Source organism: Kocuria oxytropis, from assembly GCF_040981195.1.
GTDB classification, from domain to species: Bacteria; Actinomycetota; Actinomycetes; order Actinomycetales; family Micrococcaceae; genus Kocuria; species Kocuria oxytropis.
The window spans coordinates 57672-173014 of the sequence record NZ_JAVFXA010000003.1; the positions used below are offsets into that span (position 1 = coordinate 57672).

The window sequence follows — 115343 nt, forward strand, 5'->3', positions numbered from 1 at the left end:
TGGCGGCGGGGGAGAACGCCCCCAGCCAGAGTCCGCCGTCGGAGCCGAGGTTCTTCTGCGGGGAGAAGTAGTAGACGTCCGTGGCCGCCACGTCCGCGGCCATCCCCCCGGCCGCGGAGGTCGCGTCCACCAGCACCAGCGCGTCGTCGGCGATCCCGGCGGGCCGGGCCACGGGTGCCGCGACCCCGGTGGAGGTCTCGTTCTGGGGCCACGCGTAGACGTCCACCCCCTCCTCGGCCCGGGCCTGCGGCCGGGTGCCGGGGGCGGACTCCACGACCGAGGCGCCCTCCAGGAACGGGGCGGCACCGGTGGCCTGGGCGAACTTCGCCCCGAACTCCCCGAACACCAGGTGCTGGGCCTTCCGCTCGACGAGCCCGAAGGCGGCGGCGTCCCAGAAGGCCGTGGCCCCGCCCAGCCCCAGCAGCACCTCGTGGCCCTCGGGCAGGCCGAGGAACCGGGCGAGTCCCTCGCGCACCGAGGCCACCAGTTCCTGGACCGGCGCCTGGCGGTGCGAGGTGCCGAGCAGCGCGGACCCGGCCCGGGCGACGGCCTCGACCTGGGCCGGGCGGATCTTCGAGGGGCCGGCGCCGAACCGGCCGTCGAGGGGCAGCAGGTGCTGGGGGATGGTGACGTGTGCGGGCAACGGGCGCTCCCTGGGCAATGGTGGGCGGCGGGTGACGGGCGTCGGCGGGCGCGGCCGCCGGAGGGCGCTCGCGCTGGTCGCGCCCGCCGCCCATTCTGCCCCACGGGCGGCGGCGGGCGCGGCGGCCGGCTCCCTCCGCCGCCGGTGCGGGCCGCCCACTAAGCTCGTGCGGGAAGACCGGACCGGGCGGGATCCCCGGGGCCGGACGGCCGGACGAAGGATGACTGAGGCATGAGCGACCTGATCGACACCACGGAGATGTACCTGCGGACCGTGCTCGAGCTCGAGGAGGAGGGGATCACCCCGATGCGGGCCCGCATCGTGGAGCGTCTGGACCACTCGGGGCCCACGGTCTCGCAGACGGTGTCCAGGATGGAGCGGGACGGGCTGCTGACCATGGGCCCGGACCGGTCGCTGCTGCTCACCGAGGCGGGGCGGGAGCGGGCCGTGCAGGTCATGCGCAAGCACCGGCTGGCGGAGCGGCTGCTGGCGGACGTCATCGGCCTGGACCTGGCCCAGGTCCACGACGAGGCCTGCCGCTGGGAGCACGTCATGAGCGAGCAGGTCGAGCGGCGGCTCGTGGACCTGCTCCACAGTCCCCGTCACTCGCCGTACGGCACCCCGATCCCGGGTCTGGCCGCCCTGGGGGTCGAGGAGAGCCCCGCCGCGGCGCACCCCTCCCTGCTCGACGCCGCCCGCCGGCTGCCGGAGGAGGCCCACACCGTGGCCCTGCTGCCGGAGGTGGTCCAGGCGGACGCCGACCTGCTGGGCGTGCTGAGCGACGTGGGCGTGCTGACGGGCGCGGAGGTCAGGGCCCGGGTGGACGGTGAGCGCGTGCGCGTCGAGGTGCCGGCCACGGGCCGGTCCGCCGAGATCGACCTGCGCACCGCCGCGGCCATCCGCGTCCTCGCTCGCTGACCTGTCGCCGGAGGCCGCCGAGGGCACTCCGGGGGCGCTCCGGAGGGCACCCTCGAGGGGTCTCCGGCATGTCCGGGCGAGGGGGCGGACCGCAGTGTGGGGACGTTCACAAGCGACTTTCGGCCAGTCCGGCCCGGCGGGCCCGTCCGGGGCGCCGCACCCCCGGTGACGTGCGGATTCTCGGTCCTCCGAGGTGCGCTCCACAGAACGTCACGGATGGGAACTCATATCCGAGAAGAGATCAAAAGGGCATGATTCGGAGGCTGACCGTGTCCCGACCGTGATCGGCCGTGATCAAAACGTGACACTTCCGTAATCAATCATGTACTGTTCAACGCGTGCTGATCACTGGTCGGATCGGCGCCCACGGAGCACATCGCCGAATTCTGCCGGTGCCCCGTGGCCTCTTCACAGAAACTGCTTGGCAGAAGCGGGGGAACCACTTTCGGTCCCGGTGATCCGGGTCCTTGGGGTTAAGTCGTCAGAGCGCGTGCGCTCTGCGGCCGGGTGTCTCCCACCCGAATCCGACAGCTCACCTCGTAGGCAAAGGGAGGAACTCACCCATGTCGCTTTTCCAGCAGAACACTGCCCGCCACCGTGCCGAGAGCACCTCGCACGTCGTGCGCAACACCACCATCGCCGCCGCCGCCGGCGCCGCGATGATCGGCTCCATCGCTCCGGCGCAGGCCTACGCCCAGGCTCCCGTCGAGTCCGGTGCGGCCTACTCGGCCCCGGCCTCCGCCTCGCTGGCCGGTTACACCTCGTACACCTACCAGGCCCCGGTCGCCGCGCAGCCCGCCTACGAGGCCCCGGCCTACCAGGCCCCGGCCCCCGCCCCGGCTCCGCAGGCCGCCTCCACCGCGAGCGTGACCCCGCAGTCCACCGCCACCACCGCGATCGCCCCGGCGGCCGGCGGCATCGTGGGCACCGCGATGTCCGCCCAGGGTGCGGGCTACGTCTACGGCGGCACCGCCTACGGCGCCTGGGACTGCTCCGGCTTCACCCAGTGGGTGTTCGCGCAGAACGGCATCGACCTGCCCCGCACCACCTGGTCCCAGTTCGCCGCGGGCACCCCCACGGCCAACCCGCAGCCCGGTGACCTCGTCTCCCAGAACGGCGGCGCGCACGTCGGCATCTACATCGGCGCCGGCAAGATGATCTCCGCCCTCAACCCCACCCAGGGCACCCAGGTGCACTCCGTCAACGCCATGCAGCTGGACGGCTACTACACCTTCTGATCCGGCCCGCCGCCCGCGGGGACAACCCGCGGGCGGCGCCCGATCCTTTTCTCCCCCCCCCCACGGAGTTCCGCTCTCCCGGTTCTCCGTGCTCCCTGCTGTCCGACCGGACGGCCCCCTCCTCCGCTCGCCCGGCCGTCGTTCCCGATCCCGGAACACGGTCCTGCCGGACACCGGATCACCCCGAGCACCGCCCGGGGTGATCCGCGCTGTCTCCGCGTCCCTCCGGCAGACCGCCCCGGCCCCGCCAGAAAGCCGCCTGAACTCCTCATGACTCGTGACCTGTCCTCCCCGAACGGCATCGCCTCCCTCCTGAGCGGCAAGGCCCGCACGGTCGCCGCCGTCGCCGCGTTCTCCGGCCTCGCCGTCGCCACCACCGTCTCCGTGCAGGCCGCTCCGTCCCAGGACGCCTCCGCCGACGCCCCGCTGTCGGCCGTCGCGGCCGCCACCCCCACCGCGGCGCCCACCGTGTCTCTCGAGCCCGTCGCCCACGTGACGAAGGCCGAGAAGCCCGCGGAGAAGAAGACCGAGAAGAAGGCGGAGAAGAAGACCGAGAAGAAGGCGGAGCGGACGGTCGAGACCCCGGTCGTCGCGGCCGTGGCCGCCCCGGCCCCGAAGCCCGTGGCCGCCCCCGCCCCGGCCCCGGTGGTCGAGGCGCCGAAGCCGGTCGTGCAGGCCGCCCCGGCCCCGAAGCCCGCCCCTGCCCCGGCCCCGGTGGTCGAGGCGCCGAAGCCGGTCGTCCAGGCCGCCCCGGCCCCGAAGCCCGCCCCCGCCCCGAAGCCGGCCGTGCAGGCCGCTCCGGCCGCGGAGCGCACCGTCACCACCCAGAGCTCCGCCTCCGGCAAGGGCGCGACCATCTCGTCCGCCGCCATGGGACAGCTCGGCGTGGGCCAGGACTGCACCGCGCTCGTGACCAACGCCCTGCGCGCCGCCGGAATCAACCACCACGGCTGGCCGGCCTCCTACCTGAGCCTCGGCACGCAGGTCTCCGCGGGCCAGGCCCAGCCCGGCGACCTCGTCTACTACGCCGACGGCGGCATGGGCGCGGCCCACATCGGGGTGTACATCGGCGGCGGCAAGGCCGTCCACGGCGGGTGGAACGGCGGCACGACCGTCGTCGACAGCGTCAACGTGGGCTCCGGCCCCGTCTACGTCCGCGTGCGCTGAGCGCACGCGAGAGCACCGGTTCGGGTGCGCGGTTCCTGGTCGGCCAGACGGGAACCGCGCACCCGCTGTCGTTCCCGGCGGCCGATAGACTGCTGGCATGTCCACCGACTTCAGCCGCAACGCCCGCACCAGCCTCGATCGTGAGTACGCCTACATGGCCTACGGCATGATCGGCGGCGCGGTCCCCGGCATCGTGGCCGGCTTCGTGGTGGCCGCGTTCGTGGGCCACGCCGCCATGTGGTTGTCGGTCTTCGGCGGCATCGGGATCGTGCTCGGGCTGGTCACCGGGATCCTGCTCCACCGGAGGCGGCACGCCCGGACCGGGTCCGCGGATCCCGCGGAGCCCGGCGCAGCGCCGGAATGACGTGGTCCCGCAGCAGCGGGGCCAGGTCCGGCGGGAGCGCCGAGGGGTGCTCCCCGTCGAGGGGAAGCCAGCGCAGCTCCGCGATCTCGGCGAGCGGCACGGGCCTGCCCGGCAGGCGCGCGGTGTAGACGGTGCAGCGCACCCACGTGCCGGCCTCGTTCGCCGCCGGCGCCACGAACTGCCCGAGCGGGCGCAGCAGGTCCGGGTCCAGCCGCAGCCCCACCTCCTCGGCGGCCTCGCGCACCGCCGCCGCGGCCGGGGTCTCACCCGGGTCCAGCTTGCCGCCCACCAGCATGAAGCGCTCCGTGCCGCGCTTGCGCACCGTCAGCAGCGCCCCGTCGTCGTCCTGCAGGCACACGGCGGTGATGGTCAGCACCGCCGCGCCCGCGGGGGGATCCCCGGGCGGCGGGCCGGCCACCCCGCGCAGCCGGGCGATCTCCTGCTCGAGGTTGCGCCGCGCCGCGGCGTCCCAGCGCTGCCGGGCCTCGGCGGTGCGGAACAGGGGCCGGCGGTCCCGGAGGTCCTCGAGCACCCGCAGGCGGGCCCGCGCGAACTCCGGGTCCGGCACGTGCGCGTACTCCTGCCGCACCCCCGCGACGTAGGCGGCATAGCCGGCCGGGTCCGCGCCGAGCACCGAGAGGTCGGCGTCGAGGAGCAGGTCCCCGAGCAGGTCCTCGTCCCCGGCGCGGTGCCCGAGGGTGAGCAGCACCAGCCGCTCGACCTCCGCCACCACCGGCGCGGGGAACCCGGCCGCGCCGAGCCGGGCGCGGGCCAGCTCCGCGGACTCCCGTTCGTCCGCCCCGGGCCGGGCGCGGTAGACCGCGTCGTGGAACCACGCGGCGAGGACGAGGGTCCCGGAGCGCGCCGGGTCGGGCGCCCGCCCGCTCCCCAGCAGGTCGAGGGCCTCGAGCACCGCGAGCAGGTGCGAGGGGCCGTGGTAGTGCCGGTGCGGCTCGCTCCACCGGTCCAGGAGCTCCCGGCCCAGTCCCGGGTGGTCCGGGAAGCGGGCCGTCCACCGGCGGAGCAGCACGCGGGCGAGCCGGTCGGGGCGCGCCCGCGCCGGGACGCGCAGCCCGCTGCGCACGAGCACGCGCGTGAGCCGGCGGCCGTCCACGGGGTGCGCGCCCGCGGCGACGGCCTCCGCGTACCGGCTCTCCGGCACGTCGTAGTGGTCCCGGTCGAACGCGCGCCGGGGCACACCCAGCCGCTCCGCGAAGGCGTGCAGCTCCGCGTAGGACGTGTCGGAGACCAGGTGCGAGAAGTGCGTCCCGTGGGCGGGCCACAGCGGCGGATCGATGTAGACGGGCATGCGACCGATCCTAGACGCGGCCGGTTCGCGGGGGTCCGGGGGAGCACCTAGACTGTTCGCGTCGCCCTCGTAGCTCAGGGGATAGAGCACGGCTCTCCTAAAGCCGGTGTCGTTGGTTCGAATCCAATCGAGGGCACGCACGCCCCGGACCGCACGGTCCGGGGCGTTCCCGCGCCGGAGCCGAGCCGGGGCGCACCCGGGGGTCGCCGGTCAGTCCGACGGCGCCCGCGAGCCGGCCCGGCGCCGGAGGACCTCCACCGTCACGGTCGCGGTGACGGCGAGCAGCAGCACGAGCAGCACCCATCGGGCGGTCACCAGCGCCGAGGCCGTGGTCACGGCGGAGCCGTCCCCGGGGTCCGCGAGCGCGGCGTCGATCGCGGAGTTGGCCGCCAGGGAGACGGTCGCGAAGCCGAGCACCACGGCCGAGAGCGCCCACCGCCGGAGCCGGGAGACCGTGTTCACCGCCACGAACAGCAGCCACGCCAGTCCCACCAGCAGCGGGGCCAGCAGCCCGGACGTGCGGTGCACCGCCTCGTACTGGGCCCGGCCCTCCTCGCCCAGCGCCGAGGCGAGGCGCTGGGCGTGCTCCTGGCCGAACCCTCCGGGCATCCACTCCGGCAGGGTGATCCCGCCGGCCGCGGCGGCCCCGAAACGGGGCAGCACCCAGGCGTGCACGTACAGCCACAGGGCCGCGGAGACGGCCATGGCCACGCCCACCACCAGGCCCGAGCTCGAGCGCGCGGGCTCGGGCCGGAGCTGTCCGGGGCGCGCCTGGTGCAGCCGTGTTCCCCGGGGCGGTTCCGGGGCCGCCGGGGTGCCGCCGTGCTTGCGTGCCTTCTGTGCGCGTGTCAGTCCCATGCCCCCATTATCCGAGCGTGCACCCCCGCCCAACGCCGGGACCGGGGGGTAGGCTGGGGCCACCCGCACCGGTCCTCCCGGACCGCGCGGGGGGCGGCCCGGCCGACGACGACCGGGCGCTCGACGAGGACGACACGGAGGTGCCGGTCATGGAACTGTCCATCGGACTCCCGGACGGCCTGCTCATGCGGCTGACCGAGGGCAACGTGCTGACGCTGTTCGAGAAGGATCACGAAACGGTGCGCCGCACGGTGGACTGCTCCGTCCTCGGCGGCGCCCCCATCGCGGACATGGTGTGGTCGCACAAGCTCTCGGCCGTGATCGTGGCGGTGCCCTCCCTGCACCGGCTCTTCCGCTGGGACCCGTACACCGACGTGCTGTACGAGTTCGCGGGGACCGGCGAGTCCGGTCGGCGGGACGGCAAGGCGGCGCAGGCCAAGTTCGCCGCCACCGTGTCCATCACCGAGGACGGCGGCGGCACGCTGTGGCTCATCGACCGGGACTCCTCGTCCCTGCGCTGCATCGAGATCGACACCGACAAGCCGGACGGCGGCCCGCAGGTCTGCACCGTGGTCGGCCGGGCCGGCGCCGGCTTCGCGGACGGACCGGCGGACACGGCCCAGCTGGACCACCCCGAGGACCTGCAGATCCTCTACGACGGCTCGATCGTGATCGCCGACACCGGCAACGACGCGATCCGCCACCTCGACCCGTCCAGCCGGGAGCTGGACACCGTCTACGGCGGCGGGAACGAGAGCGCCGCCGAGTTCGACGACGACATCGCGCTGCGCCGCCCCGTGCGGGTCACGGTCGCCGACTCGGAGCTGTGGGTCGAGGACGACAACGGCCGGCACCGGCTCGAGCTGCACTTCGTCTGAGGGCCGTCCACCGGCCGGTCCTGCCGTCACCGGGCCTCGGTAGACTGGGTCCACGATGGACTACCTCTTCGACAACCCGCTCCTGCCCTCCGCCTCCGTGGACCGCCCCGGCACCACGACGAGCCCGCCGCGGCGCGGCACCGTCCCGCCCGACGCGCTCGTGGAGGGACTCAACGAGCCGCAGCGGGCCGCCGTCGAGCACTCCGGCTCACCGCTGCTGATCGTGGCCGGCGCCGGCTCCGGCAAGACCCGCGTGCTGACCCACCGGATCGCGCACCTCCTGGCCACGGGCCGGGCGCACCAGGGGGAGATCCTGGCGATCACGTTCACGAACAAGGCCGCCGCCGAGATGCGCGAGCGGGTGGTCGAGCTGGTGGGGGACTCGGCCCGGTCGATGTCGATCTCCACCTTCCACTCCTTCTGCGTGCGGGTGCTGCGCCGGGAGGCCGCGAGCGTGGGCCTGAAGTCGACCTTCTCGATCTACGACTCCGCGGATTCCCTGCGCCTCATCACGCTCGTCGCCAAGCAGCACGACCTCGACCCGAAGCGCTTCGCGCCCAAGAGCATCCAGCACCGGATCTCCGCGCTGAAGAACGAGCTCGTCGACGACGAGACGTATCTCTCCCGGGTCTCCGAGAGCGACCCCTTCGAGAGCGCCGTCGCCCAGGTCTACCGCGGCTACACGGAGCGGCTGCGTTCGGCCAACGCCATGGACTTCGACGACCTCATCGCCCAGACCGTGCACATGCTCCGGGCGTTCCCGCAGGTCGCCGAGTACTACCGGCGGCGGTACCGGCACGTGCTCATCGACGAGTACCAGGACACCAACCACGCCCAGTACGCACTCGTCCGCGAGCTCGTCGGCACCGGGACGGACACCGGGCCCGGGGCGAGCCCCGTGCCGCCCGCGGAACTGACCGTGGTGGGCGACTCGGACCAGTCGATCTACGCGTTCCGCGGCGCCGACATCCGCAACATCGTCGACTTCGAGCAGGACTACCCCCAGGCCCGGACCATCCTGCTGGAGCAGAACTACCGCTCCACCCAGAACATCCTCACCGCGGCCAACGCGGTGATCGCGAAGAACACGGGCCGCCGGGACAAGCGGCTGTGGACGGCCTCCGGCAGCGGCGAGAAGATCACCGGCTACGCCGCGGAGAACGAGCACGAGGAGGCCCGGTTCATCGCCGAGGAGATCGACCGCCTGCAGGACGAGGACGGCTACCGCCCCGGCGACGTCGCCGTGTTCTACCGCACCAACGCGCAGTCCCGCTCCCTCGAGGAGATCCTGATGCGCGTGGGCCTGCCCTACAAGGTGGTGGGCGGCACCCGCTTCTACGAGCGCAAGGAGATCAAGGACGCCCTGTCCTACCTGCGCGCCATCGTGAACCCGGACGACGACATCAACGTCCGCCGGATCGTCAACGAGCCCAAGCGCGGCATCGGCGACCGCGCGGAGGGCGCCGCCGCGGCGCTCGCCGAGCGCGAGCGGATCTCGTTCATGGCCGCGCTGCGCCGTGCCGACGAAGCCCCGGGCATGGCGACCCGCTCCCTGAACGCGGTCCGGGCGTTCGTCCAGCTCATGGACGACCTCGCCTCGGTGGCCGAGGGCGCGGGCGCCGCGAGCGTCCTCGAGGCCGTCCTGGAGCAGTCCGGGTACCTCGCCGCGCTGCGCCAGTCCCAGGACCCCCAGGACGAGTCGCGGGTCGAGAACCTCGCGGAGCTGGTGGCCGTGGTCCGCGAGTTCGAGCGGGACCGTCCCGAGGCCGGGCTGCCCGAGTTCCTCGAGCACGTCTCCCTCGTGGCCGACGCCGACCAGATCCCCAACCGGCCCGCCGCCGGGAGCGAGGGCGGGCCGAGCGCCGAGCAGATCGCGGCGGAGGTCGCCGAGGCCCGCGAGCAGGGCGTGGTCACGCTGATGACCCTGCACACCGCCAAGGGTCTCGAGTTCCCCGTGGTCTTCCTCACCGGGATGGAGCACGGGCTGTTCCCGCACCAGCGCTCCCTCACGGACGAGAAGGAGATGGAGGAGGAGCGGCGCCTCGCCTACGTGGGCCTCACCCGGGCCCGTGAGCGCCTCTACCTCACCCGCTCCGAGTTCCGCTCCATGTGGGGGCAGTCCCAGTACAACCCGGCCAGCCCGTTCCTCGACGAGATCCCGGCCGAGCTCCTGGACTGGAAGCGCGAGGGGTCCTCGGCCCCGGCCTCCTGGGGGTCGGCGCTGCACGGGGGCGGTGCGGGGCAGCGGGACCCGATGCGGGGCTCCTACTGGGGCGCGGCGGCCGCGTCCAACGCGGCCTTCGAGCGGATGGCGCCGTCCCGGGCCACCACGGCGGGACGGGTGCAGCCCAACAAGGAGATCCCCAGCCTGTCGGTGGGCGACACCGTGGACCACAAGGCCTTCGGCAAGGGCACGGTGGTCTCCGTCGAGGGCGCCGGCGACAAGACCGTGGCCAAGGTGCGCTTCGGGGCCGAGGAGAAGCGGCTGCTGCTGCGCTACGCGCCGCTGACGAAGACCGGCTGAGCCCGGCCGGCCCACTGCGGTCCCGGCCGGCGAGCGGAGCCCGCCGCGGACGCACGGAGCCCGCCGCGGACGCCCAGGCCCCGGTGCCGTGGAGGGACGGAAGGAGCCTCCGTGGGGAGACGGTCCTGTCGAGGGACCGTCCCCGCCACGGGGGCTCCTGCGCGCGGCGTCCGGCCGCCGGGAAGCGCCTAGGAGGTGGGCGCCTTGATCTTGTAGATGGCGCCGGTGGAGACGTCCTCCTCGAGCGCCTCGAGCGTGCGCCCCCGGGTCTCGGGGACCTGGGTGTAGACGAAGACCAGGGCCAGCACGCCGACCCCGGCGAAGAGGAAGAACGTCCCGGTGATACCGACGGCCGCGACCAGGGAGGGGAAGTAGAGCGAGAGGACGCCGTTGGCGACCCACAGCATGAACACGGACACGCCGATCCCGAAGCCGCGCATGTGCAGCGGGAAGACCTCGGAGAGGTACACCCAGACCGCGACGTTGAGGAAGGTCTGCATCGAGCCGACGAAGGCCACCACGAGGGCCAGGATCACCCAGGGGCGCAGCGGGTTGCCGGCGTCCATCGTCATCGCGGCGATCCCGATCAGCAGGTGGCAGGTGGTGGTGAGGCTCAGGCCGATCATGAAGGTCTTGCGCCGGTCGAGCCGGTCCATCATGTAGAGGGCGATGAAGCCGCCGACCACCGCGATGACACCGGGGGCGATGTTGGCGATCAGGGCCGCGCTCGCGCTGAAGCCGGACTCGATGAGCACGATCTGCCCGTAGTACATGATCGAGTTGATGCCGGTGAGCTGCTGGGCGATGCCGAGGCCGATGCCGACCAGCATGATCCGGATCAGGTGCTTGTTGGTCAGGATCGTGCCCAGGCCGATCTGGTTCTCGGCCTTCTCCTCCTCGGCGACGTGCTCGACCTCGCCGAGCTCGGCGATCGCCCGGTCCTCGGAGCGGACCGACTTGAGCACCTCGAGGGCCTCCTCGTGGCGGCCCTTCTCGACGAGCCAGCGCGGGGACTCGGGCATCCGGAGCATGCCGATGAACAGCGCCACGGCCGGCAGCGCGGAGATCGCGAACATGATCCGCCAGACGCCGGTGACGTCGCTGAAGACGTTGCCGATGATCGCGTTGATCACGAACGCCGCGAGCTGGCCGATCACGATGGCCACCTCGTTGCGGCCCGCGATGGACCCGCGGATCTCGTACGGGGCCAGTTCCGAGAGGAAGACGGGCACGACCGCCGAGGCGCCGCCGACGGCCAGGCCCAGGCAGATGCGCCCGGCCACCAGGATCTCGTAGCCGGGCGTGAACACGACGATCATCGTGCCGACGAAGAACAGGACGGCCAGCAGGAGGATCGTCCTGCGGCGGCCCCAGGCGTCCGAGATCCGGCCTCCGGAGAGGGCGCCGACGGCGGCCGCGAAGACGAGGGAGCTGGTGACGATGCCCTCGGTGAACGGGGTGAGGCCCAGCTCGGCCGACATCGGACGGAGCGCGCCGTTGATCACACCGGTGTCGTAGCCGAAGAGCAGGCCGCCGAAGCAGGCGACGACGGAGATGAGGCCCAGGCGCTTGCGGTGCGGCCCGGAGGTGAGCGGAGGCAGCGTGGCGGCCGCCTCACGGGGTGACGATGTGGCCATCGGGGATTCCTTTGTTCATGCGCAGCCGGTGCGCGTGACGGTGCAGAGACATGGGGTCGACGGCGGCTCGCGGAGTGACGCACGTCTCACTGGTCCTGATGTCACTATGTTAGGACATACTGTGGCGACAGGGAACCCTCCGGAGGATATTTCTGTGACCGGCGCAACAACGGCGCCGGAGAGGGGCGGTGCCGGCCGGGCTCAGACGAAGAGCAGGACCGCGACCGCCGCGGGGGCGGTCCAGCGCAGCGACCGGCCGGTGAGGTTGTGCACCCCGCCCAGCAGGGTGCAGCAGGCCACGGCCGTGGCGACCGAGGCCCAGCCGCCGAGGACCAGGCCGGGCAGCGCGAGCAGCAGTCCCAGGGCGAGTCCGCCCACCGGGGCCGCCCGCGTCCACCGGAGCGGCCGGCGCAGCTCCACGGCCCGCTGCACGCACGTCAGGAACAGGGCGAGCAGCAGGGAGCGGCCCACGTGGTAGACCGCGAAGCCCACCATGCCCAGCCACGCGCCCCCTCCGTAGTCGGCGTAGAGGTCCAGGTAGAGCTGGATCGGCTGGACGCGCCACTCGCCCACGAGGAAGACGGGCAGGATGACGCCGAGCAGCACGGCCAGGACGAACAGGAGGAGGGCGGTGGTGGTCCGCCGGTGGTCGGCCGCGGGGGAGGGGGAGGGTGCCGTGGGCGGCGGCAGTGAAGGGTCCGCCGCACGGTGGCGCAACCAGGCCACCAGGCCGCGCTGGATCCCGAGCCACGCCGCGCCGAGGCAGAGCCAGGCGAACACCTGCCAGCCCAGCGGATAGACCTCGGGGATCCCGCCGGTGACGGTGAGCACGGTGCCGTCGACGACGGCCTCGAGTCCGAGGGACACGAACGCGAAGGTCGCGATCGAGGCGAGGAAGCCGGGATCGGCCGGGGCGAACGCCCGGTTCTCGGGGGGATCGAGAGAGCTCATGGGCTCAGTCAATCAAGAAACGCGGGCCCGCACGTGCGCGTCCCCGGTTGTGGCCGCCGTTTCGGCATGCACTACAGTCTCGTACAGGGAGTGCACCGGTTCCGTCCCGCGCCCGGAACGGCTCCGCGGAACGGGCCGGACGCATCCGCCGGGCCTCGGCCGGGGGGATGCGGGGTGCTCCGTTCACCACCAGGTCGGAGGACGACCCGCGTACTGCCCGGGTCGCCGCCGCCCACGACTTCGACGAAGAAGGGCAATCACCCGTGGACCTGTTCGAATACCAGGCACGCGACCTGTTCGAGAAGCACGGCGTCCCCGTGCTCCAGGGCATCGTTGCGACCACCCCCGAAGAAGCAAGGGCCGCCGCCGAGAAGATCGGCGGGGTCACCGTCGTCAAGGCCCAGGTCAAGGTCGGAGGCCGCGGCAAGGCCGGCGGCGTCAAGGTGGCCAAGAATGCCGACGAGGCCTACGAGTACGCCCAGCAGATCCTCGGCATGGACATCAAGGGCCACACCGTCCACCGGGTCATGATCGCCCAGGGCGCGGACATCGCCGAGGAGTACTACTTCTCGATCCTGCTGGACCGCGCCAACCGCTCGTACCTGGCCATGTGCTCCGTCGAGGGCGGCGTGGAGATCGAGCAGCTCGCCGTCGAGCGGCCCGAGGCCCTCGCGCGCGTCGAGGTCGTCCCGACCGAGGGCATCACCGAGGCCAAGGCCGAGGAGATCGTCCGCGCGGCGAAGTTCGACGACGAGACCGCCGCGAAGGTCGCCCCCGTGCTCGTGAAGCTGTGGGACGTCTTCAAGAAGGAGGACGCCACGCTCGTCGAGGTCAACCCGCTGGTGAAGACCGGCGACGGGCAGGTCATCGCCCTCGACGGCAAGGTCACCCTGGACGAGAACGCGGAGTTCCGCCAGCCGGAGCACGCCGCGCTCGCGGACAAGTCCAGCGCCGATCCTCTCGAGGAGAAGGCCAAGGAGCACGACCTCAACTACGTCAAGCTCGACGGCGAGGTCGGCATCATCGGCAACGGCGCGGGCCTGGTCATGTCGACCCTCGACGTCGTCGCCTACGCCGGCGAGAAGCACGGCAACGTCAAGCCGGCCAACTTCCTGGACATCGGCGGCGGGGCCTCGGCCGAGATCATGGCCGCCGGCCTGGACGTGATCCTCAACGACCCCCAGGTCAAGTCCGTGTTCGTGAACGTCTTCGGCGGCATCACCGCGTGCGACGCCGTGGCCAACGGCATCGTCAAGGCCCTCGAGATCCTTGGGGACGAGGAGGACAAGCCGCTCGTGGTCCGTCTGGACGGCAACAACGTCGAGGAGGGCCGGCGCATCCTCGCCGGGGCCAACCACCCGCTGGTCACCCTCGCCGAGACCATGGACGAGGGTGCGGACAAGGCCGCCGAACTCGCCCACGCCGCCAACTGATCCGCCGACCGGACGACCACTTCTAAGGAACGAACAGCAATGTCTATCTTTTTGAACAAGGACTCCAAGGTCATCGTTCAGGGCATCACCGGCGGCGAGGGCACCAAGCACACCGGCCGCATGCTCGCGGCGGGGACCCAGGTCATGGGCGGCGTCAACGCCCGCAAGGCCGGCACGACCGTGTCCCACCAGGACAAGGACGGCAACAGCGTGGAGCTGCCGGTCTTCGGCACGGTCGCCGAGGCCGTCGAGAAGACCGGGGCGGACGTGTCCATCGTCTTCGTCCCGCCGGCCTTCACGAAGGACGCCGTCATCGAGGCCATCGACGCCGAGGTGCCGCTGGTGGTCGTCATCACCGAGGGCATCCCCGTGCAGGACTCCGCAGAGTTCTGGGCCTACGCGAAGTCGAGGACCGGGGCGGACGGCACGCAGACCACCCGCATCATCGGCCCGAACTGCCCCGGCATCATCACCCCCGGCGAGTCGCTGGTCGGCATCACCCCGGCCAACATCACCGGCAAGGGCAAGATCGGCCTGGTCTCCAAGTCCGGCACCCTGACCTACCAGATGATGTACGAGCTGCGCGACATCGGGTTCACCACCGCCATCGGCATCGGCGGCGACCCGGTCATCGGGACCACCCACATCGACGCCCTCGAGGCGTTCGAGGCGGACCCGGAGACCGAGGCCATCGTGATGATCGGCGAGATCGGCGGCGACGCCGAGGAGCGTGCCGCGGACTTCATCAAGGCCAACGTGTCCAAGCCGGTCGTCGGCTACGTCGCCGGCTTCACCGCCCCGGAGGGCAAGACCATGGGCCACGCCGGCGCCATCGTCTCCGGCTCCTCGGGCACGGCCCAGGCCAAGAAGGAGGCCCTCGAGGCCGCGGGCGTGAAGGTCGGCAAGACGCCGTCCGAGACCGCCCAGCTCATGCGGGAGATCTTCGAGGGCAAGTGACCCAGCGGGCCCCGGCCCGCGGACCCTGCACGCACAGGCCCCGTCCACGCACCGTCGTGGGCGGGGCCTCTGCATGTCCGGTGCGGTGCCTCCGCGTGTCCGGGGCCGGGCCGGTGCGGGGCTCCACGGGGCGCCGGCGGGCGCCGCGCACGGCACGACATGAATAAGACGGTATGTCTTTACAAACTGACCTGATGTCGTATCCTGGTTGTGATCCGGAACACTGATCGACCCGGCGCCCGGCACCCGCCCGGACCGCCGGCCCGGCACCAGAGAGCAGGTCACCATGGCACAGCAGAACACGACCACCCGGACCGCCGACACGGCGGACCGGCAGCAGAACCCCGTGCTCATCGGCACCGCCCCGGACTCGTGGGGCGTGTGGTTCCCCGACGACCCGCAGCAGACGCCGTGGGAGCGCTTCCTCGACGAGGTGGCCGAGGCCGGCTACTCCTGGATCGAGCTCGGCCCCTACGGGTACCTGCCCACCGATCCCGCCCGGCTGGCCGACGAGCTGGCCCAGCGCGACCTCAAGGTCTCCGCCGGCACCGTCTTCACCGCCTTCCACCGGGGCGCCGCCCAGTGGGACGAGGCCTGGGAGCCCGCCCGCCGGGTCGCCGAGCTGACCGCCGCCATGGGCGGCGAGCACATCGTGGTGATCCCGGCCATGTGGCGCGACGACGTCACGGGAGAGGCCCTCGAGAACGAGCACCTGAGCACCGAGCAGTGGAACGCCCTGTGCACGGGCCACGACCGGCTCGGCAAGGTGCTGCGGGAGGAGTACGGCCTGCAGCAGCAGTTCCACTCCCACGCCGACTCCCACGTGTGCGGTCAGCCGGACATCGAGACCTTCCTCCGGCGCACCGACCCCGAGCTGGTCACCCTGTGCCTGGACACCGGCCACGCCGAGTACGGAGGAGCCTCCTCCGTGGACCTGATCCGCAGGTACCCGGAGCGGATCGGCTACCTGCACCTGAAGCAGATCGACCCGGTGGTCCTCGAGCGCGTGCGCCGGGAGAACCTGACCTGGGCCGCGGCCAACCTGGCGGGGGTCATGGTCGAGCCGCCCGCCGGACTGCCCGACCTCGCGGCGGTCATCGCGGAGGTGGAGAAGCTGGACCGGCCGATCTTCGGCATCGTCGAGCAGGACATGTACCCCGTCTCCTCCTTCGACGTCCCCCTGCCCATCGCCACCCGCACGCGCTCCTACCTGCTGGGCTGCGGCTCCCGCACCCGCGTCCGCTGACCCGCGCCACCGACCCGCGCCACCGACCTGGAGACCAGTCCATGAAGATCGCCCTCGATCCCACACCGTTCCACTCGACCCACTCGCTGCTCGAGTTCCCGCGGCTCGCCGCGGACCTGGGCTACGAGTACCTGCAGCTGACGCCGCACCCGGACTTCCTGCCCTTCTTCAACCACCCCAAGGCCGACGACCGGCTCGTCGCGGACCTCCGGGCGGCCTGCCGCGACGCGGGCGTGCAGATCGCCTCCGTGCTGCCGGTGCTCCGCTGGTCCGCCCCGGACCCGGACGCCCGTGAGGCCGCGGTGCGCTACTGGAAACGGGCCATCCGGATGACCGTGGATCTCGGGGTGCAGCAGATGAACACCGAGTTCCAGGGCCGGCCCGAGCTGGCCGAGGAGTCCGAGCGGGCCTTCTACCGCTCGATGGAGGAGCTGCTGCCCCTGATCGAGGCCGAGGGCGTGCACATCGCGATCGACCCGCACCCCGACGACTTCGTGGAGCAGGGCCTGGCCGCCTGGCGGGTGATCCGGGGCGTGAACTCCCCGAACCTCGGTTTCGTCTACGTGGCGCCGCACACCTTCCACATGGAGGACGCCCCGCTGGAGATCATGGCCGCGGTGGGGGACCGGCTGCGCGTCGTCCACGTCGCCGACACCATGGACCACCACCGCTCGCACGGGCTGCGCTACATCACGAACCCGCCGGGCAGCGCGGCCCGCGTCCACCAGCACCTGAGGATCGGCGACGGCGACGTCGACTGGGACGAGTTCTTCGGCGGGCTGGCCGGCAACGGCTTCCTCGACCGGGAGGACTCCGTGATGGTCTCCTCGGTCTTCGCCGAGAACGAGAACGCCACGGAGGTCTCCCGCTACCAGCTGGAGCAGATGACCGAGCGCGCCGCCGCGGCCCGCGACCGGCACCGGAACACGCAGAGGACGGAGGCCCACGCATGAGCTACGACGTCGTGACCCTGGGACGCATCAGCGTCGACATCTACCCCGACGACATCGGCGTCGGCCTCGAGGACGTGACCACGTTCCGCAAGTACCTCGGCGGTTCGCCGTCGAACGTGGCGGTCGCCGCGGCCCGGCACGGCGAGTCGGCCGCGGTGATCACCCGCACCGGCGACGACCCGTTCGGGACCTACCTGCACCGCGAGCTCACCCGCTTCCGCGTGGACGACCGGTTCGTGAGCGCCGTGCCGGGGCTGCAGACCCCCGCCACGTTCTGTGCGATCCAGCCGCCGGAGGACTTCCCGCTGTACTTCTACGGGCGCTTCCCCACGGCCCCGGACCTGCAGATCCGGCCCGAGGAGATCGACCCCGAGGTCGTGCGGGACACGCGCATCCTCTGGTCCACGGTGACGGGCCTGTGCCAGGAGCCGTCCCGCTCCGCCCACCTCGCCGCCCACGAGGCCCGTCCGCGGGAGCGGCTGCGCGCCGACCAGCACACCGTCCTCGACCTCGACTACCGCCCCATGTTCTGGGAGTCCGAGGAGGAGGCCCGGGCGCAGGTCCACGAGCTGCTGCAGCACGTGACCATCGCCATCGGCAACGACAAGGAGTGCGCGGTGGCCGTGGGCGAGGGCACCCCGGACGAGCAGGCCGACCGGCTGCTGGAGGCCGGTGTGCGGATCGCCGTGGTCAAGCTCGGCCCCGAGGGCGTCATGGCCAAGACCCGCGAGGAGCGGGTGGTCTCGGCCCCCGTCCCGGTGGAGACCGTCAACGGCCTCGGTGCCGGGGACTCCTTCGGCGGCGCCTTCTGCCACGGCATCAACCAGGGCTGGAGCCTCGAGCAGGTCCTGGACTACGCCAACGCGTCCGGCGCGATCGTCGCGTCGAGGGTCTCCTGCTCCGACGCCATGCCCACCCCCGACGAGGTCTTCCAGCTGCTGCGCGAGCGCGGCCGCGCCGTACCCGAAGGAGCCACCCGATGACCACCACGACCCCCCTCGAGCTCGACACGGCGAACCCCCGCCGCTACGAGCACCTGACCAGGATCCGGCTCGAGGACCCGCGCGCCGTCCAGCGCGCCGCCGACTCCCGCCGCCGCCACCCCGGGCCCGTGCACGGACGGCAGAACTTCGTCGTGGCCGCGGACCACGCGGCCCGCGGCGCGCTGAAGGTGCGCGACGAGCACGACGCCATGGCCGACCGGCGCAGCCTGCTCGACCGGCTGCAGATCGCCCTGGCGGACCCCCGGGTCGACGGTGTGCTCGCCTCCCCGGACGTGCTCGACGACCTGCTGCTGCTCGGCGCCCTCGAGGGCAAGCTGGTCTTCGGCTCCATGAACCGCGGCGGGCTGCCCGGGCTGGTCAACGAGATCGACGACCGCTTCACCGGCCACACCGCCGAGGCGCTGGACCGGATCGGCGCCGACGGCGGCAAGATGCTCACCCGCATCTGCTTCGAGGACCCGAACACCACCTCGGTCCTGGAGAACACCGCCAAGGCGGTCGACTCCCTGGCCGCGCTGGGCCTGATCGCCATGGTCGAGCCCTTCGTCTCCCGGACCACCGGCCGCGGCATCGTCAACGACCTCTCGGCCGAGGCCGTGATCCAGTCCGTGGCCATCGCCCAGGGCCTGGGCGGGACCTCCGCGCACACGTGGATGAAGCTGCCCGTGGTCGAGGACATGGAGCGCGTGATGGCCGCCACCACGCTGCCCACGGTCCTGCTGGGCGGGGACCCCAGCGGCCGGCCCGACGAGGTCTTCGCGACCTGGGAGGCCGCGCTCGCCCTGCCCGGCGTGCAGGGCCTGACCGTGGGCCGCACCCTGCTCTACCCCGAGGACGGCGACGTCGCCGGGGCCGTGGCCACCGCCGCGTCCCTGCTCAAGGGCCACCCGGTCGAGGAAGGAGCCGCCCGATGAGCACGCGCACCCTCTCCGTCTCCCAGGCGCTCGTGGAGTTCCTCGCCAACCAGTGGACCGTGGACCGGATCGACGGGCAGGAGTACCGGCAGCGCACGATCCCGGGCATGTTCGGCATCTTCGGCCACGGCAACGTGGCCGGGGTGGGCCAGGCGCTGCGGCAGTACCAGGGGCAGGACCCCGCCCTGATGCCCTACTACCAGGGCCGCAACGAGCAGGCGCAGGTGCACCAGGCCGTCGGCTACGCCCGGCACACCCGCCGCCGGGCCACCTTCGCGGTGTCCACGTCCATCGGGCCCGGCGCCACCAACATGGTGACCGGCGCCGCCCTGGCCACCACGAACCGGCTGCCCGCGCTGCTGTTCCCCTCGGACCAGTTCGCCTCCCGGCGGCCGGACCCGGTGCTCCAGCAGCTCGAGCGCCCCGACGCCAACGACATCACCGTCAACGACGTCTTCCGCCCGGTCAGCCGCTACTTCGACCGCGTCTGGCGCCCCGAGCAGCTCTTCTCCGCGCTGCTCAACGGCATGCGGGTGCTCACGGACCCGGCCGAGACCGGTGCCGTGACCATCGCCCTGCCGCAGGACGTGCAGGCGGAGCCGCTCGAGGTGCCCGAGGAGTTCCTCGCGCCCCGCGAGTGGCGGATCCGCCGCCCCGCCCCGGAGGAGGAGGACGTCCGCGCGGCCGTCGCGGCCATCCGCGCCGCCGAGCGTCCCGTGGTCATCGCCGGCGGCGGCGTCCACTACGCCTTCGCCACCGAGGCGCTGCGCGAGTTCGCGGAGGCCACCGGCATCCCGGTCGCCTACACCCAGGCAGGGGTGGGGGTCCTGGACTGGGACCACCCGCTGTGCCTCGGGGCCGTCGGCTCCACCGGGTCCACGGCGTCCAACGCCGTGGTGGCCGAGGCCGACCTGGTCATCGGCATCGGCACCCGGTACGAGGACTTCACCACCGCCTCCCGCACGGCGTTCCAGCACCCGGACGTGCGCTTCGTCAACATCAACGTGGCCGCGTTCGACGCCTACAAGCAGGGCACCGCCGTGCCGGTCGTGGCCGACGCCCGGAAGACCCTCGTGGAGCTCACGCACGCGCTCGGCGGGTACCGGGCCGGCGCGGACCTCGCGGCCACCGTGGAGGCCGAGAAGCGGCGCTGGGACGCGACCGTGGACGCGGCGTTCGCCGAGCGGCACCTACCGCTGCCCAGCCAGAACGAGATCATCGGGGCGGTCAACGAGGCCATGGACGACCGTGACGTCGTCGTGTGCGCCGCCGGCTCGCTGCCCGGGGACCTGCACAAGATGTGGCGCGTCAAGGACCCGTACGGCTACCACGTCGAGTACGCGTTCTCGTGCATGGGCTACGAGATCGCCGGCGGCCTGGGCGTCAAGCGCGCCGTCGTGGCCGAGGCCGAGCGGGCCGGCGCGCCGCAGGACGCGCGGGACGTCGTCGTCATGGTCGGGGACGGCTCGTACCTGATGATGCACACCGAGCTCGTCACGGCCGTGGCCGAGGGGCTCAAGCTCGTGGTGGTGCTCATCCAGAACCACGGCTACGCCTCGATCGGCGCCCTGTCCGAGCAGCTGGGCTCCCAGCGCTTCGGCACGAAGTACCGCTACCTCGACGGGGAGCGGCACAGCTTCGACGACGGCTCCACGCTGCCGATCGACCTCGCCACCAACGCCGAGTCCCTCGGGGTGCGCGTGCTGCGGGTCGAGCCCGGCGAGGGCGTGATCGACCGGCTGAAGGACGCCGTCGCGCAGGCGAAGGCCGTGCCGGAGGGCTCCGGTCCCGTGCTCGTGCACGTGGAGTCGGACCCGCTGATCGACGCGCCCAGCTCCGAGTCCTGGTGGGACGTGCCCGTCACGGGCACCGCCACGCTCGAGTCCACGAACGAGGCCTACGAGGTCTACCAGCAGCACAAGGCCCGGCAGCGTCCGCTGCTCGGCAACTGAAGGAGAACACCATGACCCAGCAGACCCAGCAGCAGACCCAGCACGTCGAGCACTTCATCGACGGGGCGCGCACGCCCGGCACCGGGGAGCGCACCCAGGAGATCTACAACCCCGCGACCGGTGAGGTGTCCGGCATCCTGCACCTGGCCTCCGAGGAGGACCTGCAGGCCACGGTGGCCGCGGCCCGCAAGGCCGCCGACTCGTGGGGGGACGTGTCCCTGGCCAAGCGCACCGCCGTGCTGTTCAAGTTCCGGGAGCTCGTGGCCGCCCACACCGACGACCTCGCCGCCCTGATCACGGCCGAGCACGGCAAGGTGCTCTCCGACGCCAAGGGCGAGGTGGGCCGCGGCCTCGAGGTCGTCGAGTTCGCCTGCGGGATCGCCGAGCAGCTCAAGGGGGAGTTCTCCGACCAGTTCTCCACCGGCATCGACGTCTACTCCTTCCGCCAGCCCCTCGGGGTGGTCGCGGGCATCACCCCGTTCAACTTCCCCGTCATGGTGCCACTGTGGATGGCCCCGGTCGCGATCGCCACCGGCAACGCGTTCATCCTCAAGCCCTCCGAGCGGGACCCCTCCCCGTCCCTGCTGATCGCCGAGCTGTGGAAGCAGGCCGGTCTGCCGGACGGTGTCTTCCAGGTCCTGCACGGCGGCAAGGAGGCCGTGGACGGGCTGCTGACCCACCCGGACGTGGACGGCATCTCCTTCGTGGGCTCCACCCCGATCGCCCAGTACGTGCACGAGACCGCCACCAAGCACGGCAAGCGCGTCCAGGCCCTCGGCGGGGCCAAGAACCACGCGATCGTGCTGCCGGACGCCGACATGGACTCCGCGGCCGACAACCTCACCGCGGCCGCCTTCGGCTCCGCCGGGGAGCGCTGCATGGCCGTCTCGGTGGCCGTGGCCGTCGGCGAGGCCGCGGACGCGCTGGTGGACAAGCTCGCGGAGCGGGCCAAGGACATCACCGTGGGCAACGGCATGGACGCCTCCTCGGACATGGGCCCGGTCATCACCCCCGCCTCCCGGGACCGGGTCGTGCGGATCGTCACCGCCGCCGAGGAGGCCGGCGCGGCCGTCGTCGTCGACGGCCGGGACCTGATCGTGGCCGACCACGAGGACGGCTTCTTCGTCGGCCCCACCGTCCTGGACAGGGTGCGCCAGGACATGGAGGCCTACGAGGAGGAGATCTTCGGGCCCGTGCTGGTCGTCCTGCGCGTGGACAGCCTGGAGGAGGGCATCGAGGTCATCAACGCCAACCCCTACGGCAACGGCACCGCGATCTTCACCTCCTCCGGGGCCTACGCCCGCCAGTTCAAGCGGCAGGTGACCGTGGGCATGATCGGGGTCAACGTCCCGATCCCGGTGCCCGTGGCCTGGCACTCCTTCGGCGGCTGGAAGGCCTCGCTGTTCGGCGACCACCACATCTACGGTCCCGACGGCGTGCGCTTCTACACCCGCGGCAAGGCCGTCACCGAGCGGTGGCCCGAGCCGCACCACGCCTCCGGGGCGTCCTTCGCGTTCCCGTCCTCCGGCGACCACTGATCCGCACCACCCCGGCTCCCGCCGGTCCCGGACCGGCGGGAGCCCTCCCGCACACCCGGCCCCCCGGGGCCACTCACAGATCACGGAGACCACCATGAACAACCCGTTGCGCGTAGCCGTCGTCGGAGCCGGCCGCATGGGCGCCGACCACATCGAGCGGATCCACCGCCGGATCAACGGCGCCGAGATCGCCGCCGTCGTCGACATCGACCGGGCCCGGGCCGAGGCCGCCATCGCCCACATCCCGGGCGCGGTCGCCCACACGGACTTCCAGGAGGTGCTGGACCGGGACGACATCGACGCCGCCCTCATCGCCACGCCCGGCTCCCTGCACGAGCAGGTGCTGCTGTCCGCCATCGAGCACGGGCTGCCCACCCTGTGCGAGAAGCCGCTGACCCCGGACGCCGAGTCCTCCTGGCGGGTGGTCGAGGCGGAGGCCGCCGCCGGCCGGCAGCTGATCCAGGTCGGCTTCATGCGCCGCTTCGACGCGGGCTACCTCTCCCTGCGCCGGATGATCGAGGAGAAGGCCTACGGGGAGCTGCTGACCCTGCACCACCAGCACCGCAACCCGACCACCCCGCCCGGGTTCACCAACGAGATGATCATCAACGACTCCGTGGTGCACGAGTTCGACGCCGTGCGCTTCTTCACCGGCGAGGAGATCACCTCGGTCCAGGTCCGGATCGGGCGCTCCACCCGCAATGCCCCGGAGGGCCAGAGGGACCCGCAGCTGGTGCTCCTGGAGACCGAGTCCGGGATCCTCGCCCAGGTCGAGGCCTACGTCAACGCGCAGTTCGGCTACCAGGTCGCCACCCAGGCCTCCTTCGAGACCGGCGTCGTCGGGATCGGCGGCGACACCGAGCCCTACGTCCGCACCGCCGGGACCTGGGGCGGGCAGGTGACCCCCGGGTTCGAGGAGCGCTTCGCCGAGGCCTACGACCGCGAGATCCAGGCGTGGGTCGACGCGGCGGCCGACGGGCGGATCGGTGGTCCCTCCGCCTGGGACGGCTACGCCACGGCGGCGTGCTGCGAGGCCGGCGTCCGGGCGCAGGCCACCGGGGAGATCGTGCCCGTGCAGATGCAGCCGAAGCCGGAGCTCTACCGCACGGCGGAGGTCCCGGCCCGCGCCTGAGCGGTGGACCGGGGCGGGGCGCGGCGGGGCAACGGTCCTGCCGCGCCCCGCCGCATTCCCCCGGCGGAGCGGCCGCCGGGCTGCTCCGTCATCCTGCCGCGCCCGGTGCGGCCGTGGACCCGCGCACGACCAGCTCCGGCGCGAGCAGGAGCGGCGGGGCCGCGCCCGGGCTCCCGCCGATCCGGGCCATGAGCCGCTCGGCGGCCACGGCCCCGATCTGCGCGCTGCGGCTGTCCACGGTGGTCAGCCGCAGCAGGTGGGTGGAGGCGATGGGAGAGTCGTCGTAGCCCACCACGGAGAGGTCCTGCGGCACGCGCAGCCCGCGCTCGCCGGCGGCCGCGAGCGCCCCCATGGCCATGGTGTCGTTGGCGGCGAGGACCGCCGTGGTCCCCGGCGCGGTGTCGAGCAGGCGCACCGCGGCGACATATCCGTCCTCCTCCGTGGTGGCGCCGTGGCCGGCGACGACCAGCGGCTCGAGACCCGCCGCGGTCATCGCCGCCGCGTAGCCCTCCGCCCGCAGACGGGCCGCCCCGCCGCCGCCCGTCAGGTGCCCGATCCGGCGGTGACCGAGACCGACGAGGTGCTCCGTCGCCCCCCGGGCGCCCAGCCGGTCGTCGGTCGCGACGACGTCGGCCCCCGGCACCACGCCCTCCCGGTGGCCGGCCACCACGACGGGCAGCCCCTCCGGCACGCGCATGGCCGCCGTCGGCTCGGTGGCGATCACCAGGCCGTCGACGCGCATCGACAGGAATCCGTCCAGCGGGTGGGCCTCCACGTGGGCGTTGAGGGTGTGGTCGGCCACCGCGATCCGCAGCCCGTGCGGGGCCAGGCCCTCCTGCAGACCGCGCAGCAGCTCCACGAACCAGAGGTTCCGGTAGTCGTCGATGACGACCCCGACGGTGCGCGTCGTGGCGCCGGCCAGTGTCGCGGCCGCCTGGCTGGGGCGGTAGCCCAGCTCCTCCACGGCCGCGAGCACGGCCGCCCGCCGGGCCTCGGACACGCTGGGCGAGCCGCGCAGCACCAGCGACACGAGGGACTTGGAGACACCCGCCGTCCGGGCGACGTCGTAGATGGTGGGCCGGCGCGGCGGGTCGGAGGTCACCACAGCATTGTGCCTCCGCAATGTGTCCTGACAAACCTCTTGACCTCCGGCACGCGTGCTCCTACGCTCGTTGGAGCGCTCCAAAACCCGCCGCGTCCTCCGCGGTGCGGCTGTCCGGCACCGCCGCCGCCCTCCGGCCGGAGCGCCCGCCGTCCCCGCTCGACCCCCGCGGCGTCCCCGCCCTTCCACGGGTCCCCATCCGTCCACACCTCTGTCAGGAGAAGAACATGACCGACAGCATCGGCATCGCCGTCATCGGCGCCGGCATGGCCGGGCAGGCCCACGCCGCGGCCTACCGCGTGGCGCCCACCCTCTACGACCCCGTCCTGCCCCCGCTGCGCTACGCCGCCATCGGGGACGTCAACGAGGCGCTGGGCGGGCACGTGGCCCGTCGCTACGGCTACGAGAAGGCCGTGGGATCCTGGGAGGCGATCGCGGAGGACCCGGCGATCGACGTGGTCAGCGTCGTGATCGCCAACCGCTTCCACCGCCGGGTCGTCGAGGGCCTGCTCGAGGCCGGCAAGCACGTGCTGTGCGAGAAGCCGCTCAGCGACACCCTCGAGGACGCCCGCGCCATGGCCCGGTCCGCCGAGCAGGCGGACGCCGTCGCCCGGATCGGCTTCACCTTCCGGCGCACCCCCGGCATCGCCGCGATCCGCGACCTGATCCAGGGCGGGACGCTGGGGAAGGTGCTGCACTTCAGCGGCCGGTACTGGACCGACTACGGCGTGAACCCCAAGGCGCCCATGAGCTGGCGCTACCAGGGCGCTCCCGGCTCCGGTGCCCTGGCCGACGTCGGCAGCCACCTGTCCTACGTCGCGGAGTTCCTCTGCGGGGACATCGCCTCCGTGTCCGGCGGGCGGCTGGTCACCACGATCACCGAGCGTCCCGTCCCGCTGGGTGCGGTGACCGGTCACGACCTCGTCGAGGTCAGCGACGTCCACGAGCCGGTGGAGAACGACGACTACGCCTCCTACTCCGCGGAGTTCGCCTCCGGCGCCGGGGTCCTGGAGGTCTCCCGGGTGGCGGCGGGCCACCCGAACACCCTGACCTTCGAGGTGTTCTGCGAGAGGGGCGCCGCCCGGTTCAGCCAGCTGCGTCCGGCCGAGATCGAGCTGTTCCTCACCGACGGACCGGAGGCCACCAACGGCTACCGCACGGTCAACCTCGGCCCCGGCCACGCCTACCTCGGTGGCGGACTGGCCATGGACGCCCCCGGCGTCGGGTTCGGCCAGAACGACGCCTTCGGCTACCAGGCACGGGCCTTCCTGGAGGAGGTCGCCGGTCTCGACGAGTCCGTCTCCCTGCCCCGCAACGCCTCCTTCGCCGAGGGCGTGCACAACATGGAAATCCTCGAGGCGGCCGTGGAGTCCGCCACGAACCACGGAAAGAAGGTCCTCCTGTGAAGCTCGGCGTCTACAACGCGATCCTGCACGACCGCTCCCTGCCCGAGGCGCTGGAGGTCGTCGCCGGCCTGGGCCTGACCGGCATCGAGATCAACACCGGGGGATTCCTCCCGGCCGTCCACGTCCCCGACATGGACCAGATCCTCGTCAGCGACGCCGCCCGCGACGACTACCTGGGGCTCTTCGAGGGCACCGGCGTCTCGATCGCCGGCCTGAACTGCAACGGCAACCCGCTGCACCCGAAGCGGGCGATCGGCGAGAAGCACGCCGAGGACATCCGCCGCTCCATCCGGCTCGCCGAGCGCCTGGGCCAGGACCGGGTGGTGACCATGTCCGGGCTGCCCGGCGGGGAGCCCGGGGCCACCGTGCCCCACTGGATCGTCAACGCCTGGAACTCCGCGGCCCTGGACGTGCTCGACCACCAGTGGGGGATCGTCGCGGACTTCTGGCGGGAGACCGACCGGCTGGCCGCCGACCACGGGGTGAAGGTGGCCCTGGAGCTGCACCCGCAGAACGTGGTGTTCAACACCGCCGACGTCCGCAAGCTCATCGACCTGACCGGGGCCACCCACGTGGGGGTGGAGCTGGACGCCTCGCACCTGTTCTGGCAGCAGATGGACCCGGTCGCCGTGGTGCGCGAGCTCGGCCCGCTGGTGCTCCACGCCGCGGCCAAGGACGTCCGGATCAACAAGGACAACGCCGCGCTCTACGGTGTCCTGGACAACAGCTTCCGTCGGCTCTCCCCCGAGGAGGAGCGCACCAACCTCGGCGGCGACGAGTGGGCCAACGAGTGGCCCGAGGACTCCGCCTGGGACTTCGTGGCGCTGGGACGGGGCCACGACACCGCCTACTGGGCGGAGTTCCTCACCGCGCTGCACGAGGTCGACCCGGACATGGCGGTCAACATCGAGCACGAGGACGTGTCCCTGGGGCGGATCGAGGGGCTCGAGATCGCCGCCGCCGTCCTGAAGGACGCCGCCGCGTCCGTCGACGCCCTGCGCTGACCACGGCTGCCCCTCCGGCGGGTCCCCTCCGGCGCCGGAGGGGACCCGCCTGCGCTCCGGAGCTGCCGCCGCGGCCCTCCGCCCCGGAGCCGGCCGCGGAACGGAGGGCCGTGCGGCTAGAGCTCTCCGGTGAGGAACTGGGCGGTGCCCAGGCCGAAGGACCAGTCCTCCCGGGTGTTCTCGGTGACGGAGACGATGAGGTCCTGCGGGTCCAGCCCGGTGCGCTCCTCGAGACGGTCGGCCAGGGCCCGGTACATGGCCTGCTTCTGGGCCTCGCTGCGGCCCTGCTGGATGACCTGGACGACCACGAGGTCGTCGGTGCGGGTGTAGCCCAGCCCGGTGTCCTCGGCGATGATCTGGCCGGGCCTGTGCTCGGTGATGATCTGGTACCGGTCCCGTGCCGGGGCGGCGAAGGTGTCCAGCATGACGTCCTGGACGGTGTCGGCGAGCTCGCGGAGCTGGGCGGGGGAGCGGCGGTCCTGGGTGACGTCGATGCGCACGAGGGGCATGGTCGGAACCTTTCGATCGGTGCGGGAGGGCGGGCCGGCCCGGTGGGCGCCCGGCGGGTGGGCCGGAGGTCGAGCATCCCGGCACGATCATTTGACCATATGTTAGGACATATGGAAAGAGGGCGGAGCAGCCGATGATGCCCCGCACGGTGCAGCCCCGGCCGGTGGTGCCGCTCCTCGGCGGCGGTGCCGCGCGTCAGGGCCGGCGCCGGGTCCGTGCCCTCCCGGGCGGGCGCCCGGTGACGTGAGCCGCCGCTGTCGCAGGCAGTCGCAGTGCCCCGAGCAGGGGCAGCAGCAGCAGCGCGGCCATGAGGACGAAGGCGGCGCGGTACGGGAACAGCTCGCCGGCTCCGGGGAGCCCCTCCGCGGCGGTCGCGGACAGCTGCAGGGCGAGGGCGCCCACGGCGATGCCCAGTCCCGTGGCCAGCTGCGCGCCGGTCGCGGAGAGGGTGGTGGCCGAGGAGAGCTGCTCCGGCGCCACGTCGGCGAACTGCAGCGAGGTGTAGGCGGTGAACCCGACGGAGCGCAGCGCCCCGCTGAGCACCAGCAGGGCCGTGACCAGCCACAGGGGCGTCCCGTCGGTGAGCAGCACGAACGCCCCGAGGCATGCCGCGCCACCGGCCACGGAGCCGATCAGCACGGCGCGGAACCCGAACCGGCGCAGCAGCGGGGTGGTGGCCGGCTTGACGCCCACGTTGCCCGCGAACACGGCCGTGACCAGCAGCCCGGCCTCCACGGGGGAGCGGCCGAAGCCGTCCTGGAGCAGCAGCGGGAGCAGGAACGGCACCGAGCTGACGACCGCGCGGCAGACGAGGCCGCCCGAGTTCGCCGCCCGGTAGCCGGCGACCCGGTACACCCGCAGGTCCAGCAGGGGGCTCCTGGTGCGCAGCAGCCACCGGACGGCGAGGGCCCCGCTGAGCGCCGCGGCGCCCAGCAGGCCGGCGGCGAGGCCGGCCCACCGCGGGTCGGGGACCAGTTCCAGGGCGGCGACCAGGGCGAACACCGCGAGCGTGCACCACAGCAGGCCGGGGACGTCGAGCGGCCGGGGCTCGGTCGTGGTGTCGCGGACGAGCCACAGCGCCGCCACGAGGGCCGCCGCGCCCACCGGGACGTTGAGCAGGAAGATCCAGTGCCAGCTCGCCCAGGACGTCAGCAGCCCGCCCAGCAGCGGGGCCAGCACGGGCGCGAGCAGTGCGGGCCAGGTGAGCCAGGCGATCGTGCGCAGCAGATCCCGCCGGTCCGTGGCGCGCAGGACGACAAGCTGCCCGACCGGGACCATCAGCGCGCCGCCGAGCCCCTGCAGGGCCCGTGCGGCGACCAGGGCCGCCAGGCTGCCGCTCGCCGCGCACAGGATCGAGGCGAGCGTGAAGACGACGACGGACGTGCAGAACACCCGCCGCGGGCCGAAGCGCCCGGCCAGCCACCCGCCCACGGGGATGAACGTGGCCACGGTGACGAGGTAGACGGTCATCGTGAGCCCGACCTCGGCGCTCCCGACGCCGAGGTCGGCCGCGATGCGCGGAGCCGCCGTGACCAGGATCGTGCCGTCGAGGTGCTCCATGAACAGCACCGACGCCACCAGCAGGGCGAGCCCGCGGCTCCACGGGCGGACGGCGCCGCGCGTCCCGCCGTCCCCGGGGTGCCCCCGGGGGCGGTCGCCCGGCCCGGCCGGGGCGGGCCCGCTCAGCGGCCGAAGGGCAGCCGCGGGTCGACCGCCGACTCGTCCCAGGTGCGGCGGATCCAGCCGTGGTGGGGGTCGTCGCTGATGAGCCACTCCCGCACCCGGCCCGGGCCGGCCATGACGTTGAGGTAGTAGAGGTCGTAGCCGGGGGTCGCCATGGCGGGCCCGTGCCAGCCGTAGGGCACCAGGACGACGTCGCCGGAGCGCACCTCCGCGCTGACGTCGATGGGCCGCTCGTCCGAGGCGTAGACGCGCTGGTACCCCATGGGGTCGGTGCCCTCGCCCTCCGGGGCCGGCATGCCCTCGGCCAGCTGCGTCTCGAAGTAGTAGATCTCCTCGAGGGCGGTCTCGCCGTCCTTCTCCTCGTCGTGCTTGTGCGGCGGGTAGGAGGACCAGTTGCCCGCCGGGGTGAGCACCTCGCACACGATGAACCGGTCGGCCTCCAGGGCCGCGGGCGTCCCGAAGTTGTGCACCTGCCGGGAGCAGCTGCCGGCGCCGCGCAGCTCCACCGGGATCTCCTCGCGGCGCACGAGCCGGGTCGGGTGCTCCGCACGGGCCGGAGCGGAGGCCACGGCCACCCGCCCCCCGGTCGCGGTGGAGATGCTGAGGTCCCGGCGGACCCCCGTGTAGAGGACGTCAGTGGGGCCCGCGAAGACGGACGGGCGCCCGGCGAGGTCGTAGCTCCGCCCGCCGGTCTCCGCCGTGAAGCCGCCCGCGAGGGGCACCACGATGCGCTCCTCCTCGGCGGCGTCCAGGCTGATCCGCTCGCCCGGGCCCAGGTCGGCCACACGCAGCCCGGTGTGGGCCCAGCCGGGGACCTCGGTCGCGGAGTCGTGGCCGCCCAGGGAGACGAACCAGCCGTCCTGGGCGGCGGAGTCCTTGGGGTGGACCCAGTCGGGGCGGGAGCTGTCGGTGTGCATGGGTCGCTGTGCCTTCCGGTGTCGTCGTCGTGCGTGGTCTCGTGCGGTGGTCTCGGGCCGTGGGACCGTGGGGCCACCACGTGCGGTGGTCCCGGCCCGTGGTCCGGTCCGCTGGTTCCGTGCGGGGCCCGCGCTCAGCGCTGGACGAGGGTGAGCTCGAACGTGTACTTGTCGGCCCGGTACACGTGCCGGCCGGTCTCCACCTGGCGGCCGAGGTCGTCCATGGCCGTGCGGTGCATGCTGACCAGCGCGGCGCCGGGCTCCACGCCCAGCTGCTCCGCCTGGAACGCGTCGGCGGAGACGGCGCCCACGCGCTGGTGGGCCAGCTGGAAGTTCACGCCCTGCCCGCGCATCAGGGCGTACAGGCCCTGCTCCTCGAGCTGCTCGCGGGTGAGCTCGCACAGCGAGGTCGGGATCCAGTTCTCCATGAGGGCCAGCGGCTCGTCGTCCGTGCTGCGCCGGCGCACGAGGTGGTAGACCTCGTCGCCCGGGGCGATGCCGAGCAGGAGGGCCACCTCGTCGTCAGCGGGCACGCGGGCGAAGTCCAGCACCGTCGTGCTGGGCCGGCCTCCGCTGCGCTGGAGGTCCTCGTGCAGGCTCGTCAGCTCGAGGGAGCGGCGGATCTGGCTGCCCACCACCTGGGTGCCGACCCCCCGCTTGCGCACCAGCAGCCCGGCGCGGACCAGCTGGTCCATGGCCTTGCGCATGGTCGGGCGGGAGAGGTTGAGCCGCTGCGCGAGGTCGATCTCGTTGTCCAGCTTGGTCCCCGGGGGCAGCTCGCCGCTGCGGATCGCGTCCTCGAGGCCCTGGGCCACCTGGTGGTAGAGGGGCACGGGGGAGGACTTGTCGACCGTGAGGTGGAGCGGGCCGGACATGGGGACCTCCGAAGGGCTGGGACGGACGGGGACGACTGCGGACTCCTCCCATTGTGGACGCTTGAATGTGTATATGTCCATACATTCTATTGACATTTGTGGTGCGCCTCACCCACTCTGGTCCGCGAGCCGAGTCCCCGGACAGCGTCCGCGCAGTGTCCGGGACAGCGCCCGGGCGGTGTCCGGACGTCGCCCGGGGCGCAGTGCCGTGCCCGGGACCGGTGCCGCACCCTCGCCCGGCGAAAGGAAACCCTGACATGAGCCTCCGGATCGGACTGATCGGCGCCGGGCGCATCGGCGCGATGCACGCCGCGAACCTCGCCGCCCTGCGCACGCCCGAGGGCGAGCCCGCGGTGCGGCTGAGCATCACCGACGCCGTGCCCGACCAGGCGGCGGCCGTGGCCGCCCGCACGGGGGCGAGCACGCGCCCCACGCTCCGGGCGCTGCTCGACGCCGGGGTGGAGGGCCTCGTGATCGCGACCGGCACGGCCACCCACCCGGAGCTGATCCGGGCCGGGCTCGAAGCCGGGCTGCCGGTCTTCTGCGAGAAGCCCGTGGCCCTGTCCGTGGCCGAGGCGCTGCCCCTGCTGGAGGAGATCGAGCGCGGCCAGGGCGTGGTGCAGATCGGGCACCAGCGCCGCTTCGACCCCGGATACGTCCGGGCCCGGCAGATGTACACCGCGGGGGAGCTGGGCCGGCTGCACGTGGTGCGCGCGGTGACCGCCGACATGACCCCGCCGCCGGTCGAGTTCCTCGCGACCTCGGGCGGGCTGTTCCGGGACTGCTCCGTGCACGACGTCGACGTGCTCCGGTGGATCACGGGCCGCGAGGTCGTGGAGGTGTACGCCCGGGGGTCCAACACCGGGGACCCGCGGATCGGCGAGGTCGGCGACGTCGACACCGCGCTCGCGGTGCTGAGCCTCGACGACGGCACGCTGGCCACCGTCTCCGCGACGCGCTACAACGGTGCGGGCCACGACGTGCGGCTCGAGCTGCAGGGCTCGAAGGGCTCCGTGGCCGTGGGCCTGGACGACCACCTGGCCATGCGCTCGGCCGAGCCCGGTGCGGACTTCCCGGCCGGGCCGCCCCACACCACCTTCCACGAGCGCTTCGCCGAGGCCTACCGCCGCGAGATGGCCGCGTTCGTGCGAGTGGTGCGCGGGGAGATCCCGAGTCCCTGCACGGCCCGCGACGCGGTGGCGGCGTCACGGGTGGCCGACGCCGCCCAGCTCTCGCTCGAGACCGGCGCCGCCGTCCGGGTGGAGCCGCTCGGGGCCGGCGCCTGGCCGGCGCCGGCGGGCGGGCGCTGAGCCGCGCCCGCGGATCAGACCAGGACGATGGTCCGGTTGCCGGAGAGCACCACCCGGCCCTCGGCGTGCCACTTCACGGCGCGGGACAGGGCCTGCATCTCGGCGTCGCGGCCCACGGCCACGAGGTCCGCCGGGGTGTGGGCATGGTCCACGGGCATCACCCGCTGGGCGATGATCGGGCCCTCGTCGAGGTCCGCCGTCACGTAGTGGGCCGTGGCCCCCACCATCTTCACGCCCCGGGCGTAGGCCTGGTGGTACGGCTTGGCGCCCTTGAACGAGGGCAGGAACGAGTGGTGGATGTTGATGCAGCGCCCCGAGAGCTCGCGGGTCAGCTCGTCGGAGAGCACCTGCATGTAGCGGGCCAGTACGACCAGCTCCACGTCGTAGCGGTCCACGAGGTCCAGCAGCCGGCCCTCGGCCTGCGGCTTGGTCCCGGCCGTGACCGGGATGTGGTGGAAGGGGATCCCGTGCCACTCCACCAGGCTCCTGTGGTCGAGGTGGTTGGAGACCACGGCCACGATCTCGATGGGCAGCTCGCCGATCCGGGTGCGGTGCAGCAGGTCCGTGAGGCAGTGGGAGACCCGGGAGACCATCACGAGCACCCGGGTCCGGCGCTGCACGGAGACCATCCGGAAGCGCATGTCGTGCTGCTCCGCCACCGGTGCGAAGCCCTCGGTGAGGGACTCCACGGTGGCCGTGCCGGCCTCGCTGACGGTGTGGCAGCGGATGAAGAACTCGTCGGTGAAGCGGTCCGAGAAGTGCTTGACGTCGAAGATGTCGCAGCCCTGCTGCGTCAGGTTCGAGGTGATGGCACTGACGAGCCCGTGGGCCTCGGGGCAGTGGACGGTCAGGACGTGTTCGACGGTCCCCTGGGCGGACATGGGCGGGCTCCTCGGCGCTGGTGACGGGTGCGCCGCGCGCTGCGGTCCCGGGAGGGAGCGGGCGCGGCCCTACGATCCTAGCCCCAGCGGGCAGAAGGCCGGCACGGCGGTCCGTGCGGGGCGGCCGGGGAGGAGGAGCCGCGGTGTAGACCGATGGCCGCGGGAACGGGCGGTAGGAGTCCGCCCGGCGCGGGGAGAGATGCGCCTCCCATGGAGGACCCGCGGCCATCGGCAGGCGTTGCACGCCTCAACAGAGGAGAGCCGTGGGCTGAGCGGCTTTCAGAACACGGATGCCGCAGACGGTGCACCCCCCAGTGCGTCCGAATCGGTCCGATCCGTGCAATTTCCCCCATTGCTGTGGTTATCACCACGATCGTCACCTTATCCGACGCGGTGCCGGGTGCGCACCAGGTTTGCCCGCACGAATTCCGGCGGCGCCGCACGGGCGTCCCGCCGCAGCGCTCCCGCGGCTCTTCCGCACCGCACGCGGGGCGGTGCGGAGGCCGGAAAACCGGCTCTGACCAGGCGTTTCGTCCCCGGGTCGGTTCCCGGCCGGTGCGGCCGGCGCCCCAGTTGTCCCCGGAAGTGAGGACAACCGGGGTGAGGTGAGCCCGGAGGCCGGATCAGGCGACGCTGGTGTTGAACAGCAGCCCGAGGAGGTAGGTGGCCAGGGCGGCGCCGTAGCCGATCGCCAGCTGGCGCAGGCCGCGCTTCCAGGGGGAGGCCCCGGAGAGCAGGCCCACGAGGCCTCCGGTGACCAGCAGGGCGATCCCCACCAGGGCGAGGGCCACGACCATCGCGGGGATCCCGGTGAGACCCACGAGGTACGGCAGGATCGGGATGACCGCGCCGGAGGCGAAGAAGCAGAAGCTGGACGCCGCCGCCCCCAGGTCCGTGCCCAGCGCCATGGTGGAGTGCGGGGCGGGGTCGTCCTCGACACCGTCCTGGAACGAGCGGGAGGGGTCGCAGTCGCACTCGAAGAAGCCCAGCCGCTCCGCGGCCCGGTGCTCGGCGGCCTCCTCGCTCATGCCCCGTGCCCGGTAGATCAGCACGAGCTCGTTGGCGTCCAGGTCCAGGTTCGGTGCCACGTGCAGCGTCACCTGGGTGGGCTGGGAGGCGTCGAGCAGCTCGCGCTGCGAGCGCACGGAGACGAACTCGCCGGCCCCCATGGACAGTGCGCCCGCGAGCAGCCCTGCGATCCCGGCGAAGAGCACCATCCCCGGGGAGGTCCCGGTGGCGCCCACGCCCATGACCAGGGCGAGGTTGGACACGAGGCCGTCGTTGGCGCCGAAGACCGCCGCCCGGAAGTTGCCGGAGAGCTTGTGCCGGCCCTCCGTGGCGAGCGCGCGGATGATCTCCTCGTGCACGGCCTCGTCCGCGGCCATGGCGTCGGAGGCGTCCTGCTCGCGCTCGTAGGGGGAGCGGCTCTCGGCGCGCTGGAGCAGGGCCAGCACGAAGACGGAGCCGAAGTGCGTGGCGAGGAAGATCAGCAACCGCGAGTACAGGGACGGGCGGGCCTCGGTCCCGGCGTGGGGGCCGAGCAACCGCACCCAGTGCTCGGCGTGGCGCTGCTCGGCCTCGGCGACCTGGTGCAGGATCTCCTGCTCCCGGCCGGTGCTGCGGGCGGCGAGGAGGCGGTAGATCCGCGCCTCCGCGCGCTCCTCCGCGAGGTACTTGCGCCAGCGGCGGATCTGCCCGCGCTCGGGGCGGTCCGGGTGGTGGGTGTCCTGCTGCGAGGCGGGGGACTCGGCGTCGGGTGTCATGGGGCCTTCCTCGGGCCCGGGCGGCACGGGGTGCGCGGGGTCCGACCGGGGGAGCGGTGTGGTCCGGGGGTCCCGCCGGCCCGTGGGCACGGGCGCCGGGCGCCCGGCAGCGGCACCCCCTGTCGTGTCCCGACGAGTGTAGACGCGCGGGCGGAGCACCCGGATTCGGTGCGCCGAAGCCCGGGCCGGCTCAGCGGGCGCGGGCCGCCCCGGGCCGCCGCAGGATCGCGTACGCCCCGATGCCCGCGAGCATGCCCCAGAAGGGGGAGACGATGCCGTAGGGGGCGATCCCGGAGACCGTGACCACCAGGGTGATGAGCGCCGCCTCGATGACCGCCGGCTGGTGCCGGCCCGGGTGCATGCTGTCGAAGAAGGAGCCCTGCAGCGCGCCCAGCAGGGCCACGCCGGCGAGGGCGGTGATCATCCCCGGGGGGATCGCGGAGAACGCGGCCACGATGGTGTCCGCGAACAGGCCGAAGAGGACGTAGAAGACGCCGCACGAGACACCGGCCACGTAGCGCCGGTCGAGGTCCGGGTGGGACTCGGGGCTGGTCGCGATGCCCGCGGTGACCGCGGCGAGGTTGAGGGCGTGGCTGCCGAAGGGGGCGAGGGCGACCGAGGCGACGCCCGAGGCGCCGAGCAGCAGGCGGTCCCGCGCGGCGTAGCCGGCGGTGTGCATCATCGCCAGGCCGGGGGCGTTCTGCCCGGCCGCGGTCACGATCAGCAGGGGGATGCTGATCCCGGCGATCGCGTCCCACGAGAACGTGGGCGCCGTCAGCACCGGCTGTGTCAGGGCGAGGTCCAGGGCCACGGGCTCGATCCGGCCCCGGAGCAGAGCCGTCAGCACCCCCAGGGCCAGGGCGGCGAAGACCGCGTAGCGGGGCAGGAAGCGCCGGCCCAGGAGGTAGCCGAGGACGAGGGCGCCGGCCACCCACGGGTTCTCGACGACGGCGGCGGCCACCTTGATGGAGAAGGGGAAGAGGACCCCCGCCAGGACGGCGGCGGTGATGGGCTGGGGCACCGCGGCGAGGATCCGGCCGATCAGCCCGGTGGCGCCCAGGACCAGGCCCAGGACGCCGGTGACCACATAGGCGCCCACGGCGTCCGAGAAGGAGTAGTTGCCGAGCGAGGTGATCAGCAGCGCGGCCCCCGGGATGGACCACGCGACCATGACGGGCTGGCGGGTCCACACGCTCATGACCGCGCACGTGATGCCGGAGCCGACCGAGATGGCCCACAGCCAGGAGGAGGTGAGCTCCGGGCCGAGCCCGCCCGCCCGGGCGGCCTCGAGCACCACGAGCACGGGGCCCGAGTAGGAGACGACCACGGCCACCAGGCCCGCGAGGGTCGCCGACGCGGACCAGTCCCGCCGCAGCCCGCGGCCGGAGCGCTCGGCGGGCCCGGCGGTGCTCGGCGCGTGACGGCTCATGGAGTGCTCCCGGACGGAGGAAGGGCGGACCGTGCCAGCCTAGGGCGCTCCGGGGCGCGGGATAAATATCGATCCCGCATGACTGACCCGGTCCGGGATATGGATCGGGGGCGTCAGGAGTCGACGGTGTCCGGGGCCGAGGGGCTGCTCCAGCGGCGGCGGTCGGGGGCGATGACCGAGGCCTCGTCGCGGGTCTCCGCCGGGAAGGACCCCACGCCCCAGTGGAAGCGGTACGGGTCGGAGCAGCCCCAGCCGAAGCGCAGGCCCTCGACGAGCTTCTGCGCCGCCTCCGGGAAGCCCAGCGGGGCCGTGGTCCACGGCTGGTCGCGGCCGGCGGGCTCGTTCCACTCGTCCTCGTGGAAGAAGGTGGCGTCCACCGGCCAGGCCGCGCTCTCGAGCTGCCCGCCGGAGAGCACGGCGCACTCCACGCCGTGCGGGCCGACCCCGGCCCACGCCACGGGGGCCTCCGACCGGTCGTCGTCGCGCTCGTACTCCACCACGAGGAAGTCGTTCCACGGCAGCCGGGCGAGCACGGTGGCGATGAGCCGGCGCAGGTCCTCCCACACGTCCTCGCCGGCCGCCGGGGTGGCCGCGTCCGGGACGACCACGCCGATGCCGGCCCGGCCCAGCATCTCCTGGGCCTCCGGCGTGGCGAGGTCGGACCAGGTCCTCGTGTCGGCGAAGCCGTCCCCCGGGGCCTGCCCGGCCGGTTGACGGGCGGAGGCGAAGCGCATGGCCTCCTCCCAGGAGCCGAAGAACCGGCGGACGCCGTCGAAGTAGGGCCGGCGGGTGCTGTCCGCCTCCTGCTCCACGACCCACCGGCCGTAGCGGGCCGTGGTGGGGTGGTGGCCGGCGCGGCGGCAGTGGGAGAGGAACGCCGTGACCGCCGTGGCGTACTCCTCCTCCGTGAAGGCGTGCTCCAGGGCGGGCTCGGCCCCGGCCCGCAGCCCGATCCGCTGGAGCGCCGCGTCCCACCGGCCGCCGCCCAGGCGCTGGGCCACGGTGCGCTCGGGCACGGGCCAGTGGTGGGCGAGCACGCAGAGGAAGTCGGACTCGGTGCACAGCCCGAGCCGCGCGATCTCGTAGCTGTGCGCGCTGAGCGGGCGGCACGCGGACTCCTCGGCGCAGTGCCGCTGGGCCGCCCCGATCAGTCCCAGGGTCCGGCGGGTCAGGGAGCCGTCGGCGTCCGACGCCGAGAGGAGGCCGGTGACGTCGCGGACCAGCTCCGAGCTCAGGTGCAGCGCCGCGTAGTCCGGGGCCGGGGGCAGGCCCAGGTGCTGGGCCATGACGAGCCACACGCCGGCGGCGACCGCCCCGTCGTCGATCACCGGGGCCGAGGCGTCCTGCGGGAAGCGCTGGCCCAGGTGCGCGATCGCCGCGTCCAGCAGGGCGGTCGACTCCTCCGGGAAGAGCAGCTGGAAGCGCATCCGCACCTGGCCGCGGGTCATCCCGCGGTCGGCCATCGCATGGAGCAGGGGGCCGTAGCGCTGCACGAAGGCTGGGAGTCCCGCCACGGCGTGAGGCATGGAGGGTCCTCCGGTCGGGTCGTCGGACCGGCTCGGGGAAGGCGCCCGGGCCGAGGGGGCTGCGCCGTCGTCCGGCACCACACCGCCGCACCACACCGCGCACCTCCGATGCTAGTCGGTGCCCGCCCGTTCCCGCGCGTGCGGGGGAATGTGACGGATCCGGCAGGCGCCGCAGGGCGAACCCGCAGGTCAGGGCATGAGCAGGCCCCGGATGTCCTCGGCGGTGAGCGCGCTGGAGAACATCCTGTCGTCGTCCAGGACCGCGGTGAACAGCTTGGCCTTGCGCTCCTTGAGCTCCATGACCTTCTCCTCGATCGTGTCCCGGGCCACGAGCCGGTAGACCATCACCTTCTTCTGCTGGCCGATCCGGTGGGTGCGGTCCACGGCCTGCTCCTCGGTGGCCGGGTTCCACCACGGGTCCAGGAGGAAGCAGTAGTCGGCCTGGGTGAGGTTGAGCCCGAAGCCGCCCGCCTTGAGGCTCACCAGGAACACGGGCACCTCGCCGGACGTGAACCGCTCGAGCACCCGGGCCCGGTCCGTCGTCGAGCCGTCGAGGTAGGCGTAGGGGATGCGCAGCTCGTCCAGGCGCGCCGCGGCCTTCTTGAGGAAGCTGGTGAACTGGCTGAACACCAGGGGCCGGTGGCCCTCGGCCACGATCTCGGGCAGGTGCTCGAAGAGCAGGTCGAGCTTGCTCGAGGAGACGTCCGCGGCGGGGTCCACGAGGGAGGCGTCCAGGCTGAGCAGGCGCAGGGTGGTCAGGGACTGGAAGATGGTGAAGCGGTTGCGGTCGAGGTCACGGAGCAGGCCGAGGACCTTCTGCCGCTCCCGCTGCAGGCGCGTGTCGTAGATCCTGCGGTGGGCGGGGGAGAGCTCCACCTCGATGGTCTGCTCGAGCTTGGGCGGCAGCTCGAGGTCCACGGACTCCTTCGTGCGGCGGAGCATGAGCGGCTTGACGCGGCGGCGCAGCCGGGCGAGCGCGGCGGCGTCCTCCCCCCGCTCGATGGGGCGCTGGTAGGTCTCCGTGAACTTCCGCCGGGACGGGAACAGCCCGGGCGCGGTCAGGGACAGCAGCGCCCACAGCTCCACGAGGCTGTTCTCGAGGGGGGTGCCCGTGATCGCGAGCTTGAACGGGGCGTCGAGCTCCTTCACGGCCCGGTGCGCCTTGGTCCGGGGGTTCTTCACGAACTGGGCCTCGTCGAGGAGCACCCCCGCCCAGGCGATCCCCCGGTAGGCGGTCTCGTCCAGGCGCAGCAGCGTGTAGGAGGTCACCACCACGCGGGCGCCCGCGGCGGCGTCCGCCAGCTCGGTGCCGGCCTTCGCCTGGGTGTCGGTCACGCCCACGACCGGCAGGGACGGGGCGAAGCGGCGGATCTCCGCCGTCCAGTTGGGCACCACCGACGTCGGGGCGACCACGAGGAACGGCGGGAGGCCCGGGTCGCGCTCGACGGCGCGGCAGATCAGGGCGATCGCCTGCACGGTCTTGCCCAGGCCCATGTCGTCGGCCAGGATCCCGCCCAGGCCGTGGTCCCACAGCACGCTGAGCCACGAGTAGCCGTCCCGCTGGTACGGGCGCAGCTCGGCGTGCAGGGTCGCGGGCACGGGGGGCGTGCTGAGGGTGTCGAGCTCGAGCAGGGAGCGCACGCCCTCCCGCCAGGCCTCGGCCTGGTCCGTGTCCGTCGCCACGTCCTCGAGGTCCTGCCACAGCCCGGCCTGGTGCCGGTGGATGCGCAGCGGCCCCTCGGGGCTCTCCTGCAGCGAGCGGGCCTCGGCGATGAGCTCGCGCAGCCGGTCGAACTCGGGGCGGTCCAGCGAGAACCAGGAGCCGTCCGGGGCCAGCATCACGTCCTGGCCGAGGTCGAGGGCCCGGAAGACGTCGGCGAAGGAGATGTAGAACTCGCCCACCTTGACCGTGACCCCCAGGTCGAACCAGTCCCGGCGCTCCGTGGCGGCGGTGCTCACCGTGATCGTGGGCGGGTCGGCGATCTGCTGGTAGGCCCGCGGCCCGCCGGTGTGCTCGATCCGCAGGTCGGGGACCTTCTCGAGGGCGGGCAGCCACTCGCGCACGAGCACCAGGGCGTCCTGGGCCACGTAGCTCGAGCGGCGGAAGTCCACCCCCGGGGCCCGGTGGCGCACCGCGGCGGTGACCGCGGTCTCCCAGGAGGACTCGCGGTGCACGGGCTCGTCGGCGAGCGGGTCCTCGGGGCGGAAGGGCAGCAGGACCCGGTCCCGGCCCTTCTGGTACTCCCACTCCCAGCGGGCGCGGATCGTGAGCTCCTGGTGCTCCAGGGTGAGCACCAGCTCGGGGTCCGCGACCTGCGGCAGCTCGATGGAGCCGTCCCCGGTGGCCACGTCCATGCTGCGGTGCAGCCGCGGGAAGAAGCGGTCGAAGAACTCCTCGACCTCGTCCTCGGGGATCCGCAGCCCGCCGGCGGTGTCCAGGAAGCGCCGCTGCTCGCGGGTCAGCCGGGTGGCGAGGGGCACGAGCCGCAGCGGGAAGGCGTTGAGGTCCTCGGTGTCGGCGACGGCCTGCGGGTCCCCGTCCGGGGCGAACAGCCCGTGCCCGGGGTCGCCGATGATCCGGGCGGTGCCCAGGGCGATCCTGCGGCCGCCGCTGTCCACCGTGGGCCGCAGCTCGAGGTCCTCGCCGGGACCGCGCAGCACGTCCACGTGGAAGCGCCCCGGCTCCTCGACCGTCACGGGCAGCCCGTGCTCACGGCCCACCAGGGTGATCCCGGCGGACTCCGCCCGGGCGAGGATGCCCCACAGCAGGGGGGAGGCGTAGGAGTCGAGCCGGATCCAGTGCCGGTCGTGCACCGCGTACGGGGAGCGGGTGGCGCTGAGCGCCCGGAGCTCGTCGAACCAGTCCACCTGGGCGGGGCTCAGCGACCACCGGCCGGCGTCCGCGGTGACGCTCTCCCAGTCCAGCCCGCCCTTGATCCACCCGCCCCGCCGGCCCCGGCGCACCGGGCGCACGTACAGGTGCCAGGGCGAGCCCGCGCGGCCCGTGCCGTGCACGTACCGGTACGGCTCCCGCCGCAGGTCGAACTCGAGGGCCACCCCCTCGGGCTCCTCCGGGGGCGGGTCGGCGGGATCCGTCCCGCCCAGGATCTCGGTCAGGGCGTCCTTCCAGTCGGGGGCGCCGCCCTGCCGTGCGGCCGCCCGGGAGGACCGCGCGGCGGCCGGGGGCGCCGCCACCGCGGAGCCGCCCTGCTGGTGGGCGCGGACCGCCGTCTCGAAGTTGTGGCGCAGCACCGCGGCGACGGCGTGCTTGCAGAAGCCCCCGGCCGGGCAGGTGCACCACGCGGGCCCCGTGGCCCCGCCGGAGCCGACGTGCACGGTCACCGAGTACACCGCCCCGGAGCCCTCGACCTCCGCGGTGAGGCTGCCGGCCCCCTCGGCCCCCGGCGACCACCGCACGGTGCGCACGCGCCCGGTGCGGAAGTACTCCTGGCCGCGCCGGAAGACGGCGGGCCCGGAGGCGGCCACGAGCCGCCGGGAGTCCACGAGCGGGCCGGGAGGGGAGTGCATCGTCCCACCGTATCGGTCCGGGGCGCCGGACGCCGCGCGTGCGGAGGGGCCCCGCGGCCCTCCTATAATCGACGGGACCCCTCGACTCATCGACAGCGGCCCCACGTGCGGCCGCGGACGGAGGACTCGTGCCCGACACTGCTGGGCTCCGCCTCGGAGACCATGCCATTGCCGACAGTGCCGAGGAGCTCGCCTACCTCCGGTGGAACGACGCCGTCTGCGCGGCCTTCTTCGGGCCGGAGCGGGCGGGGGAGCTGATCTACCTCGACCTGGACGACAAGACGCTCGCCGCGATCGGCGAGGAGCGCGGCCTCGACGGTCCCTCCACCCTGCGGGCGCTCGCCGACTCGGTGAGCCCGCTGCTCGTGACCGAGGACGGGCGGCGCTCGGTGTTCGACGTGTTCAACCGGCTCAACGGCCAGTGGTACCGCGCCACCCGCCGCAGCCTCGACTCCATCGCCGAGATCCCGCCGCCGCCCGTCGTCGCCCTCCTGGCGCTGTTCGCGCTCGCCGGACGGCACATGTCCACCCTGGCCGCGCGGACGGGCAACAAGTCCGTCTCCACGTTCTTCCTGCCGCTGGCGGTGCTGCTGCAGGCCGGCCCGGAGAACGCCAAGGCCCTCGAGTCCTCCTTCAAGAAGGACACCGAGGCGTACTGGGACGCGCTGCGCTACTGGCTCGAGCTGCGCAACGGCGAGATCGGCCTGCCCACGGCGTACGCGGTGAACCAGCGGCCGGTCGGGCTTGCGCTGTCCCAGACGATGTTCGGCGAGGCCGAGCGGCGCCAGCTGCACCGCATGTTCGAGGACCTGGGGATGACCACCGCCCAGGGCCTGTCCGCCGCCGAACTCGGGGTCTACCTCGACTTCTGGCTGGACATGGCCGAGACGAAGGCCTCCAAGGCCATGAAGCAGGTCTGGGCGAACCCCCTGACCCGCGAGCCCGGCCTGGAGATCGCCCTGGCGGAGCTGGCCGTCTGGGAGCAGTCCCGGGAGCAGGCCCGCGCCGAGGTCCGCGCCAACGGGCGGGGACCGGGCCGCAGCGCCGTCAAGTCCTGCTCGCTGTCCCTGACCGACAGCACCGACTACGTGGGCAACCCCGTGTTCGAGCTCGGCTTCGTGGTGCCCAAGCGCTTCCTCTCCGGCCGGGAGGTGGAGCTCGAGACCACGGCCGGGCCCCGCACCGTGTTCCTGTCCTTCATCGGGGACGCCTTCGTGGGGGTCTCCGCCTACACCGCGCGGATGGACCCCGGGACGCTCCTGGGCGGGACCCTGCAGCTCAGCGCCGGGGACGTGCGCTTCGAGCGCAACCCGCGCCCGGTCGTGATCTTCGCCAAGGACGGCTTCTCGGACACCTTCATCTCCGTGGACCACATCCCGGCGGCCTGGCCGTGCCGGATCATGGTCCGGGACGAGCCCGAGTGGATCGCCCAGATCAAGCGGATCCTCGACGACTCCGCCTCCCCGGACTACCGCTTCGTGGAGGCCGGCACCCACGGCCTCGCCGAGGGCTGGGTGATGTTCGACGACGTGCAGGTGCTGCGCGCGGGCAACCCGGAGCTCACCGCCAACGACAACTTCTCGGGCCTGGTGCCCCGCCTGGTCCCGGCCGTGACCCTCTCCGGGGGTCTGCGGATCCCCGGGGACGTGGTGCGCTGGTCCGCGCTGCGGCCCCCGCAGGTGACCATCACCTCGGACACGGACGCGCCCCTGACCGTGGAGTGCGAGTGGCGCAACCCGCACTCGTTCAAGCTCGAGAAGGCGAAGCTCGTGGAGGGGCGCGTGCCGCCGTTCCAGATCTCGCTGCACGGCACCCCGATGGCCCGTGCGGACCGGACCCTCAAGCCCAACGACTACACCCTGGTCCTCAAGGCGGGCCGCACGGTCCGGCAGCGCCGCGAGTTCAAGCTGCGGGACTCGTCCTTCCACCTGACCCAGCGCTCCCTCGGCTACGAGGGCGAGATGGTGCACGTCGAGGAGGAGCCGCTGTGGCCCGTCACGGCCGGTGTCGTGGCGGAGCTGCCCGAGCGGTACGTGCAGGGCGCCTTCGACAACCTGCCGCCCCGCGAGGCCGCCGGGGACCACGAGGTCCCCGGCGCCCCCGGCTGGCACTCCTCCGAGGGGCAGCTGCTGCTCGAGCGCACCAACGCGCTGCCCGAGCCCGAGGGCCGCTCCTGCCTGAGCACCGGCCGGCACCGCATCGTGCTGCCCGCCATGGAGCCCAAGGCCAAGGCCCCGTGGATCTTCGGGCAGTGCGCCCAGTGCGGGCTGCAGAAGCGCTACCCCGGCCGGCTCACCAAGCCGTCCGCGCTCACCTCCACCGGCTCCGTGGAGGCGCTGCGCTTCATCGGCCCGGACGAGGGGGAGTACCCCACCTCCTGGGCGCCGTTCCGGGACGCCCTCACCTTCCTGGGCGGCGGCAAGCGCTCGAGCCTGTCCATCGTGGCCCGCCAGCTCGAGGACTCCGAGCGCTTCGAGGAGTGGTTCGTGGGCCACCTGCAGGCCCTCGGCTTCCTCGAGGTGGTCCGCGACGAGCACTGGACCGTGCGGCGCTGGCAGGTCTGCGGGCCCGCCCTCACCCAGCTCGTGGACGGCTCCGTGCTCCTGACCGGCGGCTGGACCCCGGAGAAGGAGGCCGTGGTGGCGGAGGCGGCCGCGGCGCAGGACGCGTCCGTGGTGGTGCTCTCCCCCGAGGACCACGGGACCACCCTGCTGCAGGACGTGGACCTGGGGACGCTGCAGGAGGCGCTGCCGGCGGGGCTGTGCGACGTGGTCTTCGACGCCGGGCCCGCGATGCTGGAGACGCTGCCCCCGCTGTCCGAGGTCGAGCAGCGGCTGCGGCGCGCGGAGATGCAGTACAACGGGGTGGCCGAGCGCTTCGTGCCCGAGGACGCCACGTGGGAGCACACCGAGGACCGGAACCGGCCGGGGCTGTACCGGATCAACCACCACCACCGGACCCGGTACGCGTTCCGCACCCCGGCCGACGTCGAGTCCGGCCACGCCCGGTTCGTGGCCTCGGGCATCGGCAAGCACTTCGCGGCCCGGCAGGCCGGGGTGCCGATCGTCTCCTACGACCCCGAGCTGGAGCTGCTGTCCGTGCCCATCGGAGCGGAGCTGGCCGGGCTCTACGCCCGCGCCGCCGTGCTGTGCTCCGGGATGCTGCCGGCCAAGGTGGACGAGGACTTCTCGCTCAACTACGGGGACGTCACGCCCGAGTTCGCCCAGGCCCTGGTGGACAAGCTCATGAGCTGAGCGGCTCCCGGCCGGGGACGGCAACGGGCCCCGGGTCGTCCGACCCGGGGCCCGTTGCCGTCGGCCGCACGGCGTGCGGCCCGGTCCGCGGCTACGCCGTCGGCGCGGCCGCCCGGACTCCGGCGGCCGCCCGGTCCCCGGCGTCCCCGGCGATCAGCTCCGCGGCGCGCTCGCCGATCATGTACACCGTGATGTTGGGGTTCACCGTGGTCAGCTCCGGCATCACCGAGGCGTCGGCCACGCGCAGGCCCGCGACCCCCTTGACCCGCAGCTGCGGATCGAGCGGGGACATGTCGTCGTCCACCGGACCCATCCGGCAGGACCCGGCCGGGTGGTAGACGGTGTTGTGGGTGCGCCGGACGTAGTCGGCGATCTCCTCGTCGGTCTGCACGTCCTTCCCCGGGAACAGCTCCGTCCCGGCCCACTCGGCCAGCGCCGGCTGCGCCACGATCTCGCGGGCGCGCCGGATCCCGGCGGTCATGATGCGCAGGTCGTAGCCCTCGGGGTCGGTGAAGTACCGCGGGTCCACCTTCGGCTTGTCCCGGAAGTCCCGGGAGCGCAGCCGCACGGTCCCGCGGGACCGGGCGTGGGTGACGTTCGGGGTGAGGCAGAAGACGTTGTCCGCGGTGGGGTAGCCCTGCCGGTAGGTGTGCATGTCGAAGTTGACCGAGCCGTAGTGCATCATCAGGTCCGGCCGGTCGGTGCCCGGGTCCACCTGGGTGAAGATCCCGGCCTCCCACCACTGGGTGGACTCGGTGACCATGGGCTGCCTCGCCTCCCACTGGAGCACGCCCTCGGGGTGGTCCTGCAGGTGGGAGCCGACGCCGGGGGAGTCCACGAGCACGTCCACGCCGACCTCGCGCAGGTGCTCGGCGGGGCCGATGCCGGAGAGCATCAGCAGCTTCGGGGTGTCGATCGCCCCGGCGGAGACGACGACCTCGCGGCGGGCGCGCACGGTGCGGGAGGCGCCGAAGGCGTTGTCCACGACCTGCACGCCCACGGCCCGGCCGTCCTCGACGACCACGCGCTCGGCCTGCGTGGAGTGCAGGACCGTGAGGTTCTCCCGGTCGGCGGCCGGGTGCAGGTAGGACACCGAGGACGAGGAGCGGGTGCCGTCGGCCCGGCGGTTGATCTGGAAGAAGTTCGCGCCGTTGCGCACGGTCCGGCCGGTGTTGAACGGGGTGCGCGGGATGCCGGACTGCTCGCAGGCCTCGAGCACGGCCACCCCGCACGGGTCGTCGTCCGGGACCTGCATCAGGTGCACGGGGCCCTCGTGGCCGTGGTGGTCGCCCTCGGCGTCGTTGGTCTCGAGCTTGCGGTAGAGGCGGAAGGCGGTCTCGGCGTTCCAGCCCTCGGCGCCGTGGACCTGCTCCCACTCGTCGAGGTCCTCGGCCGGGGCCCAGAACGCGATGCACGAGTTGTGGGAGGAGCACCCGCCCAGCACCTTGGCCCGGGCCATGCGCATGAACGAGTTGCCGTTCTCCTGCTCCTCGATCGGGTAGTCCCAGTCGTAGCCGGACTCCAGCAGCTCCATCCAGCGGTTCAGCGTCAGCACCTCGTCGACGCCACGGTCGTGCGGGCCGGCCTCGATCAGCCCGACGGTCACGGACGGGTCCTCGGACAGCCGGGCGGCGACGACGGCTCCGGCGGAGCCGCCGCCGACCACGACGTAGTCGAACTCCTGCGGAGCGGCGGGCGAAGGCGTGGGGCTGGGGACGGTCATGGTGTCTCCTCCTGGACGTCGGTGATGCGGAAGTCGCGATGCGGAAGTCGTCGGGTGTGCGAGCGGCCTGCGCGGCGCCGTCGTCGTGCCGTTCCGGGGACCGGAGGACGACGACGACGCGCGGGCGCGGCTCAGTGCTCGGGGAACCAGCCGGTCACGGCCGGGGCGGTGTTCTGGTAGACGTGCTTGAGCTCCTGGTACTCGCCCAGGCCGGTGGGGCCGAGCTCGCGGCCGAAGCCCGACTGCTTCATACCGCCCCACTCGGCCTGCGGCAGGTAGGGGTGGAAGTCGTTGATCCAGATCGTGCCGTGGCGCAGCCGGCCGGCGACCCGCTGGGCGCGCCCGGCGTCGGACGTCCACACCGCACCGGCGAGGCCGTAGATCGTGTCGTTGCCGATCGCGACGGCCTCGTCCTCGGTACGGAAGGTCTCGACCGTGACGGTGGGGCCGAAGGCCTCGTCGTGCACGCAGTCCATGTCCCGGGTGCACCGGTCGATCACGGTGGGGAGGTAGAAGTAGCCGCGCTCGAGCTCCAGCGAGCCGTCGGCGGAGGCGCCGGTGGCGAACTGCCCGCCGCAGCGGACGCGGGCGCCCTGCTCGCGGGCGCGCTCCACGTAGGCGTGGACCTTCTCCCGCTGGGCGGCGGAGATCAGCGCACCGGTCCCGGCCTGCTCGTCGAACGGGCCGCCGAGCCGGATCCGCTCGGCGCGGCGGACGAGCTCGTCGACGAAGCGCTCGGCGATCGACTCCTCGACCACCAGCCGCGCCCCGGCGGAGCACACCTGACCGGAGTGCACGAACGCGCCGTTGAGGGCGTTGTCCACGGCGGCGTCGAAGTCGGCGTCGGCGAAGACCACGTTGGGGTTCTTCCCGCCCAGCTCCAGGGCGACCTTCTTCACGGTCGGGGCGGCCGCGGCGGCGATCGCCCGGCCGGTGACCACGCCGCCGGTGAAGGAGACGAGGTCCACGTCCGGGTGGCTCGCGAGCGGGGCCCCGGCCTCGGCGCCGGCGCCGGTGACCAGGTTGGCCACGCCGTCGGGCAGGCCGACCTCCTGCAGGACGTCCATCATGAGGACCGCCGTGTGCGGGGTGAGCTCGGCGGGCTTGAGCACGAACGTGCAGCCGGCGGCGATCGCCGGGGCGATCTTCCACGCGGCCTGCAGCAGCGGGTAGTTCCAGGGGGTGATCATCCCGCACACCCCCACCGGCTCGGTCACCACCCGGGAGACCACGACGGGGTCCCCGGCGTCGACCACGCGGCCGGCGTGCTCGGCGGCGTTCTTGCCGAACCAGTCGAAGCACGCGGCGATGTCGTCCATGTCGATCCCGGACTCGACCAGGCGCTTGCCGGTGTCCAGGGACTCGGCGCGGGCGAACTCGTCCTTGCGCTCGCGCAGCCTCGCGGCCACCGCCAGCAGCAGGTCGCCGCGCCGCGGGGCGGGCACGGAGGACCAGCGGCCGTCGTCGAAGGCGCGGCGGGCCGCGGCGATGGCGCGCTCGGTGTCCTCGGCGGTGGCCTCGGAGACCGTGGCGACCTCCGTGCCGTCGGCGGGGCAGACGATGGTGCGGGTGCCGCCGGCCGCGGCGGCCTCCCAGCGTCCGTCGATGAAGAGTGTCTCGGTCACGGCTGTGCCTCCTTCGTCACCGCGGGGGTCTGCCCCGTCGGCACGTCGTGGATGTCGGTGGACCAGTCGGGGTGGCCCTCGGCGCCGTCCTGGATCATGGACGGGCCGGTGTGGATGCTCAGGAAGGCGAGGTGCGCCTCCCAGTTGTCGAGGACGTCGTTGATGAGCTGCTCGCGGTTCCAGTCCATGACGTCGGTGCCCTGCGAGCCGGTCTCGTTGAAGACCTCCAGGCGGTAGTAGAGGTCGGAGTCGGGGTTGGTGCGGAACCCGCCGAAGGCGGGGACCGGGGTGGCCACGGGGTAGACCTGGTAGCAGAAGTCCCGGTCGGCGCCCATGGGCACGGTCAGCGTGTACTCCGACAGCTCCTGGAGACCGACCTCCGAGCTGGTCAGCTCGGCGTCGTGGCCCAGGGCGCGGAACTCCTCGACGACCTCGGCCAGGGCCGGGGCCAGCACCTGCTCCTCGTAGCGGCGCACCGCCCGGGGGCCGGGGAAGGAGCCGATGCGGGTGAGCCGGCGCCGCCACTGGCTGTCGGCGCCCGGGGTGCGGGAGGCCGTCACGGAGCGGCGGGTGGCGCTGCGGCCCTCGCGCTGGGAGCGCTCGGCGCGCAGGGCCTTCCAGAACCCGATCATCACCAGGTACATCACGATCGAGAAGGGCAGGCCGATGATCAGCGTGGCGCTCTGCAGGGTGGGCACCCCGCCCACGAGCAGCATCGCCAGGGTCAGCAGGCCGGTGGCCGCCGCCCAGAACACGCGCAGCCACTTGGGCCCGTCCTGGGTGGGGTCCTGGATGGTCGAGGTGAACGTGGACATCACGAGGGCCCCGGAGTCGGCGCTGGTGACGTAGAACAGCAGCCCGGACAGGGTCGCGAGGCCGATGAGCAGGGGTGCGCCCGGGTACTGCTCCAGCAGGGAGTAGAAGGCGCGCTCGGGGGTGTTCATGGCGGCCTGCCCGAAGGCGTCGTCGCCGCCGGTGACGATGGCCAGGGCGCTGTTGCCGAAGACCGAGACCAGGATCAGGATGAACACGAAGGGCACGGTCAGGGTCGCGACCACGAACTCGCGCAGGGTGCGGCCGCGGGAGATCCGGGCCAGGAACAGCCCCACGAAGGGCGCCCAGGCGATCCACCAGGCCCAGAAGAACAGGGTCCACCCGGCCATCCAGTCCGCCGCGCCGGTGTAGGCGAAGGTGTCCAGGGCCATCCCGGGCAGCTCCGCCACGTAGTCGCCGAGGTTCTGCACGGTGGCGTCGAGCAGGAAGGACGTGCGCCCGGCGACCAGCACCCACACGACGAGCGCCACGGCCATCAGGACGTTGAGCTCGGAGAGCCGGCGGATGCCCTTGTCCACGCCCGAGACGCACGAGGCGGTGGCCATGACCACGGCCACGGCGATCAGCGCGGTCTGGGCGGCGACGCCCTCCTCGATGCCGAAGAGCAGGAACAGCCCGTAGTTGAGCTGGACCACGCCGATGCCCAGGGAGGTGGCCACGCCGAAGATCGTGCCCAGCAGCGCGGCGATGTCCACCGCGTCCCCGGCCCGGCCCTGCACGCGCCGGCCGATCAGCGGGTAGAGGGCCGAGCGGATGCTCAGGGGCATGTTCCAGCGGTAGGCGAAGTAGCCGAAGGCCATGCCCATCAGGGCGTACATCGCCCAGCCGATCACGCCGTAGTGGAACAGGGTCCACACCACGGCCATGCGGGTGGCCTCGAGGGTGCCGCCGTCCCCGGCCGGCGGGCCGTAGTACTGGGTGACGGGCTCGGCCACGGAGAAGAACAGCAGGTCGATGCCGATCCCGGCCGCGAAGAGCATCGCGGTCCAGGTGAACAGGTTGTACTGCGGCTTGGAGTGGTCCGGGCCCATCTTGATGGTGCCCTCGCGGGAGACCGCGACGACGACCACGAAGACGAGCACCACGGCGGCGGTGAGCACGTAGAACCAGCCCATGTTGCCGGCGATCCAGCCCACCACGGCGTTGATGACGGTGGAGGCCTGCTCGGGGGCGAGGATCGCCCAGAGGGAGAACAGGACGATGCTCACGCCCGAGCCGGCGAAGACGGCCCGGTTGACCTTCGGGCGGGTCCGCGCGCCCGGCGGATCGTCGCTCTCGGGGGCGGTCGTGGACGGGGCAGCGGTCATGTCGGGTCCTCCTGGAAGGGTGGTCCGGTCTCGTGGGGTCTCCCGCACGCCGGTCCGGGCGGACCGGGCGGGAGCAGGACGTCGTCGTCCCCGCGGCGGGCCGGCGTCGCGCCGCGACGGGGCGCCGGCCTGCGTCACATGGTGTCACCAACCTTCCGGTTGGTAAAGTCTGGGCATGAACTCCTCCACCCGAGACCGCATCCTGGACGGCGCCCTCGAGCTCGTGCGCAGCGGCGGCACCGTCTCCCTGGAGTCGGCCGCGCGCCGGGTCGGGCTGAGCAAGCCGGGGGTGATGTACCACTTCCGGACCAAGGAGGCGCTCATGCTCGCCCTCGTGGACCGGGTCCTCGACGGCTGGGACGCGGAGATGTCACGCCGCCTGTCCGCCCCGCCGGAGCAGGTGCCCGCCGAGGAGCGCGTGCGGGCCTACCTGGACTGGTGCCTGTCCGGTGAGGTCGACGAGACCGACCTCGTGATGCTCACCGACCAGCGGCTGCGGGCCACCCTCAAGAAGCACTGGGTGGAGCGGATCGCCCCGTGGGTGGACCTGCCCGAGGACCTGCCGGTCGAGCGCCGCGCCCGGCTGCTGGCCGTGCGCCTGCTGGCCGACGGCGTGTGGTTCGCCGACGCCGCGGACGTCTTCGCCCCCGACCCGCAGGAGCGGGCGCGGGTGCGCGAGGTCGCCGACGCGCTGCTGGCGGGCTGAGCCGGGTGCCCCGGCTGGCGTGGTGGGGCATCTCGTGTAGAGTGGTTCGCAGTTGTTGAGGTTCGTTTTTGTCTTTCAAGCAGTTCGGCCCACTCGGGTGCAGCAGTTTTTCTGAGAAGACGTTTTCCATGCATCGCAACTGTCGTGTTTCTCGAACGTCGGGAAACGTTCATCTCATGAAGGATCAGGTCTCCCATGACTACCGGTATCGTCAAGTGGTTCAACGCTGACAAGGGCTTCGGCTTCATCACCCCCGAGGACGGCTCCAAGGACGTCTTCGCCCACTTCTCCGCGATCAACTCGAACGGCTTCCGCTCGCTGAACGAGAACGACCGCGTCGAGTTCGAGACCCAGGACGGCCCCAAGGGCCCCCAGGCCGCGAACATCAACGTCATCTCCTAGGGATCCGTCGCGGGCCTCGGCCCGCCGATCCTCGAGAACCGCCGCCGGGCTCTGCCCGGCGGCGGTTCTGTCGTCCCTGCCGTCGTCCCCGGCCCGTCGTCCCCGGCCCGTTGCGCTCGGCACGGACGGCCCGGCCCGGACGGCCCGGCCTGGCGCGGACGACCCGGCGCAGTCGACCGTGGACGTTCCTGCCGTCGTGCCTCCGGGTGGAGGGCGGCGCCGGAGCCGGACCCGGAGGCCGCGCACGAGGAAGGCCGCAGCCCGACGGGCTGCGGCCTTCCTCGTGTCCTGCCCGCCGGCTACGCCGACAGCGGGAGGGTCGAGGGGTGGAGCTTGAAGAACGGGTGCCGTCCGGTCGCCGCGAGGGCTCCCGGGACGAGGAGCTGGCGGTACTTGGCGCACCATTGCGCGGTTCCCTCGGTGTGCTCCGCCGCGGCGGCGAGATCGTCGGCCTCCGGGCTCAGGTACTCCTGCACGTCCCCGTCGGTCGACGTGAGACGGACGAGGTGCAGATCGGGGAGGGCGGTGACGGTCACGTCGATCCACTCCTCGCGCTGGTCGGTGGTGATGGCTGTTCTTTCTTCGGACATGGTCATGTTTTCTCCTGACGTTCTTGCAGGCATCCGATGGCGTTGCCCGCCGCTTCGTCATCCGATCCACCCGGGAACATCGGGTTGGCGCGCAGCGGGTCGGAGCCTCTCCGCGAGCCCGCCGGGGATCATCGATTCCCGGCCGAGCACGCGGACGCCGCATCTCGAGAAGCAGATCCAGGCTACCCCGCGGCTCCGACACCGGGGAAAGCGGACCGTGAGTTGTGTCACGAAATCGTCATGCTGGGTCCGTCCTCGGGTCCGTCGCCGGTGTTCCGGGACCATTCCAGCGCAGGGATGTGTCGCCGAGGTGTCGTGGCGGTGACGCCCCGGGGAAGACCGCCGCACGGCGGGCGGGACCCGGGACGCCGGCCCGCCGTGCGGTCCGGTGCGCCCCGCGGCACCGCCGATGTGGTTGAATGGCACCAGCTTCAAGAGACCCGGTCGGCAAGCTCCGACTTGACCGGGCACCAACCCCATGTTCACGGGTGGTTCGGATGACGAAGCGGCTCGCACCACCGCCGCGGCGGTGACCGGTGCGAGCAAGAGCGCACGAAGGATCACGGTCATGTCCGACTCCCGCACCCCTGTCAGCACCGCCCGGCCGGGCGCGCACCCCCGCTCCGTCCCGGCCACGGGGGACCCCGCCCCCGCCGGCCCGGTCCGCGGCGTCCCGGGCGCCGGCGACCCCGCCGGGAGGGCTCCGGCCGGCGGCGTCCCCGCCATCAGCGCCTCCGCCATGAGCATCGAGGACTACGCCCGGGTGGTGCAGACCCGCACCGAGTTCGTGGACTTCCTGCTGGCTCCGGCCCGCGGGGAGCTCGCCGCCGCGGCCTGAGGGCCCCGTCGTGGACCTGCTCCTGGACCGCTCCGTGCTGCTCGGCGTGCGCACGCCGGAACGCTGCCCCGGACTGGCCGGGGTGCTGCGCCGGCAGGGCCACCGGCGGCTGTTCCTGCCGGCCACGGTGCTCGGCGAGCTGCTCGCGGAACGGCCCGACGAGACGCAGTGGGCGGAGCAGCTCGAGCTGCGCTTCCCCGGACGGGTGCTGCCGGTGGACGCCGCCGTGGCCCGGGCCTGGGCGGGGCTGACCGCGGCGGGCACGGCCGACCCGCTCGCCGGTCTCACCGCGGCCACGGCCGTGGTGCACGGACTGACCGTGCTGACCGTGGAGCCGGAGCGGTACGCGGGCACCGGCGCGCCCGTGCTGGACGCGTCCCCCGGCCGGCGGTAGCCCTCAGGCGGCCCGGCGGCCGCGCGGGCCGCGTCCCCGGACCGGCAGCTCCACCGCCCGCTCGTAGTGCTCCAGCAGCTGTCCCACCAGCACGTCCCACGTCCGGCCCTGGACCGCCGCGTGCGCGGCCGCGCCGAACGCGGCCCGCTTCGCCTCGTCGCCCAGCAGGTCGGCCACGTGCCCCCGCAGCGCCCCGAGATCGCCCGGGGGATAGAGCCAGCCCGTGCGGGACCGGTCCACGAGGTCCAGGGGTCCGCCCCGGCCGGTCGCGACCACCGGCACGCCCGAGGCCATGGCCTCCTGGATCGTCTGGCAGAAGGTCTCGAACTCGCCGGGGTGGACGAACACGTCCAGGGAGGCCATGATCCGGGCGAGATCGGCGCCGCTGCGCCGCCCCGTGAAGTGGGCCTGCGGGAGCCGGCGGCGCAGGGCGTCCTCCTCCGGGCCGGAGCCCACCACCACGAGCTGCGTGCCGGGCAGGTCCGCGACCGCGGCGAGGTCCTCGACCTGCTTCTCCGGGGCGATCCGGCCCACGTAGCCGACGATCCTGCGGCCGCCGGCGACCTCCTGCCGCCACCGCTCGTCCCGGTGCCGCGGGGAGAACCGGACGGTGTCCACCCCGCGCCGCCACAGGTGCACGTCCCGCACGCCGTGCTCGGTGAGCTGCCGGACGGCCGAGGTCGAGGGCGCGAGCGTGAGCGTCGCGAGGTTGTGCATGGCGCGCACGTGCCCCCACAGGAGCTGCTCGAGGAAGGGTGCGCCGTAGGTGGCGGCGTAGCCGGGCACGTCGGTCTGGTAGACCGCCACGCACGGCACACCGAGCTGCTGGGCCGCCACGATGGCCCGGCGCCCCAGCACGAACGGGGAGGCCACGTGGACCACGTCGGGGCGGAAGCGCTCCAGCTGCCGTCGCACCCGGGCCACGGTCCCCCCGGCCACGCGCACGGCCGGATAGCCGGTGAGGGGAACGGCGGGCAGCCGGTGCACCGGCACCCCGTCCAGGTCCTCGACCACGTCCTCCGTGAGGCGCCCGAGGGGCGCGGGGTCGTAGGACGGCGCCACGACGACGACGTCGTGGCCCCCGGCGGCCAGCTGCTCGACGACCCGCAGCACCGAGTGGGTGACCCCGTTGAGGTGGGGGAGGAACTGTTCGGCGACCACGGCGACTCTCATGGGGCCGAGCCTGCCCGGGGCGGGAGACCGGACGGGAAGCGGCGCGTGGCCCCCCGGTGAAGGCGCCGTGAAGCCTCTGCCAGGGGGGCGGGCGTGGGAAGATGGGCGGTGATGAACTCCCTCGGCTCCTCTTCCCCCGCCGCACGCCCCGACCGCAGGGACGTGCCGATGCCCCTGTGGCTGCAGGGCGTGCTGGAAATCGGCTCCGTGGCCGTGGTGTCCTACCTGCTCGTCCTGCTGACCGTCCTCATGGTGTGGCTCGCCGACGGCTTCGACACCCTCGGCCTGGCCGGCGGGTTCGTGCTCTCGGGGCACGTCTGGCTGCTCGCCCACCTCACGCCCCTGCAGGTGGCGCTCGACCCGGGCGCGGGGCTGCCCGCCACCACCGGCACGCTCAACCTCGTGCCGCTGGGGCTGACCCTCGTCCCGTTCGCGCTCGCCTGGCAGGCAGGGCGCCGGCTGGCGCGCGCCTGCTGGGAGGGCCAGTTCTGGCAGCCGTACCTCAGCGGCCTCGCCGTCTACTCCGCGATCGGGGCGGCGGCCGCGCTGCTGTTCACCGGGGAGCAGGTCTCGGCGAGCCCGGCGGCGGCGGCCGTCTTCCCGCTGGTGCCCGTGGCCCTGGGCGGGTTCGTGGGCGCGTACCGGGCCTCCCGCTCCCTGCCCGGGCTGATCGGCGTCAACGCCGCCGCGTGGGTCGAGCGCACGAGCCAGTACTCCCGCTGGGCCGGGTCCTACGTGTGGTCGGTGCTGCGCGCCGGCTTCGTCGCGGCCGTGGCCGGGGTCGGGGCCGGGGCGGCACTGCTCGCCGCCGCCCTGCTCTGGAACTGGAACGACGTGGTGGGCGTCTACCAGCGGCTGGGCACCGGGGTGCCGGGGGACACCGCGCTGACGGCGCTCCAGCTCGGCTACCTGCCCAACCTCGCGGTCTACGCCCTGGCCTGGTCCACGGGCGCGGGCTTCGACCTCGGCTCCGGGACCCACGCCTCCCCGCTGGGCACCGACCCCGGGCCCGTGCCGCTGCTCCCCGCCCTGGCGGCGCTGCCGCCCGCGGAGCTGCCGTCCTGGGCGCTCGTGGTGGTCGTCCTGCCGGTGCTGGCCGGCGTCCTCGCCGGCTGGTGGTTCCTGCGGGAGGGGGAGAACCACCTGGACGACTGGATGGCGCTGCGGCTGCCCGCCCGCTGGATCACGTTCCCGCTCTCGACGCTGCTGACCGGGGTCCTCGTCGGCGCGGTCGCCGGCGTGCTGATCATGCTGCTGAGCTGGCTGGCACACGGTTCGCTGGGGCTCGGCCGGCTCACGGACGTGGGACCCGACGGCCCCGCCGTCCTGCTCCTGTTCGGCGCCGAGGTGGCCGTCGGGGCGGCGGTGGGCTGCGTGCTGGGACCGTGGCTCGAGCACGAGCCGCCCTTCGCACCGCTCCGCGGCGCGGAGTCCGGCGAGGACGGCTCCCGGGCCGGCCGGCGCGAGGCCCGGCGGCGGCGCCGGGCGGAGGCCGCGGCACGGCGCGCGATGCGCTCGGCCGGCCGGCGGAGCCCCCGCACGGTGCCGGACACCGACGACACCGTCGACACTGAGGACACCGGTCCTGGGCGCGACGGCACCCGGCGGAACGGGGGCGGCCGGGACGACACCGGCCGGGGCGAGGCCGGCCGGGACGACGGGCTGCGGGACGCCTCCGGGCGCGCGGGAGCGGGCCCGGAGGCGGATCAGGGACGGGCCGGGTCCGCCGAGGCGTTCGACGTGGACGCGGCCGAGGCGCCCGCGCCCTCGGACGCCGGAGCGGCCGGGCCGCCGGAGAGGTAGCTCCAGATCCCGTCCTCGAGCTCCTGCTGGCACTGCGCCGCCCCGGACAGGGTGAGGGTCCCGGCGACGCACTCCTGGTAGGCCTCGGCCACCGGCCACAGGGCGAGCCGGGCACCGCCGGCGAGCAGGCTCAGCGCGCCCAGCACGATCGCGGCGACCGCGCTCAGCACCAGCAGCCGGCGACGGTCCGTCCCGCGGGAGCGCACGAGGGCCGCGATGCCCAGCCCGATCCCGGCGGCCGCCAGCACCACTCCCGCCACGGTGGGCCACAGTCCGGCCCCGACGAGCACGAGGGAGACGGCCGCGCACACCAGCCCGCCTCCTGCCGTGCGGGTCGCGGCGGCGCGTCGTGCGTCCGCGGGGGCTGCCTCGGGGCTCGGGCGGGGAGGGGTCATGCCCTTCACTCTAGGGCACCCCGGGCACCGGCCACCGACCGCCCGACTAGACTCGACGGCATGCGCATCGTGGTCATGGTCTCCGGCTCCGGCACCAATCTGCAGGCGGTCCTCGACGCCGTCCGGGAGGGCCGGATCGACGTGGAGATCGCCGCGGTGGGCGCGGACAAGCCCTGCACCGGCCTCGAGCGGGCCCGGCAGGCCGGGATCGAGACGTTCCTCGTCCGGCCCGGCGACCACCCGGACCGGACGCGGTGGAACCGCGCCCTCCAGGAGGCGGTGGCCGCCCGGCAGCCCGACCGCGTCCTCTTCGCGGGCTTCATGCGGATCGTGGACCCGGCGTTCGTCGAGGCGTTCGCGGGGCGGATCATCAACACCCACCCGTCCCTGCTGCCCTCCTTCCCCGGGGCGCACGCGGTGCGGGACGCCCTCGCCCACGGCGTGAAGGTCACCGGCGTCACGGTCCACGAGGTCGTCGCCGACGTCGACGCCGGTCCGATCCTGGCGCAGGCCGCGGTGCCCGTGGAGGAGGAGGACACCGAGGCCTCGCTGCACGAGCGGATCAAGGCCGCCGAGCGCGAGCTGCTGGTGCGGACGCTCGGGGCCACGGCCCGGCGGGCGGCCCTGCACGACGCCCGGTGAGCGGGGCGGGCGCGGGTCCGTAAAATGGTCCCGGCGGATCCCGCCGTCCACCCCGACCCCGAAACGCTTGGAGACCCCGTGAGCCCCACCCAGCTTGACCGCGTGCCCATCAAGAGGGCGCTGGTGTCCGTCTACGACAAGACCGGGCTGGAGGGCCTCGCCACGGGGCTGCACCGGGCCGGCGTCGCGATCGTCTCCACCGGTTCGACCGCTCAGCGGATCGCGGCCCTGGGCGTGCCGGTCACGGAGGTCGCGGACGTCACCGGTTTCCAGGAGTGCCTGGAGGGACGGGTCAAGACCCTCCACCCGCGGGTGCACGCGGGGATCCTCGCGGACCGCCGGAAGCCGGAGCACATGGACCAGCTCGCGCAGCTGGAGATCGAGCCGTTCGACCTGGTGGTCGTGAACCTGTACCCGTTCGTGGACACCGTGCGCTCCGGTGCGGGCCAGGACGAGGTCGTCGAGCAGATCGACATCGGCGGGCCCTCGATGGTCCGGGCCGCCGCGAAGAACCACGCGGCCGTGTCCGTGGTCGTGGATCCGGCCGGCTACGACGAGGTCGTCGAGGCCGCGGCCTCGGGCGGCTTCGACCTGCGGGCCCGCCGCCGGCTGGCCGCCGCGGCGTTCGCGCACACCGCGGCCTACGACACCGCGGTGGCGACCTGGACGGCGCAGCAGTTCGAGCGGGACGAGGACGCCAACTTCTGGCCCCCCTACGCCGGCCTGGCCCTGCAGCGCTCGGCCGCGCTGCGCTACGGCGAGAACCCGCACCAGAAGGGCGCGCTCTACGTGGACGAGGCCGCGACCCCCGGCATCGCCCAGGCCGACCAGCTGCACGGCAAGGAGATGTCCTACAACAACTACGTGGACGCCGACGCCGCGCTGCGCGCCGCCTACGACTTCGACGAGCCGGCCGTGGCGGTCGTCAAGCACAACAACCCGTGCGGCCTGGCCGTGGCGACTCCCGGCGCGGAGGACCCGATCGCCGACGCCCACCGCAAGGCCCACGCGTGCGACCCGCTCTCCGCCTACGGCGGCGTGATCGCCGCCAACCGGACCGTGACCCGGGCCATGGCCGAGACCGTGCGGGACATCTTCACCGAGGTCGTCGTGGCCCCCGGCTACGAGCCCGAGGCCCTGGAGATCCTGCAGGCCAAGAAGAACATCCGCCTGCTCGAGCTGCCCGAGGGCTTCGAGCGCGACGTCCTCGAGTACCGCCAGGTCTCCGGCGGCGCGCTGCTGCAGGTCTCGGACCGCCTCGACGCCCCCGGCGACGACCCCGCCGGGTGGACCCTCGCGGCCGGCGCCCCGGCGGACGAGCAGACCCTCGCCGACCTCGCCTTCGCGTGGAAGGCCCTGCGCGCCGTGAAGTCCAACGCGATCCTGCTCGCCGACCACGGCGCGTCCGTGGGCATCGGCATGGGGCAGGTCAACCGCGTGGACTCCTGCCGCCTGTCCGTGGAGCGGGCCAACGCCCTCGGCGCGGACGGCGCCGAGCGTGCGCGCGGCGCCGTCGCGGCCTCGGACGCGTTCTTCCCGTTCCCGGACGGTCTGCAGGTGCTCCTGGACGCCGGGGTGCGGGCCGTGGTCCAGCCCGGCGGCTCCATCCGGGACGAGGAGGTCGTGGCCGCGGCCGAGGCCGCCGGCGTGACGATGTACGTCACCGGGGCGCGGCACTTCTTCCACTGACCCGCCTCTGCGGCGGCCCGGCGCACCGTCTCGGCGCACCGAGTCAGCGCACCGGCGCAGCCGCCCGGCACACGGCAGCGGCCGCACCCCCCGGAGGGGGTGCGGCCGCTGCCGTGTCCGCTGCCCGAGCGATCGGCCCGCGCAGCGCATCCGCTCAGCTCACGCGCTGAGCGAGGAGAGGACCCGGTTGAAGGTCTCCGAGGGGCGCATCACCGAGAACGTCTTGGCGTCGTCCGGGCGGTAGTAGCCGCCGATGTCGGCGGGCCGGCCCTGCACCGAGAGCAGCTCCTCGTTGATGGCGTCCTCGTTCTCGGCCAGCTGCTCCGCCACGGAGGCGAAGGCCTGGGCGAGCTCGGTGTCCTCGTCCTGGCGCGCCAGCTCCTGGGCCCAGTACAGGGCCAGGTAGAAGTGGCTGCCGCGGTTGTCGATCTCGCCGACCTTGCGGCTGGGGGACTTGTTCTCCTCCAGGAACGTGCCCGTGGCCCGGTCGAGGGTCTCGCCGAGGATCCGGGCGCGCTCGTTGTCCGCCGTGGTGGCCAGGTGGTCGAGGCTCGCGGCGAGGGCGAGGAACTCGCCCAGGCTGTCCCAGCGCAGGTGGTTCTCCTCGACCAGCTGCTGGACGTGCTTCGGCGCGGACCCGCCGGCGCCCGTCTCGAACAGCCCGCCGCCGTTGATGAGGGGGACCACCGAGAGCATCTTCGCGGAGGTGCCCAGCTCCAGGATCGGGAACAGGTCCGTCAGGTAGTCGCGCAGCACGTTGCCGGTGACCGAGATGGTGTCCTCGCCGCGGCGGATCCGCTCGATCGAGAACGCGGTGGCCTCCTCGGGGGACATGATCTCGATCTGCAGCCCCTCGGTGTCGTGCTCGGTGAGGTACTCCTCGACCTTGGCGATGAGGTTGGTGTCGTGGGCGCGGGTGCGGTCCAGCCAGAACACGGCCGGCGTGGCGGAGGCCCGGGCGCGCGTCACGGCGAGCTTGACCCAGTCCCGGATGGCGACGTCCTTGGTCTGGCACGCGCGCCAGATGTCGCCGGGGGAGACCTCGTGCTCGATGAGCACGGTGCCCGAGGAGTCGACGACCTGGACGGTGCCCGCGGCGGGGATCTCGAAGGTCTTGTCGTGGGAGCCGTACTCCTCGGCCTTCATCGCCATGAGGCCCACGTTCGGCACCGAGCCCATCGTGGTCGGGTCGAACGCGCCGTGGGCGCGGCAGTCGTCGATGACCACCTGGTAGACCCCGGCGTAGGAGCTGTCCGGCAGCACCGCGAGGGTGTCGGCCTCCTCGCCCTCGGGGCCCCACATGTGCCCCGAGGTGCGGATCATGGCGGGCATCGAGGCGTCGACGATGACGTCGGAGGGCACGTGCAGGTTGGTGATGCCCTTGTCGGAGTTCACCATGGCGAGCTTCGGGCCCTCGGCGAGACCCTTGTCGATCGCGGCCCGCACGTCGTCGCGCACGTCGGCCGGCAGGGCGTCGAGGCCGTTGAGGATCGCGGCGAGCCCGTTGTCGGAGCTCAGCCCGGCCTCCTCGAGGGCCGCGCCGTGGGCGGCGAAGAGCTCGGGGAAGAACGCCTCGATGACGTGGCCGAAGATGATGGGGTCGGAGACCTTCATCATGGTGGCCTTCAGGTGCACCGAGAACAGCACGTCCTCCCGCTTGGCGCGCTCGACCTGCTCCGCGAGGAACGCGTCCAGGGCCGCGGCACGCATCACGGTGCCGTCGACGACCTCGCCGGCCAGCACGGGCACGGACTCCTTGAGCACCGTGGTGGTGCCGTCCTCGCCGACCAGCCGGATCGTCAGGACGTCGTCGTCCTCCATGACCACGGACTTCTCGTTGTCGCGGAAGTCGTCCCGGCCCATCGTGGCGACGTTGGTCCGCGACTCCGAGGTCCACTCGCCCATGCGGTGCGGGTTCTTGCGGACGTAGTTCTTCACGGAGGCGGGGGCGCGGCGGTCCGAGTTGCCCTCGCGCAGCACGGGGTTGACCGCCGAGCCCTTGACCTTGTCGTAGCGGGCCCGGGTGTCCTTCTCCTCCTCGGAGCGCGGCTCGTCCGGGTAGTCCGGGAGGTCCACGCCCTGCTCCTGCAGCTCCTTCACCGCGGCCTTGAGCTGCGGGACGGAGGCGGAGATGTTGGGCAGCTTGATGATGTTGGCCTCGGGCTTCTTGGCCAGCTCCCCGAGCTCCGCGAGGGCGTCGGCCACCCGCTGGTCCTCGGGCAGGCGGTCCTCGAACGCGGCGAGGATGCGCCCGGCGAGGGAGATGTCGCGGGTCTCCACCTCGACGCCGGCGGTCGAGGCGTAGGCCTCGATGATCGGCTTGAACGAGTAGGTGGCGAGCAGGGGCGCCTCGTCGGTGCGGGTGTAGATGATCTTGGCCATGTGCGGGCAGTCTCCCAGGATGTCGTCGGATCGGTGGTGGTGCTTCCTGGTGCCAAGATACCCGAGGCGGTGGCCCGCCCGCTGTCGGGGCGGTGGCCGGGGGCGGGCCGGGCACGACGGCGGGCCCGCTCCCGGGGCGGGAGCGGGCCCGGTGCCGTGGCCTGCCGGCGGGCGGTGGCCCGTCGGCCTCAGCCCTCCGTGGACTGGGTGGAGTCGGTCCCGTTGACGAGCTCGCCCTCGCCGATCACGCGGTCGCCGGAGCCCTCCCGGCCCTCGCCCAGGGCCTGCTGATCGCCCTGGCCGGAGACCACCTGGATCTTGCGCGGCTTGGCCTGCGCGGAGACGGGGATCGTCACCGTGAGCACGCCGTTGTCGTAGTTCGCGGCGATGCCCTGGATGTCGATGCCCTGGCCCAGGTTGAGCTGGCGCACGAACGAGGAGCTCTGCCGCTCCCGGGTGATCCACTGCACGTCCTGGACCTCGGGCAGCTTGCGCTCGGCCCGGATGGTCAGCAGCTGGCCGTCGACGTCGACGTCGACGCTCTCGGGGTCGATGCCGGGCAGGTCCGCCCGCAGGATGTACTGGTCGCCGTCCCGGTACAGGTCCATGGGCATCTCGCGCAGGCCCTGGCGGGCGAACAGCGAGGCGGCGAGACGGTCGAAATCGTTGAACGGGGTGAACATGGTGGCCACGCCAATCATCTCCTCAACAGATGAGCAATGTCTCCGACATTTAGTTGAGTCCGATCAACTCAACTGTGTTCCATGATAGGTCCGTGTCCGGGTGTCTTCAACAGCTCTGCGGGCGCATCGCCCAGGGCGAACCGCCCGTCAGCGGGCGTCGTGGGGATAGCGCACGCCGATCCGCTCCCGCACCCGGTCGAAGAGCTCCGCGAGCTCGAGGGAGTCGGCCCACGGGACGACCGGGGACTCGAGCAGGCCCTGCTGCACGCAGCGCGTGGCCTCGCGCATCTCGCCGACGTACCCCGCGCCCGGCACGTCCACGTGCTCCACCACGGGCGCGGCCCCGCCGCGGGCGCCCGCGGCGGTCTGGAGCACCAGGGTGGTGGGGCAGTTGATCCGGCCGTCGACGCGCAGCCAGCCCTCCGTGCCGCTGATCGTCACCTGGTGGGGGACCGTGGCGGAGAGGGTGCCGCTCACGTGGGCCCGGCCGTGCCCGTAGTCCAGGGTCAGGGCGGTGTCCACGTCCACGTCCGTGGCGCCGAGCTCGGCGCGGGCGCTCCAGCGCTCCGGGGCCCCCAGCACGGCCGAGGTCCAGGTCAGGGGGTAGACCATCATGTCGAGCAGGACCCCGCCGCCGTCGGCCCGCCGGAACAGCCGGTGCTCCGGGTCCAGGGCCCGGTGCATGCCGATGGACCCCTCGACCGAGCGCACGCGGCCCAGCCGGCCCTCCCGCACCCAGCGCATCGCGGTGCGGAAGCCGGGGGTCGCGCGGGTCCAGACCGCCTCCATCAGGAAGACGCCGTGCTCGCGGGCCATGCGGACGAGGTCCCGCACCTCCGCCGCGGTCATGGCGAGCGCCTTCTCGCACACCACGTGCTTGCCCGCCCGCAGCAGCGCCGAGACGTCCCGGTGGTGGTAGCCGTGCGGGGTGGCCACGTAGACGATCTCCACCTCCGGGTCGGCCGCGAGACGGTCCAGGCCGGTGGTCGTGGCCGTGCTGCCGTAGGCCCGCTCCACCCCGTGCCGCCGGGCGAAGTCCTGGGCGCGCTCCTGGTCCCGGGAGCTCACGGCCACGAGCCGGGCGTCGGGCAGCGCCGCGATGTCCGGGACCACCTTCTCCGCGATGTCCGCAGTGCTGACCACGCCCCAGCCGAGCGTGCGGCCCGTCGCGGTGCCGGGGTCGTCCAGGTGGGCGGCGTCGAGGGAGGCGTGGACGAAGGGGCTGAGCGTCTGGGCGGGCATGGGCGCATTCTGCCACGCCGGTCCGGTCGTGCCGGCGGGCCTGGCGTGCTGCCGGGCCGCTGCCGTGCTGCCGGGCCGGTCGTGCCGGCGGGCCTGTCGTGCTGCCGGGCCGGCCGTGTCGCCGGGCCGGGGCGCCGATCGAACGACCGTTCTGGGCGCGGCCCGTGGCCTAGGATGGGGGCGTGCCCCGGGTGAGCCAGCAGTACAAGGACGAGCGCCGCCGCGAGATCGTGGCCGCGGCCGCCGAGTGCTTCCTCGAGCACGGCTTCGACGGGGCGTCGATGCACCGCATCATCGCCGCCACCGGGCTCAGCGCGGGGGCACTGTACAACCACTTCCCGAGCAAGCAGGAGCTGGTGGCCGCCACCGCGCGCGCCGCGCTGGACCGGGTCCTGGCGGCCGCCGAGGAGGAGCGCGGCACCGACCCCGCGGCGTGGGTCGAGGGGCTGCTCGAGCGTCTGGCCGCGGATCACGGCAGCACCCGGCTCCTGCTCATCACGTGGGGCGGGGCGGTGAGCGACCCCGATCTGGCCGCGCTGGCCGGCGAGCACCTGGGGCTCGTGCGGGACCGGGTGGAGGAGCGCTACGGGCGGTGGGCGGTCGAGGAGCTGGGGCTCGACCCGGTCGCGGCCCGGGACTGGGCCGCGATGTTTGCCCAGGCCATCCTCTCGGTGCTGCAGGGCTGGGTGGTGCAGTCGTGCCTGCTGCCCGGCTTCGATCACGCCGCCTACCTGGACTATGCCCGCACCCTCGCGGCGCAGTGACCGGACGCGGCGACCGGACGCGGTGACCGGGTGAGGTGACCTGTCACGGCCGCCGGGCGCGGTCCGCGTCCCCGGCCCGTGCCGGCTCAGGCCGTGAGCCGGCGGTGCTCGGCCGAGAGCTGCACGTAGGTCCGCGCGTTGGCCCGCACCGACTCCTGCTCGTCCGGGGTCAGCTCGCGCCGGACCCTGGCCGGCACCCCGGCCACGAGGGACCGGGGCGGGACCACGGTGTCCTCCAGGACGACCGCGCCCGCGGCCACCAGCGAGCCGGTGCCGATCACCGCGCCGTTCAGGACGGTCGCGTTCATCCCGATCAGGACCTCGTCCTGCACGGTGCAGCCGTGCACCACGGCGCCGTGGCCCACGCTCACGTCCGCGCCGATCGTGCACGGGTGGCCCGGATCGGTGTGGACCACCACGTTGTCCTGCAGGTTGGAGCGCGCGCCCAGCCGCACGGGGGAGCGGTCCCCGCGCACCACGGCGCCGTAGAACACCCCGGAGCCGGGGCCCAGCTCCACGTCGCCCACGACCGCGGCGGTCGGGGCCACGAAGGCCGTGGGGTCGATCCGGGGCTCGTGCCCGTCGTACGGGAGGACCAGGCCGGGCGTCGTCGGGTGTGCCATTGGCCCAGCCTAGCGGCGGGACCGCACCCCGCGGCTCAGACGCCCTGCCGGGTCACGGCCGGCCGCGCCGAGCGCCGCAGACCGTGCTGGAGGGCCACCCGGATCTTCTGCCCGCCCTTGAGCACGTACTCCGCGCCGTGCACGTGGATCGTCACGTCCTGCGCGCGGCGGGAGGAGCCCTCGAGCTCCAGGACGTGGTGGTCGATGCAGACCCGGATCACCTGACCGCGGTAGAGCACGGTGAACGAGACCGACTCCAGCTGGCTGGGCAGGGACGGGTCGAACTCGAGCCATCCGCCCCGCACGCGCAGCCCCGCGTAGGCGCGGGTCACGACGTCGACCGAGCCGGCCATGGCGCCCAGGTGGATGCCCTCGCCCGTGGTCCCGCCCTGGGTGTCGTCCAGGTCCACCAGCAGGGCGTCCTGGAACGAGGACCAGGACCGGTCCGGGTGCAGCCACGCGAGCACCGAGGCGTTGACCACCCGGGAGAGGGAGGACCCGTGCGAGGACCGCGCGATGTAGAAGTCGACGGTGCGCTCGATGGCGGCGTGGTCCACCTCGTAGCCCATCCGGCCGAGCTCCTCGACGAGACCGTCGGGACCGAAGAGGTAGACCAGCATGATCGTGTCGGCCTGCTTGGCCAGCTTGTAGTTGTTGGTCATGTCGCCCTCGTTCTCCAGCAGGAGGTCGAGGCGGCCGATGTTGCGGTACTTGGTCCGGTAGTACTCCCAGTCCAGCTCGTCGAGGTCGTCGTAGCCGTGGAACTGGCTGATGGTGCCGTCCGCGTTGAACGGCACGAACATCCGCTCGGCCATCTGCTGCCAGGTCCCGACCTCCTCGGCCGAGAGGTCGAAGCGGGCCGAGAGCTCCTCGCGCTGGTGCTCCACCATGTCGTGGAAGATGTGCGCGCTGTGCCGGAACAGCCAGGCCGCCAGCACGTTCGTGTAGGCGTTGTCCTTCAGCCCGCCGCCGTGCTGGCCCCGGGGGCCGTCGTGGTACTCGTCCGGTCCCATGACGCCGGCGATGTGGTAGCGGCCGTCCGCGGGGTCGTAGTCGGTGAGGGACGCGAACAGGCGGGTGATCCCGATGATCAGCTCCGAGCCCTGGCCGGCCAGCCAGTCCAGGTCGCCGGTGGTCTCGTAGTAGATCCAGGCGTTGTAGGCGATCGCGAGGCCCACGTGGAACTGGCGCCACGAGTTGTCCGGCAGCCACCGGTTGGAGTGGTGGTTGAACAGCTCCGGCGGGGTCTCCTCCCGGCCGTCCGAACCGGACTGCCACGGGAACGCCGCGCCCTCGAGCCCGAACTCGGTGGCCCGGTGCTTGGCCATGGGCAGCCGGCGCCAGCGGTAGGACAGCAGCGCGCGCGTCACCTGCGGCTGGTGCAGGTTGACGACCGGCAGGATGTAGAGCTCGTCCCAGAAGATGTGCCCCCGGTAGCCCTCGCCGTGCAGCCCGCGGGCCGGCACCCCGGCGTCCCGCAGGGACATGTGGGGCGCCAGCGTCTGGGCCACGTGGAACAGGTGCACGCGCAGGGCCAGCTGGGTCAGCCCCAGCTCCGCGGTGCCGTCCTCGGGGTCCGGGCACACGTCCACGTCGAAGCGGTCCCACAGCAACGACCACTCGATCTCGTGCGAGGGCAGCAGGCCCCGGACGCCGCTGGGGTTGCGGTCCAGCTCCGCGAGGGCGCCCTCGCGGGGCGAGCCGATCGCCGCGTCGCGGCTCGTGACCACCGCCGTGGTCGAGTCGATGATCACCGGACGACCGTCGGAGATGTTGACCTGGTGGCGGCGGAACTCCGTGCCGCCGGGACGGATCTCGCGGCGCTCGCGGACGTTCTGGCCGCCCTCGATGGTGGTGCGCTGGGCGGTGGTGATCTCGATCTTGGACTGCGTGGTGCGCACGTGGGAGAGCAGGGTCTCGTGGTCGTCGGGCAGGGACGTCGACTCGAGGTCCACGAGGTGGTGGTCGTTGAGGTCCTGGTACTCCGCGACGCCGTTGTTGCGCACGCTCGGGTCGATGCCCGTGCGCAGGTGCAGCCGCCCGGAGAACCCCCGGGCGGTCACCGTGGTCTCCTGGGCGCCGAGGTGGCGGTGGCGCAGCGACACGAGGCGGCGCTGGACGATCTCCAGCCGGGCGGGGGCCCCGTCCTCGCCCCGGTCGCCGTTGAGGTCGGTGAGGACCAGGGACCGGACGAGCAGCCCGCGGCGCAGGTCCAGCTCGGTGCGCTCCTCGGACGGGACCAGCCCGCCCTCCGACCACCAGTCCCCGCCGGAGACCCGCAGGTCCAGGTGGGTCCAGTTCGGGGCGTTGACCATGGACTCGTGCTCGACGTCGCGGCCGCTCAGGTGGCTCACCACCCGGTTGAAGATCCCGGCCAGGTAGTTGCCGGGGTAGTGCACGCCGTTGTCGGGGAACTCGCAGGCGGAGCCGCGCACGCCCATGTACCCGTTCGCCAGCGTCAGCAGGGTCTCCCGCCGGGCCTCGTTGGCCGGGTCGAAGCCCTCGAAGACCAGCTTCCAGGGGTCGTCGCGGCGCGCCCCGAGGTCGAGCTCGCCGACGTCGTTGAGCACCACCGTGGCCCCGGCCCGGTACAGGTCGTTGCGCTCGCCGTGGCGGCGGATGCCCACCACCAGGCCGAAACCGCCGGCGGACGCGGCCTGGACGCCGGACACGGCGTCCTCGATCACCACGGAGCGGGCCGGGTTCACCCCGAGCATCGCCGCGCAGGTCAGGAAGGTGTCGGGCGCCGGCTTGCCGGGCAGGCCGTGCTCGGCGGCGAAGTGGCCGTCCACGATGATGTCGAAGGAGTCCTGCAGCCCGGCGGCCGCCAGCACGGGCACGCTGTTGCGGCTCGCGGTCACCAGGCCCACCGGCACCCCGGCCGTGCGCAGCCGCTCGATGAGCGCCACGGTCCGCTCGAAGACCCGCACGCCCTGCTCCTGCAGGGCGTCCTGGAAGTAGCTGTTCTTCAGCACCGCCTGCCCCTGCACGGTCCACGCCCCCGGCGTCTCGTCGCCCTCCGGCAGGCGCGCGCCCCGGGCGGCGAGCAGCGACCGGATCCCGTCCTCGCGCCGCCGGCCGTCCACGTAGTGGCGGTAGTCCGCGTCGGCGTCGAAGGGCCTCCGGTCCACCGTGCTGCCGGCCTCGGCCGGCTCGAGCCGGTCGTCGGCGAGGATCGCGTCGAAGAGGGTCTTCCAGGCCGCCGCGTGCACGGCGGCGGTGTCGGTGACGACCCCGTCCATGTCGAAGATCACGGCCTCGTGGGGGATGCGCAGCTGGTCGACCACCGGAGGAGTCGCGTCCGCGCCCTGGATGCGCGGCAGGGACGCGGTGAACGGGGCGGTGGGCAGTGCGTTCACGAGAGGTCCTCCGGACGTGGATGCGGTGCCCGCGGCCCTCGGCACCGCACGGAGAAACCCGATCAGACGGCACGCGACGGACCCCGGACGCGGCGTTGCGGTTCGGCACGGGAGCGGGCACGGCCGTCCGTGCCGACGGTTCCTGACCAGTTCATTAAACGGCCCGGGCGCCGCAGGGGCAAGCCGCGTCCGCTCAGCGGTCCGCCAGCGGCAGGCGGACGGTGAAGCGGGTGCTGCCCGGGACGCTGCTGACCGAGATCCGCCCGTGGTGGGCGTGCACCACGGCCTCCACGATCGACAGCCCCAGCCCCGCTCCGCGGGAGGCCCCGGCGCGGGCGTGGTCCTCCTGGGCGAAGCGGGAGAAGATGTGCTCCACGAAGTCCGCCCCGATGCCCGGGCCGTCGTCGGAGACCGCGAGCACGGCCTCCGCGCCGGCGCCCGGGCCCTCGCCGGTGCCGAGCGAGGCGGTGACCGTGGTCCCGGCGGGCGTGTGCTGGTGGGCGTTGGCGAGCAGGTTGATGAGCACCTGGCGCAGCTGGGCCGGGTCGCCGCGCACCAGCACGGGCTCGTCGGGCAGCTCGAGGCGCCAGACGTGGCCGGGGGCCGCGACCCGGAGGTCGCTGACCGTCTCGACCACCAGCTCGAGCAGGTCGACGTCCTCGGGGACCACCGGCCGCCCCTCGTCCAGGCGCGCGAGCAGCAGCAGGTCCTCGACGAGCGCCGTCATCCGCGCCGCCTCGGACTCCACCCGGGACAGGGAGCTGCGCCCCTGCTCGCTCATCGGCTCGGTGAGCCGGATGAGCTCCGCGTAGCCCCGGATGCTGGCCAGCGGGGTGCGCAGCTCGTGGCTCGCGTCGGCCACGAACCGGCGCACCCGGGTCTCGCTGCGCTGGCGGGCGGTCAGGGCGTGGCCCACGTTGTCCAGCATCCGCCCGAAGGCGTGACCGAGCCGGCCCACCTCCGTGTCGGGGTGCGCGGCCGGCACCACGGCCCCGGCGGGCAGGACCACCTCCCCGCGGTCGAGGTCCAGCTCCGAGACGCGGGTCGCCACGGCGGAGAGCCGCTCCACCGGCCGCAGCGTGCGCCGGACCAGGACGAGGCCCAGCAGCCCCGTGGCGGCGATGGCGCCGGCCGAGATCGCCGCGGTGCTCACCCCGAAGCTGCGCAGCGTGTGCTCCGTCTCGGCCAGCGGAAGACCGGTCAGCACGAGCCCCCAGTCCCAGGGGTCGTCCACGACCAGCACCCGGTAGCCGCCCACGGCCAGCTGCACGTCCACGGGGCCCCACTGCTCGCCGCCGTCCTCGTCCGACTCCGCGCCGAGCTCCGCCACGAGCTCCGCGACCCGCCGCCGGTCCTCCTCGCCCAGCTCCTGCCGCGTCCCGTCCACCGCGAAGAGCCCGGCACGGACCACCTCGCCGTCGACGATGCGGGCGTTGAGGGTCCCCGCGCCCTGGGCGGGGACGTCCATCATGGCCTCGAGCTCCTCCGAGGGACCGGCGGCGGCCCGCACCCCGTACTCGATGGCCCGGAAGGAGGCGTCCCGCACCTGGCGGTCCAGCTGGTCGTCCAGGGAGACCTCGAGGGCCGCCAGCCCCAAGGCGCCCACCGCGGCGCACGCGACCGTCAGCAGCCCCAGGACCGTCAGCAGCAGCTTGGTGCGCAGCTGCAGCGCCGCCACCCGCCGTGCCGGACCTCGCGGGGTGCTCACTCGGCCGGTTTGAGGACGTAGCCGGCCCCGCGCACGGTGTGGATCATCGGCGCCCTGCCGGCGTCCACCTTCTTGCGCAGGTAGGAGATGTAGAGCTCCACCACGTTGGTCTGGCCGCCGAAGTCGTAGCCCCAGACCAGCTCGAGCAGCTGCGGCTTGCTGAGCACCCGGCGCGCGTTCTCCATGAGGCAGCGCAGCAGGTCGAACTGGGTGGCGGTCAGGGCGATCTCGTCGCCGCCCCGGTGGACCTCCCGGGTGTCCTCGTTGAGCACGAGGTCGCCCACCACCAGCTCCGCGGCGTCCGGGCGGGCGATGCCGGCCCGCTGCACCAGCCGGTGCAGGCGCAGCAGCAGCTCCTCCATGTCGAACGGCTTCGTCACGTAGTCGTCCCCGCCCGCCGCGAGACCCGTGATGCGGTCCTCGGTGCTGTCCTTCGCGGTGAGGAACAGGGCCGGGACGGTGGGGGAGAAGGCGCGGACCCGCTCGAGCACCTCGACCCCCGAGCAGCCCGGGAGCATGACGTCCAGCACCAGCACGTCGGGCCGGAAGCCGCGGGCCTCGGCCACCGCGGCGTCGCCGTCGTGGGCCGAGCGCACCTGCCAGCCGAGCATGGACAGGCCCATCGAGACCATCTGCGCCAGCAGCGGCTCGTCGTCGACGACGAGGGCGCGCACCGGGGCGCCGTCGGGGTGCCGCAGGCGCGGCAGCTCCACCGCGGTGGGCCGCTGCACGGGCTCGGTCACGGCGGTCTCCCTCCTGCTCCCCGCCGGCGGCGCCGACGTCCTCGGACCGTCCTCAGCGTAGCGCCGCACCCGCCCCCGGGACCGGCCCGCTCCGTGTGCGGACGCACTTCACAGCTCCGGCACAGGAACCGGATAAGGCCGCCACATCCCCGTCTGCTGGAGTGGGAGCACGCCACGGGTCAGGGGGACCCGGACCCCGGGCACCGGCCCGGGGAGCGCCACGAGAGGGGAACCGCCGTCATGCTGCACGCCCACCACCCGGCCCGGGAGGCCCGGTCCGCGGAGCCGGCACCGCGCCCCCGCGCCGGCCGGCGCCTGGTCGGGATCGACGCGGCCCGCGGGATCGCCCTGCTCGGGATGGTCTCGGTGCACATCCTGCCGTCCTGGGACCCGCAGACCTTCGAGGCCACCGCCCAGTGGACCCTGTTCTCGGGCCGGGCCGCCGCCCTGTTCGCGCTGCTCGCCGGGGTGGGGCTGGCCCTCGGCTCGGGCGGGACGCACGTCCACCGGGGCCCGCGGATGACGGCCGACCGCGCCGGGCTGCTCGTGCGCGCGGTGCTGATCACGGTGCTGGGCCTGCTGATCAACCAGCTCTCCCCGGCCGATCCGCCCGCCTACAACATCCTGGTCTACTACGGCCTGTTCTTCCTGCTCGCCCTGCCCTTCCTGCACCTGTCCGCGCGCGCCCTGGCCGCGTGCGCCGCGGGGGCCGCCGTGCTCGGGCCCGTGCTGGTGCACGCCCTGGGGCCCGCCCTGCCCGGGTTCACCCTGTACAACCCCGGCGTCGCCGAGCTGGTCACCGCGCCGGGCAGCACCCTCGCCCAGCTGCTCGTGACCGGGTCCTACCCCGGCGTCACCTATCTCGCCTACCTCCTGGCGGGCATGGCCCTCGGTCGCCTGGACCTCTCGGCGGCCCGCACGCAGTTCGGCCTGCTCCTCGGCGGGGCGGCGCTCGCGGCGTTCTCCGCGGCCGCCTCCTGGCTGCTGCTGCACCCCCTCGGCGGGATCGACCGGCTGCTCGCCGCGAGCCCCTTCCTGGGCCGGGAGGACGTCCGGGACGTGCTCGTCTTCGGCCCGGACCCCGTGCTGCCCACGTCCACCTGGTGGTGGCTGGCCGTCACGGGCCCGCACACCAACACCCCGCTCGCCCTGCTGAGCGGGATGGGCACCGGGGCCCTCGTGCTGGGTGTGTGCCTGCTCGTGGCCCGCCGGGCCGATCGCCTCCTGCTGCCGCTGACGGCGGCCGGGGCGATGACCCTGACGCTGTACTCCGCGCACCTGCTGGGCCTGTTCCTGGAGCTGCACTACGGCCGGCCGGTGCTGTGGTTCCTCGTGCACGTGCTGGTGGGCACCGTCTTCGCGCTGCTCTGGCGCCGCTCCCGCGGCCGGGGACCCCTCGAGGAGGTCGTCGGCCGGGCCGCGCACGCCGGGAGGGACCTGGTGCTGCGGCATCGCCTAAACTCGTAGACGGTCCACCAGGTCCCCACCGTCAGGAGCGGCATGTCCACGAGCACCTCATCGTCCGTCACCAACCAGCCCCTCGCCGAGGTCGACCCGGAGATCGCGGCGGCCATCTCCGACGAGCTCGGCCGTCAGCGCGGCACCCTCGAGATGATCGCCTCCGAGAACTTCGCGCCCCGGGCGGTCCTCGAGGCGCAGGGCTCGGTGCTGACGAACAAGTACGCCGAGGGCTATCCCGGGCGCCGCTACTACGGGGGCTGCGAGTTCGTCGACGTCGTCGAGAACCTCGCGCGGGACCGGGCCACCGCCCTGTTCGGCGCCGAGCACGCCAACGTCCAGCCCCACTCCGGCGCCCAGGCCAACACGGCCGTCATGCAGGCGCTCATGACCCCCGGGGACAAGCTGATGGGCCTCTCCCTGGCCCACGGCGGGCACCTCACCCACGGCATGAAGCTCAACGTCTCGGGCAAGCTCTACGAGATCGCCGCCTACGAGGTCGACCCCGAGAGCTACACCATCGACATGGACCGGGTCCGGGAGCAGGCCCTCGCCGAGCGCCCGCAGGTCATCGTGGCCGGCTGGTCCGCGTACTCGCGGGAGCTGGACTTCGAGGCGTTCCGCGCGGTCGCCGACGAGGTCGGGGCGAAGCTGTGGGTGGACATGGCCCACTTCGCGGGTCTCGTGGCCGCGGGCCTGCACGCCAACCCCGTGCCGCACGCCCACGTGGTGACCTCCACCGTGCACAAGACCCTCGCGGGTCCCCGCTCCGGGGTCATCCTGACCACGGGGGAGCTGAAGAAGAAGATCGACTCCGCCGTGTTCCCGGGCCAGCAGGGCGGGCCCCTCATGCACGCCATCGCGGGCAAGGCGGTGGCCTTCAGGATCGCGGCCACCGAGGAGTTCCGCGCCCGGCAGGAGCGCACGGTCGAGGGCGCCCGCATCCTCGCGGAGCGGCTCGGCGCCGACGACGTCGCCCGGGCCGGCGTCTCCGTGCTGACCGGCGGCACCGACGTGCACCTGGTCCTGGTGGACCTGCGCCACTCCGAGCTGGACGGCAAGCAGGCCGAGGACCTCCTGCACCAGGCGGGGATCACCGTCAACCGCAACGCCGTGCCGTGGGACCCGCGCCCGCCGATGGTCACCTCCGGGCTGCGGATCGGCACGCCCGCCCTGGCCACCCGTGGCTTCGGCGCCCCGCAGTTCGAGGAGGTCGCCGAGATCATCGCGACCGCCCTCAAGCCCGGCGCCGACATCCCCGCCCTCCGCGCCCGCGTGGACCGGCTGGCCGAGGACTTCCCGCTCTACGACGGCCTCGAGGAGTGGTGAGCATGGGCGCGCAGGTCCTCGACGGACGGGCGGCCGCCGCCGCCATCAAGGCCGAGCTCGCCGAGCGCGTCGCCGTGCTCGCCGAGCGGGGGATCACCCCCGGTCTCGGGACGGTGCTGGTGGGCGACGACCCCGCCTCGCACTCCTACGTGGGGGGCAAGCACAAGGACTGCGCGGAGGTCGGCATCGCCTCGATCCGCCGCGACCTGCCGGCGGACATCAGCCAGACGGAGCTCGAACAGGTCCTCGACGAGCTCAACGCCGACCCCGCGTGCACCGGCTACATCGTCCAGCTGCCGCTGCCGGACCACCTCGACACCCACGCGATCCTCGAGCGCATCGACCCGGACAAGGACGCCGACGGGCTGCACCCCACCAACCTCGGCCGCCTGGTGCTCAACGTCTCCGAGCCGATGGCCTCCCCGCTGCCGTGCACGCCGAACGGGGTGGTCGAGCTGCTGCGCCGCAACGACGTGGACCTCGCGGGCCGGCACGTGCTCGTGGTGGGCCGCGGCGTGACCGTGGGGCGGCCCATCGGGCTGCTGCTGACCCGCAAGGAGATCAACGCCACGGTCACCCTCGCCCACACCGGCACGCAGAACCTCGACGAGCTGCTGGCCACGGCCGACGTGGTCGTGGCCGCCGCCGGGCGACCGCACATGATCACCGCCGAGAGCCTCAAGGACGGCGTCGTGCTCCTGGACGTCGGGGTCTCCCGCGTGGAGGACCCCGAGACCGGGCGGAAGAAGCTCGCCGGCGACATCGACCCGGCCGCGGCGCAGAAGGCCTCCTGGATCTCGCCCAACCCCGGCGGGGTGGGGCCCATGACCCGGGCCATGCTGCTGCTCAACGTGGTCGAGTCCGCCGAACGGCAGGCCGGGATCCGCTGACAACCGCACAGTATCTACACGGAGCCCGGACGCTGTGGCGTCCGGGCTCCGTGGTGCCACGACGAGTATCACGTTTTCGCCTGTCGGCCGAAGACCAGGCGAATCGTTCGTCTGGTGCGCGGTGGCACATCTGTGGGGCTGATTCACCGTCCAGGAACACCAGCGACCCCGCCGTGGTCGGACCGGCCCTCCCGGAAGACCGAGGACCAACCGTCCGATCATGGTGACTCGGCCCTGCCCTCGACGCATCCCATCGGTGGTCGCTGTCGGCGGAAGTTCCCCTGGACGCTTTAGGTCACAGTGGCGTCCGGCGTCCGGCGTCCATCTACTGTGTGTTTTATCCGTAGATCGGGCCGGTTCGGGGGAACCGCCCGGTTGTTGATCTTTCCGCGCCTCGTGCCGTGTGTGCTGGGTTCGGATTTCCTGGGGGAACCAATGATCCGTGATTTCTCTCCGCCCGCCGGACGGAGTGGCGTTCGCCACGTGACGAAGAACCCGTGGTGGCGCGCCGCGTCGCTGCTCGGTGCTGTGCTTCTCGCCGTACCGGCGGGTCAGGTGGTGGCGGTCTCGGCCGCCGCCGTGGAGTCCGCCGCTGTCGACAAGGCTGTGGATCCGAAGGTCGATCTGAAGGTCCTGGTCGTCTCCGACGGGTCCGACATGGTCGCAGCCTATGCAGACCGCTTGACCCGGGAAGGCATCCCGTTCGAGGTCCTGGACCTGCTCGCCGCGGACCGGCCTGCGCTGGATGATGCGTACCTGACCACTCCCGACGCCGAAGCGCCCCACGCCAGGTTCCAGGGCGTCATCATGCCCACCTCCGCTCCTGCCGGGCTCAGCCAGGCGGAGCTGACGGCACTGCACGAGTTCGAAGCCAGATTCGGTGTGCGCCAGATCAGTGCCTACGTCTGGCCCAGCGCCGAGCACGGCATGAACACACCCACGTACTCGGGGCCCGTCGACGGCATGTCGACGACCGTCTCGTCCGCAGCGAAGCAGAGCGGTTTCGGGTACTTGAAGGGCACCGTCAAGCTCGATGACTTCGACAGCGCAGTGACAGAGTCCTACGGATATCTCGCCACACCCGCGAGCACGGCGGGCACCACCGTCACGCCCCTGGTCACCGCGGTGGTGCCAGGGAGCTCCACCCAGGGCGTGCTCAGCGGAGTCATGGACGACGGGGCGCGCGAGGAACTGTTCAACAGCTACGCCTCCAACCGTTACCAGCAGCACTTCAACGTCCTGGCCCACGGCCAGCTGGAATGGCTGACCCGGGGAGTACACCTGGGCGAGTACGCCAACTGGTTCTCCGTCCACTCGGACGACGTGCTCATGGCCGACGCCCTCTGGAACCCCGAGGGGAACTGCACCTACGGCGACGACTGCGACGAAAGCCTCTACCCCTCCACGGGTCCGGGCACCACGGCGCGCATGACGGCCAAGGACGTGACCTTCCAGAAGTCCTGGGAGGCCAAGTGGGGTCTCCATGTCGACGTGACGTACAACGGGGCCGGGACTGCCGAGTACCTCGAGGAACAGAAGCGCAAGTCCGACCCCGTGCTGGAGGCCTACCGGAGCAGCGCGAGCGTGTTCCGGTTCATCAACCACACCTACTCGCACCCGCATCTCGGCTGCGAGCAGCTGACGACCGGACTCGGCACCTGGGAGTGCGCCCGGGACGAATCGGGGAACGTCCGCTACGTCCCACAAGCCGCCATCGTGGAGGAGATCGAGCAGAACCGGGTCTTCGCCTCGGCCAACGGGCTCAAGCCCGAACCCACGGCGCTGGTCACAGGGGAGCACTCGGGGCTGCGTTCCCTGCCGCAGATGCCTGAGGACAACCCCAACCTTGCACCGGCGCTCGCCGCAACGGGTGTCGAGTGGGTCGCCTCGGACGCATCGCGGGAGAAGGAGCAACGATCTGTCGGTTCCGCGCTGACAGTGCCCCGGTACCCGATGAACATCTACTACAACACGGCCACGCGGGAACAGGCGGTCGATGAGTACAACTGGGTCTACACGGCCAGGTCCGACGGCGGGTCCGGCATCTGTGAGGACAACCCGGCGACCACGTCGTGCATCGAACCGTTGTCCACGTCCACGGGGTTTCAGGACTACATCGTCCCGCTGGAGGCGCGGATCGCGACAGGGCATCTACTGGGCATCGATCCGCGTCCGCACTACGTCCATCAGTCCAACCAGACGCAGCACCGGATCATCTACCCGGTGCTGGAGCGACTGCTCACCGGTTACCGCGGCGTCTTCGCGGACAACACGCCGGTCGTCAACCCCACGATGACCGAGGCCGGAGCCGAGCTGCTCGAGCAGACGCAGTGGAAGACCGAGGACGACGTCACGGCCTACTACCGACAGGGGCAGGTGCACCTCTCTGCGGGCGGGGACGGAGCCACGATCCCGGTTTCGATGCCCGACGGTACGACAGCCGCCGGCACGGCCCTTCCGGAATCGTACGCCGGCAAGGACACGGGTGAGCTCACGGTGGCCGCCGGCAGCACGAGGATCCTGGAGGTCGGCCCGATCGCCTGGGGCGCCGAAGCCCCGGCCGCGGTGCAGGAGCTGCGGATGTTCTCTGAGGTCAGCGTTCCGACCGGCCCATCCACTACCGAGATCGCGCCGCAGGAGCCGCTCGCTCTCGTCGAGGAGCCGGTCGTCGGCGCCGATCCGCTGGCAAAGCCGGGGTCCGCGAAGGCGGGGGAGCGGCGCGCGAACCCGGACCAGCCGGCTGCAGCACAGCCGGTCGGCGGGAACTAGTCGACGGCCGAGGAGAACACGGTCGTGAGCGCGGGCTGAGTCCCGAAAGGTGATCAAGGGTGCGGTCGGCACGCGGGGGCGTGCCGACCGCACCTACGGCGGCCATGGCGGAGATCCGTGGATGGCCGCGCTGCAAAGGGGGAGCAGGATGCGAATAGCAATGGTGACGGAGGGGACGTATCCCATCGCCACGGGGGGAGTGAGCACATGGTGCGATCAACTGATCTCGGGGATCCCGGAGCACCAGTTCGAAGTCACGGCAATCGTGTCCACGGGAAGAGAGCCCATCGTGTGGGACCGGCCGGCAAACCTGCAGGCCGTGCACCGAGTGCCGATGTGGGGGAGCTGGCCGTCGCCGTTGCGGGCTCGCTCCGTCCACCGACATCGCATGGAGCGGCTGCTCGACCAGCTGTGGGATGCCGCTCTGGCGCCAGAAACCGCTGAGCACCACGACCGTTTCACCGCCGCCATGCGAGAACTGGTCGAGATCTCTGAGCATGTGAGCGTGTCACGTCTCCTGGCAGCGAGGGGGTCCATCCCCGCGCTGCTGGCGGCCTGGATGGCCAGGCAGGTTCCTCTGGGGGCCCGCCCGCTCAACGTCGGAGAGGCCGTGACCGTCTGTGGGCTCGTGGACAGGACGCTGGCGCTGGTCGACACCCGCATGGGGGACACGGACGTCGTCCACGCCACCGGCAACGGCCCGGCGGCTCTGGTGGGGCTGGTGCACATGTGGCGCACCGGAACACCAGGAGTGTTCACCGAGCACGGCGTGTACCTGCGGGAGCGCTACCTGGCGATGGGGGCGTCGGACATGTCGTGGGCGGTCCGCCGGGCGGTCACGGCCTTCATCTCTGCCGTGTGCCGGCTCGCGTATCGGGAATTCCCCAAGATCCTGCCGGTGAACCGGTTCAATGCTCGGTGGGAGCGACTGCTCGGTGCGACCGATGAGCAGATCGAGACCGTGGTCAACGGGGTGGATCCGTCGACATACACGCCGATCGACTCGGAACCGTCCGTGCCCACGATCTCCTTCGTGGGCCGGATCGATCCCCTCAAGGACCTGGAAACCCTGATCAGCGCCTTCGCCCTCGTCCGCGAGGAGGTCCCCGAGGCGAGGCTCAGAATCTTCGGTCCCGTCCAGCGGGCCAACCTGCCGTACAAGGAAGAGCTGGTGGCGCTGGCTGAAGGACTGGGTGTGAGCGACGCGGTGAGCTGGGAAGGCCCGTCCGCGGGTAGCCGCCCTGCGATCGAAGCCGGACACGTCGTCGCCCTGTCGAGCATCTCGGAAGGCCTGCCGTTCACCGTCGTCGAGGCAATGATGTGCGGGCGAGCCACCGTCAACACGGATGTCGGCGGAGTGTCGGAGTGCCTGGACGACGAGCAGCTCACCGGCCGTCTCGTCCCCGCTCGGAACCCCCAAGCCTTCGCCGATGCGTGCGTCCAGCTTCTGAGCAATGACCTGTTGCGTCGACGAACCGGTCGCCTCGCACGCGAGCACACGTTGAACAAGTTCGACTTGCGCGTGTGTCTCGACAAGTACCGTGAGCAGTACGCGAAAGCCGCCTATCCGGCACAGGCTGTGGAACGCCGCCTCGCTGAAGTGCACACCGAGCTTCAGAAGGTGAGCTGACCGTGGAGGCCCCTGCGACTCGGGTCTTGTTGGAAGGCGATGGATGGGGTCCGCCCCGGCAGCCGGCCGTTCAGTCACCGGCGCTCCTCGGTGACCTGGCAGACGTCGTCGACCTCTTCGACGCCGCCGCCCACATCGAGTCCCGTGGTCACAGCGACCGGACGGTCAGCGCCGCGTACGGATACAACTCGGTCTTCGACCTGGCCGTGGTGATATTCGGTCAGCGAAATCGCCAGGACGAGCAAGAGCAGGCGTCTTCTCCTGCGCTGGATGTCCGAGCAGGCTGGATGCGTGCCGCGGTGCTCATCTGCGGAGCCCTGCTCGGCGGCCTGGTGCAGATGCAGCTGGGCGCAGGTTCCCTCGAGATGATCGTGGCGGGTTGCGCCGGGTGGGTTCTCGGTCAGGCGGTGGCCGGCGTCGTCTGGCACCGCCTTCGCTTCGACCCCATGGAACGCGCGGCCGGGCACGGTGGGGTGGTCGCGCTTGTCTGCGCGGGGATCGCTGTCGTCGTGGCAATCAGCCTGCTGCTCACCGGTGGAATCAGTCTCACGGGAGCGTTCCTGCTCCTGGGCTGGGTGGCCTACGCCCTCTCCATGTCCATCCTGACGGTGATGAACCGAGTGAGCCTGCCGTTGCTGACGATGGTCAGCGCCGTCACCCTGCAGGCGCTGGTGTCCGCGCTGGGCCACTCGGCCGATGCCCACGTGTCGTTCGGCCCGATGATGGTTCTGCCCGCGGTCGCCGCCATTGTGGTGATCGTCCTGCAGACCGTACGCGCCGTCAGGTCGGAACAGACCTTGGCCCGTCCGGACCTGTCCGACGTCCGCGGACTGACCGTGCCCGTGACCCAGGCTATCCTTCTCGCTGGGGCTCTCGTCATCGCTCTGTCGGTCGTGCCTGACAGCCATGGAACGGCGTTCGTGACCACCTCCGTGCTCGCCGTGGCACTGACTGACCCCGGGATCGTGGCCTTGCGGGGGCGGCTCTGGTGGTTCGCCCACCGCTCCACCTCGCTGCTCTGGTCGCGCTGGTTCGCATGGGGGCTGGCCTGTCTCGCCGTCGTGGTCGTCGCGGCCATCGCAGCCGGTCTCGTGGTGCTCATCGTCATGGGTACGGGAGCAGATCGGGAACAACTCTCCAGTACGGTCGTGGGGGCTGTGCTCTTCTCGGTCTTCGCCACGCTGTCGTCTGTCCTCACCGCGTTCGGAGCTCAGGTGAAAGGACTCGTTCCGGCGGCCCTTGCGGTGCTCGTCATGCTCGTCATCGGATCGACGGATGGTCTCCCGGCCGTACTCATCAGCATCGGGGCCGCTGCTGCGGCGCTGGGACTGCTGATCCACCTTTTCTCGGACGCCCGGGTGTTCGCGTGAGAGCACCGCGCCCGGGTGTTCCTTGGTACGTCCACCCCGCTGCGGACCCCGGAGCTTGGCGGGATATGGCTGAGCGCTTCGCCGCAGCGGACGGAATCGACGACGGATTCGTGGTCGTCAATGTGCACAACGGTCCGGGTGAACCGAACGACCCCTACTACGGCCCGGCGCTGAGCGAGCTGGGTGCCACGGCGCCCGGGCTGGCGGTGCTGGGCTACATCGATGTCGACTACGGCACCCGGGTTGTCGATGAGGTTCTCCGCGACGCCGAGGCCTGGCGACGGAGATATGGGGTGACCGGTGTCATGCTCGACCGCTTCCCCTCTGGGGACCCCGGCGACGCGGGGTCCGTCCGGGCACTCGAGGCTGTCTCTCGCCTCCGAGCCGACGGCACGACCCACATCGCGGGCAATCCAGGCACCGTGCCGGACCCCGCAACGGCTGAAGCACTCGACGTCGTGTGCGAGTTCGAGGGGACGGCGTCCGACTATGCTGCCGTGAGTGGGTCGTTGTCCTTCCGTCCCGGCCGCTGGCACTTGGTCCACGGCTGCAGCCCCACGGAACTCGCGGGGGTCCGCACGACGGCGACCGGCCTGGGCGTGGACTACTTGCTCGTCACGGATCGCGTCCTGCCTCATCCCTGGAACGGCTTCCCCGAGAAAGAGGCGTCGTGATGGCACGAATGGTGTTCTCCATAACGGCTGTGGTGGCCATGGTCGCGGCGGCTGCGCTCGTTGTCGTGCTGCTGCGCGTGGCAGAGGACCGTCCACCGGCGCAGAAGTCCTCATCCGCCCAAGCTCGGCCTTCGACTCCGGGACAGCTGTTGGTACCCGCACCAGGAGCACAGTGGCAGTGGCAACTGCGCAGCACACCGGAGCTCGAGACGGGGATCGACGTCTACGGCATGGACGGGGAGGAGACGACCGAGGCGAGCGTCCGGGAGTTCAAGAAGAACGGCAAACTGACGATCTGCTATCTCAGCGCCGGGACGCTCGAGACGTGGAGGTCTGACGCAAGCCGCTTCCCTCCTGAAGTGGTCGGCGACGCGATGGAGGACTGGGCGGACGAGTACTGGTTGGACGTGCGCCGACTGGATGTGCTCCTCCCCATCATGGCGGCGCGCATGGACGAATGTGCGAGCAAGGGCTTCGACGCCGTGGAACCGGACAATGTCGATGGCTACGTCAACCGGACCGGCTTCCCGTTGAGTCCGGACGACCAGCTGAGGTACAACCGGGCGCTGACAGAGCTCGCTCACGAGCGAGGCCTGTCGATCGCCCTCAAGAACGATGTCGATCAGATCACTGAACTGGAACCGTACTTCGACTTCGCGATCAACGAGGAGTGCTTTCGCCACGGTGAATGCGAGGCATACGGCCCATTCACAGCGGCGGGCAAGGCCGTGCTGAACGTCGAGTACGTGGAGACGCTGGGTCGATGCGAGCGGGCCCGGGAGCTCGGCTTGTCCAGCATGCTCAAGGACCTGCAGCTGGACGGCTGGCGCCGTCCTTGCTGACAACCGGTCGCGGCCACAGCCGGTCGTGACCCGGGCAAGAGGAGGGGGCCGCGGCACTCCGCACCAGACGATGTGCCGCACTCCGGTTCGTGGCCCGGCCCGGGATTTGAGACAATGGGGACCATGCGCTCCCTCGGATCCCCGAACCCGTCCACGTCCCCGGCCGCCGAGCCCGGCGGCCGCACCGCCCGCTGGGGCACGGTGATCGGCCTGGCCGTGCTCGTGGTCATCTTCGTCGTGGCGCTGCTGCAGGCCGCCAACGCGAACTCGTGGCTGGGCTGGACGCTTGCCGGCATCGCCTTCGGCTGGCTGCTGCTCGCCACCTGGGTGGTGCTCATGGTCCGCAAGGCCGCCCGGTTCGGGCGCCGCCAGGTGGACGAGGCCCGCGAGCAGCTGCGCACCGGCTCCGGGCGCGCGCCCGCCGCGACCCGGTCCGCCGAGACCGGCTCGATGCGGGACGAGAAGCTCTCCCACAGCTTCCAGATCGTCCTGGTCCAGTCCAAGGTGATCAAGCAGGAGCTCGCCGCGCTGCCGGTCGAGGGCCCCGAGCGCGAGGCGCTCGACCGCGCCCTCGACACGATCGACATCACCGCCGGCAACGGGATGAGCATGCTGCGCCAGGACCCCCTCAGCGGCACCGTGGTCGACTGACCCGGACCCCCCCGCAGCACACCCCCGTTCGCCACCACCCGGAAGCCAGGTGCCCCCGCATGTCCCGACCCGAGAACGCCCTGCGCGTCGCCACCGTCAACGTCAACGGCATCCGCGCCGCCTACAAGCGCGGCATGGCCGGCTGGCTGGCGGGCCGTGACGTCGACATCCTGTGCCTGCAGGAGGTCCGCGCCCCCGACCGCGTCGTCCGGGACCTGCTCGACGAGCAGGTGTGGGACGTCCACCACGCCGAGGCCGCGGACAAGGGCCGGGCCGGGGTGGCCGTGGCCACCCGCCGCGACGCCCACGGGGGATCGCTGCTGCCGGTCGCGAGGCGCGACTCCATCGGCCCCGAGCACTTCGCGAGCTCGGGGCGGTGGGTCGAGACCGACCACGCCCTGGCCGACGGCAGCACCCTGACCGTGGTCTCCGCCTACGTCCACTCCGGGGAGGTCGGCACCCCCCGCCAGGACGACAAGTACCGCTTCCTCGACGCCATGGCCGAGCGGCTGCCCGAGCTCGCCCGGGGCGGCGGCCACGTGCTCGTCGTGGGGGACCTCAACGTGGGGCACACCGAGCTCGACATCAAGAACTGGAAGGGCAACGTCAAGAACGCCGGCTTCCTGCCCGAGGAGCGGGCGTACGTCGACCGCTTCCTCGGCGAGCACGGGTACCGGGACGTCGCCCGGGAGCTGGCCGGGCCGGTGCCCGGGCCGTACACGTGGTGGTCCTACCGCGGGAAGGCCTTCGACACCGACGCCGGGTGGCGCATCGACTACCACCTGGCCACCCCGGACCTCGCGGCCCGGGCCGTGACGGCCGTGGTGGACCGCGCCCCCAGCTACGACACCCGCTTCTCCGACCACGCGCCCGTGGTGGTCGACTACCAGTTCTGAGCCCGTTCCCGTTCCGCGCCCACCGGCGCACGCCCGATCGAAGGACCCCGCACCGTGACCCCTGAGCCCGAACCGTTCGACGTCCCCACCGCCTCCGGCAGGCCCCGAGTCGTCTCGGGGGTGCAGCCCTCGGCGGACTCCCTGCACCTGGGCAACTACGTGGGCGCCGTGCGCAACTGGGTGGACCTGCAGGACGACAACGAGTGCGTGTTCTTCGTGGCGGACCTGCACGCCGTGACCGCCGAGCAGGACCCGGCCACCCTCGCCCAGCGGACCCGGGTCACCGCGGCCCAGTACATCGCCGCGGGCATCGACCCCGAGCGCTCCACGCTGCTGGTGCAGTCCCACGTGCCCGAGCACGCGCAGCTGGCGTGGGCGCTCAACTGCATCACGGGCTTCGGCGAGGCCTCCCGGATGACCCAGTTCAAGGACAAGTCCGCGAAGCAGGGCGCGGACAACGCCACGGTCGGGCTCTTCGCCTACCCGGTGCTCATGGCCGCGGACATCCTGATCTACCAGGCCCACCAGGTCCCCGTGGGGGAGGACCAGCGCCAGCACCTCGAGCTGACCCGCAACCTCGCCCAGCGCTTCAACACCCGCTTCGGGGACACCTTCGTGGTCCCGGACCCGAAGATCCTCGCCGAGTCCGCCAAGATCTACGACCTGCAGAACCCCACCGCCAAGATGTCCAAGTCCGCGGCCTCCGAGAACGGGCTGATCCGGCTGCTGGACCCGGCCAAGAAGAACGCCAAGAAGATCCGCTCGGCCGTCACCGACGACGGCACCGAGATCCGCTTCGACCGCGAGGCCAAGCCGGGCATCGCGAACCTGCTCACCGTGTACTCGGCGCTCACCGGCCGCACGGTCGACGACGTCGTGGCCGAGTACGAGGGCAGGCTCTACGGCCACCTCAAGGTCGGGCTGGCCGAGGTGGTCACCGAGACCCTCGACCCCATCCAGGCGCGCGCCCACGAGCTGCTCGACGACCCCGCCGAACTCGACCGGCTCCTCGCCCGGGGCGCCGAGAAGGGCCGGGAGATCACCGTGCGGACCCTGGACGCGGTCTACGAGCGGATGGGCTTCCTGCCGCGCCTGGGCGGGTCCGGGGGGCTGGGCTAGGCTGGGTCCCGTCCTGTGAGGAGTTGAGTTGACCCGTACGCAGCAGTCCCCCACCATCCGCCCCGGCCAGGTGTACGCGGGCGTGGTGATCGAGTTGCCCGAGCCCGTGGGCCGGGAGCTGCAGGACTGGCGCGCGTCCTTCGGGGATCCCGCCTCCTACGCCGTCCCGGCGCACATCACGCTGATGATCGCCCCGAAGGCGGAGCACTGGGGCGACGTGGTGGAGCGGGTCGCGAGCGTGGCCCGCGGCTGGGAGCCCTTCCGGGTGGAGATCAACGGGACCGGCACGTTCCGCCCCGTGAGCCCCGTGGTCTACCTGCGCATCCGGGAGGGCGAGGAGCAGTGCCGGGCCCTGCACGAGGCCCTGCACGAGGAGCAGCTCGTCTCCGCGTCCCCCTTCGAGTTCCACCCCCACGTGACGATCGCCCAGTCCGTGGAGGAGGAGGACCTCGACCGCGCGCAGGACATGCTGCGCACCTACCGCGCCGGCTTCCTCGTGGACCGGATCGGCCTCTACGAGCTCGACGGCCGCGGGGTCTGGCGGATCCGCGAGGAGTTCCCCTTCACGGGCCGCGACCGGCCCTGAGCCCCCGGCCATGAGCACCCGCGCCGGTCCCCGCACCGGGCCCGCCCCGGAGCTGCCGCCCCGCGCGGTGGACCGGCACGGGATGCGGCAGGAGGCGCTGCGCCAGCGGGCGCTGCTGAGCGAGAAGCGGGCGGGCGGCGCCGGCGTCCTCGCCGTGGCCGGCGCGGCCCTCATGGCGGGGCTCGCGGACGTGTACCGGCGGGCGCCGGTCCGCGTGGTGCTGCACTACCTCTTCCACGGCGGCCCGCTCATGGCCGCGGGCCTGTCCTTCGTGCTGATCTTCGCGTCCACGGCCCTGCTGGTGATGGGCTTCTCCGTGATCGGCGTGTTCCTCGGCAACGACCCCCAGGTGCGGGACGCCGTGGTGGAGGCCGTGACCGGGCGCGTGCCCGGGCTCCTCGACACGGGGGACGGGGGAGTGGTGCCCCTGGAGCTGCTCGAGGACCCCCGGCCCTTCACCCTCGCCACGGTGATCGGCGCCGTGGTCCTGTTCTTCTCCGGCTGGCGCTGGGTCTCCGGGGTGCGCCTCGCGATCCGCCGCCTCTTCGAGGTGCCCCCGGCGCCGGGGCTGCCCGTCGCCGCGGTGCCCCGGGACCTGCTGAGCCTGCTCGTGCTGGGCGTGCTGCTCGCGCTCTCGGTGGTGGCCAACGGCGCGGCCTCGGGGTTCCTGGGCTTCCTGCTCGACCTCACCGGGGAGCTCGGCTGGGGCCGCGGGCCCGAGTGGCTGCGCACCGGGCTGACGTGGGCGCTGAGCACCCTGCTCGTCGTCCTGCTCGACGCGCTGTTCGCCCTCGAGCTCGTGCGCGGCGTGGCGAGGCTGCGGATCACCCGCCTCGCCCTGGTCGTCACGGTGCTCTCGGCGGCCGCCGGCAACTTCGCGCTGCGCTACATCGGGGGCGCGATCGTCGCCGGCGCCACCACCAGCCCCTACCTGCTCTCGGTCGCCCTGGTGGTCGGCGTGCTCCTGTGGTTCTACCTGTTCAACCAGATCCTGCTGTTCTCGGCCGCGATCGGGGCGATCGTGCACGCCGACCGGCGCGGCGGGCGGGTGCACCCCGACGGCGAGACCGTGGCGATCACCGTGGTGCCCATGGCCTCCCTGCCCGGGCGCCGCTGAGCTCCCGCCCCGCGGGGACGGCGCTGCCGCCCCGCACGGACGACGGCGGCCCGCCCCCTGCCGTGCAGGGGGCGGGCCGCCGTCGGTGCCGGGCCGAGCTCACATGGAGCGGCTCAGGATGGCGTTCTTGACCTCGGCGATGGCCTTCGTGACCTGGATGCCGCGCGGGCACGCCTCGGTGCAGTTGAAGGTCGTGCGGCACCGCCACACGCCCTCCTTGTCGTTGAGGATCTCCAGGCGCAGGTCCCCCGCGTCGTCGCGGGAGTCGAAGATGAACCGGTGCGCGTTGACGATCGCGGCGGGACCGAAGTACTGGCCGTCGGTCCAGAACACGGGGCACGAGGACGTGCACGCGGCGCACAGGATGCACTTGGTGGTGTCGTCGAAGCGCGCCCGGTCCTCCTGGGACTGGTAGCGCTCCATGGTCGGCTCGTTGCCGCCGGCCACCAGGAACGGCATGATCTCGCGGTAGGACTGGAAGAAGGGCTCCATGTCCACGATCAGGTCCTTCTCGCACGGCAGTCCCTTGATGGGCTCCACCGTGACGGGCTTGGACAGGTCGAGGTCCTTGAGCAGCACCTTGCAGGCCAGGCGGTTCTGGCCGTTGATCCGCATCGCGTCCGAGCCGCACACGCCGTGGGCGCAGGAGCGGCGGAAGGACAGCGAGCCGTCGATCTCCCACTTCACCTTGTGCAGGGCGTCCAGCACGCGGTCGGTGCCGTACATGGTGAGCTTGAACTCGTCCCAGTGGACCTCGTCGGAGACCTCCGGGTTGTACCGGCGGACCTGCAGGGTGAGGTCGAAGGTGGGGATCTCCTGCTCGCCCTGCTGCTCCTCGGGCAGGTCGACCTTGGCGGCGGGCTCGCCGCCCTCGGCGTTCTCGGCGGCGGGGTCCACGACCGGGGCCTCGGCGTCGTCGCGCTCGTCGACCGACCCGGCGTCCGCGTCGGTCTTGTACCCGGCGCGGTCGTCCTGGTCGTGGCCCGGGGCGTGGCCGTGCTCCGGGGCGCGGTCCTGGGGGTCGTCGTCGCGGCCGTCCTCGGGCCGGTCGGGAGTGTGTGCGGTAGACATCAGTACTTACGCTCCATGGGCTCGTAGCGGGTGAAGATGACGGGCTTCGTCTCCTGCCGGATCCCCGCGGTGGGGGAGGAGGGGTCGAGGTAGACCATCGAGTGCTTCATGAAGTTCTCGTCGTCGCGCTCCGGGAAGTCCTCCCGGAAGTGCCCGCCGCGGGACTCCTCGCGGTGCAGCGCGGCCACGGTCATGACCTTGGCGAGCTGCAGCAGGAAGCCGAGCTCCACGGCCTCGAGCAGGTCCAGGTTGAAGCGCTTGCCCTTGTCCTGGATGGAGATGTTCGCGTACCTGGCCTCGAGGGCCGCGATGTCGTCCAGCGCCGTCTGCAGGGTCTCCTCGGTGCGGAACACCTGGACGTTGAGGTCCATCGAGTCCTGCAGGTCCTTGCGGATCGCGGCGACCTTCTCGGTGCCGGTGCCGTTGCGGGCGTTGTCCAGCAGCGCCACGGTGCTGTCCAGGGCGGTGTCCGGGACCGGCACGAACTCGGCCTGCTGGGCGTACTCGGCCGCGTAGATGCCGGCGCGCTTGCCGAACACGTTGATGTCCAGCAGCGAGTTGGTGCCCAGGCGGTTGGAGCCGTGCACGGACACGCAGGCCACCTCGCCGGCGGCGTACAGGCCCGGGACCACGGTCTCGTTGTCCTGGAGCACCTCGGCCTTGATGTTGGTCGGGATGCCGCCCATGGCGTAGTGGCAGGTCGGGAAGACCGGGACGGGCTCGGTGTAGGGCTCCACGCCCAGGTACGTGCGGGCGAACTCCGTGATGTCGGGCAGCTTCGCGTCGATGTGCGCCGGCTCGAGGTGGGTGAGGTCGAGCAGGACGTAGTCCTTGTTCGGCCCGGCGCCGCGGCCCTCGCGGACCTCGTTGGCCATCGAGCGGGCCACGATGTCGCGGGGGGCGAGGTCCTTGATGGTCGGGGCGTAGCGTTCCATGAACCGCTCGCCGTCGGCGTTGCGCAGGATCCCGCCCTCGCCGCGGGCCGCCTCGGAGACGAGGATCCCGAGCCCGGCCAGGCCGGTCGGGTGGAACTGGATGAACTCCATGTCCTCGAGGGGCAGGCCGTTGCGGAACGCGATCGCCATGCCGTCGCCGGTGAGCGTGTGGGCGTTGGAGGTGGTCTTGAAGACCTTGCCGGCCCCGCCGGAGGCGAACACCACGGACTTGGCCTGGAAGACGTGCAGCTCCCCGGAGGCGAGGTCGTAGGAGACCACCCCGGCCACGCGGCGCTGACCGTCCACCTCGGTCATGATCAGGTCCAGGACGTAGTACTCGTTGAAGAACTCCACGTTGTGCTTGATGCAGTTCTGGTACAGCGTCTGGAGGATCATGTGGCCGGTGCGGTCCGCGGCGTAGCACGCGCGGCGCACGGGGGCCTTGCCGTGGTCCCGGGTGTGGCCGCCGAAGCGGCGCTGGTCGATCTTGCCCTCGGGGGTGCGGTTGAAGGGCAGGCCCATCTTCTCGAGGTCCAGGACCGCGTCGATGGCCTCCTTGGCCATCACCTCGGCGGCGTCCTGGTCGACCAGGTAGTCACCGCCCTTGATGGTGTCGAACGTGTGCCACTCCCAGTTGTCCTCCTCGACGTTGGCGAGGGCGGCGCACATGCCGCCCTGCGCCGCGCCGGTGTGGGAGCGCGTGGGGTACAGCTTGGTCAGTACGGCAGTGCGGGAGCGCTGGCCGGCCTCGATGGCGGCGCGCATACCGGCACCACCGGCGCCGATGATGACCACGTCGTACTTGTGAACCTGCATACCGGTAGTTCTTTCTGTTGGGTGTTCCGTCGGATGTGCTGGGCGTCCGGTCGCCTGTGACCGGACGGCGGAGGCGGCCCGCCGCGGGGCGGGCCGCCTCCGGCAGGGGTCAGCCCGCGGTGCAGAAGCTCGCGAGCAGCGCGGGGTCAGCGCCGGCCGGGCAGGGCTCGAAGGTGAAGATGACCAGGGTGCCGAGCAGGATCACGAAGGCGGACGTGGTGAAGAGGAAGACCTTCAGCCAGAACCGGGTCCGGTCCCGCTCCGCGTAGTCGTCGATGATCACGCGCAGGCCGTTGGTGCCGTGCAGCATCGCCAGCCACAGCAGCAGCATGTCGAAGACCTGCCAGAACGGGCTGGCCCACTTGCCGGCCACGAACGCGAAGTCGACCGCGTTGACCCCGCCCTCGGGGCCCACGAGGTTCACCCACAGGTGCACGAAGACCAGCACGAGCAGGACCACGCCGGACAGGCGCATGAACAGCCACGCGTACATCTCGAAGTTGTTGCGGCGGGAGGAGGAGCGGTTGTACTTGACGCCGTTGACCTCGAGGTCCTTGCTCCGGGGGACCGAGATGCGTGCCTTGAGCGGAGTGCTCATTGTGATTAACCCCCGAAGACGTGGGACAGGTGACGGATGAGGAACGGGATCATGACGACGACCCACAGGATCAGGACGCCCCAGAGCATCTGCTTCTGGTACTTGGTGCCGCTGGACCAGAAGTCGACCATGATGATGCGCAGCCCGTTGAACGCGTGGTAGACGATGGCCGCCACGAGGCCGGCCTCGCCGAGGCCCATGACCGGGTTCTTGTAGGTCGCCATGACCGCGTTGTAGGCCTCCGGCGAGACCCGCACGAGCGCGGTGTCCAGGACGTGGACCAGAAGAAAGAAGAAGATGGCCACGCCGGTGATGCGATGGGCCACCCAGGACCACTGGCCATGGGCCTGGCCTCGGTACAGGGTGCCCTTGGATGTCTTCGCCACTGAAAAACCTCCCTGAGTCGCTCGCCGTCGTGCGCTCTAGAAATATCGGGAATTCGCACTGCGCACGACGTGAGCGGAGCCCTCCGGCTCTGTGTCGGATGTTGCGCGAGTTCCCTCCCACGATACCAGCACGGACGGTGTTTACTGACAGCCTGTCCCGCGCCGGGGCGCGGTTCCCGCCCCGATCGGACAGGGCTTTCGGCGGCATCGGCGGGCGAGGTCGTATGGTGTTGTCCGTGACCTCCCCACTCGCGCACTTCCACCCCTTCATCCCTGCCGGAGGGGTCGGCTCCCGGCTGTGGCCCCTGTCCCGGGCCGACGCCCCCAAGTTCCTGCTGGACCTCACCGGGTCCGGCTCGTCGCTGCTGCGCGCCACCTACGACCGGCTCGCGGGCCTGGGCGGCGGGCGCGTCATGGTGGTGACCGGGCGCGCCCACGCCGCCGCGGTCTGCCGGCAGCTGCCGGAGCTCGCGGGCGAGGACCTGGTGCTCGAGCCCTCCCCGAAGGACTCGGCGGCGGCCATCGGCCTGGCCTGCATGCTCGTCCAGCGCCGCGACCCCGAGGCGATCGTGGGGTCCTTCGCGGCCGACCACGTGATCGAGCCCGCCGAGGCCTTCCAGGACGTGGTCCGGGAGGCCGTGGCCGCCGCGGCGTCCGGGCGGATCGTGACGATCGGCATCCCGCCGACCTCCCCGGCCACCGGCTTCGGCTACATCCGGGCCGGCGCCCAGCTGGGGCTGCCGGACGCCCCGCACGTGCTGCAGGTCGAGGAGTTCGTCGAGAAGCCCGACGAGGACACCGCCCGGCACTACGTGGCGAGCGGCACCTACACGTGGAACGCCGGGATGTTCGTGGCGCCCGCGTCCCTGATGCTGCGCCACCTCGCCGCGAGCCAGCCGGAGCTGCACGCGGGGCTCACCGAGATCGCCGACGCCTGGGGCACGCCCGCCCAGGACGAGGTGGTGGACCGGGTCTGGCCGGGCCTGCCCAAGATCGCGATCGACTACGCCGTGGCCGAGCCCGCGGCCGCCGCCGGGGACGTCGCGATGCTCCCGGCGAGCTTCGCCTGGGACGACGTCGGGGACTTCGCCGCGATCCGGCGGCTCAACCACGTGGACCCCGAGTCGGACCCGGACATCACGATCCTCGGCGACAACAGCCGGGTGCTCTCGGACAGCTCCAGCGGCATCGTCGTCTCGGACACGGGCCGGCTGATCGCGCTGATCGGGGTCGAGGACATCGTCGTCGTCGACACCCCGGACGCGCTGCTGGTGACCACCCGCGAGCACGCCCAGCGGGTCAAGGACGCGGTGGCCTCGCTCAAGCAGAGCGGCAACACGGACGTCCTGTGAGCGTCCCGGGCCGTGCGCGCCCGGGAGTAGTCTGGGCAGATGCCTGACGCGCCATCCTCCTCCGCGGCCATGGAGGCCGGCCTCCCGCCCGCCATCGGCCCCCTGCTCAAGCGGTACCTGCCGGACCTGATCGGCTTCCGGCGGGACCTGCACCGTCACCCGGAGCTGTCCTACCAGGAGTTCCGGACCACGGACCGGATCGTGGGCGCCCTGGAGACCATGGGCCTCGCCCCGGTGCGGCTCTCGGACACCGGCTGCTACGTGGACATCGGGCACGGACCCATCGCCGTGGGGCTGCGGGCGGACATCGACGCGCTGCCCATCCAGGAGGGCACGGGGCTCGAGTACTCCTCCGTCAACGACGGCGTGGCGCACTCCTGCGGCCACGACATCCACGCCACGGTCATGGTCGGGGTGGCCAAGGTGCTCGCGGACCTGCACCGGACCGCCCACATCGCCGGCACCGTGCGGATCGTCTTCCAGCCCGCCGAGGAGCAGCTGCCCGGCGGCGCCCTCACCGTGCTGCGCCAGGGCGTCCTCGAGGGCGTGCCGCGGATGTTCGCCCTGCACTGCGAGCCCAAGGTGGACGTCGGCCAGGTGGGCACCCGGATCGGGGCGATCACCTCGGCCTCCGACACCGTGCGGATCGAGTTCACCGGCCGCGGCGGGCACACCTCCCGCCCGCACCTCACGCAGGACCTCGTCTACGCGATGGCCCAGATCGCCGTGAACGTCCCGGCCGTGCTGTCCCGGCGGATCGACGTCCGCTCCGGCGTGGCCGTGGTGTGGGGCCAGATGCACGCCGGCGTGGCCCCCAACGCCATCCCCGCCACGGGCTTCATGTCCGGGACCATGCGCTGCCTCGACGCCGACGCCTGGCACCGGGCGGGCCGGCTGCTGGACGAGGTCGTGCACCAGGTCGCGGCGCCCTACGGGGTGGACGTGGAGCTGGAGCACATCCGCGGCGTCCCGCCCGTGGTCAACGGGGAGATCGAGACCACCCTGATCGAGAACGCCGCCCGCGCCGAGCTCGGCGAGGACGCGGTGGTGCTCGTGCACCAGTCCATGGGCGGGGAGGACTTCGCGTGGTTCCTGCAGGAGGTCCCCGGGGCGATGATGCGCCTGGGCACCCGCACGCGCGGCGGGCACACCTACGACCTGCACCAGTCGGACTACGTGGCGGACGAGGCGGCCATCGGCTGCGGCGTCCAGGTCATGGCCAACACGGCGCTGCGCGCCATCCGGCTGCACTCCCGGCAGTCGCGGCCGGACGTCACCACGGCATGAGGTCCCGCCTGCGGCACGCCGCGCCTACTCGTGGGTAGAGTGGCCCCACGTCGCGCTCCCGCGTGACCGGGCCCACAGCCCGGCCGCGCCCGTCACCTGGAGGAACCATGACCTTCCCGCCCCGGACGTCCCGAGGACACCGCACCCTCTCCGCCACCGCGCTGCTCGGCGCCTCCGCCCTGGTCCTGGCCGGCTGCGGCGCGGCCCCCGAGGAGGGCGGCGAGACGCAGGAGCAGGCCACCGACTTCACCGGATGCATCGTCTCGGACTCCGGCGGGTTCCAGGACCGCTCGTTCAACCAGAACTCCTACGAGGGCCTGCAGGCCGTCGAGGAGTCCATGGGCATCGAGGTCAACCAGGCCGAGTCCCAGGCCGAGACCGACTTCGAGCCCAACCTGACGTCCATGGTCCAGTCCGGGTGCGACCTCACGCTGTCCGTGGGCTTCCTGCTCGCCGACGCCACCCGGACCGTGGCCGAGGCCAACCCCGAGTCGAACTTCGCGATCGTCGACGACGCCTCGATCGACCTGCCCAACGTGAAGCCGCTCGTCTACAACACCGCCGAGGCGGCGTTCCTCGCCGGCTACGTGGCCGCGGGCAGCACCGAGACCGGGACCGTGGCGACCTACGGCGGCATGGACATCCCGACCGTGACCGTGTTCATGGACGGCTTCGCCGACGGCATCGAGCACTACAACGAGACCAAGGGCACCGACGTCCGGCTGCTGGGCTGGGACAAGGAGACCCAGGACGGCACCTTCGTCAACAGCTTCACCGACACCTCCGCCGCGAAGACCACCACGCAGAACTTCATCAACGAGGGTGCGGACATCGTCCTGCCCGTGGCCGGGCAGGCGGCCCTCGGCACCCTCGACGCCGTGGTGGAGGCCAACAGCGGCGGCGGGGACGAGGTCCGCTTCGTGTGGGTCGACGCCGACGGCTACGAGACCCTCGACCAGGGCCAGGAGTACCAGCTCACCTCCGTGCTCAAGCAGATGAGCACCTCCGTGGAGGACGTCGTGGCCAACGCCGCGGAGGGCGAGTTCGACAACGAACCCTACGTCGGCACCCTCGAGAACGGCGGCGTGGGCATCGCCCCGTACCACGACCAGGAGCAGGCCGTGGGCGAGGAGCTGGCCGCCGAGGTCGAGCAGCTGCGCCAGGACATCATCGACGGCACGGTCACGGTCGAGTCCGAGAGCTCGCCCCAGGCCTGATCCCGGACGACACCACCGCACCCGCCGCCGGCCGGGCCCCCCCGGCCGGCGGCGGGCGACGGCCCGGGAACCGGCGGACGGCCCAGGAGGAGGACCACCGCACCATGAAGCTGGAACTGCAGTCCATCACCAAGCGTTTCGGCTCCTTCGCCGCCAACGAGGACGTCGACCTCGTCGTGGAGCCCGGGCAGATCCACTGCCTCCTCGGGGAGAACGGGGCCGGCAAGTCCACCCTGATGAACGTCCTGTACGGCCTGTACCGGCCCACGGAGGGGCGCATCCTCGTGGACGGCGCCGAGGTGTCCTTCCGGGGCCCCGGGGACGCCATGGCCGCCGGGATCGGCATGGTGCACCAGCACTTCATGCTGGTGCCCGTGTTCACCGTCGCGGAGAACGTGGCCCTCGGCGCGGAGAGCACCCGCGGCGGCACCCTCGACCTCGAGACCACCCGGCGCCGGATCCGGGAGATCTCCGAGCGCTACGGCTTCCACGTGGACCCGGACGCCGTGGTCGAGGACCTGCCCGTGGGCGTGCAGCAGCGCGTCGAGATCATCAAGGCCCTCGTGCGGGAGGCGCAGGTGCTGATCCTCGACGAGCCCACCGCGGTGCTCACCCCGCGGGAGACCGACGAGCTGCTCGAGATCATGCGCCAGCTGCGCGGCGCCGGGAAGTCCATCCTGTTCATCTCCCACAAGCTGCGCGAGGTCAAGGCGATCTCCGACGTCATCACGGTGATCCGGCGCGGCCGCGTGGTGGGGCAGACCTCCCCGGAGGCCTCGACCGCCGAGCTCGCGGCCCTCATGGTGGGCCGGGACGTGTCCCTGACCGTCGCCAAGGGCGAGGCGGAGCCGGGGGAGCGCGCCCTGGTGGTCTCCGGGCTCACCGTGGTCGCGGACAACGGCGTGAAGCTGCTCGACGACGTCAGCTTCGACGTCTCCCGCGGCGAGATCCTGGCGGTGGCCGGGGTGCAGGGCAACGGGCAGACGGAGCTGGCCGAGGCGATCCTCGGGCTGCGGGAGCGCGCCACCGGCTCGGTCCGGCTGGGCGGCACCGAGCTGCTCGGCCGCTCGGTGCGCCAGGTCCTCGACGCCGGCGTGGGCTTCGTGCCCGAGGACCGCTCCACGGACGGGCTGGTCGGCCCGTTCACCGTCGCCGAGAACCTCGTGCTGGACCTCTACGGCGACGACCGCTTCTCCCGCGGACCGTCCCTGCGGCTGGGCGAGGTCCAGGCCAACGCCCGCCGCGCCGTCGAGCAGTTCGACGTCCGCACCCCCTCCGTGGACGCCCCGGTGCAGACCCTGTCCGGGGGCAACCAGCAGAAGGTCGTGATCGCCCGCGAGCTCTCCCGGCCCCTCGAGCTGTTCCTCGCGTCCCAGCCGACCCGCGGCGTGGACGTGGGGTCGGTCGAGTTCATCCACCAGCAGATCGTGGCCGAGCGGGACAAGGGCGTGCCCGTCCTCATCGTCTCGACCGAGCTCGACGAGGTGTACGCGCTCGCCGACCGGATCGCCGTGTTCTTCCACGGCCGCCTCATGGGGATCGTGGACCCCGGCACCCCGCGCGACGTGCTGGGACAGATGATGGCCGGAGCCACCGCCGAGGAGCTCCTCGGCGGCGGCCCCCGGCGGACCACCAGCACGCCGCCGGCCGGGACCCGGCCCGCGGCGCAGCAGACGGAGGAGCAGGCATGAGCGCCACCGGCACCGCCCCCGCGGCGGCCGACCAGCAGAAGGCGCCGCCGCCCACGGCGGTCGCCCCCGGGGCGTCCCGGCGCACCTGGACGGGCTCCGCGGTGCAGTCCGTGCTCGCGATCGTCGCCGCCCTGCTCCTGGGCGGCCTGCTCATCGCCCTGACCGACGACCGGGTCGCCGACGCCGCGGGCTACTTCTTCGCCCGGCCCGGGGACACCCTGGCGGCGATGTGGGCCGCCGCGTCCTCCGCCTACGAGGCGATGTTCTACGGCGCCGTCTACAACCCGGACGGCGCCACGGCCGCGCAGCGCGTCAACCCGCTCACCGAGACCCTCACCGTGGCCACGCCCCTGGTCCTGGCCGGTCTCGGCGTGGCCGTCGCCTTCCAGGCCGGGCTGTTCAACATCGGCGCGCAGGGGCAGCTGCTCATCGGCGCGGCCCTGGCGGCCTGGGTCGGCTTCGCCTGGCAGCTGCCGGTGGGCGTGCACCTGCTCGCCGTGGTCCTCGCCGGGGCCGCCGGCGGCGCCCTGTGGGGCGCGATCGTGGGCGTGCTCAAGGCCCGCACCGGCGCCCACGAGGTGATCCTCACGATCATGCTCAACTACATCGCGCTGAACCTCGTGGCCTGGCTGCTGACCCGGCCCGCGTTCCTGCGCCCGGGCTCCTCCAACCCCGTGAGCCCCCAGGTCGCGGAGACCGCGATGTTCCCGAAGCTGCTGGGCGAGCAGTACCGGCTGCACTGGGGGTTCGTGCTCGCGGTGCTCGCCACCGTGTTCGTCGCGTGGCTGCTCCAGCGCTCCACGATCGGCTTCGAGCTGCGGGCCGTGGGCGCCAACCCGCGCGCCGCGCGGACCGCCGGGATCTCCGTGACGCGCGGCTTCGTCGTCGTCATGGTCCTCGCCGGGGCCCTCGCGGGCCTCGCGGGCGTCGCCCAGATCGCGGGCACCGAGCGCGCCCTCACCGCGGGCGTCGCCGCGTCCTTCGGCTTCGACGCGATCACGGTGGCCCTGCTGGGCCGGTCGCGGCCGTGGGGCACGTTCTTCGCGGGCCTGCTCTACGGCGGGTTCCGCGCCGGCGGCGTCACCATGCAGTCGATGACGGGCACGAACATCGACATCGTCCTGGTCGTGCAGTCCCTGATCGTGCTGTTCATCGCCCTGCCCCCGCTCGTGCGGACCGGCCGGGCCCGGGCCCGCACCGGCCGCCGGGGCGGCACCACCGCCCCCGTCACCACTGCCGGCACTGCCACCACTGCCACCGAGGGGGACCGGGCATGAGCTCGCAGGATCCGCAGCCGCGCGACGAGCCGGCGCCCTGGGCGTCCGGGGACGGCGCGGCCGCCCCCGGCGGCCCCGCCGCACGGACCCTGGCCCCGCCCGCCGGGGCGCCCGCGGCCCCGGAGGTCGTGGGCGTCACCGACCGCCGCACCCCGGTGGTCCTCGGTCTGCTGAGCCTCGTGGCCCTGCTGCTGTTCGGGCTCAACGCCCCGGACAACACGGTGAGCTTCCGCGTCTCGGAGGCCGGGGACCTCGTGCGCGTGCCCGACCTCGTGGTGCACGGCGTGCTGTGGGGCCGGCTCACCGTCGCCGTGCTCGCGGGGCTGACCGTCCTCGCGGTCCTGCGCTCCCGGGCCGGGGCGCGCCTGCCCCGGTGGGCGGTGCTGCTGTTCGGCTTCTTCTTCGTCAGCGGCTTCCTGGTGTGGGTCGTGGGCAGCGCGCGCAGCCCGGACGTGTCCCTGTCCGGGCTGCTGGCCGGGTCCGTGGCCCTGGCCGTCCCGCTGGTCTTCGGCTCCCTGGGGGGTCTGCTGTGCGAGCGCTCGGGCGTGATCAACATCGCGATCGAGGGCCAGCTGCTGTTCGGCGCGTTCTCCGCCGCGGTGGCCGGCTCGCTCTCCGGCAGCGCCTGGGTGGGACTGCTCGCCGCCGTGCTGGGGGCCGGACTCGTCTCGCTCGTGCTGGCCGTCTTCTCGATCACCTACCGCGTCAACCAGGTGATCGTGGGCGTGGTGCTCAACGTGCTCGTGTCCGGGCTGACCGGCTTCCTCTTCGCCACCGTGCTGGAGTCGGACCCGGGCGTGTTCAACTCCCCGCCGCGGCTGCCGAGCTTCGCCGTGCCGGTGCTCTCGGAGATCCCGCTGGCCGGGCCGATCCTCTTCGACCAGTCCGTGATCGGCTACCTGATGTACGCGGCGGTGGCGGTCGTGTGGTTCGCGCTGTACCGCACGCGCTGGGGGCTGCGCACCCGCTCCGTGGGGGAGCACCCCAAGGCCGCCGACACCCTCGGCGTGCGGGTCAACGCCCTGCGCTTCCGCAACGTGCTGCTGGGCGGGATGGTCGCCGGTCTCGGCGGCGCCTTCTACACGCTCGTCTCGGTCTCCGCGTTCACCCGGGACATGACCTCCGGTGCCGGCTACATCGCGCTGGCGGCCCTGATCTTCGGCCGGTGGAACCCGGTCGGGGCGCTGCTCGCCTCCCTGCTGTTCGGCTTCGCGTCCAACCTGCAGTCCATCCTGTCGTTCCTGGGCACCCCGGTGCCCAGCCAGTTCCTGGCCATGCTCCCGTACGTCGTCACGATCCTGGCCGTGGCCGGGCTCGTGGGCGTCTCCCGCGGGCCCGCGGCCATCGGCAAGCCCTACACCAAGGAGTGAGCACCCCATGAGCGAGACCGTGCCCCCCGGCGGCGACCCGGACCACGCCGGGCCCCCGATCGACTGGGACCGGCTGTGGGAGGCCGCGGTGGCCGCCCGCGAGCACGCCTACGTGCCGTACTCGCACTACCCGGTGGGCGCGGCCGCGCTGACCGAGGACGGGCGGGTGGTCTCCGGGTGCAACGTGGAGAACGCCTCCTACGGGCTGACCCTGTGCGCCGAGTGCAGCCTGGTCTCGGCGCTGCACATGACCGGGGGCGGGCGGCTCGCGGCGTTCGTGTGCGTGGACGGGCGCGGCGACGTCCTCATGCCGTGCGGGCGGTGCCGGCAGCTGCTCCACGAGCACCGGGCGCCGGACCTGCGCCTGCTCACCGTCTCCGGTGTGCGCACGATGGCCGAGGTGCTGCCCGACGCCTTCGGCCCCGAGAACCTCTGACCCCGGAAGGACTGCCATGACCGAGAAGTTCGACGCCGTCGACGTGATCCGGACCAAGCGGGACGGCGGTGCCCTGCCGCCGGAGCAGATCGCCTGGGTGCTGGACGCCTACACCCGCGGGGCCGTGGCCGAGGAGCAGATGAGCGCCCTGGCCATGGCGATCTTCCTGCGCGGCATGGACCGCGAGGAGATCGCGGCCTGGACCCGGGCGATGATCGCCTCGGGCGAGCGGATGGACTTCTCCGCGCTCGTGGAGTCCGGGGCGCGCTCGGCCACCGCGGACAAGCACTCGACCGGCGGGGTGGGGGACAAGATCACCCTGCCCCTGGCCCCGCTCGTGGCGGTCTACGGCGTGGCCGTCCCGCAGCTGTCCGGGCGGGGCCTCGGCCACACCGGCGGCACCCTGGACAAGCTCGAGTCCGTCCCGGGGTGGCGGGCCGCGCTGTCCACCGAGGAGATGCTGGCCCAGCTGCGGGACGTGGGCGCGGTGATCTGCGCGGCCGGGTCCGGGCTGGCGCCCGCCGACAAGAAGCTCTACGCGCTGCGGGACGTCACCGGGACGGTCGAGTCGATCCCGCTGATCGCGTCCTCGATCATGTCCAAGAAGATCGCGGAGGGCACCCAGTCCCTCGTGCTCGACGTCAAGGTGGGCTCGGGGGCGTTCATGAAGGACCTCGCGTCCGCCCGGGAGCTGGCCCGCACGATGGTCGACCTCGGCACCGGGGCGGGCGTCACGACCACCGCCCTGCTCACCGACATGTCCACGCCCCTCGGGCTGGCGGTCGGCAACGCCGTGGAGGTCCAGGAGTCCGTCGACGTGCTCGCCGGCGGGGGCCCGGCCGACGTCGTGGAGCTCACCGTGGCGCTCGCCGCGGAGATGCTCGCCGCGTCCGGGATCACCGACGCCGACCCGGCGGAGGCCCTGCGGGACGGCCGTGCCATGGACGTGTGGCGGGCCATGATCGCCGCCCAGGGCGGCGACCCCGACGCCCCGCTGCCGCGGGCCCGGGAGTCCGAGACCGTCGTGGCCGAGGCCGACGGCGTGCTCACCGAGCTCGACGCCTACCGGGTGGGCGTGGCCTCCTGGCGGCTGGGCGCGGGCCGGGCCCGGCGCGAGGACCCGGTCCAGGCCGGCGCCGGGGTGCTGCTGCACGCCAAGCCCGGGGACACCGTCCGGGCCGGTCAGCCGCTGCTGACCCTGCTCACGGACACCCCCGAGCGCTTCGCGCGGGCCCGGGAGGCCCTCGAGGGCGCCGCGGTGGTCGCCCCGGAGGCACCGGCGTCCGGCGCCGACCGCGCGGTGGTCCTGGAGACCGTGCGCTGAGCTCCCGGGCGGTCCGGCCCGGCCCGGCGGGCCCGGTTCCGGGCCCGCCTATACTGCGGAGAGAACCAGCGCGAAACGAGAACCGAGGGCGTGCTCGCACGCTCGGAAGGGTGGGTCCAGTTGGGTCTGCGAGGCATTTTCCGGAAGAACACCGAGGACAGCACGCCGCGCCGCGAGACCGGCCGGCCTGAGCAGCCGGGCGGTCCGGCCGCCGGTCCCGCCGGGCGCCGCACGGACGCACCGGGCACCGGCGCCACGAACGCCGTCGGCCAGGACACCGCCCCCGGGCGCGCCGACGGGTCCGGCCACGACGAGCACGGCCCGGGGGAGACCCGCCCGCTGCCCGAGCACGGGCCCCTGCCCTACCTCGTGGACCGGCTGACGTCGCGGGGCGCCGATCGCGCCGTGCTCACGCTCGTCCAGCGCGGCAACACCATGACGCACCAGACCGAGCAGTCCGTGGGCGACGCCGACCCGTCCGTGGAGTCGGGCACCGTGGACCAGGACTCGCCGCTCTTCGACCCCGTGGCCGACCTCTACAGCGAGGCCATGAACTCGCCGCGCGGGGCCTGGCAGACCGCCCGCATCGAGGTGGGCCCGGAGCAGGACGGGGTCCGGCCCGTGGTGACGACCTACGGCTTCGCCGACGGCGGCGAGGACGTCCGGACCTGGCGCTCCGGCCGGCCCACGCCGGCCGCCGCGGGGACGGGCGCCCGGCCGCAGACCGACGGCGCGGAGCGCGGCACCGACGGCCCGTCCGCCGGCGGGAGCCCGTCCGCGGGGTCGGGCACGGCCGGACAGCAGTCCGCGGCCGCGCCGGAGACCGCCGCCCCGGGCCGGGACGGCGCCGACTCCGGGCACGGCCCGGAGCGCGGGACCGGAGGCGCCCCCGCGGCCGCCGCTGCCGCCGGTGCGGCCGGTGCGGCCGGGTCCTCGGCGGCCGGTTCCGCCGCCGAGCCGGGGGACCGGGGGACCGGCGAGCAGCCGTCCGTCCCCGCTCCCGAGGGTCCCGCCGCGGGCGGGGCGCAGGACGGGCCGGGCGTCCGCGAGCCGGGGGCTCCCGGCGGCGGCGCCGTGCGCGACGGGCTCGGCCCCGACGCGTCCCCCGGTGACGGGGCGCGCCACGACGCGGACCGGCCCGCGGGGGCGCAGCCGGACGACGCGCCGTCAGGAGACGCGCGGTCCGCAGGGACCCGTCCGGAGGACGCCCCGCGGCAGGACGGCGCCCACCACGACGTGCCCGACCACGTCGACCACGAGGAGTGGCACGAGGACGTCGAACCGGCCGCGCCCACCGGGGCGGCGGCCGCGACGGCCGCCGCGGCCGCCGCCGGCACGGTCGGGGGCGACGAGCACGACTCGTCCGCGCCGGAGACCGCGGTCTCCACCGACGTCTCCCCGTCCTACCGGGCGCCCGAGGGCCGGACCGGCCGGCCGTCCCAGGACACGCTGGCCGAGGGCAACCTGGTGCTCAAGGAGGTCGACGTCCTGCGCCGGCTCGGCGACGCCCAGCGGCGGCTGTTCGGCGAGAACGGCACGGCGATGGACGTCTCCACCGTCCTCGTGCGCGTGCGCGCCCTGGGCACGTACTACGACGCGCTGACCCACGTGCGCAAGAACGGCTTCTGGGACCAGCGCCGCACCTTCGACCTGATCCCGGAGGAGCTGCTGCACGTGCAGGAGCTCAAGGACGAGTCCTACGTGGAGGGCAGCGGCGCGCCGCTGGCCATGATGTTCCGCTTCCGCCCGGGCATCCCCCCGGAGGTGTCCTTCGACTACGCGGACGAGGAGGCCTTCGTGCGCTACGAGGACCGGCTGCCCGCGCAGAACTACCTCGAGGAGCTGCGCATGTACCCCCGCACCGGGGCGCACATCCCGCAGCACATGAACGAGGCCCTGCAGGACTGGAACTACTGAGACCGACCGAGACAGGGACCGTCCCCACCGTGATGCTGACCTCCGCCGAACGGCACCCGGGCCGGGTGCCGGACCGGGTGCTGCGCGACCTGCCCAAGGTGTGCCTGCACGACCACCTCGACGGCGCCCTGCGCCCGGCCACGGTGGTGGAGCTGGCCGCCGCGGCCGGGCACCGCCTGCCGGCCGAGGAGCCCGAGGCCCTGGGCCGGTGGGTGCGGGAGAGCGCCGGCTCCGGCTCGCTGCTGCGCTACCTGGAGACGTTCGAGCACACGGTGGCGGTGATGCAGACGCCGGAGGCGCTGGTGCGCTGCGCCCGCGAGTACGTCGAGGACCTCGTGGCGGACGGGGTGGTCCACGCCGAGGTGCGCTGGGCGCCCGAGCAGCACACCGCGGGCGGGATGTCCATGGCGGAGGCCGTCGAGGCCGTCCGGCTCGGGCTCTCGGAGGGCGTGCTCGCCGCGGAGGACGCCGGCCACATCGTGTCCGTCACGCAGATCCTCTGCGCGATGCGCCACGCCGACCGCTCCCTGGAGGTGGCCCGCCTCGTGGTGGACAACCGCGACCGGGGCGTGGTGGCTTTCGACCTCGCCGGCCCGGAGGACGGCTTCCCGCCGGCCCGGCACCGGGCCGCCCTGGAGCTGCTGGCGGACGAGCTCATGCCCGTCACCCTGCACGCGGGGGAGGCCGCGGGCATCGGGTCGATCCGGGACGCGCTGGCCACGGGCAGGGCGCTGCGCCTGGGCCACGGCGTGCGCATCGCGGAGGACATCGACATCGACTACCTGGAGGACGTCGCCGTCGTCGACCTGGGACGCACGGCCGAGTGGGTCCGGGACCGGGGCATCGCCCTCGAGGTGTGCCCCACCTCCAACCTCCAGACCGGCGCGGTCGCCGCGTTCGGCGGCACGCTGGACCGGCACCCGGTGGACATGCTCTACCGGACGGGGTTCACCGTGACCGTCTCCCCGGACAACCGGCTCATGAGCGGCACCACGGTCACGGACGAGCTCGCCCTGCTGGTGGCGCACTTCGGCTACGGGCTCGAGGACCTGGAGCGGCTCCAGCGCAACGCCGTGGCCGCCGCGTTCCTCCCGCTCGAGGACCGCACGGCCCTGGACGGGATGATCACCGACGGCTTCGAGGGGAGGCACGGATGAGCCAGGGGCACGGCACCGACGACGTCGCGGCGGGACTCGGCGTTCCGGAGCGGACCGCGCAGCGCTTCGCGGAGCTCGTGGCGGTCATGGACCGGCTGCGCTCCCCGGGCGGCTGCGCCTGGGACGGCCAGCAGACCCACGAGTCCCTCGTGCGCTACCTCGTGGAGGAGGCCTATGAGGTGGTCGAGGCGGTCGAGGCCGAGGGCGGCCCCGCGGCCCACGCGGGGCTGCTCGTCGAGGAGCTCGGCGACGTCCTGCTGCAGGTGGTCTTCCACGCCCGGGTCGCCCAGGAGCGCCCCCGCGCCGAGGGCGGCTTCGACGTGGCCGACGTGCTCGAGGCCCTCACCGCCAAGCTGGTCCGCCGGCACCCGCACGTCTTCGACCCCGGGGCCACCGGGGACGTGGCGGGGGAGCAGTCCCTCGAGCAGCTGCACTCCCGCTGGGAGGACCTCAAGCGGGCGGAGAAGCCCGAGCGGACCGGGCCCTTCGACGGCATCCCGCCGCACCTGCCGGCCCTGGCCCTCGCGGAGAAGACGCTCGCGCGGGCCCGCAAGCACGGACTCGAGCCCCCGGCCCCCGGGGAGAGCGGCGGCCCGCGCACGGAGGAGGAGCTGGGCGAGGAGCTGTTCGCGCTCGTGCGCGCCGCCTCCGCCCGCGGCCTCGACGCCGAGCGCGCCCTGCGCGGGGCCTCCCGCGCCTACGCGGCGGCCCGTGCCGGGGACTGATCCCGTGTCCGGGCGGCCACCGGCCGCCGGTGCGGGACCGCCGCCGGGGCCCCGGACCGGTGACGGACCCTGCCCCGGACCCGGCCCCGGGTCCGTCACCGGTCCGGAGGACCCGGTATCGTCCCGATAGGCTGGAGCCGCCGGGACGCCCGGCCCCACCGGCACGGGGCGTCCCACCGGTGGCCGGCACCGGGCGCCGGCGCCCACCGCACCCGTTCGACCCACGTCAGTGACAAGCCCAGCACCAACGTCAGGAGCAACCCATGGCCATGATCACCGCAGTGCACGCCCGCCAGATCCTCGACTCCCGCGGCAACCCGACCGTGGAGGTCGAGGTGCTGCTGGAGGACGGCAGCTACGGCCGGGCGGCGGTGCCCTCGGGCGCCTCCACCGGTGCCTTCGAGGCCGTCGAGCGCCGCGACGGCGACAAGAAGGTCTACCTCGGCAAGGGCGTCCTCGACGCCGTGAAGGCCGTGGACGAGGAGATCGCCGAGGCCGTCATCGGCCTCGACGCCACCGACCAGCGGCTCGTCGACCGGACGATGCTGGACCTCGACGGCACCGACAACAAGGGCAGCCTCGGCGCCAACGCCATCCTGGGCGTCTCCCTGGCCGTGGCCCGCGCCGCCGCGAACGCCTCCGACCTCGAGCTCTACAAGTACCTGGGCGGCCCCAACGCCCACGTGCTCCCCGTGCCCATGATGAACATCCTCAACGGCGGCTCCCACGCGGACTCCAACGTGGACATCCAGGAGTTCATGATCGCCCCGATCGGCGCCCCGACCTTCTCCGAGGCCCTGCGCACCGGCGTGGAGGTCTACCACTCCCTCAAGGCCGTGCTCAAGGAGCGCGGGCTGGCCACCGGGCTGGGCGACGAGGGCGGCTTCGCCCCGAACCTCGAGTCCAACCGCGCCGCCCTGGACCTCATCTCCGAGGCGATCGAGAAGGCCGGCTACACCGTGGGCACCGACGTGGCGCTCGCCCTGGACGTGGCCTCCTCCGAGTTCTTCGAGAACGGCTCCTACAGCTTCGAGGGCAAGAAGCTCAGCGCCGCGGAGATGACGAGCTACTACGAGGAGCTCGTGCGCGACTACCCGATCGTGTCCATCGAGGACCCGCTGGACGAGGACGACTGGGAGGGCTGGCAGACCCTCACCGCGTCCGTGGGCACCCAGGTCCAGATCGTGGGCGACGACCTGTTCGTCACCAACCCGGAGCGGCTGACCCGCGGCATCGAGGAGGGCGCCGGCAACGCCCTGCTGGTGAAGGTCAACCAGATCGGCTCCCTCACGGAGACCTTCGACGCCATCTCCCTGGCCCAGCGGCACATGTTCCACTGCATGATCTCGCACCGCTCGGGCGAGACCGAGGACACCACGATCGCGGACATCGCGGTGGCCACCAACGCGGGGCAGATCAAGACGGGCGCCCCGGCCCGCTCCGAGCGCGTGGCCAAGTACAACCAGCTGCTGCGCATCGAGGAGGAGCTCGGGGACGCCGCGCGCTACGCGGGTGCCTCCGCGTTCCCGCGCTACACCGCGAAGTGACGAGCCGCGGCGGCGGGCCGGCCGCGCCGGTCCGCCGCCGCGCGGTGAGCGGCCGTCCCCGGGCGGCCGCTCACCCCTGAGCGCTACACTGGTCCCCGTCCCCGCCCTTCCCCCGTGAGGTCGCCATGCCCGCTCCCCGTCCGCGCACCACCCGCCTGCTCGGCGGGCGCGACGCCGCGCAGGGACCGCGGGAGCGGGGGACCGGACCGGGCGGCGGATCCGGCCGCGGAACCGGGGGCGGCTCCAGCGCCGTCGGCACGCCCGTCCCCGCCCGGACCTTCAGCGGGCGGTTCCTGATCCTCACCCTCGTGGCCGTCCTCATCGTCTTCCTGGCGGCGCCGACCACCAAGATCTTCCTCGAGCAGCGGACGGAGATCGCCCAGCTCGAGCGCGCCATCGCCGACATGGAGGCCCGCAAGGCCTCCCTCGAGGACCAGGTGGACCAGTGGTCGGACGAGACCTACGTCAAGCAGCGGGCCCGGGACCGGCTGCTCTACGTCATGCCGGGGGAGCGGTCCTACCTCGTGGTGGGCGCCGAGGAGATGGACGGCGCCGTGGTGGACTCCTCGGCCGCGCAGGTCGAGGCCGAGAAGCCCGCCTGGGTGGACGCCCTCTGGCAGTCGGTCGTGGTCTCCGCCTACGAGGACGCCGGCCCCGCGGCCGGCACCGGGACCGCCGGGGAGCCGGAGACCGACGCGGACGCGGAGAACGGCGCGGACCCCGGCAGCACCGGGACTCCGGGCACCTCCGGGACACCGGAGGGCATGGAGGACGCCGCCGGAACGGCGGAGCAGAGCGAACAGACCGAGCAGACCGAACAGACCGAGCAGAGCGCCCCGGCCGCACCGGCGGACGGGGCCGGCGCGCCGCAGGACGCGGCGACGGACAACCGCGGCGGTGCCGCGGAGTGAGGAACGGCGTGAACCCCCAGCACGGACACGAGGCCCGCGACCGGCCCGCCCCCCGCGGGCTCGGGGTGACGGCCGAGACGGTCGAGCCCACGGCCCTGGACCTGCAGGTCCTCTCCCGGCAGCTCGGGCGCCCCGTGCGCGACGTCGTCGAGATCCCCGCCCGCTGCACGTGCGGCAACCCGCTCGTGGCGGCCACGGCCCCGCGGCTCGCCGGCGGCACGCCGTTCCCCACCGTGTTCTACCTGACCCACCCGGTGGTCACCGCCGCGGTGTCCCGGCTCGAGGCCGCCGGCCTGATGTACGGGATGACGGACCGCCTCGCCGAGGACGAGGCGCTGGCCGCCGCCTACCGGGCCGCGCACGAGGACTACCTCGCCGAGCGCGCCCGGATCGGCGACCTGGCCGGCACCGGTCCCGTCCCCGAGATCGAGGGCATCTCCGCGGGCGGCATGCCTGTCCGGGTCAAGTGCCTGCACGTGCTCGCCGGCCACGCCCTCGCGGCGGGCCCGGGCGTGAACCCGCTCGGGGACGAGACCCTCGCCGCGATCACCGAGTGGTGGACCCCCGACGCCTGCCACTGCGACCCCGCCTGGCGCGAGGCCTGAGACCCACCCGCCCCCGACACCGAGGAGGACTGCCCATGCGCACCGGCGCCATCGACTGCGGTACCAACTCCATCCGACTGCTCATCGCCGACGTCCGGGAGGAGCAGGGCCGCGACGTGCTCGACGACGTGGTGCGCGAGATGCGCGTGGTCCGGCTGGGCCAGGGCGTGGACGCCACCGGGTGGCTCGCCGAGGCGGCGCTGGAGCGCACGTTCGCGGCCATCGACGAGTACGCCCGCCTGCTCGAGGAGCACGGCGCGGAGCAGCTGCGCTTCGTGGCCACGAGCGCGACCCGCGACGCCGGCAACCGCGACGTCTTCCTCGCCGGGATCCGCGAGCGCCTGGGGGTGACCCCCGAGGTCATCAGCGGCGACGAGGAGGCGGAGCTGTCCTTCCGCGGCGCCTCGGCGGCCGTGGGCGGCGCCGACCCCGAGGACCGGGTCCTCGTGATCGACCTCGGGGGCGGGTCGACCGAGTTCGTGCTCGGCAACTCCCAGGGGGTGCGCGCCGAGCGCAGCGTGGACATCGGCTGCGTGCGCCTGACCGAGCGCCACCTCGGCTCCAACCCGCCGACCCCGGCGCAGCAGGAGGCCGTGCTGCGGGACGTCGACCACGCCGTGGACCTGGTCCTGCAGACCGTGCCCCTGGCCGAGACGACCCATCTGGTGGGCGTCGCCGGGACCATCACGACCGTCACCGCCCACGCCCTCGGGCTGTCCCGCTACGACCCCGCCGCGATCGACGGCGCGCAGCTGCCCGCCGAGCGGATCCTGCAGGCGTGCCGGGAGCTCACGGCCATGACCCGTGCCGAGCGCGCCGCGCTGCCCTACATGCACGAGGGCCGTGTCGACGTCATCGGCGGCGGCGCCCTCGTGTGGCGGCGGATCGTGGAGCGGGTCGGCGCGGCCACCGGTGGCCGGGTGGACTCGGCGATCGCGAGCGAGCACGATATTTTGGACGGGATCGCCCTGTCCCAGCTCGGCTGACCGTCCGGACCCCCCGATCCCCGAAGGACCCATGTCTTCCAGCGCACCCCGCCGTCGCCCCTCGCGCCACCCGGTCCGCACCCGGTGGGCCGCGGTGGGCGCGGCCTCGGCCGTGCTCGGCGCGGGCGCTCTGGTCCTTCCGGTCGCGGAGCCCGCGCAGGCCCGCCCCCCGGTTCCCGGGCCGGCCCCCAGCATCCCGCTGGAGGACCCCGTCACCGTGGCGCCCGTCCCGGGTGAGGGCGCCACGCCCGCCCCGGACACCTCCCGGATCGCCGAGGACGGCATCCGGCCCCTGCAGTACTGGCTGGACGAGTACGGGGTGCGCGAGGCCTGGAAGGAGTCCACGGGCGAGGGCGTGCGGATCGCCGTCATCGACACCGGGGTGGACGGCTCGCACCAGGACCTGGAGGGCGCCGTGGTGGGCGGCACCGACGTCTCGGGCGGCGGCGCCCCGGACGGCCAGGAGGGCCTGGGCACCGAGCCGGAGCACGGCACCCTCGTCGCGTCCGTGGCCGCCGGGCGCGGGCACGTGGCCCCGGGCGGGCGGGACGACGACGCCCCCGGGAAGCCCGCCGGCATCGTGGGCGTGGCCCCGGACGCCGAGGTGCTGGCCGTGTCCACGTGGCTGGGCAACGAGACCCCGGAGGTGCGCAGCGTCGACGAGCAGCTGCCGGACGCCGTCCGCTGGGCCGTGGACAACGGCGCGGACATCATCAACATGTCGGTGGGCTCCAACACCACGTCCTGGCCCGAGAGCTGGGACGAGGCCTTCCTCTACGCCGAGGAGAACGACGTGCTCGTCGTCGCCTCGGCCGGCAACCGGGGGTCCGGGCTCGTGCAGGTCGGGGCCCCGGCCACCATTCCCGGCGTGCTGACCGTGGGCGGCGTGGGTCGCGCCGGGGAGGCCAGCTGGGAGTCCTCCTCGCAGGGGATCTCCATCGCCGTGGCCGGGCCGTCCGAGGACATGGTGGGCGCGATCCCCGGCGACCGCTACGCCTCGTGGGCCGGGACCTCCGCGTCCGCACCCGTCGTGGCCGGCACGGCGGCGCTGATCAAGGCGAAGTGGCCGCAGATGAGCTCAGCGCAGATCGCCAACCGCATCGTCTCCACCGCCCGGGACACCGGGGCCCCGGGCAAGGATCCGCTCTACGGCTACGGCGTGCTGGACGTCGAGGCGGCCCTCACGGAGGACGTCCCCGAGGTCGACCGCAATCCGCTCGGCAGCATGGAGCAGTGGGTGCGGGTGCACCGCAGGAGCGCCGAGGCGACCCCCACGGCGGGTCCCACCGAGAGCGCGGCGCCCGTCACGGAGGAGGTCGAGGCGGAGGTCGCCCCGCCCGAGCCCGTCGCCCCGATCGACGAGACGGGGCTGCTGCCCCTGGGGGTGCTGGCGGGCTTCGGTCTGCTGGTGCTCGGGCTCACCGCGGGCGCCGTGGTGCACATCCGGCGGATCGTCGCCGAGGGCTCCGGCAGCGGCCCGGCGTCCGGTTCCTGAGGCGTGCGACGGAACACGGTGCGGGGACCCCGGCGCGGGGACGGAGCGGGACCGGGTTCTGAGTAGACTCGGGGGCATGTCTTTCACTCAACTGGCCAAGGACCGTCCTCGCCTGCTGATCGTCGGCGGTGGTTACGTCGGCTTCACCGTGGCGCAGGAACTGCAGAAGCGGATCAAGGACTCCGGCGGAGTCGTCACCGTGGTGGATCCCAACCCGTACATGATGTACCTCCCCTTCCTGCCCGAGGTGGCCGGCGGCAACATCTCCGCCCGCAGCGCGGTCGTGCCCCACAGGCAGCACCTCAAGGACTGCGAGATCGTCACCGGGCACGTGCTCGGGGTCGACCACTCCCGCCGCACCGCGTCCGTCAAGGGCATCGACGAGGGCGAGACCTTCGAACTCGCCTACGACGAGATCGTCATCGCCGGCGGCTCCGTGACCCGCGCCTTCCCGATCGACGGGCTCGCCGAGCACGGCATCGGCCTCAAGACCATCGAGGAGGCCGTGGCGGTGCGCAACTGGGTGCTCGAGCGCATCGAGGTCGCCTCGCTCACCACCGACGAGGAGGCCAAGCGCCGGGCGCTGACCTTCGTGGTGGTCGGCGGCGGCTACGCCGGCACCGAGACCATCGCCGAGATCGAGGACATGGCCCGCAGCGCGGTCGAGCGCAACGAGCGGCTCCAGGTCTCCGACCTGCGCTTCGTGCTCATCGAGGCCATGGGCCGGATCATGCCCGAGGTCTCCGAGGAGCGCGCGGAGAAGGTCGTGGCGCACCTGCGCAGCCGCGGCATCGAGGTGCTGCTCAACACGTCGCTGGACTCCGCGGTGGACAAGCACCTGAAGCTCGTCAACATGCAGGACAAGTCCCCGGCCGGCGAGTTCGGGACGGACACGCTGATCTGGACCGCCGGGGTGCAGGCCAACCCGCTGGTCAAGAGCACGGACTTCCCGCTCGACGAGCGCGGCCGGGTCCGCGCCGGGGCCGACCTGCGGATCACCGGCGACGACGGGCCCCTCGACGGCGCCTGGGCGGCCGGCGACGTCGCCGCGGTGCCGGACCTCACCGGCGGGGGCGTCGGCGGGTTCTGCGTCCCCAATGCCCAGCACGCGGTGCGTCAGGCGCACACGATGGCCAAGAACATCCTGGCAGCCCGCGCGGGCAAGCCGCTCGAGGACTACTACCACGAGAACCTCGGCGCGGTCGCCGGTCTCGGGCTGTACAAGGGCGTGGCCAGCATCAAGAACCTCCCCGGCCTGCCCGAGAAGGGCCTCGAGTTCTCCGGCCTCGCGGCCTGGGCCATGCACCGGCTCTACCACGGCTACGCGATCCCCACCGTGGACCGCAAGGCCCGCGTCTTCACCGAGTGGGCGCTGAACCTCGTGTTCGGCCGGGACACCACCACGCTGCGCCACGAGCGGGATCCGCGCACGCGGTTCCAGGTCGCGGCGGGCAAGGCCCCGACCCCGCGCAAGGCCAACCTCTGAGCCCATCCGTTCCCTCGACCCCGTCCCGGCCCGTGCCGGGGCGGGGTCGAGCCGTTCCCGGAGACGGCCCGCCCCCCGGGGCGGCGGTGCCGCCGCCGGGCTCGGTGGCGGCACCGCCGCCCGTCAGCGGGCGGAGCCGGGGCGGGCGATCTCGCGGGCGTCCAGCTCCACGGTCAGCTCCTGGTGGCGCTCCAGGGTGACCGGATGGGCACCTGCCGCCCCGCCGAGGTACTCCCGGTCGAGCTGGCGGCCGACCCTGCTGTGCAGGACGTGGAGCTCCGCCAGGGACAGCTCGGTCAGGTCGGCGGGGAAGCCGTCCTCGGGTCCCAGGTAGGTCCTGCCCGTGGACGGGGCCACGGCCTCGCTCATGCCGCCGGGGTCCTGCGGGGAGCGGAGCCGGTCCCGGCCGGGCGGGGTCCCGCCTGCGGCGGGAGCGGGAACGGGGGTGGAACGGGATGGTCCACGGGGGCAGCCTCCTGCGGGTACGACGACGTCGCGGCCGGCTGCTCGACCACCGTGCCAGCCTACTGGAACCGGGGCGCGCGCGGCGAGGCGCGGTCCCGGCAACGGCTCGGGACGGACCGCACGAGGCGATAGGGTGGGGCCGCGGCCCGGTGACGGACCGGCCCCCATAGCCCAATCGGCAGAGGCAGCGGACTTAAAATCCGCTCAGTGTCAGTTCGAGTCTGACTGGGGGCACGCAGAATCCGCAGGATATCGCGGACATCGACCGGGTCGGTCGCCGTGCTCGGCGACTGCCCGGTCACGTTCGGCCCGGCGTCGGCCGAGAACCGTGTGGCCGGGTGCTCCCCGGACGGACGTGTGGGCACCAGCGGTCAGGTGGGTGTCACGACGGACGTCGCGACAGCCGGCCTGCCCGGGGGGGCTCCGGAAGCATGGGTGCGGCTCACTTCGCAGCAGCAGATCCCGACCGGCTGATCCGACGGCGTCGCGGCGACAGACTGTGTGCCGCCGACGGTCGCGCGGACCGTGCAGACCACAGCGGGCGCGGGATCTACCGTCGGCCGGTGCGGTCGGCGATCATGAGGCATGGGCGGGCGCTGAGGCCACTGCGCCGGCGCCACATCAGGGGGGGACAACGGGATGAGACCGCTTCGATACTCGATCAACGTCACGCTCGACGGCTGCTGCCATCACGAGGCGGGGCTGCCCCCGGACGAGGAGTCGATGCGCTACTGGACCGCCGAGATGGAGCGAGCCGATGCCCTGCTGTTCGGGCGGGTGACCTACGAGATGATGGAGTCGGCGTGGCGGAAGCCGGCCACGGGCACGTGGCCCGGCTGGATGGAGGAGTGGGAGATCCCGTTCGCCGAGGCCATCGACCGGGCGAAGAAGTACGTCGTGTCGAGCACGCTGAGCGAGGTCGATTGGAACGCCGAGCTGGTGCGAGGCGACGTGGGCCAAGCGGTTCAGCGGCTCAAGGAGGAGCCGGGCGAGGGCCTGTGGGTCGGTGGCGTGACGCTCCCGACGGCGTTGGCCGATCTGCGACTGATCGACGAGTACGAGTTCGTGGTGCAGCCGGTTGTGGCCGGTCACGGGCCGACGCTGCTCGCCGGTCTTCGCGACGGCATCCAGCTCGAGCTCACGGACCGCCATGAGTTCCGGTCGGGGGCGGTCGCCCAGCGGTACCGACCGACGGACGCTGCGGGGTGACGTGCTGAGTCGCTGACCGCTGACCGCTGACCGGTAACGGGGCGGCCACCTTGGCGCTCGCTGGGAGGTTCGTGCCGGTTCCGTGGAACCGGGAAGAGTGCCGCCTCGGAGAACGGTTGCACCTGGTGACGGCCGCGGACAGGAGTCCGCCGGCCGGTCACGTACGACACCGACACCGGACGACACCACGAAGGAGAAACGACCACCATGTCCCAGTCCACGCCTCACGCGGCCGCGATTCCGTCCACCGCCTCCATCGACTACCGGGTGCTGCGCACTGTCCCGTCCTACGCCGAGGCGCAGCGGATCGTCGACGCGCTGTCCGACGCCGAGTTCCCCGTGGAGCGCGTCCGGATCGTCGGCACCGGCCTGCGCTCGGTGGAGCAGGTCACCGGACGGATGACCAACGGCAGAGCCGCGCTGTACGGCGCCGGTTCCGGAGCGTGGCTGGGGCTGATGATCGGCCTGCTGCTCGGCATCTTCGCGGTGGGCGCCTGGCTGCCGGTGGTGCTGTGGAGCGTGGTCCTCGGCGCGGTCTGGGGCCTGGTCCTGGGGCTGATCGGTCACGCGGTCACCGGGGGGAAGCGCGACTTCCGCAGCGTCCAGGGCTTCGAGGCCGACGCCTACGACATCCTGGTGGAGGCCGAGTACACCGGGATGGCCGACGCCAAGCTCCGGCCCACGGCCTGATCCCGTCGCCCGGCTCGGTCCTCCTCCGGCTCAGTCCTCGACGGCGATGCCCAGCTGCGCGGCCATCGCCGGCGCCAGCAGATGGAGCTGGACCTGGTCGATCGTGGCCCCGCGCAGATGGCCCAGGCCGGTGATCTCCGGCAGGTCCAGGGCCCGCAGGTCCACGTCGGCCAGCGCGGCCCCGGAGACGTCCAGGGCCCCGACCTCGCAGTCGTCGAAGGCGACGCGCTGCACCGACGCGCCGGTGAGGTCGAGCTCCTCCACGACACAGCCGGTGAACTGCACGTCCTGCACGCTCGCCCCGCGCAGGCTGAGGTAGCCGATCTTCGCGCTGCGGAGGTGGACGGAGTCCCACGTGCCCTCGATGCACTGCAGCACCCCCAGCCGGGAGTCCTCCAGCACGGTGCCGCGCACCAGCGCGTAGGCGGCGGAGACGGTGGGGATGTCGAGGTGGTGCAGGTGCGAGCCGGTGAGGCGGGTGCCGGTGAGCTCCAGCTCGTGGGTGTTCAGCGCGGCGAGCGAGCAGTCGGTCAGGCCGACGTCGGAGAGGTCCGTCCCGGTCAGGTCGTCGCCGGTGAAGGACACCGCCTCGCAGGTTCCGTGGGGACGGATCCGATCGGGGTCACCGGGGCTCAGCTCGGGCAGGCGGAGGGCGCGCAGCTTCGGGGGAGCGGGGGTCGTGCGTCGGGCCATGCGCCCCACGGTAGCCGCCGTCGCGCGGTTCCCACAGCCTCCGCGGGGACGACGACGTCGCGTCGCGCCGGCGGCTGCGCCGGCCGGTGCCCGCCGGCGGTCCCGGACGCGCAGCGGCCCCGCTCCGGGCTCGGAGCGGGGCCGCTGGGGGAGGGGCGGATCAGCGGTAGTCGATCCGGACGGTTCCTCCCGGGCGCCAGGTGATGGAGCCGCCCTGGAAGTACTGCACCACGGACCGGTCGGACCGGGTGATCTCACCCGTCCGGGGGAAGCCCAGGCGGCTGGTGGTCCCGCCGATCGCGAGGTAGGCGCGGCCGATCGAGCCCTTGATCTCCTGGGCGTAGGTGCTGGGGCTCCAGTAGATCCGGCCGTTCTGGAACACCTGGTAGACCCCGCCGGTGCTGGTGGCCGCCTCGTCGGTCGTCGGGTAGCCCAGGGCTCCCGCGGTGCCGCCGGAACGGTCGTGCCGGCCCCCGATCGAGCCCTTGAGCGGGTGCGCCCCGCCGGCGGAGCTCCACACGATCCTGCCCTTCTCGAACGGCTGGGAGGTGCCTCCCCGGCCGTCGGAGGCGGCCCCGCCCGTGGGGTAGCCCAGCGCACCGCGCTCGCTGCCGGCGCGGGAGTACGCCCAGCTGGTGGCGCCCGTGACCGGGTGGGCCCCGTGGGCGGAGCTCCAGAGGATCCGGCCGTTCTGGAAGCTCTGGTAGTACCCGCCGATGCCGTTGGTGCGCCGGTCCGCGGAGGGGTACCCCAGGGGGCCCTTCTCGCTGCCCGCCGAGGCGTAGGCCCGGTCGATGGCACCGGTCAGCGCGTGGGACCCGCTGCTCGAGGACCAGAGGATCCGGCCGTTCTGGAACAGCTGGTAGGCCCCGCCGATGCCGTTGGAGCGCTCGTCCGAGCGCGGGAAGCGCAGGATGCCGGCCGCGGTGCCGTTGCGCTTGTAGGCGGACTCGATGCCGCCGCGCACCCAGTAGGCCCCGGTGGCCGAAGTCCAGTAGATGGTGCCCTTGGCAAAGGTCTGGCGGACCCCGCCGGCGATGGGCTGCTCGTGGGAGGTCGGCGCTCCCGTCTGGCTCTTGATCCGCTGGTACAGGTTCCCGATCGCGCCCTTGGTGGTGTAGGTCGGGGTGGGCGCGGCCGGGGCGGCGGTGGCGGCGGGCTTCGTGATCCACAGCGCGTCGTGGGTGTTCAGCGTCTTGCCCTCGGGCAGCGTGGACCACACGTCCCCCGAGTCCAGGATCAGCTGCTTGTACTCGTCGGAGCTCAGCGTCGGGTTCTTCTGCTTGAGCAGGGCCAGGGTCCCGGCCACGTGCGGGGTGGCCATCGAGGTGCCGTAGTCGAAGCGGCTGTTGGGCGCGACCGGCGTGGTCCGGCCCGTGTTGCCGGCGGAGAGGATGTGGTGGCCCGGTGCGTAGATGTCCACGGCGCCGCCGTGGTTGGAGTAACTGGCGCGAACCCGGTCGGAGCCGATGGCGCCGACCGTGATGACGTTGTAGCAGTTGCCCGGGGCGTACTCGATCGCCGGGCGGCCGCTGTTGCCCGCGGCCACGGCCACGGGGATGTTCCGGAACCAGGCCGTGTTGATGGCGTTCTGCAGCGTCGCCGGGCACCCCCCGCCCATGGACAGGGACATGTTGATCACGTCGGCGCGCCGGCTCGGGGCGGGGACCCCGGCCACGGAGTCGCCGGCCAGCCACCGCACCGCGTCGGCCATGTCGGAGACGTAGCCGTAGCCGCACGCGCCCAGGGCGCGGGCGTTGAGGAGGGTGGCGTCCGGGGCGACGCCCACGGTGCCGTAGCTGTCCCGCTTGGCGGCCACGGTCCCGGCCACGTGCGTGCCGTGCCAGATGGAGTTGGTGGCCGCGGAGCCGCTGTAGCACTGCCCGGCCGTCGAGTAGGTGCCCGGGTCGCGGGCGTCGGCGTCCCGGCCGTTGCCG

94 protein-coding genes, 2 tRNA genes and 2 riboswitches (2 of these 98 cut by a window edge) are annotated in these 115343 nt (G+C 72.9%); of the genes, 61 read left to right on the forward strand and 35 right to left on the reverse strand.

The genetic code is table 11. From position 1 onward, the window contains the following. Window positions 1-643, reverse strand: partial view of a phosphoserine transaminase gene (serC, locus tag QYM41_RS04245; protein WP_368798495.1) — the 5' portion only. 497 nt of this gene lie to the left of the window's left edge; 643 of the gene's 1140 nt are visible here — the first part of the coding sequence; the start codon lies at window positions 641-643; the stop codon falls past the left edge of the window. Between the two features lie 231 nt (window positions 644-874). Here serC and QYM41_RS04250 point away from each other — a divergent pair, with 231 nt between their 5' ends. The 4 genes from QYM41_RS04250 to QYM41_RS04265 all read left to right on the forward strand — a co-directional run bounded on the left by QYM41_RS04250 (window position 875) and on the right by QYM41_RS04265 (window position 4330). Beyond that, complete coding sequence (locus tag QYM41_RS04250; protein WP_368798496.1) at window positions 875-1561, forward strand: metal-dependent transcriptional regulator; 687 nt, start codon at window positions 875-877, stop codon at window positions 1559-1561. A 408-nt stretch (window positions 1562-1969) separates the two neighbouring features. Then, window positions 1970-2119: riboswitch (cyclic di-AMP (ydaO/yuaA leader) on the forward strand. 5 nt (window positions 2120-2124) lie between these two features. Then, the gene (locus QYM41_RS04255) at window positions 2125-2799 is read left to right on the forward strand and encodes a C40 family peptidase (protein WP_368798497.1); all 675 of its coding nucleotides are present in this window, start codon (window positions 2125-2127) and stop codon (window positions 2797-2799) included. Window positions 2800-3069: 270 nt separating this feature from the next. Next, the gene (locus QYM41_RS04260; protein ID WP_368798498.1) at window positions 3070-3966 is read left to right on the forward strand and encodes a C40 family peptidase; all 897 of its coding nucleotides are present in this window, start codon (window positions 3070-3072) and stop codon (window positions 3964-3966) included. Window positions 3967-4063: 97 nt separating this feature from the next. Next, window positions 4064-4330 (forward strand): hypothetical protein, encoded by a 267-nt coding sequence (locus tag QYM41_RS04265; RefSeq protein ID WP_368798499.1) that lies wholly within the window; start codon window positions 4064-4066, stop codon window positions 4328-4330. Here QYM41_RS04265 and QYM41_RS04270 read toward each other — a convergent pair. After that, complete coding sequence (locus QYM41_RS04270) at window positions 4248-5639, reverse strand: DUF4031 domain-containing protein (RefSeq protein WP_368798501.1); 1392 nt, start codon at window positions 5637-5639, stop codon at window positions 4248-4250. The two genes, QYM41_RS04265 and QYM41_RS04270, sit on opposite strands and share 83 nt — an antisense overlap. Before the next feature lie 63 nt (window positions 5640-5702). Here QYM41_RS04270 and QYM41_RS04275 point away from each other — a divergent pair. Further along, window positions 5703-5775 (forward strand) — tRNA-Arg (locus tag QYM41_RS04275). A gap of 74 nt (window positions 5776-5849) precedes the next feature. On the opposite strand, the gene QYM41_RS04280 is transcribed toward QYM41_RS04275, so the two are convergent. Further along, window positions 5850-6497: a hypothetical protein gene (locus tag QYM41_RS04280; protein WP_368798502.1), complete on the reverse strand. Its 648-nt coding sequence runs from the start codon at window positions 6495-6497 to the stop codon at window positions 5850-5852. Between the two features lie 149 nt (window positions 6498-6646). Between QYM41_RS04280 and QYM41_RS04285 the strand changes: the two genes are divergently transcribed. Together QYM41_RS04285 and pcrA are read left to right on the forward strand one after the other, a co-directional pair. Further along, window positions 6647-7375 (forward strand): NHL repeat-containing protein, encoded by a 729-nt coding sequence (locus tag QYM41_RS04285; protein ID WP_368798503.1) that lies wholly within the window; start codon window positions 6647-6649, stop codon window positions 7373-7375. A gap of 55 nt (window positions 7376-7430) precedes the next feature. Continuing rightward, window positions 7431-9899: a DNA helicase PcrA gene (gene pcrA / locus QYM41_RS04290; RefSeq protein WP_368798504.1), complete on the forward strand. Its 2469-nt coding sequence runs from the start codon at window positions 7431-7433 to the stop codon at window positions 9897-9899. A gap of 188 nt (window positions 9900-10087) precedes the next feature. On the opposite strand, the gene QYM41_RS04295 is transcribed toward pcrA, so the two are convergent. Next, a complete protein-coding gene (locus QYM41_RS04295; protein WP_368798505.1) occupies window positions 10088-11536 on the reverse strand; it encodes a sugar porter family MFS transporter in 1449 nt (482 codons plus the stop codon). A 201-nt stretch (window positions 11537-11737) separates the two neighbouring features. Continuing rightward, complete coding sequence (locus tag QYM41_RS04300) at window positions 11738-12487, reverse strand: hypothetical protein (protein WP_368798506.1); 750 nt, start codon at window positions 12485-12487, stop codon at window positions 11738-11740. A gap of 263 nt (window positions 12488-12750) precedes the next feature. Here QYM41_RS04300 and sucC point away from each other — a divergent pair, with 263 nt between their 5' ends. The 9 genes from sucC to QYM41_RS04345 all read left to right on the forward strand — a co-directional run bounded on the left by sucC (window position 12751) and on the right by QYM41_RS04345 (window position 23616). Further along, window positions 12751-13920, forward strand: coding sequence for an ADP-forming succinate--CoA ligase subunit beta (sucC, locus tag QYM41_RS04305; RefSeq protein ID WP_368798507.1), 1170 nt, complete (start codon window positions 12751-12753; stop codon window positions 13918-13920). Between the two features lie 39 nt (window positions 13921-13959). Further along, entirely contained in the window at window positions 13960-14877 is a 918-nt protein-coding gene (gene sucD / locus QYM41_RS04310) for a succinate--CoA ligase subunit alpha (RefSeq protein WP_368798508.1), read from the forward strand. A gap of 286 nt (window positions 14878-15163) precedes the next feature. Beyond that, window positions 15164-16123 carry a sugar phosphate isomerase/epimerase family protein gene (locus QYM41_RS04315; RefSeq protein WP_368798509.1) on the forward strand — a complete coding sequence of 320 codons (960 nt, stop codon included), beginning with the start codon at window positions 15164-15166 and terminating at the stop codon, window positions 16121-16123. Between the two features lie 41 nt (window positions 16124-16164). Next, entirely contained in the window at window positions 16165-17076 is a 912-nt protein-coding gene (locus QYM41_RS04320) for a sugar phosphate isomerase/epimerase family protein (protein ID WP_368798510.1), read from the forward strand. Continuing rightward, window positions 17073-18059, forward strand: a complete 987-nt coding sequence (iolC, locus tag QYM41_RS04325; protein WP_368798511.1) for a 5-dehydro-2-deoxygluconokinase — start codon at window positions 17073-17075, stop codon at window positions 18057-18059. Before QYM41_RS04320 ends, iolC begins: the two co-directional genes overlap by 4 nt. Next, window positions 18056-18994: a Cgl0159 family (beta/alpha)8-fold protein gene (locus QYM41_RS04330; RefSeq protein WP_368798512.1), complete on the forward strand. Its 939-nt coding sequence runs from the start codon at window positions 18056-18058 to the stop codon at window positions 18992-18994. The genes iolC and QYM41_RS04330 overlap by 4 nt, the downstream gene beginning before the upstream one ends. Continuing rightward, window positions 18991-20946 (forward strand): 3D-(3,5/4)-trihydroxycyclohexane-1,2-dione acylhydrolase (decyclizing), encoded by a 1956-nt coding sequence (iolD, locus tag QYM41_RS04335; protein ID WP_368798513.1) that lies wholly within the window; start codon window positions 18991-18993, stop codon window positions 20944-20946. The genes QYM41_RS04330 and iolD overlap by 4 nt, the downstream gene beginning before the upstream one ends. 11 nt (window positions 20947-20957) lie before the next feature. Further along, on the forward strand, window positions 20958-22484 hold the full coding sequence (locus tag QYM41_RS04340) for a CoA-acylating methylmalonate-semialdehyde dehydrogenase (RefSeq protein ID WP_368798514.1): 1527 nt from the start codon (window positions 20958-20960) through the stop codon (window positions 22482-22484). 94 nt (window positions 22485-22578) lie between these two features. After that, on the forward strand, window positions 22579-23616 hold the full coding sequence (locus QYM41_RS04345) for a Gfo/Idh/MocA family protein (protein WP_368798515.1): 1038 nt from the start codon (window positions 22579-22581) through the stop codon (window positions 23614-23616). An 88-nt stretch (window positions 23617-23704) separates the two neighbouring features. Here QYM41_RS04345 and QYM41_RS04350 read toward each other — a convergent pair whose 3' ends face one another. Next, window positions 23705-24718, reverse strand: a complete 1014-nt coding sequence (locus QYM41_RS04350) for a LacI family DNA-binding transcriptional regulator (RefSeq protein ID WP_368798516.1) — start codon at window positions 24716-24718, stop codon at window positions 23705-23707. Window positions 24719-24945: 227 nt separating this feature from the next. Here QYM41_RS04350 and QYM41_RS04355 point away from each other — a divergent pair, with 227 nt between their 5' ends. Both QYM41_RS04355 and QYM41_RS04360 read left to right on the forward strand, forming a co-directional pair. After that, window positions 24946-26124 carry a Gfo/Idh/MocA family protein gene (locus QYM41_RS04355; protein ID WP_368798518.1) on the forward strand — a complete coding sequence of 393 codons (1179 nt, stop codon included), beginning with the start codon at window positions 24946-24948 and terminating at the stop codon, window positions 26122-26124. Continuing rightward, window positions 26121-27128 carry a sugar phosphate isomerase/epimerase family protein gene (locus tag QYM41_RS04360; protein ID WP_368798519.1) on the forward strand — a complete coding sequence of 336 codons (1008 nt, stop codon included), beginning with the start codon at window positions 26121-26123 and terminating at the stop codon, window positions 27126-27128. Before QYM41_RS04355 ends, QYM41_RS04360 begins: the two co-directional genes overlap by 4 nt. A gap of 116 nt (window positions 27129-27244) precedes the next feature. Here the strand turns inward: QYM41_RS04360 and QYM41_RS04365 are convergent, their stop codons facing one another. The 4 genes from QYM41_RS04365 to QYM41_RS04380 all read right to left on the reverse strand — a co-directional run bounded on the left by QYM41_RS04365 (window position 27245) and on the right by QYM41_RS04380 (window position 31113). After that, window positions 27245-27637, reverse strand: a complete 393-nt coding sequence (locus QYM41_RS04365) for a tautomerase family protein (RefSeq protein ID WP_368798520.1) — start codon at window positions 27635-27637, stop codon at window positions 27245-27247. A 196-nt stretch (window positions 27638-27833) separates the two neighbouring features. Then, window positions 27834-29198 (reverse strand): MFS transporter, encoded by a 1365-nt coding sequence (locus tag QYM41_RS04370; RefSeq protein ID WP_438612550.1) that lies wholly within the window; start codon window positions 29196-29198, stop codon window positions 27834-27836. A 122-nt stretch (window positions 29199-29320) separates the two neighbouring features. Beyond that, window positions 29321-30238 carry a 5-deoxy-glucuronate isomerase gene (gene iolB / locus QYM41_RS04375; protein WP_368798522.1) on the reverse strand — a complete coding sequence of 306 codons (918 nt, stop codon included), beginning with the start codon at window positions 30236-30238 and terminating at the stop codon, window positions 29321-29323. 134 nt (window positions 30239-30372) lie between these two features. Then, complete coding sequence (locus tag QYM41_RS04380; protein ID WP_368798523.1) at window positions 30373-31113, reverse strand: GntR family transcriptional regulator; 741 nt, start codon at window positions 31111-31113, stop codon at window positions 30373-30375. Window positions 31114-31370: 257 nt separating this feature from the next. Between QYM41_RS04380 and QYM41_RS04385 the strand changes: the two genes are divergently transcribed. Further along, window positions 31371-32423, forward strand: coding sequence for a Gfo/Idh/MocA family protein (locus QYM41_RS04385; RefSeq protein ID WP_368798524.1), 1053 nt, complete (start codon window positions 31371-31373; stop codon window positions 32421-32423). A 14-nt stretch (window positions 32424-32437) separates the two neighbouring features. On the opposite strand, the gene purU is transcribed toward QYM41_RS04385, so the two are convergent. From purU to QYM41_RS04410, 5 genes are all read right to left on the reverse strand, one after another. Next, on the reverse strand, window positions 32438-33304 hold the full coding sequence (gene purU / locus QYM41_RS04390) for a formyltetrahydrofolate deformylase (RefSeq protein ID WP_368798525.1): 867 nt from the start codon (window positions 33302-33304) through the stop codon (window positions 32438-32440). A 623-nt stretch (window positions 33305-33927) separates the two neighbouring features. Next, a complete protein-coding gene (locus QYM41_RS04395) occupies window positions 33928-35067 on the reverse strand; it encodes a VIT1/CCC1 transporter family protein (RefSeq protein WP_368798526.1) in 1140 nt (379 codons plus the stop codon). A 190-nt stretch (window positions 35068-35257) separates the two neighbouring features. Next, window positions 35258-36496, reverse strand: coding sequence for a benzoate/H(+) symporter BenE family transporter (locus QYM41_RS04400; RefSeq protein WP_368798527.1), 1239 nt, complete (start codon window positions 36494-36496; stop codon window positions 35258-35260). Between the two features lie 113 nt (window positions 36497-36609). After that, window positions 36610-38022 carry a TY-Chap domain-containing protein gene (locus tag QYM41_RS04405; RefSeq protein WP_368798528.1) on the reverse strand — a complete coding sequence of 471 codons (1413 nt, stop codon included), beginning with the start codon at window positions 38020-38022 and terminating at the stop codon, window positions 36610-36612. 189 nt (window positions 38023-38211) lie between these two features. Beyond that, window positions 38212-41550: a DEAD/DEAH box helicase gene (locus QYM41_RS04410; RefSeq protein WP_368798529.1), complete on the reverse strand. Its 3339-nt coding sequence runs from the start codon at window positions 41548-41550 to the stop codon at window positions 38212-38214. Window positions 41551-41678: 128 nt separating this feature from the next. Between QYM41_RS04410 and QYM41_RS04415 the strand changes: the two genes are divergently transcribed. Next, on the forward strand, window positions 41679-44804 hold the full coding sequence (locus tag QYM41_RS04415; protein ID WP_368798530.1) for a hypothetical protein: 3126 nt from the start codon (window positions 41679-41681) through the stop codon (window positions 44802-44804). 91 nt (window positions 44805-44895) lie between these two features. Here QYM41_RS04415 and QYM41_RS04420 read toward each other — a convergent pair whose 3' ends face one another. The 3 genes from QYM41_RS04420 to betT all read right to left on the reverse strand — a co-directional run bounded on the left by QYM41_RS04420 (window position 44896) and on the right by betT (window position 50293). Next, on the reverse strand, window positions 44896-46527 hold the full coding sequence (locus QYM41_RS04420) for a GMC family oxidoreductase (RefSeq protein ID WP_368798531.1): 1632 nt from the start codon (window positions 46525-46527) through the stop codon (window positions 44896-44898). Between the two features lie 131 nt (window positions 46528-46658). Next, on the reverse strand, window positions 46659-48152 hold the full coding sequence (locus tag QYM41_RS04425; RefSeq protein WP_368798532.1) for an aldehyde dehydrogenase family protein: 1494 nt from the start codon (window positions 48150-48152) through the stop codon (window positions 46659-46661). Next, window positions 48149-50293, reverse strand: coding sequence for a choline BCCT transporter BetT (gene betT, locus QYM41_RS04430; protein WP_368798533.1), 2145 nt, complete (start codon window positions 50291-50293; stop codon window positions 48149-48151). The genes QYM41_RS04425 and betT overlap by 4 nt, the downstream gene beginning before the upstream one ends. Before the next feature lie 175 nt (window positions 50294-50468). Between betT and QYM41_RS04435 the strand changes: the two genes are divergently transcribed. Both QYM41_RS04435 and cspE read left to right on the forward strand, forming a co-directional pair. Next, entirely contained in the window at window positions 50469-50999 is a 531-nt protein-coding gene (locus QYM41_RS04435) for a TetR/AcrR family transcriptional regulator (RefSeq protein ID WP_368798534.1), read from the forward strand. A gap of 195 nt (window positions 51000-51194) precedes the next feature. Then, window positions 51195-51401, forward strand: a complete 207-nt coding sequence (gene cspE, locus QYM41_RS04440; protein ID WP_017832155.1) for a transcription antiterminator/RNA stability regulator CspE — start codon at window positions 51195-51197, stop codon at window positions 51399-51401. Between the two features lie 299 nt (window positions 51402-51700). Here cspE and QYM41_RS04445 read toward each other — a convergent pair whose 3' ends face one another. Beyond that, entirely contained in the window at window positions 51701-51997 is a 297-nt protein-coding gene (locus tag QYM41_RS04445; protein ID WP_298586670.1) for a hypothetical protein, read from the reverse strand. A gap of 423 nt (window positions 51998-52420) precedes the next feature. Next, window positions 52421-52546, forward strand: a riboswitch (SAM riboswitch). Between the two features lie 13 nt (window positions 52547-52559). Between QYM41_RS04445 and QYM41_RS04450 the strand changes: the two genes are divergently transcribed. Further along, a complete protein-coding gene (locus QYM41_RS04450; RefSeq protein ID WP_368798535.1) occupies window positions 52560-52829 on the forward strand; it encodes a hypothetical protein in 270 nt (89 codons plus the stop codon). 10 nt (window positions 52830-52839) lie between these two features. Then, complete coding sequence (locus tag QYM41_RS04455) at window positions 52840-53223, forward strand: PIN domain-containing protein (RefSeq protein WP_368798536.1); 384 nt, start codon at window positions 52840-52842, stop codon at window positions 53221-53223. A 3-nt stretch (window positions 53224-53226) separates the two neighbouring features. On the opposite strand, the gene QYM41_RS04460 is transcribed toward QYM41_RS04455, so the two are convergent. Further along, window positions 53227-54396 (reverse strand): glycosyltransferase family 4 protein, encoded by a 1170-nt coding sequence (locus QYM41_RS04460; protein WP_368798537.1) that lies wholly within the window; start codon window positions 54394-54396, stop codon window positions 53227-53229. Window positions 54397-54564: 168 nt separating this feature from the next. On the opposite strand from QYM41_RS04460, the gene QYM41_RS04465 reads away from it, so the two are divergent. After that, a complete protein-coding gene (locus QYM41_RS04465) occupies window positions 54565-56199 on the forward strand; it encodes a cell division protein PerM (RefSeq protein WP_368798538.1) in 1635 nt (544 codons plus the stop codon). Here the strand turns inward: QYM41_RS04465 and QYM41_RS04470 are convergent. Beyond that, window positions 56103-56594, reverse strand: coding sequence for a hypothetical protein (locus tag QYM41_RS04470; protein WP_368798539.1), 492 nt, complete (start codon window positions 56592-56594; stop codon window positions 56103-56105). The two genes, QYM41_RS04465 and QYM41_RS04470, sit on opposite strands and share 97 nt — an antisense overlap. 60 nt (window positions 56595-56654) lie before the next feature. On the opposite strand from QYM41_RS04470, the gene purN reads away from it, so the two are divergent. Both purN and purH read left to right on the forward strand, forming a co-directional pair. After that, window positions 56655-57236, forward strand: a complete 582-nt coding sequence (gene purN, locus QYM41_RS04475; RefSeq protein WP_368798540.1) for a phosphoribosylglycinamide formyltransferase — start codon at window positions 56655-56657, stop codon at window positions 57234-57236. Window positions 57237-57314: 78 nt separating this feature from the next. Then, window positions 57315-58925, forward strand: a complete 1611-nt coding sequence (gene purH, locus QYM41_RS04480; protein WP_368798541.1) for a bifunctional phosphoribosylaminoimidazolecarboxamide formyltransferase/IMP cyclohydrolase — start codon at window positions 57315-57317, stop codon at window positions 58923-58925. A 159-nt stretch (window positions 58926-59084) separates the two neighbouring features. Here the strand turns inward: purH and QYM41_RS04485 are convergent, their stop codons facing one another. The 3 genes from QYM41_RS04485 to QYM41_RS04495 all read right to left on the reverse strand — a co-directional run bounded on the left by QYM41_RS04485 (window position 59085) and on the right by QYM41_RS04495 (window position 63232). Then, the gene (locus QYM41_RS04485) at window positions 59085-61307 is read right to left on the reverse strand and encodes an NADP-dependent isocitrate dehydrogenase (protein WP_368798542.1); all 2223 of its coding nucleotides are present in this window, start codon (window positions 61305-61307) and stop codon (window positions 59085-59087) included. A gap of 188 nt (window positions 61308-61495) precedes the next feature. Then, window positions 61496-62008, reverse strand: coding sequence for an Hsp20/alpha crystallin family protein (locus tag QYM41_RS04490; RefSeq protein WP_438612546.1), 513 nt, complete (start codon window positions 62006-62008; stop codon window positions 61496-61498). A 129-nt stretch (window positions 62009-62137) separates the two neighbouring features. Then, window positions 62138-63232 (reverse strand): Gfo/Idh/MocA family protein, encoded by a 1095-nt coding sequence (locus QYM41_RS04495; protein ID WP_368798544.1) that lies wholly within the window; start codon window positions 63230-63232, stop codon window positions 62138-62140. Between the two features lie 182 nt (window positions 63233-63414). Here QYM41_RS04495 and QYM41_RS04500 point away from each other — a divergent pair, with 182 nt between their 5' ends. Continuing rightward, window positions 63415-63996, forward strand: coding sequence for a TetR/AcrR family transcriptional regulator (locus tag QYM41_RS04500; protein ID WP_368798545.1), 582 nt, complete (start codon window positions 63415-63417; stop codon window positions 63994-63996). 86 nt (window positions 63997-64082) lie between these two features. Here QYM41_RS04500 and QYM41_RS04505 read toward each other — a convergent pair whose 3' ends face one another. The 4 genes from QYM41_RS04505 to QYM41_RS04520 form a co-directional block, all read right to left on the reverse strand. After that, window positions 64083-64619 (reverse strand): gamma carbonic anhydrase family protein, encoded by a 537-nt coding sequence (locus tag QYM41_RS04505; RefSeq protein ID WP_368798546.1) that lies wholly within the window; start codon window positions 64617-64619, stop codon window positions 64083-64085. Between the two features lie 35 nt (window positions 64620-64654). After that, entirely contained in the window at window positions 64655-67978 is a 3324-nt protein-coding gene (locus QYM41_RS04510; RefSeq protein WP_368798547.1) for a beta-phosphoglucomutase family hydrolase, read from the reverse strand. Between the two features lie 193 nt (window positions 67979-68171). After that, window positions 68172-69686: a sensor histidine kinase gene (locus QYM41_RS04515; RefSeq protein ID WP_368798548.1), complete on the reverse strand. Its 1515-nt coding sequence runs from the start codon at window positions 69684-69686 to the stop codon at window positions 68172-68174. Beyond that, window positions 69683-70429 (reverse strand): response regulator transcription factor, encoded by a 747-nt coding sequence (locus tag QYM41_RS04520; RefSeq protein ID WP_368798549.1) that lies wholly within the window; start codon window positions 70427-70429, stop codon window positions 69683-69685. The genes QYM41_RS04515 and QYM41_RS04520 overlap by 4 nt, the downstream gene beginning before the upstream one ends. A gap of 240 nt (window positions 70430-70669) precedes the next feature. On the opposite strand from QYM41_RS04520, the gene QYM41_RS04525 reads away from it, so the two are divergent. The 13 genes from QYM41_RS04525 to QYM41_RS04585 all read left to right on the forward strand — a co-directional run bounded on the left by QYM41_RS04525 (window position 70670) and on the right by QYM41_RS04585 (window position 85760). Beyond that, window positions 70670-71896 (forward strand): heparan-alpha-glucosaminide N-acetyltransferase domain-containing protein, encoded by a 1227-nt coding sequence (locus QYM41_RS04525; protein WP_368798550.1) that lies wholly within the window; start codon window positions 70670-70672, stop codon window positions 71894-71896. Between the two features lie 33 nt (window positions 71897-71929). Then, window positions 71930-73216 (forward strand): serine hydroxymethyltransferase, encoded by a 1287-nt coding sequence (gene glyA / locus QYM41_RS04530; protein WP_368798551.1) that lies wholly within the window; start codon window positions 71930-71932, stop codon window positions 73214-73216. 2 nt (window positions 73217-73218) lie between these two features. Continuing rightward, on the forward strand, window positions 73219-74106 hold the full coding sequence (locus tag QYM41_RS04535) for a bifunctional methylenetetrahydrofolate dehydrogenase/methenyltetrahydrofolate cyclohydrolase (RefSeq protein WP_368798552.1): 888 nt from the start codon (window positions 73219-73221) through the stop codon (window positions 74104-74106). Window positions 74107-74589: 483 nt separating this feature from the next. Further along, window positions 74590-76875 carry a hypothetical protein gene (locus tag QYM41_RS04540; RefSeq protein ID WP_368798553.1) on the forward strand — a complete coding sequence of 762 codons (2286 nt, stop codon included), beginning with the start codon at window positions 74590-74592 and terminating at the stop codon, window positions 76873-76875. 160 nt (window positions 76876-77035) lie between these two features. Then, complete coding sequence (pelF, locus tag QYM41_RS04545) at window positions 77036-78505, forward strand: GT4 family glycosyltransferase PelF (protein ID WP_368798554.1); 1470 nt, start codon at window positions 77036-77038, stop codon at window positions 78503-78505. A 2-nt stretch (window positions 78506-78507) separates the two neighbouring features. Continuing rightward, window positions 78508-79875, forward strand: coding sequence for a hypothetical protein (locus QYM41_RS04550; protein WP_368798555.1), 1368 nt, complete (start codon window positions 78508-78510; stop codon window positions 79873-79875). Then, window positions 79872-80549, forward strand: a complete 678-nt coding sequence (locus QYM41_RS04555) for a spherulation-specific family 4 protein (protein WP_368798556.1) — start codon at window positions 79872-79874, stop codon at window positions 80547-80549. Before QYM41_RS04550 ends, QYM41_RS04555 begins: the two co-directional genes overlap by 4 nt. Next, window positions 80549-81391 (forward strand): endo alpha-1,4 polygalactosaminidase, encoded by an 843-nt coding sequence (locus tag QYM41_RS04560; RefSeq protein ID WP_368798696.1) that lies wholly within the window; start codon window positions 80549-80551, stop codon window positions 81389-81391. The genes QYM41_RS04555 and QYM41_RS04560 overlap by 1 nt, the downstream gene beginning before the upstream one ends. 123 nt (window positions 81392-81514) lie before the next feature. Further along, window positions 81515-82042 (forward strand): hypothetical protein, encoded by a 528-nt coding sequence (locus QYM41_RS04565; protein WP_368798557.1) that lies wholly within the window; start codon window positions 81515-81517, stop codon window positions 82040-82042. A 59-nt stretch (window positions 82043-82101) separates the two neighbouring features. Next, complete coding sequence (locus tag QYM41_RS04570) at window positions 82102-82938, forward strand: exodeoxyribonuclease III (protein WP_368798558.1); 837 nt, start codon at window positions 82102-82104, stop codon at window positions 82936-82938. Between the two features lie 54 nt (window positions 82939-82992). Continuing rightward, window positions 82993-84057 (forward strand): tryptophan--tRNA ligase, encoded by a 1065-nt coding sequence (gene trpS / locus QYM41_RS04575; RefSeq protein WP_368798559.1) that lies wholly within the window; start codon window positions 82993-82995, stop codon window positions 84055-84057. Window positions 84058-84085: 28 nt separating this feature from the next. Next, window positions 84086-84643, forward strand: a complete 558-nt coding sequence (locus QYM41_RS04580; RefSeq protein ID WP_368798560.1) for a 2'-5' RNA ligase family protein — start codon at window positions 84086-84088, stop codon at window positions 84641-84643. Between the two features lie 10 nt (window positions 84644-84653). Further along, entirely contained in the window at window positions 84654-85760 is a 1107-nt protein-coding gene (locus QYM41_RS04585; protein ID WP_368798561.1) for a YihY/virulence factor BrkB family protein, read from the forward strand. A 99-nt stretch (window positions 85761-85859) separates the two neighbouring features. Here the strand turns inward: QYM41_RS04585 and QYM41_RS04590 are convergent, their stop codons facing one another. From QYM41_RS04590 to sdhC, 4 genes are all read right to left on the reverse strand, one after another. Next, window positions 85860-86831 carry a succinate dehydrogenase iron-sulfur subunit gene (locus QYM41_RS04590; protein WP_368798563.1) on the reverse strand — a complete coding sequence of 324 codons (972 nt, stop codon included), beginning with the start codon at window positions 86829-86831 and terminating at the stop codon, window positions 85860-85862. Further along, a complete protein-coding gene (gene sdhA / locus QYM41_RS04595; protein ID WP_368798564.1) occupies window positions 86831-88582 on the reverse strand; it encodes a succinate dehydrogenase flavoprotein subunit in 1752 nt (583 codons plus the stop codon). The genes QYM41_RS04590 and sdhA overlap by 1 nt, the downstream gene beginning before the upstream one ends. 109 nt (window positions 88583-88691) lie before the next feature. After that, the gene (locus QYM41_RS04600) at window positions 88692-89180 is read right to left on the reverse strand and encodes a succinate dehydrogenase hydrophobic membrane anchor subunit (RefSeq protein ID WP_368798566.1); all 489 of its coding nucleotides are present in this window, start codon (window positions 89178-89180) and stop codon (window positions 88692-88694) included. Between the two features lie 5 nt (window positions 89181-89185). Further along, the gene (gene sdhC / locus QYM41_RS04605; RefSeq protein WP_368798567.1) at window positions 89186-89566 is read right to left on the reverse strand and encodes a succinate dehydrogenase, cytochrome b556 subunit; all 381 of its coding nucleotides are present in this window, start codon (window positions 89564-89566) and stop codon (window positions 89186-89188) included. Between the two features lie 224 nt (window positions 89567-89790). Here sdhC and QYM41_RS04610 point away from each other — a divergent pair, with 224 nt between their 5' ends. The 17 genes from QYM41_RS04610 to QYM41_RS04690 all read left to right on the forward strand — a co-directional run bounded on the left by QYM41_RS04610 (window position 89791) and on the right by QYM41_RS04690 (window position 110349). Beyond that, a complete protein-coding gene (locus QYM41_RS04610; protein ID WP_368798569.1) occupies window positions 89791-90918 on the forward strand; it encodes a mannose-1-phosphate guanylyltransferase in 1128 nt (375 codons plus the stop codon). 39 nt (window positions 90919-90957) lie between these two features. Then, on the forward strand, window positions 90958-92205 hold the full coding sequence (locus QYM41_RS04615) for an amidohydrolase (protein ID WP_368798570.1): 1248 nt from the start codon (window positions 90958-90960) through the stop codon (window positions 92203-92205). 107 nt (window positions 92206-92312) lie between these two features. Beyond that, window positions 92313-93422 (forward strand): BMP family lipoprotein, encoded by a 1110-nt coding sequence (locus QYM41_RS04620; protein WP_368798571.1) that lies wholly within the window; start codon window positions 92313-92315, stop codon window positions 93420-93422. A gap of 104 nt (window positions 93423-93526) precedes the next feature. After that, window positions 93527-95113 carry an ABC transporter ATP-binding protein gene (locus QYM41_RS04625; RefSeq protein WP_368798572.1) on the forward strand — a complete coding sequence of 529 codons (1587 nt, stop codon included), beginning with the start codon at window positions 93527-93529 and terminating at the stop codon, window positions 95111-95113. Continuing rightward, window positions 95110-96390 carry an ABC transporter permease gene (locus tag QYM41_RS04630; RefSeq protein ID WP_368798574.1) on the forward strand — a complete coding sequence of 427 codons (1281 nt, stop codon included), beginning with the start codon at window positions 95110-95112 and terminating at the stop codon, window positions 96388-96390. The genes QYM41_RS04625 and QYM41_RS04630 overlap by 4 nt, the downstream gene beginning before the upstream one ends. Then, window positions 96387-97760: an ABC transporter permease gene (locus QYM41_RS04635; protein WP_368798575.1), complete on the forward strand. Its 1374-nt coding sequence runs from the start codon at window positions 96387-96389 to the stop codon at window positions 97758-97760. Before QYM41_RS04630 ends, QYM41_RS04635 begins: the two co-directional genes overlap by 4 nt. Window positions 97761-97767: 7 nt before the next feature. Further along, window positions 97768-98196 (forward strand): cytidine deaminase, encoded by a 429-nt coding sequence (locus QYM41_RS04640; protein ID WP_368798576.1) that lies wholly within the window; start codon window positions 97768-97770, stop codon window positions 98194-98196. Between the two features lie 16 nt (window positions 98197-98212). Then, entirely contained in the window at window positions 98213-99520 is a 1308-nt protein-coding gene (locus QYM41_RS04645; protein WP_368798577.1) for a thymidine phosphorylase, read from the forward strand. A 120-nt stretch (window positions 99521-99640) separates the two neighbouring features. Beyond that, the gene (locus QYM41_RS04650; RefSeq protein WP_368798578.1) at window positions 99641-101437 is read left to right on the forward strand and encodes a hypothetical protein; all 1797 of its coding nucleotides are present in this window, start codon (window positions 99641-99643) and stop codon (window positions 101435-101437) included. 32 nt (window positions 101438-101469) lie between these two features. After that, window positions 101470-102594: an adenosine deaminase gene (locus QYM41_RS04655; RefSeq protein WP_368798697.1), complete on the forward strand. Its 1125-nt coding sequence runs from the start codon at window positions 101470-101472 to the stop codon at window positions 102592-102594. Beyond that, on the forward strand, window positions 102591-103319 hold the full coding sequence (locus QYM41_RS04660; RefSeq protein WP_368798579.1) for a MazG nucleotide pyrophosphohydrolase domain-containing protein: 729 nt from the start codon (window positions 102591-102593) through the stop codon (window positions 103317-103319). The genes QYM41_RS04655 and QYM41_RS04660 overlap by 4 nt, the downstream gene beginning before the upstream one ends. A gap of 263 nt (window positions 103320-103582) precedes the next feature. Further along, window positions 103583-104866, forward strand: a complete 1284-nt coding sequence (gene eno, locus QYM41_RS04665) for a phosphopyruvate hydratase (protein WP_368798580.1) — start codon at window positions 103583-103585, stop codon at window positions 104864-104866. Between the two features lie 125 nt (window positions 104867-104991). Beyond that, window positions 104992-105777, forward strand: a complete 786-nt coding sequence (locus QYM41_RS04670) for an FtsB family cell division protein (RefSeq protein ID WP_368798581.1) — start codon at window positions 104992-104994, stop codon at window positions 105775-105777. A gap of 8 nt (window positions 105778-105785) precedes the next feature. Continuing rightward, entirely contained in the window at window positions 105786-106382 is a 597-nt protein-coding gene (locus QYM41_RS04675) for a DUF501 domain-containing protein (protein WP_438612547.1), read from the forward strand. A 35-nt stretch (window positions 106383-106417) separates the two neighbouring features. Continuing rightward, a complete protein-coding gene (locus tag QYM41_RS04680) occupies window positions 106418-107368 on the forward strand; it encodes a Ppx/GppA phosphatase family protein (protein ID WP_368798582.1) in 951 nt (316 codons plus the stop codon). 31 nt (window positions 107369-107399) lie between these two features. Continuing rightward, window positions 107400-108863, forward strand: a complete 1464-nt coding sequence (locus QYM41_RS04685; protein ID WP_368798583.1) for a S8 family peptidase — start codon at window positions 107400-107402, stop codon at window positions 108861-108863. A 76-nt stretch (window positions 108864-108939) separates the two neighbouring features. After that, window positions 108940-110349, forward strand: coding sequence for an NAD(P)/FAD-dependent oxidoreductase (locus QYM41_RS04690; RefSeq protein WP_368798584.1), 1410 nt, complete (start codon window positions 108940-108942; stop codon window positions 110347-110349). A 123-nt stretch (window positions 110350-110472) separates the two neighbouring features. Here the strand turns inward: QYM41_RS04690 and QYM41_RS04695 are convergent, their stop codons facing one another. Beyond that, window positions 110473-110718, reverse strand: a complete 246-nt coding sequence (locus QYM41_RS04695) for a hypothetical protein (RefSeq protein WP_368798585.1) — start codon at window positions 110716-110718, stop codon at window positions 110473-110475. A gap of 256 nt (window positions 110719-110974) precedes the next feature. On the opposite strand from QYM41_RS04695, the gene QYM41_RS04700 reads away from it, so the two are divergent. The 3 genes from QYM41_RS04700 (at window position 110975) to QYM41_RS04710 (ending at window position 112713) form a co-directional block, all read left to right on the forward strand. Beyond that, window positions 110975-111048, forward strand: a tRNA-Leu gene (locus QYM41_RS04700). A gap of 405 nt (window positions 111049-111453) precedes the next feature. Further along, window positions 111454-112023, forward strand: a complete 570-nt coding sequence (locus tag QYM41_RS04705; RefSeq protein WP_368798586.1) for a dihydrofolate reductase family protein — start codon at window positions 111454-111456, stop codon at window positions 112021-112023. A 207-nt stretch (window positions 112024-112230) separates the two neighbouring features. Then, window positions 112231-112713, forward strand: a complete 483-nt coding sequence (locus QYM41_RS04710; protein ID WP_368798587.1) for a YflT domain-containing protein — start codon at window positions 112231-112233, stop codon at window positions 112711-112713. 30 nt (window positions 112714-112743) lie between these two features. Here QYM41_RS04710 and QYM41_RS04715 read toward each other — a convergent pair whose 3' ends face one another. Both QYM41_RS04715 and QYM41_RS04720 read right to left on the reverse strand, forming a co-directional pair. Continuing rightward, window positions 112744-113406 carry a pentapeptide repeat-containing protein gene (locus QYM41_RS04715; protein WP_368798588.1) on the reverse strand — a complete coding sequence of 221 codons (663 nt, stop codon included), beginning with the start codon at window positions 113404-113406 and terminating at the stop codon, window positions 112744-112746. 160 nt (window positions 113407-113566) lie between these two features. Beyond that, on the reverse strand, window positions 113567-115343 hold the 3' portion of the coding sequence (locus tag QYM41_RS04720; protein ID WP_368798589.1) for a S8 family serine peptidase. It continues 638 nt past the right edge of the window; only the last 1777 of its 2415 coding nucleotides appear in the window; its start codon lies beyond the right edge, outside the window; it ends in the stop codon at window positions 113567-113569.

Excerpts from the sequence above, each read along its gene's own strand:
- QYM41_RS04405 (WP_368798528.1), bottom strand. The coding sequence starts at position 38,022 with ATGCCTCACGCCGTGGCGGGACTCCCAGCCTTCGTGCAGCGCTACGGC.
- QYM41_RS04435 (WP_368798534.1), top strand. The coding sequence starts at position 50,469 with ATGAACTCCTCCACCCGAGACCGCATCCTGGACGGCGCCCTCGAGCTC.
- QYM41_RS04695 (WP_368798585.1), bottom strand. The coding sequence starts at position 110,718 with ATGAGCGAGGCCGTGGCCCCGTCCACGGGCAGGACCTACCTGGGACCC.
- QYM41_RS04490 (WP_438612546.1), bottom strand. The coding sequence starts at position 62,008 with ATGATTGGCGTGGCCACCATGTTCACCCCGTTCAACGATTTCGACCGT.
- QYM41_RS04685 (WP_368798583.1), top strand. The coding sequence starts at position 107,400 with ATGTCTTCCAGCGCACCCCGCCGTCGCCCCTCGCGCCACCCGGTCCGC.
- betT (WP_368798533.1), bottom strand. The coding sequence starts at position 50,293 with ATGACCGCTGCCCCGTCCACGACCGCCCCCGAGAGCGACGATCCGCCG.
- QYM41_RS04680 (WP_368798582.1), top strand. The coding sequence starts at position 106,418 with ATGCGCACCGGCGCCATCGACTGCGGTACCAACTCCATCCGACTGCTC.
- QYM41_RS04505 (WP_368798546.1), bottom strand. The coding sequence starts at position 64,619 with ATGGCACACCCGACGACGCCCGGCCTGGTCCTCCCGTACGACGGGCAC.
- QYM41_RS04495 (WP_368798544.1), bottom strand. The coding sequence starts at position 63,232 with ATGCCCGCCCAGACGCTCAGCCCCTTCGTCCACGCCTCCCTCGACGCC.
- iolB (WP_368798522.1), bottom strand. The coding sequence starts at position 30,238 with ATGCACACCGACAGCTCCCGCCCCGACTGGGTCCACCCCAAGGACTCC.
- QYM41_RS04610 (WP_368798569.1), top strand. The coding sequence starts at position 89,791 with ATGGTGTTGTCCGTGACCTCCCCACTCGCGCACTTCCACCCCTTCATC.
- cspE (WP_017832155.1), top strand. The coding sequence starts at position 51,195 with ATGACTACCGGTATCGTCAAGTGGTTCAACGCTGACAAGGGCTTCGGC.
- QYM41_RS04355 (WP_368798518.1), top strand. The coding sequence starts at position 24,946 with ATGACCGACAGCATCGGCATCGCCGTCATCGGCGCCGGCATGGCCGGG.
- QYM41_RS04670 (WP_368798581.1), top strand. The coding sequence starts at position 104,992 with ATGCCCGCTCCCCGTCCGCGCACCACCCGCCTGCTCGGCGGGCGCGAC.
- pelF (WP_368798554.1), top strand. The coding sequence starts at position 77,036 with ATGGTGACGGAGGGGACGTATCCCATCGCCACGGGGGGAGTGAGCACA.
- QYM41_RS04710 (WP_368798587.1), top strand. The coding sequence starts at position 112,231 with ATGTCCCAGTCCACGCCTCACGCGGCCGCGATTCCGTCCACCGCCTCC.
- QYM41_RS04330 (WP_368798512.1), top strand. The coding sequence starts at position 18,056 with ATGACCACCACGACCCCCCTCGAGCTCGACACGGCGAACCCCCGCCGC.
- sdhA (WP_368798564.1), bottom strand. The coding sequence starts at position 88,582 with ATGCAGGTTCACAAGTACGACGTGGTCATCATCGGCGCCGGTGGTGCC.
- QYM41_RS04705 (WP_368798586.1), top strand. The coding sequence starts at position 111,454 with ATGAGACCGCTTCGATACTCGATCAACGTCACGCTCGACGGCTGCTGC.
- QYM41_RS04460 (WP_368798537.1), bottom strand. The coding sequence starts at position 54,396 with ATGAGAGTCGCCGTGGTCGCCGAACAGTTCCTCCCCCACCTCAACGGG.
- purN (WP_368798540.1), top strand. The coding sequence starts at position 56,655 with ATGCGCATCGTGGTCATGGTCTCCGGCTCCGGCACCAATCTGCAGGCG.
- QYM41_RS04270 (WP_368798501.1), bottom strand. The coding sequence starts at position 5,639 with ATGCCCGTCTACATCGATCCGCCGCTGTGGCCCGCCCACGGGACGCAC.
- QYM41_RS04365 (WP_368798520.1), bottom strand. The coding sequence starts at position 27,637 with ATGCCCCTCGTGCGCATCGACGTCACCCAGGACCGCCGCTCCCCCGCC.
- iolC (WP_368798511.1), top strand. The coding sequence starts at position 17,073 with ATGAGCTACGACGTCGTGACCCTGGGACGCATCAGCGTCGACATCTAC.
- QYM41_RS04655 (WP_368798697.1), top strand. The coding sequence starts at position 101,470 with ATGCTGACCTCCGCCGAACGGCACCCGGGCCGGGTGCCGGACCGGGTG.
- QYM41_RS04345 (WP_368798515.1), top strand. The coding sequence starts at position 22,579 with ATGAACAACCCGTTGCGCGTAGCCGTCGTCGGAGCCGGCCGCATGGGC.
- QYM41_RS04295 (WP_368798505.1), bottom strand. The coding sequence starts at position 11,536 with ATGGCCACATCGTCACCCCGTGAGGCGGCCGCCACGCTGCCTCCGCTC.
- QYM41_RS04410 (WP_368798529.1), bottom strand. The coding sequence starts at position 41,550 with ATGCACTCCCCTCCCGGCCCGCTCGTGGACTCCCGGCGGCTCGTGGCC.
- QYM41_RS04640 (WP_368798576.1), top strand. The coding sequence starts at position 97,768 with ATGAGCGAGACCGTGCCCCCCGGCGGCGACCCGGACCACGCCGGGCCC.
- QYM41_RS04255 (WP_368798497.1), top strand. The coding sequence starts at position 2,125 with ATGTCGCTTTTCCAGCAGAACACTGCCCGCCACCGTGCCGAGAGCACC.
- QYM41_RS04260 (WP_368798498.1), top strand. The coding sequence starts at position 3,070 with ATGACTCGTGACCTGTCCTCCCCGAACGGCATCGCCTCCCTCCTGAGC.
- glyA (WP_368798551.1), top strand. The coding sequence starts at position 71,930 with ATGTCCACGAGCACCTCATCGTCCGTCACCAACCAGCCCCTCGCCGAG.
- QYM41_RS04400 (WP_368798527.1), bottom strand. The coding sequence starts at position 36,496 with ATGAGCCGTCACGCGCCGAGCACCGCCGGGCCCGCCGAGCGCTCCGGC.
- QYM41_RS04525 (WP_368798550.1), top strand. The coding sequence starts at position 70,670 with ATGCTGCACGCCCACCACCCGGCCCGGGAGGCCCGGTCCGCGGAGCCG.
- QYM41_RS04385 (WP_368798524.1), top strand. The coding sequence starts at position 31,371 with ATGAGCCTCCGGATCGGACTGATCGGCGCCGGGCGCATCGGCGCGATG.
- eno (WP_368798580.1), top strand. The coding sequence starts at position 103,583 with ATGGCCATGATCACCGCAGTGCACGCCCGCCAGATCCTCGACTCCCGC.
- QYM41_RS04450 (WP_368798535.1), top strand. The coding sequence starts at position 52,560 with ATGTCCGACTCCCGCACCCCTGTCAGCACCGCCCGGCCGGGCGCGCAC.
- QYM41_RS04300 (WP_368798506.1), bottom strand. The coding sequence starts at position 12,487 with ATGAGCTCTCTCGATCCCCCCGAGAACCGGGCGTTCGCCCCGGCCGAT.
- QYM41_RS04470 (WP_368798539.1), bottom strand. The coding sequence starts at position 56,594 with ATGACCCCTCCCCGCCCGAGCCCCGAGGCAGCCCCCGCGGACGCACGA.
- QYM41_RS04615 (WP_368798570.1), top strand. The coding sequence starts at position 90,958 with ATGCCTGACGCGCCATCCTCCTCCGCGGCCATGGAGGCCGGCCTCCCG.
- sucD (WP_368798508.1), top strand. The coding sequence starts at position 13,960 with ATGTCTATCTTTTTGAACAAGGACTCCAAGGTCATCGTTCAGGGCATC.
- QYM41_RS04465 (WP_368798538.1), top strand. The coding sequence starts at position 54,565 with ATGCCCCTGTGGCTGCAGGGCGTGCTGGAAATCGGCTCCGTGGCCGTG.
- QYM41_RS04635 (WP_368798575.1), top strand. The coding sequence starts at position 96,387 with ATGAGCTCGCAGGATCCGCAGCCGCGCGACGAGCCGGCGCCCTGGGCG.
- iolD (WP_368798513.1), top strand. The coding sequence starts at position 18,991 with ATGAGCACGCGCACCCTCTCCGTCTCCCAGGCGCTCGTGGAGTTCCTC.
- QYM41_RS04280 (WP_368798502.1), bottom strand. The coding sequence starts at position 6,497 with ATGGGACTGACACGCGCACAGAAGGCACGCAAGCACGGCGGCACCCCG.
- QYM41_RS04590 (WP_368798563.1), bottom strand. The coding sequence starts at position 86,831 with ATGTCTACCGCACACACTCCCGACCGGCCCGAGGACGGCCGCGACGAC.
- QYM41_RS04660 (WP_368798579.1), top strand. The coding sequence starts at position 102,591 with ATGAGCCAGGGGCACGGCACCGACGACGTCGCGGCGGGACTCGGCGTT.
- QYM41_RS04625 (WP_368798572.1), top strand. The coding sequence starts at position 93,527 with ATGAAGCTGGAACTGCAGTCCATCACCAAGCGTTTCGGCTCCTTCGCC.
- QYM41_RS04535 (WP_368798552.1), top strand. The coding sequence starts at position 73,219 with ATGGGCGCGCAGGTCCTCGACGGACGGGCGGCCGCCGCCGCCATCAAG.
- pcrA (WP_368798504.1), top strand. The coding sequence starts at position 7,431 with ATGGACTACCTCTTCGACAACCCGCTCCTGCCCTCCGCCTCCGTGGAC.
- QYM41_RS04560 (WP_368798696.1), top strand. The coding sequence starts at position 80,549 with ATGGCACGAATGGTGTTCTCCATAACGGCTGTGGTGGCCATGGTCGCG.
- QYM41_RS04485 (WP_368798542.1), bottom strand. The coding sequence starts at position 61,307 with ATGGCCAAGATCATCTACACCCGCACCGACGAGGCGCCCCTGCTCGCC.
- QYM41_RS04620 (WP_368798571.1), top strand. The coding sequence starts at position 92,313 with ATGACCTTCCCGCCCCGGACGTCCCGAGGACACCGCACCCTCTCCGCC.
- QYM41_RS04315 (WP_368798509.1), top strand. The coding sequence starts at position 15,164 with ATGGCACAGCAGAACACGACCACCCGGACCGCCGACACGGCGGACCGG.
- QYM41_RS04445 (WP_298586670.1), bottom strand. The coding sequence starts at position 51,997 with ATGACCATGTCCGAAGAAAGAACAGCCATCACCACCGACCAGCGCGAG.
- QYM41_RS04690 (WP_368798584.1), top strand. The coding sequence starts at position 108,940 with ATGTCTTTCACTCAACTGGCCAAGGACCGTCCTCGCCTGCTGATCGTC.
- purU (WP_368798525.1), bottom strand. The coding sequence starts at position 33,304 with ATGTCCGCCCAGGGGACCGTCGAACACGTCCTGACCGTCCACTGCCCC.
- QYM41_RS04340 (WP_368798514.1), top strand. The coding sequence starts at position 20,958 with ATGACCCAGCAGACCCAGCAGCAGACCCAGCACGTCGAGCACTTCATC.
- QYM41_RS04395 (WP_368798526.1), bottom strand. The coding sequence starts at position 35,067 with ATGACACCCGACGCCGAGTCCCCCGCCTCGCAGCAGGACACCCACCAC.
- QYM41_RS04565 (WP_368798557.1), top strand. The coding sequence starts at position 81,515 with ATGCGCTCCCTCGGATCCCCGAACCCGTCCACGTCCCCGGCCGCCGAG.
- QYM41_RS04265 (WP_368798499.1), top strand. The coding sequence starts at position 4,064 with ATGTCCACCGACTTCAGCCGCAACGCCCGCACCAGCCTCGATCGTGAG.
- QYM41_RS04285 (WP_368798503.1), top strand. The coding sequence starts at position 6,647 with ATGGAACTGTCCATCGGACTCCCGGACGGCCTGCTCATGCGGCTGACC.
- QYM41_RS04250 (WP_368798496.1), top strand. The coding sequence starts at position 875 with ATGAGCGACCTGATCGACACCACGGAGATGTACCTGCGGACCGTGCTC.
- QYM41_RS04715 (WP_368798588.1), bottom strand. The coding sequence starts at position 113,406 with ATGGCCCGACGCACGACCCCCGCTCCCCCGAAGCTGCGCGCCCTCCGC.
- QYM41_RS04380 (WP_368798523.1), bottom strand. The coding sequence starts at position 31,113 with ATGTCCGGCCCGCTCCACCTCACGGTCGACAAGTCCTCCCCCGTGCCC.
- QYM41_RS04370 (WP_438612550.1), bottom strand. The coding sequence starts at position 29,198 with ATGGAGCACCTCGACGGCACGATCCTGGTCACGGCGGCTCCGCGCATC.
- QYM41_RS04585 (WP_368798561.1), top strand. The coding sequence starts at position 84,654 with ATGAGCACCCGCGCCGGTCCCCGCACCGGGCCCGCCCCGGAGCTGCCG.
- QYM41_RS04630 (WP_368798574.1), top strand. The coding sequence starts at position 95,110 with ATGAGCGCCACCGGCACCGCCCCCGCGGCGGCCGACCAGCAGAAGGCG.
- QYM41_RS04645 (WP_368798577.1), top strand. The coding sequence starts at position 98,213 with ATGACCGAGAAGTTCGACGCCGTCGACGTGATCCGGACCAAGCGGGAC.
- QYM41_RS04420 (WP_368798531.1), bottom strand. The coding sequence starts at position 46,527 with ATGACCGTCCCCAGCCCCACGCCTTCGCCCGCCGCTCCGCAGGAGTTC.
- QYM41_RS04570 (WP_368798558.1), top strand. The coding sequence starts at position 82,102 with ATGTCCCGACCCGAGAACGCCCTGCGCGTCGCCACCGTCAACGTCAAC.
- QYM41_RS04320 (WP_368798510.1), top strand. The coding sequence starts at position 16,165 with ATGAAGATCGCCCTCGATCCCACACCGTTCCACTCGACCCACTCGCTG.
- QYM41_RS04600 (WP_368798566.1), bottom strand. The coding sequence starts at position 89,180 with ATGAGCACTCCGCTCAAGGCACGCATCTCGGTCCCCCGGAGCAAGGAC.